Annotated in this window: 98 protein-coding genes and 5 pseudogenes (1 of these 103 running past the window's edge); 45 read left to right on the top strand and 58 right to left on the bottom strand. The window is 62.7% G+C overall.

Features of this window, described 5'->3' with window-relative positions:
- The 5 genes from AC0L25_RS01595 to AC0L25_RS01575 all read right to left on the bottom strand — a co-directional run.
- Window positions 1–619 carry the 5' portion of an ABC transporter permease gene (locus AC0L25_RS01595; RefSeq protein WP_473593903.1) on the bottom strand. 347 nt of this gene lie to the left of the window's left edge, so the window shows 619 of its 966 coding nt (coding positions 1–619); its start codon is at window positions 617–619; the stop codon falls past the left edge of the window.
- Between the two features lie 250 nt (window positions 620–869).
- Window positions 870–1,868 (bottom strand): ABC transporter ATP-binding protein, encoded by a 999-nt coding sequence (locus tag AC0L25_RS01590; RefSeq protein WP_473593902.1) that lies wholly within the window; start codon window positions 1,866–1,868, stop codon window positions 870–872.
- Window positions 1,869–2,062: 194 nt separating this feature from the next.
- Window positions 2,063–3,214: an ABC transporter substrate-binding protein gene (locus AC0L25_RS01585; protein WP_473593901.1), complete on the bottom strand. Its 1,152-nt coding sequence runs from the start codon at window positions 3,212–3,214 to the stop codon at window positions 2,063–2,065.
- 126 nt (window positions 3,215–3,340) lie between these two features.
- Window positions 3,341–4,267 carry a LysR family transcriptional regulator gene (locus AC0L25_RS01580; RefSeq protein ID WP_473593900.1) on the bottom strand — a complete coding sequence of 309 codons (927 nt, stop codon included), beginning with the start codon at window positions 4,265–4,267 and terminating at the stop codon, window positions 3,341–3,343.
- Window positions 4,268–4,335: 68 nt separating this feature from the next.
- Complete coding sequence (locus AC0L25_RS01575) at window positions 4,336–5,112, bottom strand: DeoR/GlpR family DNA-binding transcription regulator (RefSeq protein WP_473593899.1); 777 nt, start codon at window positions 5,110–5,112, stop codon at window positions 4,336–4,338.
- Window positions 5,113–5,543: 431 nt separating this feature from the next.
- Here AC0L25_RS01575 and AC0L25_RS01570 point away from each other — a divergent pair, with 431 nt between their 5' ends.
- Window positions 5,544–6,428: a phosphotransferase gene (locus AC0L25_RS01570; protein ID WP_473593898.1), complete on the top strand. Its 885-nt coding sequence runs from the start codon at window positions 5,544–5,546 to the stop codon at window positions 6,426–6,428.
- Complete coding sequence (locus tag AC0L25_RS01565; protein WP_473593897.1) at window positions 6,425–8,878, top strand: GcvT family protein; 2,454 nt, start codon at window positions 6,425–6,427, stop codon at window positions 8,876–8,878. The genes AC0L25_RS01570 and AC0L25_RS01565 overlap by 4 nt, the downstream gene beginning before the upstream one ends.
- A gap of 6 nt (window positions 8,879–8,884) precedes the next feature.
- Here AC0L25_RS01565 and AC0L25_RS01560 read toward each other — a convergent pair whose 3' ends face one another.
- Window positions 8,885–9,517 carry a class I SAM-dependent DNA methyltransferase gene (locus AC0L25_RS01560; protein WP_473593896.1) on the bottom strand — a complete coding sequence of 211 codons (633 nt, stop codon included), beginning with the start codon at window positions 9,515–9,517 and terminating at the stop codon, window positions 8,885–8,887.
- Window positions 9,518–9,664: 147 nt separating this feature from the next.
- On the opposite strand from AC0L25_RS01560, the gene AC0L25_RS01555 reads away from it, so the two are divergent.
- Window positions 9,665–10,567, top strand: coding sequence for a phosphotransferase (locus AC0L25_RS01555; RefSeq protein ID WP_473593895.1), 903 nt, complete (start codon window positions 9,665–9,667; stop codon window positions 10,565–10,567).
- A 120-nt stretch (window positions 10,568–10,687) separates the two neighbouring features.
- On the opposite strand, the gene AC0L25_RS01550 is transcribed toward AC0L25_RS01555, so the two are convergent.
- The 3 genes from AC0L25_RS01550 to ilvD form a co-directional block, all read right to left on the bottom strand.
- Complete coding sequence (locus AC0L25_RS01550) at window positions 10,688–11,608, bottom strand: DMT family transporter (RefSeq protein ID WP_473593894.1); 921 nt, start codon at window positions 11,606–11,608, stop codon at window positions 10,688–10,690.
- A gap of 200 nt (window positions 11,609–11,808) precedes the next feature.
- Window positions 11,809–13,095, bottom strand: a complete 1,287-nt coding sequence (locus tag AC0L25_RS01545; protein WP_473593893.1) for an amidohydrolase family protein — start codon at window positions 13,093–13,095, stop codon at window positions 11,809–11,811.
- Window positions 13,096–13,123: 28 nt separating this feature from the next.
- Entirely contained in the window at window positions 13,124–14,968 is a 1,845-nt protein-coding gene (ilvD, locus tag AC0L25_RS01540) for a dihydroxy-acid dehydratase (protein WP_473593892.1), read from the bottom strand.
- 252 nt (window positions 14,969–15,220) lie between these two features.
- On the opposite strand from ilvD, the gene AC0L25_RS01535 reads away from it, so the two are divergent.
- Window positions 15,221–15,694, top strand: coding sequence for a VOC family protein (locus tag AC0L25_RS01535; RefSeq protein WP_473593891.1), 474 nt, complete (start codon window positions 15,221–15,223; stop codon window positions 15,692–15,694).
- Window positions 15,695–15,964: 270 nt separating this feature from the next.
- Here AC0L25_RS01535 and AC0L25_RS01530 read toward each other — a convergent pair whose 3' ends face one another.
- The gene (locus tag AC0L25_RS01530) at window positions 15,965–17,557 is read right to left on the bottom strand and encodes a peptide chain release factor 3 (protein ID WP_473593890.1); all 1,593 of its coding nucleotides are present in this window, start codon (window positions 17,555–17,557) and stop codon (window positions 15,965–15,967) included.
- 135 nt (window positions 17,558–17,692) lie between these two features.
- Here AC0L25_RS01530 and AC0L25_RS01525 point away from each other — a divergent pair, with 135 nt between their 5' ends.
- Entirely contained in the window at window positions 17,693–18,769 is a 1,077-nt protein-coding gene (locus AC0L25_RS01525) for an NAD(P)/FAD-dependent oxidoreductase (RefSeq protein WP_473593889.1), read from the top strand.
- A 283-nt stretch (window positions 18,770–19,052) separates the two neighbouring features.
- Here AC0L25_RS01525 and AC0L25_RS01520 read toward each other — a convergent pair whose 3' ends face one another.
- Together AC0L25_RS01520 and AC0L25_RS01515 are read right to left on the bottom strand one after the other, a co-directional pair.
- Window positions 19,053–19,853 carry a class II glutamine amidotransferase gene (locus AC0L25_RS01520; RefSeq protein WP_473593888.1) on the bottom strand — a complete coding sequence of 267 codons (801 nt, stop codon included), beginning with the start codon at window positions 19,851–19,853 and terminating at the stop codon, window positions 19,053–19,055.
- A 14-nt stretch (window positions 19,854–19,867) separates the two neighbouring features.
- Window positions 19,868–20,122, bottom strand: a complete 255-nt coding sequence (locus AC0L25_RS01515; RefSeq protein WP_473593887.1) for a DUF6356 family protein — start codon at window positions 20,120–20,122, stop codon at window positions 19,868–19,870.
- Between the two features lie 115 nt (window positions 20,123–20,237).
- Between AC0L25_RS01515 and AC0L25_RS01510 the strand changes: the two genes are divergently transcribed.
- From AC0L25_RS01510 to AC0L25_RS01485, 6 genes and pseudogenes are all read left to right on the top strand, one after another.
- Window positions 20,238–20,708 (top strand): Lrp/AsnC family transcriptional regulator, encoded by a 471-nt coding sequence (locus AC0L25_RS01510; RefSeq protein WP_352955493.1) that lies wholly within the window; start codon window positions 20,238–20,240, stop codon window positions 20,706–20,708.
- A gap of 84 nt (window positions 20,709–20,792) precedes the next feature.
- Window positions 20,793–21,278, top strand: coding sequence for a dUTP diphosphatase (dut, locus tag AC0L25_RS01505; RefSeq protein WP_473593886.1), 486 nt, complete (start codon window positions 20,793–20,795; stop codon window positions 21,276–21,278).
- A 150-nt stretch (window positions 21,279–21,428) separates the two neighbouring features.
- Complete coding sequence (locus tag AC0L25_RS01500; RefSeq protein ID WP_473593885.1) at window positions 21,429–22,097, top strand: HAD family hydrolase; 669 nt, start codon at window positions 21,429–21,431, stop codon at window positions 22,095–22,097.
- Window positions 22,098–22,183: 86 nt separating this feature from the next.
- Entirely contained in the window at window positions 22,184–23,032 is an 849-nt protein-coding gene (locus AC0L25_RS01495; RefSeq protein WP_473593884.1) for a hypothetical protein, read from the top strand.
- 69 nt (window positions 23,033–23,101) lie between these two features.
- Entirely contained in the window at window positions 23,102–23,905 is an 804-nt protein-coding gene (locus AC0L25_RS01490) for an isocitrate lyase/PEP mutase family protein (protein WP_473593883.1), read from the top strand.
- Window positions 23,906–23,919: 14 nt separating this feature from the next.
- Window positions 23,920–24,916: pseudogene (locus AC0L25_RS01485) on the top strand (proline racemase family protein).
- Here the strand turns inward: AC0L25_RS01485 and AC0L25_RS01480 are convergent.
- A complete protein-coding gene (locus tag AC0L25_RS01480; RefSeq protein WP_473593882.1) occupies window positions 24,913–25,623 on the bottom strand; it encodes a sulfate transporter family protein in 711 nt (236 codons plus the stop codon). The pseudogene AC0L25_RS01485 and the gene AC0L25_RS01480 sit on opposite strands and share 4 nt — an antisense overlap.
- 181 nt (window positions 25,624–25,804) lie before the next feature.
- On the opposite strand from AC0L25_RS01480, the gene AC0L25_RS01475 reads away from it, so the two are divergent.
- The gene (locus AC0L25_RS01475; RefSeq protein ID WP_473593881.1) at window positions 25,805–26,797 is read left to right on the top strand and encodes an adenosine kinase; all 993 of its coding nucleotides are present in this window, start codon (window positions 25,805–25,807) and stop codon (window positions 26,795–26,797) included.
- 184 nt (window positions 26,798–26,981) lie between these two features.
- On the opposite strand, the gene AC0L25_RS01470 is transcribed toward AC0L25_RS01475, so the two are convergent.
- The gene (locus tag AC0L25_RS01470) at window positions 26,982–29,261 is read right to left on the bottom strand and encodes an NADP-dependent malic enzyme (protein WP_473593880.1); all 2,280 of its coding nucleotides are present in this window, start codon (window positions 29,259–29,261) and stop codon (window positions 26,982–26,984) included.
- Window positions 29,262–29,398: 137 nt separating this feature from the next.
- Here AC0L25_RS01470 and mutS point away from each other — a divergent pair, with 137 nt between their 5' ends.
- On the top strand, window positions 29,399–32,149 hold the full coding sequence (mutS, locus tag AC0L25_RS01465) for a DNA mismatch repair protein MutS (RefSeq protein ID WP_473593879.1): 2,751 nt from the start codon (window positions 29,399–29,401) through the stop codon (window positions 32,147–32,149).
- 227 nt (window positions 32,150–32,376) lie between these two features.
- On the opposite strand, the gene AC0L25_RS01460 is transcribed toward mutS, so the two are convergent.
- From AC0L25_RS01460 to AC0L25_RS01450, 3 genes are all read right to left on the bottom strand, one after another.
- Window positions 32,377–33,222: an aldo/keto reductase gene (locus AC0L25_RS01460; protein ID WP_473593878.1), complete on the bottom strand. Its 846-nt coding sequence runs from the start codon at window positions 33,220–33,222 to the stop codon at window positions 32,377–32,379.
- 92 nt (window positions 33,223–33,314) lie between these two features.
- A complete protein-coding gene (copM, locus tag AC0L25_RS01455; RefSeq protein WP_473593877.1) occupies window positions 33,315–33,716 on the bottom strand; it encodes a CopM family metallochaperone in 402 nt (133 codons plus the stop codon).
- A gap of 43 nt (window positions 33,717–33,759) precedes the next feature.
- Complete coding sequence (locus AC0L25_RS01450) at window positions 33,760–36,264, bottom strand: heavy metal translocating P-type ATPase (protein ID WP_473593876.1); 2,505 nt, start codon at window positions 36,262–36,264, stop codon at window positions 33,760–33,762.
- A gap of 242 nt (window positions 36,265–36,506) precedes the next feature.
- Between AC0L25_RS01450 and AC0L25_RS01445 the strand changes: the two genes are divergently transcribed.
- Window positions 36,507–39,308 carry a [protein-PII] uridylyltransferase gene (locus AC0L25_RS01445; RefSeq protein ID WP_473593875.1) on the top strand — a complete coding sequence of 934 codons (2,802 nt, stop codon included), beginning with the start codon at window positions 36,507–36,509 and terminating at the stop codon, window positions 39,306–39,308.
- Between the two features lie 46 nt (window positions 39,309–39,354).
- Window positions 39,355–40,938 (top strand): murein biosynthesis integral membrane protein MurJ, encoded by a 1,584-nt coding sequence (gene murJ / locus AC0L25_RS01440; RefSeq protein ID WP_473593874.1) that lies wholly within the window; start codon window positions 39,355–39,357, stop codon window positions 40,936–40,938.
- Here the strand turns inward: murJ and AC0L25_RS01435 are convergent.
- Entirely contained in the window at window positions 40,928–41,332 is a 405-nt protein-coding gene (locus AC0L25_RS01435) for a type II toxin-antitoxin system VapC family toxin (RefSeq protein ID WP_473593873.1), read from the bottom strand. The genes murJ and AC0L25_RS01435 overlap by 11 nt on opposite strands.
- Entirely contained in the window at window positions 41,332–41,577 is a 246-nt protein-coding gene (locus AC0L25_RS01430; RefSeq protein WP_473593872.1) for a type II toxin-antitoxin system VapB family antitoxin, read from the bottom strand. The genes AC0L25_RS01435 and AC0L25_RS01430 overlap by 1 nt, the downstream gene beginning before the upstream one ends.
- A gap of 357 nt (window positions 41,578–41,934) precedes the next feature.
- Between AC0L25_RS01430 and trpS the strand changes: the two genes are divergently transcribed.
- The 4 genes from trpS to AC0L25_RS01410 all read left to right on the top strand — a co-directional run bounded on the left by trpS (window position 41,935) and on the right by AC0L25_RS01410 (window position 44,769).
- The gene (gene trpS, locus AC0L25_RS01425) at window positions 41,935–43,017 is read left to right on the top strand and encodes a tryptophan--tRNA ligase (protein WP_473593871.1); all 1,083 of its coding nucleotides are present in this window, start codon (window positions 41,935–41,937) and stop codon (window positions 43,015–43,017) included.
- 133 nt (window positions 43,018–43,150) lie between these two features.
- A complete protein-coding gene (locus AC0L25_RS01420; RefSeq protein ID WP_023796709.1) occupies window positions 43,151–43,642 on the top strand; it encodes a universal stress protein in 492 nt (163 codons plus the stop codon).
- A gap of 41 nt (window positions 43,643–43,683) precedes the next feature.
- The gene (locus tag AC0L25_RS01415; RefSeq protein WP_473593870.1) at window positions 43,684–44,061 is read left to right on the top strand and encodes a DUF5071 domain-containing protein; all 378 of its coding nucleotides are present in this window, start codon (window positions 43,684–43,686) and stop codon (window positions 44,059–44,061) included.
- Window positions 44,062–44,199: 138 nt separating this feature from the next.
- Window positions 44,200–44,769: a NifU family protein gene (locus AC0L25_RS01410; protein ID WP_029347737.1), complete on the top strand. Its 570-nt coding sequence runs from the start codon at window positions 44,200–44,202 to the stop codon at window positions 44,767–44,769.
- 113 nt (window positions 44,770–44,882) lie between these two features.
- Here the strand turns inward: AC0L25_RS01410 and AC0L25_RS01405 are convergent, their stop codons facing one another.
- Window positions 44,883–45,500: a L,D-transpeptidase gene (locus tag AC0L25_RS01405; RefSeq protein WP_473593869.1), complete on the bottom strand. Its 618-nt coding sequence runs from the start codon at window positions 45,498–45,500 to the stop codon at window positions 44,883–44,885.
- 226 nt (window positions 45,501–45,726) lie between these two features.
- Here AC0L25_RS01405 and cueR point away from each other — a divergent pair.
- A pseudogene (gene cueR / locus AC0L25_RS01400) lies at window positions 45,727–46,141 on the top strand (Cu(I)-responsive transcriptional regulator).
- A gap of 185 nt (window positions 46,142–46,326) precedes the next feature.
- Here cueR and AC0L25_RS01395 read toward each other — a convergent pair.
- The 4 genes from AC0L25_RS01395 to AC0L25_RS01380 all read right to left on the bottom strand — a co-directional run bounded on the left by AC0L25_RS01395 (window position 46,327) and on the right by AC0L25_RS01380 (window position 49,505).
- The gene (locus AC0L25_RS01395; RefSeq protein ID WP_473593868.1) at window positions 46,327–46,857 is read right to left on the bottom strand and encodes a helix-turn-helix transcriptional regulator; all 531 of its coding nucleotides are present in this window, start codon (window positions 46,855–46,857) and stop codon (window positions 46,327–46,329) included.
- Window positions 46,858–47,192: 335 nt separating this feature from the next.
- The gene (locus tag AC0L25_RS01390) at window positions 47,193–47,399 is read right to left on the bottom strand and encodes a hypothetical protein (protein WP_473593867.1); all 207 of its coding nucleotides are present in this window, start codon (window positions 47,397–47,399) and stop codon (window positions 47,193–47,195) included.
- The gene (locus AC0L25_RS01385; RefSeq protein ID WP_473593866.1) at window positions 47,362–48,177 is read right to left on the bottom strand and encodes a hypothetical protein; all 816 of its coding nucleotides are present in this window, start codon (window positions 48,175–48,177) and stop codon (window positions 47,362–47,364) included. Before AC0L25_RS01385 ends, AC0L25_RS01390 begins: the two co-directional genes overlap by 38 nt.
- A 386-nt stretch (window positions 48,178–48,563) precedes the next feature.
- Window positions 48,564–49,505 carry an IS1595 family transposase gene (locus AC0L25_RS01380; RefSeq protein WP_473593865.1) on the bottom strand — a complete coding sequence of 314 codons (942 nt, stop codon included), beginning with the start codon at window positions 49,503–49,505 and terminating at the stop codon, window positions 48,564–48,566.
- Window positions 49,506–49,615: 110 nt separating this feature from the next.
- Here AC0L25_RS01380 and AC0L25_RS01375 point away from each other — a divergent pair, with 110 nt between their 5' ends.
- Window positions 49,616–50,116 carry an MmcB family DNA repair protein gene (locus AC0L25_RS01375; RefSeq protein WP_473593975.1) on the top strand — a complete coding sequence of 167 codons (501 nt, stop codon included), beginning with the start codon at window positions 49,616–49,618 and terminating at the stop codon, window positions 50,114–50,116.
- A gap of 358 nt (window positions 50,117–50,474) precedes the next feature.
- Here the strand turns inward: AC0L25_RS01375 and nhaA are convergent, their stop codons facing one another.
- The 5 genes and pseudogenes from nhaA to AC0L25_RS01350 form a co-directional block, all read right to left on the bottom strand.
- Complete coding sequence (gene nhaA / locus AC0L25_RS01370; protein ID WP_473593974.1) at window positions 50,475–51,665, bottom strand: Na+/H+ antiporter NhaA; 1,191 nt, start codon at window positions 51,663–51,665, stop codon at window positions 50,475–50,477.
- 314 nt (window positions 51,666–51,979) lie between these two features.
- A complete protein-coding gene (locus AC0L25_RS01365) occupies window positions 51,980–52,543 on the bottom strand; it encodes an ActR/PrrA/RegA family redox response regulator transcription factor (RefSeq protein WP_082982096.1) in 564 nt (187 codons plus the stop codon).
- A 64-nt stretch (window positions 52,544–52,607) separates the two neighbouring features.
- Window positions 52,608–53,933 carry an ActS/PrrB/RegB family redox-sensitive histidine kinase gene (locus tag AC0L25_RS01360; protein WP_473593973.1) on the bottom strand — a complete coding sequence of 442 codons (1,326 nt, stop codon included), beginning with the start codon at window positions 53,931–53,933 and terminating at the stop codon, window positions 52,608–52,610.
- Window positions 53,934–53,965: 32 nt separating this feature from the next.
- On the bottom strand, window positions 53,966–56,542 hold the full coding sequence (hrpB, locus tag AC0L25_RS01355) for an ATP-dependent helicase HrpB (protein ID WP_473593863.1): 2,577 nt from the start codon (window positions 56,540–56,542) through the stop codon (window positions 53,966–53,968).
- 93 nt (window positions 56,543–56,635) lie between these two features.
- Window positions 56,636–56,740 (bottom strand): annotated as a pseudogene (locus tag AC0L25_RS01350) (DMT family transporter); the annotation flags it as partial.
- A gap of 266 nt (window positions 56,741–57,006) precedes the next feature.
- Between AC0L25_RS01350 and AC0L25_RS01345 the strand changes: the two are divergent.
- The 13 genes from AC0L25_RS01345 (at window position 57,007) to dhaK (ending at window position 68,193) form a co-directional block, all read left to right on the top strand.
- Window positions 57,007–57,696: a PIG-L deacetylase family protein gene (locus AC0L25_RS01345; protein ID WP_473593862.1), complete on the top strand. Its 690-nt coding sequence runs from the start codon at window positions 57,007–57,009 to the stop codon at window positions 57,694–57,696.
- 232 nt (window positions 57,697–57,928) lie between these two features.
- Complete coding sequence (locus AC0L25_RS01340) at window positions 57,929–59,260, top strand: ABC transporter substrate-binding protein (protein WP_473593861.1); 1,332 nt, start codon at window positions 57,929–57,931, stop codon at window positions 59,258–59,260.
- Between the two features lie 123 nt (window positions 59,261–59,383).
- A complete protein-coding gene (locus tag AC0L25_RS01335; RefSeq protein WP_077377482.1) occupies window positions 59,384–60,331 on the top strand; it encodes a carbohydrate ABC transporter permease in 948 nt (315 codons plus the stop codon).
- Complete coding sequence (locus AC0L25_RS01330) at window positions 60,328–61,278, top strand: carbohydrate ABC transporter permease (RefSeq protein ID WP_473593860.1); 951 nt, start codon at window positions 60,328–60,330, stop codon at window positions 61,276–61,278. The genes AC0L25_RS01335 and AC0L25_RS01330 overlap by 4 nt, the downstream gene beginning before the upstream one ends.
- Window positions 61,279–61,477: 199 nt before the next feature.
- On the top strand, window positions 61,478–61,681 hold the full coding sequence (locus AC0L25_RS01325) for a hypothetical protein (RefSeq protein WP_473593859.1): 204 nt from the start codon (window positions 61,478–61,480) through the stop codon (window positions 61,679–61,681).
- A 3-nt stretch (window positions 61,682–61,684) separates the two neighbouring features.
- Window positions 61,685–62,797, top strand: a complete 1,113-nt coding sequence (locus AC0L25_RS01320; RefSeq protein ID WP_473593858.1) for an ABC transporter ATP-binding protein — start codon at window positions 61,685–61,687, stop codon at window positions 62,795–62,797.
- Window positions 62,790–63,809, top strand: coding sequence for an ABC transporter ATP-binding protein (locus AC0L25_RS01315; protein WP_473593857.1), 1,020 nt, complete (start codon window positions 62,790–62,792; stop codon window positions 63,807–63,809). Before AC0L25_RS01320 ends, AC0L25_RS01315 begins: the two co-directional genes overlap by 8 nt.
- A gap of 29 nt (window positions 63,810–63,838) precedes the next feature.
- Window positions 63,839–64,441: a dihydroxyacetone kinase subunit DhaL gene (gene dhaL / locus AC0L25_RS01310; RefSeq protein WP_473593972.1), complete on the top strand. Its 603-nt coding sequence runs from the start codon at window positions 63,839–63,841 to the stop codon at window positions 64,439–64,441.
- Window positions 64,438–64,827: a dihydroxyacetone kinase phosphoryl donor subunit DhaM gene (dhaM, locus tag AC0L25_RS01305; protein WP_352953532.1), complete on the top strand. Its 390-nt coding sequence runs from the start codon at window positions 64,438–64,440 to the stop codon at window positions 64,825–64,827. Before dhaL ends, dhaM begins: the two co-directional genes overlap by 4 nt.
- Window positions 64,828–64,848: 21 nt before the next feature.
- Window positions 64,849–65,151, top strand: a complete 303-nt coding sequence (locus AC0L25_RS01300) for an HPr family phosphocarrier protein (RefSeq protein WP_473593856.1) — start codon at window positions 64,849–64,851, stop codon at window positions 65,149–65,151.
- On the top strand, window positions 65,135–66,736 hold the full coding sequence (gene ptsP, locus AC0L25_RS01295) for a phosphoenolpyruvate--protein phosphotransferase (RefSeq protein WP_473593855.1): 1,602 nt from the start codon (window positions 65,135–65,137) through the stop codon (window positions 66,734–66,736). The genes AC0L25_RS01300 and ptsP overlap by 17 nt, the downstream gene beginning before the upstream one ends.
- 8 nt (window positions 66,737–66,744) lie before the next feature.
- Window positions 66,745–67,170 (top strand): hypothetical protein, encoded by a 426-nt coding sequence (locus AC0L25_RS01290; protein ID WP_095493850.1) that lies wholly within the window; start codon window positions 66,745–66,747, stop codon window positions 67,168–67,170.
- Between the two features lie 36 nt (window positions 67,171–67,206).
- Window positions 67,207–68,193: a dihydroxyacetone kinase subunit DhaK gene (gene dhaK, locus AC0L25_RS01285; protein ID WP_473593854.1), complete on the top strand. Its 987-nt coding sequence runs from the start codon at window positions 67,207–67,209 to the stop codon at window positions 68,191–68,193.
- A 374-nt stretch (window positions 68,194–68,567) separates the two neighbouring features.
- Here the strand turns inward: dhaK and AC0L25_RS01280 are convergent, their stop codons facing one another.
- The gene (locus AC0L25_RS01280) at window positions 68,568–69,314 is read right to left on the bottom strand and encodes a DUF2259 domain-containing protein (RefSeq protein WP_473593853.1); all 747 of its coding nucleotides are present in this window, start codon (window positions 69,312–69,314) and stop codon (window positions 68,568–68,570) included.
- A gap of 216 nt (window positions 69,315–69,530) precedes the next feature.
- Between AC0L25_RS01280 and AC0L25_RS01275 the strand changes: the two genes are divergently transcribed.
- The 3 genes from AC0L25_RS01275 to AC0L25_RS01265 all read left to right on the top strand — a co-directional run bounded on the left by AC0L25_RS01275 (window position 69,531) and on the right by AC0L25_RS01265 (window position 72,352).
- On the top strand, window positions 69,531–71,438 hold the full coding sequence (locus AC0L25_RS01275) for a propionyl-CoA synthetase (RefSeq protein WP_473593852.1): 1,908 nt from the start codon (window positions 69,531–69,533) through the stop codon (window positions 71,436–71,438).
- Between the two features lie 100 nt (window positions 71,439–71,538).
- Window positions 71,539–71,832, top strand: a complete 294-nt coding sequence (locus tag AC0L25_RS01270) for an acyltransferase family protein (protein ID WP_473593851.1) — start codon at window positions 71,539–71,541, stop codon at window positions 71,830–71,832.
- Window positions 71,833–71,920: 88 nt separating this feature from the next.
- On the top strand, window positions 71,921–72,352 hold the full coding sequence (locus AC0L25_RS01265) for an acyltransferase family protein (RefSeq protein ID WP_473593850.1): 432 nt from the start codon (window positions 71,921–71,923) through the stop codon (window positions 72,350–72,352).
- A gap of 244 nt (window positions 72,353–72,596) precedes the next feature.
- On the opposite strand, the gene AC0L25_RS01260 is transcribed toward AC0L25_RS01265, so the two are convergent.
- From AC0L25_RS01260 to AC0L25_RS01235, 6 genes are all read right to left on the bottom strand, one after another.
- Entirely contained in the window at window positions 72,597–74,978 is a 2,382-nt protein-coding gene (locus AC0L25_RS01260; protein WP_473593849.1) for a polysaccharide biosynthesis tyrosine autokinase, read from the bottom strand.
- A 220-nt stretch (window positions 74,979–75,198) separates the two neighbouring features.
- Entirely contained in the window at window positions 75,199–76,095 is an 897-nt protein-coding gene (locus AC0L25_RS01255) for a UTP--glucose-1-phosphate uridylyltransferase (RefSeq protein ID WP_473593848.1), read from the bottom strand.
- 57 nt (window positions 76,096–76,152) lie between these two features.
- Window positions 76,153–77,121: a glycosyltransferase family 2 protein gene (locus tag AC0L25_RS01250; RefSeq protein ID WP_473593847.1), complete on the bottom strand. Its 969-nt coding sequence runs from the start codon at window positions 77,119–77,121 to the stop codon at window positions 76,153–76,155.
- A complete protein-coding gene (locus AC0L25_RS01245; protein WP_473593846.1) occupies window positions 77,111–78,073 on the bottom strand; it encodes a glycosyltransferase family 2 protein in 963 nt (320 codons plus the stop codon). Before AC0L25_RS01245 ends, AC0L25_RS01250 begins: the two co-directional genes overlap by 11 nt.
- On the bottom strand, window positions 78,073–79,071 hold the full coding sequence (locus AC0L25_RS01240) for a glycosyltransferase family 2 protein (protein WP_473593845.1): 999 nt from the start codon (window positions 79,069–79,071) through the stop codon (window positions 78,073–78,075). The genes AC0L25_RS01245 and AC0L25_RS01240 overlap by 1 nt, the downstream gene beginning before the upstream one ends.
- 25 nt (window positions 79,072–79,096) lie before the next feature.
- Complete coding sequence (locus AC0L25_RS01235; protein ID WP_473593844.1) at window positions 79,097–80,269, bottom strand: glycosyltransferase family protein; 1,173 nt, start codon at window positions 80,267–80,269, stop codon at window positions 79,097–79,099.
- Between the two features lie 303 nt (window positions 80,270–80,572).
- Between AC0L25_RS01235 and AC0L25_RS01230 the strand changes: the two are divergent.
- A pseudogene (locus AC0L25_RS01230) lies at window positions 80,573–81,625 on the top strand (polysaccharide pyruvyl transferase family protein); the annotation flags it as partial.
- Window positions 81,626–81,847: 222 nt separating this feature from the next.
- Here AC0L25_RS01230 and AC0L25_RS01225 read toward each other — a convergent pair.
- The 8 genes from AC0L25_RS01225 to AC0L25_RS01190 all read right to left on the bottom strand — a co-directional run bounded on the left by AC0L25_RS01225 (window position 81,848) and on the right by AC0L25_RS01190 (window position 90,648).
- Window positions 81,848–83,311 (bottom strand): lipopolysaccharide biosynthesis protein, encoded by a 1,464-nt coding sequence (locus AC0L25_RS01225; protein ID WP_473593843.1) that lies wholly within the window; start codon window positions 83,309–83,311, stop codon window positions 81,848–81,850.
- Complete coding sequence (locus tag AC0L25_RS01220) at window positions 83,308–84,477, bottom strand: glycosyltransferase (RefSeq protein WP_473593971.1); 1,170 nt, start codon at window positions 84,475–84,477, stop codon at window positions 83,308–83,310. The genes AC0L25_RS01225 and AC0L25_RS01220 overlap by 4 nt, the downstream gene beginning before the upstream one ends.
- Before the next feature lie 185 nt (window positions 84,478–84,662).
- Complete coding sequence (locus tag AC0L25_RS01215) at window positions 84,663–85,742, bottom strand: glycosyltransferase (protein WP_473593842.1); 1,080 nt, start codon at window positions 85,740–85,742, stop codon at window positions 84,663–84,665.
- A gap of 31 nt (window positions 85,743–85,773) precedes the next feature.
- Window positions 85,774–87,105 (bottom strand): UDP-glucose dehydrogenase family protein, encoded by a 1,332-nt coding sequence (locus AC0L25_RS01210; RefSeq protein ID WP_473593841.1) that lies wholly within the window; start codon window positions 87,103–87,105, stop codon window positions 85,774–85,776.
- 61 nt (window positions 87,106–87,166) lie between these two features.
- Window positions 87,167–88,036 (bottom strand): endo-1,3-1,4-beta-glycanase ExoK, encoded by an 870-nt coding sequence (gene exoK, locus AC0L25_RS01205; RefSeq protein ID WP_473593840.1) that lies wholly within the window; start codon window positions 88,034–88,036, stop codon window positions 87,167–87,169.
- A 167-nt stretch (window positions 88,037–88,203) separates the two neighbouring features.
- Window positions 88,204–88,587, bottom strand: a complete 384-nt coding sequence (locus tag AC0L25_RS01200; RefSeq protein WP_473593839.1) for a hypothetical protein — start codon at window positions 88,585–88,587, stop codon at window positions 88,204–88,206.
- Between the two features lie 263 nt (window positions 88,588–88,850).
- A complete protein-coding gene (locus AC0L25_RS01195; RefSeq protein WP_473593838.1) occupies window positions 88,851–89,867 on the bottom strand; it encodes a glycosyltransferase family 2 protein in 1,017 nt (338 codons plus the stop codon).
- Between the two features lie 421 nt (window positions 89,868–90,288).
- A complete protein-coding gene (locus AC0L25_RS01190; RefSeq protein WP_473593837.1) occupies window positions 90,289–90,648 on the bottom strand; it encodes an exopolysaccharide production repressor exox in 360 nt (119 codons plus the stop codon).
- A 518-nt stretch (window positions 90,649–91,166) separates the two neighbouring features.
- Between AC0L25_RS01190 and AC0L25_RS01185 the strand changes: the two genes are divergently transcribed.
- Both AC0L25_RS01185 and AC0L25_RS01180 read left to right on the top strand, forming a co-directional pair.
- Complete coding sequence (locus tag AC0L25_RS01185; protein ID WP_473593836.1) at window positions 91,167–91,841, top strand: sugar transferase; 675 nt, start codon at window positions 91,167–91,169, stop codon at window positions 91,839–91,841.
- Window positions 91,842–92,004: 163 nt separating this feature from the next.
- Entirely contained in the window at window positions 92,005–93,213 is a 1,209-nt protein-coding gene (locus AC0L25_RS01180) for a polysaccharide biosynthesis/export family protein (RefSeq protein ID WP_473593835.1), read from the top strand.
- A gap of 153 nt (window positions 93,214–93,366) precedes the next feature.
- Here the strand turns inward: AC0L25_RS01180 and AC0L25_RS01175 are convergent, their stop codons facing one another.
- On the bottom strand, window positions 93,367–94,629 hold the full coding sequence (locus AC0L25_RS01175; RefSeq protein ID WP_473593970.1) for an O-antigen ligase family protein: 1,263 nt from the start codon (window positions 94,627–94,629) through the stop codon (window positions 93,367–93,369).
- 213 nt (window positions 94,630–94,842) lie between these two features.
- Here AC0L25_RS01175 and AC0L25_RS01170 point away from each other — a divergent pair.
- From AC0L25_RS01170 to AC0L25_RS01155, 4 genes and pseudogenes are all read left to right on the top strand, one after another.
- Window positions 94,843–94,971 (top strand): annotated as a pseudogene (locus AC0L25_RS01170) (LuxR C-terminal-related transcriptional regulator); the annotation flags it as partial.
- Window positions 94,972–95,059: 88 nt separating this feature from the next.
- Window positions 95,060–96,034: a TIR domain-containing protein gene (locus AC0L25_RS01165; RefSeq protein ID WP_473593834.1), complete on the top strand. Its 975-nt coding sequence runs from the start codon at window positions 95,060–95,062 to the stop codon at window positions 96,032–96,034.
- Between the two features lie 163 nt (window positions 96,035–96,197).
- On the top strand, window positions 96,198–96,950 hold the full coding sequence (locus AC0L25_RS01160) for an SDR family NAD(P)-dependent oxidoreductase (protein WP_473593833.1): 753 nt from the start codon (window positions 96,198–96,200) through the stop codon (window positions 96,948–96,950).
- A gap of 51 nt (window positions 96,951–97,001) precedes the next feature.
- Complete coding sequence (locus AC0L25_RS01155) at window positions 97,002–98,339, top strand: glucoamylase family protein (protein WP_473593832.1); 1,338 nt, start codon at window positions 97,002–97,004, stop codon at window positions 98,337–98,339.
- Between the two features lie 106 nt (window positions 98,340–98,445).
- Here the strand turns inward: AC0L25_RS01155 and AC0L25_RS01150 are convergent, their stop codons facing one another.
- Window positions 98,446–99,885 (bottom strand): aldehyde dehydrogenase family protein, encoded by a 1,440-nt coding sequence (locus tag AC0L25_RS01150; RefSeq protein ID WP_473593831.1) that lies wholly within the window; start codon window positions 99,883–99,885, stop codon window positions 98,446–98,448.
- A gap of 264 nt (window positions 99,886–100,149) precedes the next feature.
- On the opposite strand from AC0L25_RS01150, the gene AC0L25_RS01145 reads away from it, so the two are divergent.
- On the top strand, window positions 100,150–101,181 hold the full coding sequence (locus AC0L25_RS01145; protein ID WP_473593830.1) for a hydroxyacid dehydrogenase: 1,032 nt from the start codon (window positions 100,150–100,152) through the stop codon (window positions 101,179–101,181).
- Between the two features lie 29 nt (window positions 101,182–101,210).
- Here AC0L25_RS01145 and AC0L25_RS01140 read toward each other — a convergent pair whose 3' ends face one another.
- The 12 genes from AC0L25_RS01140 to AC0L25_RS01085 all read right to left on the bottom strand — a co-directional run bounded on the left by AC0L25_RS01140 (window position 101,211) and on the right by AC0L25_RS01085 (window position 115,085).
- The gene (locus AC0L25_RS01140; protein ID WP_473593829.1) at window positions 101,211–101,696 is read right to left on the bottom strand and encodes a hypothetical protein; all 486 of its coding nucleotides are present in this window, start codon (window positions 101,694–101,696) and stop codon (window positions 101,211–101,213) included.
- A 103-nt stretch (window positions 101,697–101,799) separates the two neighbouring features.
- Window positions 101,800–104,646: a nitrate reductase gene (locus tag AC0L25_RS01135; RefSeq protein WP_473593828.1), complete on the bottom strand. Its 2,847-nt coding sequence runs from the start codon at window positions 104,644–104,646 to the stop codon at window positions 101,800–101,802.
- A gap of 3 nt (window positions 104,647–104,649) precedes the next feature.
- Window positions 104,650–104,985, bottom strand: a complete 336-nt coding sequence (nirD, locus tag AC0L25_RS01130) for a nitrite reductase small subunit NirD (RefSeq protein WP_473593969.1) — start codon at window positions 104,983–104,985, stop codon at window positions 104,650–104,652.
- Window positions 104,985–107,435, bottom strand: a complete 2,451-nt coding sequence (gene nirB / locus AC0L25_RS01125; protein ID WP_473593827.1) for a nitrite reductase large subunit NirB — start codon at window positions 107,433–107,435, stop codon at window positions 104,985–104,987. Before nirB ends, nirD begins: the two co-directional genes overlap by 1 nt.
- Window positions 107,436–107,454: 19 nt before the next feature.
- A complete protein-coding gene (locus AC0L25_RS01120) occupies window positions 107,455–108,696 on the bottom strand; it encodes an MFS transporter (RefSeq protein ID WP_198032594.1) in 1,242 nt (413 codons plus the stop codon).
- A gap of 115 nt (window positions 108,697–108,811) precedes the next feature.
- On the bottom strand, window positions 108,812–109,003 hold the full coding sequence (locus AC0L25_RS01115; protein WP_473593826.1) for a hypothetical protein: 192 nt from the start codon (window positions 109,001–109,003) through the stop codon (window positions 108,812–108,814).
- 399 nt (window positions 109,004–109,402) lie between these two features.
- A complete protein-coding gene (locus AC0L25_RS01110; protein WP_473593825.1) occupies window positions 109,403–110,200 on the bottom strand; it encodes an ABC transporter ATP-binding protein in 798 nt (265 codons plus the stop codon).
- An 11-nt stretch (window positions 110,201–110,211) separates the two neighbouring features.
- Window positions 110,212–111,108, bottom strand: a complete 897-nt coding sequence (gene ntrB, locus AC0L25_RS01105) for a nitrate ABC transporter permease (RefSeq protein ID WP_473593824.1) — start codon at window positions 111,106–111,108, stop codon at window positions 110,212–110,214.
- A gap of 66 nt (window positions 111,109–111,174) precedes the next feature.
- Entirely contained in the window at window positions 111,175–112,491 is a 1,317-nt protein-coding gene (locus AC0L25_RS01100) for a CmpA/NrtA family ABC transporter substrate-binding protein (protein WP_473593823.1), read from the bottom strand.
- A gap of 358 nt (window positions 112,492–112,849) precedes the next feature.
- Window positions 112,850–114,088: a CmpA/NrtA family ABC transporter substrate-binding protein gene (locus AC0L25_RS01095; protein ID WP_473593822.1), complete on the bottom strand. Its 1,239-nt coding sequence runs from the start codon at window positions 114,086–114,088 to the stop codon at window positions 112,850–112,852.
- Window positions 114,089–114,090: 2 nt separating this feature from the next.
- A complete protein-coding gene (locus tag AC0L25_RS01090; RefSeq protein WP_023796771.1) occupies window positions 114,091–114,690 on the bottom strand; it encodes an ANTAR domain-containing response regulator in 600 nt (199 codons plus the stop codon).
- Window positions 114,691–114,908: 218 nt separating this feature from the next.
- Window positions 114,909–115,085, bottom strand: a complete 177-nt coding sequence (locus AC0L25_RS01085) for a hypothetical protein (RefSeq protein ID WP_473593821.1) — start codon at window positions 115,083–115,085, stop codon at window positions 114,909–114,911.
- Between the last annotated feature and the right edge of the window lie 258 nt (window positions 115,086–115,343).

Genomic DNA, 115,343 nt, shown 5'->3' with positions numbered 1-115,343 from the left:
TGAAGGGCAGCCAGACATAGACGAAGACGATGAAGGTGCCGGTTGACGATACCGACAGAGAATTGCCGCCGACGACCGGCAGCGACAGCCAGCCATCGAGCAGCCATAGCACATGCAGCTTGGCGAGCAGCCAGGTCAGGATGCCTTCCTTGGCGAGGATGAGCTTCCAGGCGTAGATCTTCACCAGATAGCTCGACCACAGCGGCAGCATGATGCCGAGATAGAACAGCGCCTTCCAGCGGCCGCGCGCATAGCGCGCCGCGTAATAGGCGATGGGAAAGGCGATGATCGCCGAGGCGAACGTGACAAGGGCCGCCATCGTCACCGTGCGCAGGATGATGTCGAGATTGGCGGCCTGCAGCAGGTCGCCATAGGTCTTCAGTGTGAACTGCCGGTTTATGAGGCCGGAGAATTCGTCGATCGAGAAAAAACTCTGCAAGAGCAGCGCGAACAGCGAGCCGATATAGACGATGCCGAGCCACAGCACCGGCGGCAGCAGCATGAGCAGGAGCAGGAGTTGCGGCCGGCGCCAGAACAGGTCCGACAGGGCGCCGCGCAGGCCGCCGCTTCCCGACAGGATGGCGGGCGCGGGTTTGGAGTTGAGCGCTGCGATTGTCATGACACCGCTCTGTCTTGGCGGAGAATATATGCGAGGCCGCGTTCCTTCGCGCCCCCCTCTGTCCTGCCGGACATCTCCCCCACGAGGGGGGAGATCGGATGTCGCGACTGCTTTCGCCAATCACCAACGTTGCAAAAGATGCGCCACTGGCGAAGCTGCCGATCTCCCCCCAAGTGGGGGAGATGTCCGGCAGGACAGAGGGGGGCGCCGTAGAGCGCCTTGTTCAGCTCATTAGCTATCCTCACCTTCATTACCCCGGCTCGTCCATCAAATGCAGGTGCTCGCGGTTGAAGGTAAGTACGACCGCCTCGCCTTCCCTGGGCAATTTCGCACCGGCCGGCACAATCGCGTGCAATCTCAAGCCATCGGCGTCGAGCGCCAGTCTTGTCGTGGCGCCGAGATAATTGGTCGAGACGAGACGGGCGGCAACGCCGTCGCCCTTGGTCGCTCGGCCGATGCGAATGGATTCAGGGCGCAGGCTGCCCCAGCGATGCTGGCCGGAATAACGCTGGACGAAGTCCGGCGGCAGCACATTGGACGAGCCGACGAAATCGGCGACGAAGCGGGTCTTCGGGCGCTGGTAGATATCCTCCGGCGTGCCGATCTGCATGATCATGCCGTCGTTGAAGACGGCGACGCGATCGGCCATCGAAAGGGCCTCGCCCTGGTCGTGGGTGACGAAGACAAAGGTGATGCCGAGCGCCTTCTGCAGCGATTTCAGCTCTTCCTGCATGTTTTCGCGCAGCTTGAGGTCGAGCGCGCCGAGCGGCTCGTCGAGCAGAAGCACCTTGGGCTGATTGACCAGCGCACGGGCGAGCGCGACGCGCTGGCGCTGGCCACCGGAGAGCTGGCTCGGGCGGCGAGCGCCGTAGCCGGGAAGCCGCACCAGCGACAGCGCCTCCTCCGCCGCCTTCTGCCGCTCGGACTTGCCGACGCCCCTGACCATCAGCCCGTAGGCGACATTATCGAGCACGTTCAGATGCGGGAACAGCGCGTAGTCCTGGAAGACGGTGTTGACGTTGCGGCGATATGGCGGGACGCCTTCGGCGCGTTCGCCGAAAATGGAGATCGAGCCCGATGTCGGCTGCTCGAAGCCGGCGATCAGGCGCAGGCAGGTCGTCTTGCCGGAACCCGAAGGTCCAAGCATGGCGAAAAACTCGCCCGGCACGATGTCGAGATCGACCATGTCGACGGCGCGCACGCTGCCGAAATGGCGCGAGACTTCTTGGAAGGAAACGGCTGGGGTCATGGGCTGTCCTGATCTGCCAGGCTCATCAATTCAGGCGACAGCGCTGCCCCTCATCCGCCTGCCGGCACCTTCTCCCCGTATAGGGACGGGGAGAAGGGCTAGCCGCAACGCTGGCGATCCCCCTCTCCCCGTTCTTCACGGGGAGAGGGTAAGGGTGAGGGGCAGCGCCAACTTTCCAGCAATGCGAAACGAACTCACCGTCCGCCGATGACGCCGATATAGTCCGATACCCAGCGATAGTAAGGCACGCACTGGTCCTGGGTGGCGCACTTCGACACCGGCGTCTTCCAGAACTTGATCTTTTCGAAATTCTCGTAGCCGTTGGTCTTGCAGCCTTCGTCACCGAGCAGTTCGTTGCCCTTGCAGGCAGCCGGCACCACCGGCAGTGAGCCGAACCAGGCGGAGACATCGCCCTGCACTTTAGGCGACAGCGAGTGCTCCATCCACATATAGGCGCAGTTCGGGTGGGCTGCGTCGGCCGCCAGCATGGTCGTGTCGGCCCAGCCGGTGACGCCTTCCTGGGGAATGGTCGAAGCGACCGGCTTCTTGGCGGCAATCAGCGTGTTGACCTGGTAGGGCCATGAACCGGAGGCAACGACGCCTTCGTTCTGGAAGTCATCGACCTGGATGGCAGCGTCATGCCAGTAGCGGCCGACCAGCGTGCGCTGAACGCGCAGCAGATCGAGCGCGGCCTTGTACTGATCCTCCGTCAGCTCGTAGGGATCCTTGATGCCGAGCTCCGGCTTGTGAAACATCAGATAGTTGGCAGCATCGGCGATGTGGATCGGCCCGTCATAAGCCTGGACGCGGCCCTTGTTCGACTTGCCGTCGGGCAAGGTCATCTCCTCGAAGACGACGTTCCAGCTCTTCGGCGCTTCCTTGAACACCTCGGTGTTGTACATCAGCACATTCGGCCCCCACTGGTAAGGGACGCCGTAGTGGGCGCCGCCAACCGTAAACCACGGCGCTTCCTTGAGCCGGTCGTCGACCGTGTTCCAGCTCGGAATGAGATCAGTGTTGATCGGCTGGACCCGCTTGCCGGCGACGAGGCGCAGCGAAGCGTCGCCCGAGGCCGTAACGAGGTCGAAGCCGCCTTCATTCATCAGCGCGACCATCTCGTCGGAGGTGTTGGCGGTCTTGATGTTGACCTTGCAGCCTGCGTCCTTCTCGAAAGACGTGACCCAGTCGTAGCTCTTGTCGGTTTCGCCGCGTTCGATGTAACCGGGCCAGGCGACAATGTTGACCTGGCCTTCGCCCTTGCCGAGTTCCTTGACCTGGGCGATCGCCTGGCCGGAAAAGGCCAGCGCGACCGTTAATGCAGTGCACGACTTCAGGAATGAGTTCATCGTCGATCTCCCGTCTGAGGGGGCCGCACTCTCGCGGCGGCTTGTTCCCTGATTATCAAGGTGCTTTGAAATTTCCGGTTTCGCAAATTCATTTGTCAGAAAGGCGATATCGGTTTTTCCTATGGATTAGCGGCCGTTCTTGTCCGGCCGCTGACGGACCATGCGCTGCGATTGTGCAAGCCCGATGAAGTCGCGCGCGGCCTGCGGCAGGCCGGAGCCGCGCCGCCAGACCGTGCCGACCTGGACAACCGGCAACGAGCCCGAGATATCGCGCGATTCGATGCGGTCACCTTCGAGCGACCATGGCCGGTAGACGAGGTCGGGCAGCAGCGCCACGCCGGCGCCGGTAGCGACGAGGCTGCGCACCGCTTCGACCGAGCGGGTGCGGAAGGCGACATGCGGCTTGGCGCCGATCGCCGCCAGCAGCTTTCCGGTATTCTCCTCGATCTCGTCGACGGTCAGCATGATCAGCGGCTCCGAGGCGATGTCGCCAATGCCGATGATGTCGGCGCCGGACAGCGGATGGCCAAGCGGCAACCACAGCCGGTAGGCCGAGACTTCGAGGATTTCGGACTGCAGGGCGGTGCGGTCGCGCAGGTTCGAGGTGACCATGACGGCGATGTCGAGCTTGCCGCCGATCAGCAGATGTTCGAGGTAGTCGCCATTATCCTCGATGGCCGAGATCTCGACGCCCGGATAGGCGCGGCGATAGCGGGCGAGAAGGTCCGACAGCACATAGCCGGCGACCAGTGAAGTGACACCGAGCTGCAGCCGGCCGCCCGCCGCCGCTTGCTCGCCGAAGAAGGCGCGGCGCGCATCGGAAACGTCGGCAAGGATCTTTGTCGCGTGGCGCAGGAACTGATGGCCCTTGTGGGTGATGTTGAGGCCGCGCGGATGGCGCTCGAACAGTTCGACGCCGAGATCGCCTTCGAGCTCCTTGATCGCCTCGGTGACCGACGATTGCGAGATCGACAGATTCTGCGCAGCACCCGACACCGTGCCTTGCTCGGCGACGGCGATGAAGAACTGCAATTGGCGGATGGTGAAGGCCATCGCCGGACTAAACACCGGTATGATAAGGAAGAAAAGCCACCGATCTCCGGCTCTCCGCTCTAGCCAGGTCATCTCCCGCTTTCGCCACCGGCAATGCTGAGCCGCGCGCCCGCTTGCCCAAGCGCGGCGGCGATGGCGCGCGGCGGCGGCCGATCGGTGACGAGTTCGGAAAAACCGTCGAGGCCGCAGACCTGGACCAGGCCCTGGCGGCCGAACTTGGTGTGGTCGGTGATGACGAGCGAGCGCTGGCCGCGCGACAGCACCATGCGGGCGAATTCCGCCTCTTCCAGATCATAGTCCATGACGCCCGTGACGGCGTCGACCGCGCCGGTGGAGATCACCGCATGGTTGACAGAAAAGCGGCTGACGAATTCGATGGCCGAGACGCCGAAGGCGGCGCCTGAATCGCTGCGCAATTCGCCGCCGGCCATGTAGACCTTGTTGCCGTTGACGGTGGCCAGCGTGCGGGCGATGTCCGAGGAGTTGGTGACCACCGTCAGCCGCCGGTGGCCGAGCAGTTCGCGGGCCAGGAAAGACGTGGTGGTGCCGGTGTCGAGCATGACCGATTCGCCGTCGCGGATGGTGGCGGCAACCATGCGGGCGATGGCGCGCTTGGCATCGGCATTCTCGCGCATGCGCCGCTCGAACGGCGCCTCGCCGGCCATCGACGGCAGGCCGACCGCGCCATGCATCTTCAGGATCGAACCGTCACTGGTCAGCGGCTTGACGTCGCGGCGCACGGTTTCCAGCGAAACACCCAGCCGATCGGCCAGGCTGGCGATGGTGACGGTGCCCTCCTCCTGCAAGAGACGCAGGATCTCGCCGTGCCGCTTCGAATGGATCATCGGGTTCGCCCAGTCGGATTGTTGCGCTGCTGACCGGTTCTAAGGCAAATCGGCCACAGTTCACAAGGAATCCTAAAGGTTTCGGGCAAGAAGACAGAAAAAGCCACAAGTTTTCGTTGACAAGCCGGATCACATGGCGTGACACTGGCTCGTGACAGGCTTCGGAACTGCCACGGGAGAACGATGGCAGAGCCGCACCAAAATTCGCTTGCCCGAACGTCTGGGAAATCGTCCGGCGCAAGGGAAAAGGATTTTTTCGAATCCGCGGGGGCGGATGCCGGCGTCGAAGAACCCGGCACAGGGGCTCGTCGGTGCGGTGCGGGATACCGATCCTGGCATCCCGCACCGACGAGATCTTCGCATTGCTCCCTCCTGCCGGCCGCCATCTCGCCCGCGGCGTCTTGAACCCCGCCCAACGAGGGATTGAACCTGTGACCGCCGAGGACCGCATCCGCGCCCTGCCCTGCTGGACCGGCAGCATCGAGATCGCGCCGCTGCCGGGCGGCCTGAGCAACGCCAACTATCTGGTCAAGGACGCGGCCGGTCCGCATGTCGTGCGCTTCGGCCAGGACTTTCCGTTCCATCACGTCTTTCGCGAGCGCGAGGTGATGACCACCCGTGCGGCACACGCCGCCGGCTTCGCGCCGGCGGTTCTTTATTCCGAGCCCGGCATCTTGGTGACGGAATTTCTCGGCGCGAAGACGTATGTCGCGGAAGACGTACGCGCCAATATCGGCCGCGTCGCCGCCCTGATGCGCGGCTTCCATCGGGAGATGCCCAATCATGTCTCCGGCGCCGGTTTTATGTTCTGGGTGTTCCATGTCATCCGCGACTATGCGCGCACGCTGGAGGAAGCCGGCAGCCGCATGCGAAGCGAGTTGCCGCGGCTGCTGACGCTTGCGGACGAGCTCGAACGGGCGCAGAAACTGCTGCCGATCGTCTTTGGCCACAACGATCTTTTGCCGGCTAATATTCTCGACGACGGCCACCGGCTGTGGCTGATCGATTTTGAATATGCCGGCTTCAACACGGCGATGTTCGACCTCGCCGGCGTCGCCTCGAACGCCAGCATGAACGACGAGGAGTCCTTCGCCTTCCTGACCGCCTATTTCATGAAGGAGCCGGACGAGGCGATCCGCCGCTCGCATGCGGCCATGCAATGCGCATCGCTGCTGCGCGAGGCGATGTGGAGCATGGTTTCCGAACTTTATCTCGACGCGCCCGGCATCGACTACGTCGCCTATACCGACGAAAACCTGACGCGGCTCGATGCCGCGCTGGAAAACTACCGAACGAAATACGGACAGAAATCATGACATTGCCCGCCCACGCCGAGATCGTCGTCATCGGCGGCGGCATCATCGGCTGTTCGACGGCCTATCATCTGGCGCGTGACCACAAGGCCGATGTCGTGCTTTTGGAACAGGGCAAGCTGACTTCGGGCTCCACATGGCATGCGGCGGGACTGGTCGGCCAGTTGCGCTCGTCGGCCTCTATCACCCGCGTGCTCAAATATTCCGTCGATCTCTACAAGGGGCTGGAAGCCGAAACCGGGCTGGCCACCGGCTGGAAGATGACCGGGTGCCTCAGGCTCGCCACCAATGCCGACCGCTGGATCGAGTACAAGAGGCTGGCGACGACGGCGAAAAGCTTCGGCATGGATATGCAGTTGCTGTCCCCGGCCGAGGTCAAGACAATGTGGCCGCTGCTGGAGGCCGGCGATCTGGTCGGCGCCAACTGGCTGCCGACCGACGGGCAGGCAAGCCCTTCCGACATCACGCAATCGCTGGCCAAAGGCGCGCGCATGCATGGCGGCAAACTGTTCGAGGATGTCCGCGTTACCGGCTTCAACATGAAGGATGGCCGCATCACCGCGGTAAAGACCAACAGGGGCGATATCGCCTGCGACAAGGTGGTGAACTGTGCCGGCCAATGGGCGCGGCAGGTGGGGGCGCTAGCCGGCATCAACGTGCCGCTGCAGCCGGTCAAGCACCAGTACATCGTCACCGAAAAGATCGATGGGTTGGCGTCCGATGCGCCGACGATCCGCGACCCCGACTGCCGCATCTATTTCAAGGAGGAGGTCGGCGGGCTGGTGATGGGCGGCTATGAGCCGAACCCGCAAGCCTGGACGACCGACCTTCCCGGCGGCGATGTCCCTGATGACTGGGAGTTCCGGCTGTTCGACGACGACTACGATCATTTCGAGCAGCATATGAACCAGGCGATCACGCGGGTTCCGGCGCTCGAAACCGTCGGCGTCAAGCAGATGATCAACGGGCCGGAGAGCTTCACGCCGGACGGCAATTTCATTCTCGGCGTGGCGCCCGAATGCGCCAACATGTTCGTCGGCGCCGGCTTCAACGCTTTCGGCATCGCGGCGGGCGGCGGCGCCGGCTGGGTGCTGGCGCAATGGGTGGTCGACGGCGAGGCGCCACTCGACCTGTGGGTGGTCGATATCAGACGCTTTTCCGACCTGCACCGCGACCGGCAATGGGTTCGCGACCGCACGCTGGAAGCCTATGGCAAGCACTACACGATCGGCTTCCCGCATGAGGAGTATGTCACGGGCCGGCCACGGATCGTGTCGCCGCTCTATGAACGGCTGCAAATGCACCGCGCCGTGTTCGGCTCCAAACTCGGTTGGGAGCGGCCGAACTGGTTTGCGCCCGAAGGCGTCGAGCCGAAGGACATCTATTCGATGGGCCGGCAGAACTGGTTTTCGCCGGTCGGCGACGAGCACCGGCACGTGCGCGAGCACGTCGGCATCTTCGACCAGTCGTCCTTCGCCAAATATGAGCTGGCCGGTGCGGACGCCCTAAGGTCGCTCGACTGGATCTGCGCCAACGATGTCGCCAAGCCGGTCGGCCGGCTGACCTACACGCAGCTTCTGAACACGCGCGGCGGTATCGAGGCCGATCTGACCGTGGCGCGGCTCGGCGAAGAACGATTCTACGTCGTCACTGGCACCGGTTTTAGGACGCATGATTTCTCGTGGATCGGCGACCATGTTGGCAAGGAGCTTGACGTGACGCTCACAGATGTCACCGAGGATTTCGGCACGCTGTCGCTGATGGGGCCGCGCGCCCGCGACGTGCTGGCTGCGGTGACCGATGCGGACGTGTCGAACACCGCGTTCCCGTTCGGACATGTGCGGGAAATCTCCATCGCCGGCCACATAGTTCGGGCGCTGCGCGTCACCTATGTCGGCGAGCTCGGCTGGGAGCTGCATGTGCCGATCGCGGCGACGGGCGAAATCTTCGACGCGCTGATGGCGGCGGGTGAGAAGCACGGCATTCGCCCGGTCGGCTACCGGGCGCTGGAATCGCTGCGGTTGGAAAAAGGCTACCGCGCCTGGGGTTCCGACATCACGCCCAACGACACGCCGCAGGAGGCCGGCCTCGGCTGGGCGGTGAAGCTTCGCAAGAATACCGATTTTCTCGGGCGGCGGGCGCTGGAAGAGATCAGCGGCGCCGCGCTGAAAAAACGCTTTGCCGGCTTCACGGTCGACGATTGCGAGATCGTGCTGCTCGGGCGCGAGACGATCCTGCGCAACAACGAGCCGGTCGGCTACCTGACCAGCGGCGGCTATGGCTACACGGTCGGCAAGAATATCGGCTATGGTTACGTGCGCAACGCCGATGGCGTCAGCGACGATTTCCTCGCCTCCGGCGACTACGAGCTGGTGGTGGCGATGGAGCGCACGCCGGCAAAAATCCATCTCGAGCCACTCTACGACCCGGCGGGAGCAAGAATCAGAGCCTAGTCTAGATCAACTCACACGCAGAACGAGGCCGCGGCTCGGCACGGTGTCCGCCTCGCCCGGCATGGAGACATAGGGCGACGTCTCTTCGGCACGCGTGACCACGCCCTTCGCCTCGAGGTCGACGATCCGCGCGGCAAAACCGGCGTCCCACAGTGTATTCTTGACCGTCAGCACGATTATCCCGCCCGGCCGGCAGATGCGGATCAGTTCGTCCAGGCCCTCTGCGCCGACATGGCCCGAGGTGAAGACGCCGCCCGATATGATGCCGGCATAGGCGTCATCCGCGAAAGGCAGCGGCCCGCCGAGCGCCAGGCAGTGAAGCGCCGAATAGACGCCCTTGCGCGCTGCCTGGGCCAGCATCCCCTCCGAAATGTCGAGCGCCTCGACCTGCGGATAACCGGCGATCTTCAGCCACTCACCGATGAGCCCGGTACCGGCGCCGGCATCGAGGAGCGGTGCCGCGCCGCGCGGCAGATGGCGGGTAAGCAGGGCGAGGCAGATGGTCGGATGGCGATAACCGGCCGCCGACATGTCGGCGTCGTAAGTGTCGGACCAGCTGTCGTAGAGCGCCGCTACTTCCTCAGGCCGCTTCGCCGCATAGGCTGCGGCGAGCGCGCCCTCGTTTTTCCTGTCCGCCATCGCAGTCCCGTCCGCAAAATCAAAGTGCTGCAGCGTCCTTGTGCGTCCGACAGGAACGCACGGCGCTGGAATCGCCGATGATAGCCAAACGGCGAAATTTGTGGAACCGTCGTCGCCACAAATAAAGACGCAAAGAGGGCGGAAGCGATGGTGGACGAGGAAGCACGCGCGGCGCTTGCAGCCATTCCGGTGCTGGCCGGCTACGAGGGACCGCTGGAGCGGCTTGGTGGTCTTACCAACCTCGTCTTCAGGGCTGGAGATGTCTGCCTGCGGATCCCCGGCAAAGGCACAGAGGAGTATATCAATCGAGCCAACGAGGCGGTGGCAGCACGGGAAGCCGCCAAGGCCGGCGTCAGCCCCGAGCTGCTGCATGTCGACGGCGAGACAGGCGTGATGGTGACGCGTTTCGTCGTTGGAGCCGAGACGATGTCGCCGGAAAAGTTCAAGACAAGGCACGGCAGTCCGGCGCGCGCCGGCAAGGCCTTCCGTAAGCTGCACGGTTCCGGCGCGGTGTTTCCCTTCCGCTTCGAGCTTTTTGCGATGATCGACGACTATCTGAAGGTGTTGTCGACCAAGGATGTCGCCCTGCCTGCCGGTTACCACGACGTCGTGCGTGAGGCGGAAACCGTGCGCTCGGCGCTTGCCGCGCATCCCCTGCCTCTTGTCGCCTGCCACTGCGATCCGCTGTGCGAAAACTTTCTCGATACGGGCGACAGGATGTGGATCGTCGATTGGGAATATTCCGGCATGAACGATCCGCTCTGGGATCTCGGCGACCTCAGCGTCGAAGGACAGTTTGATACGGCGCAGGAGGACGAAATGATGGGCGCCTATTTCGGTGGCGAGCCGACGCCGGCCGAGCGCGGCCGCATCGTCATCTACAAGGCGATGTGCGATCTCTTGTGGACGCTGTGGGGGCTGATCCAGCTTGCCAACAGCAATCCGGCCGACGATTTCCACGCCTATGCCGACGGCCGCTTCGCGCGCTGCAAGGCGCTGATGGAGACAGCCGACTTCTCAAGGCATCTGGCGGCATTGCGCGTGGGTTAGGCGCCAGAAATCTGGGCTTTAAAGCACGCCACGTGATGGGATTCACGTGGTGTGCTTTAACTCTTTGTTTTTATGCATGTCGTTGCCCCAAAACCGCTGCGCACTTTTGGGCGACATGCATTAGTTGACGCCTTTCGGCACGTTTTCCGGCGGCACCGTGTCGACCACTTTCTGGCGATGGAAGATGAACAGGCCGGCCAGCACGATGATGCCCGAGCCGATCAGGATGCGCGGACCGGGCATGTCGCCGAAGAAGGCCAGCCCGAAGATCACGGCCCACGGCAGCAGGCTGTAATGCAGCGGCGCCAGCGTCGAGGCCGGCGCCAGCTTCAGCGCCCTGGTGATCATCAGATGCGCGCCGCAGGAGACGATGCCAAGAAGCAGCATGGCACCGAAATCGAGCGAGGACGGCGTCCGCCAGTTGCCGATGGTGAGAAACCCGCCGACCAGCAGCGTGCCGATGGTTTGCCAGGTAACGAGCGAGGTGTCGCTGGTGCCACGCAGCCGCCGGTTGAGGATGATGGCAAAGGCGAATGAAATGCTTCCGGCCAGCGCGAAGGTCGACGACAGCGAAAACGCGGCCGAGGACGGTTTGAGCATGATCAGCACGCCGCAGAAGCCGACCAGGATCGCTATCCAGCGGCGCCAGCCGACCTTTTCACCGAGCAACAGATGGGACAGCGCCGCCACGTAGATCGGCCCGGCCATATAGAAGCTCATGACGTCGGCGAGCGGCAGATAGACGACGGCGGCGTAGAACAGCGCCGTGTCGAGCGTCGTCATGACGACGCGCAAGACCTGCAGTTCCAGGCGCTCCATGCGGAACAGCTTGGCCGTGCCTTGACGCGCGATCATCGGACCGAGCACGAAAAAGGCGCCAACCGAGCGGATCAGCACGACCTGGCCGACGGAAAAGCTGGCGACCAGCCATTTGCCCATCGCATCGTTCAACGCAAACAGGAAATCGCCGGCCAGCATCAGCAGAATGCCAGCCAAAAGCACGTTCCTGATCGTCGAATTCTGGGCTGTTGGCTCTGCCATTCCGATGTCGCTTCCTCCCGCATGAAAGCTCGGTGAGCAGCGTCGTAGACGCAAGCAGCCGCTTTGACGAGCGGAAATCGGGAACCCGGCCAGACCAGAGCCGGAAATCGGCTGGGCCTACACCAGAGCGGCGGACTTCATCTGATCGAAGCGCGCGGCTTGATGCAGTCCCAACGTCCTGTTGGGCCTGCCAACATTGATCATGAGGTGGGCCGACGATGTCTGCGGTTCACTGTTCCTGGCCGCCCCGCGATCGAAAGCCGGGTTTCCTGCCTGGCTCGATCGGCCACCACCTTGCCCCTGGCGATGACGCAGAGGCGCTCGGGACGCAGACGCAAAGCCTCGACCGGATCGCCGGCATCGAGGACGACGAGGCTGGCGCGCTTGCCGACCGCCAGGCCGAGATGGTCGAGGCCCATGATGGCGGCGTTGACATTGGTGACCATGTCGAAGCAACGCGCCATGTCGGCCGGGCTCGACATCTGGGCGACGTGAAGGCCCATGAAGGCGACGTCGAGCATGTCGGCGGTGCCCAGCGAATACCAGGGGTCGAGCACGCAATCCTGGCCCCAGCCGACGCGGATGCCGTGGGCAAGCATTTCCTTGACCCGCGTCAGGCCGCGGCGTTTGGGAAATGTGTCGTGGCGGCCCTGCAGCATGATGTTGATCAGCGGATTGGGGATCGCCGAGACCCCTGCCTCTGATATCAGCGGCAACAGCTTCGAAACATAGTAATTGTCCATCGAGTGCATCGAAGTAAGATGCGAGCCGGCGACCCTGCCCTGCAGGCCGAGGCGTTGCGTCTCATAGGCCAGTTGTTCGATATGACGCGACAGCGGATCATCTGTCTCGTCGCAATGCAGGTCGACCATGAGGCCGCGCTTTGCCGCGATTTCGCAAAGTTCCGTCACCGAACGTGTGCCGTCGGCCATGGTGCGCTCAAAATGCGGAATGCCGCCGACGATGTCGACACCCATGTCGAGCGCGCGGATGGTGTTATCGCGCGCCGTCGGCGAGCGATAAAACCCATCCTGCGGGAAGGCGACCAGTTGCAGGTCGATATAGGGCGCGACCGTCTTCTTCACATCGAGCAGGGCTTCGACCGCCAGCAGCCTGGTATCGCAGACATCGACATGGGTGCGGATGGCGAGCAAGCCCATTGTGACAGCCCAGTCGCAATAGGCGAGCGCGCGCTCGCGCACCGCTTCGTGCGTCAACAGCGGCTTCAGTTCGCCCCACAGCGAAATGCCTTCCAGCAGTGTGCCCGACGCGTTGATGCGCGGAATGCCCAGCGAGAGCGTGGCGTCCATGTGAAAATGCGGATCGACGAAAGGCGGCGAGACCAGATTGCCATGGGCGTCGATCGCCGTGCCTGCGGTAACGTTCAGCTCGGGCTCGATGGCCGCGATCGTCTCGCCGATGATGCCGATGTCGGCGATCGTGCCGTCGGGCAGCATGCCGCCGCGGACGATGAGATCGAAAGTCATCTGTCGTCATCCCTTTGAAGAAGCAGACCTATTCCGGCACATACCTTACCGCACCCTTGGCAGCACTGGTCGCCATGGACGCGTAGGCGCGCAAGGCCATCGTCACCTTGCGCTTGCGCTTTTCCTCGGGCTTCCAGGCGGCAGCTCCCTTGGCCTCCATTGCCGCGCGGCGGGCGGCCAGTTCGGCATCGTCGACGGCAAGCCGGATGGTGCGGTTCGGGATATCGATCTCGATCGTGTCGCCCTCATGCACCAGCCCGATCAGCCCGCCTTCCGCCGCCTCGGGAGAGGCATGGCCGATCGACAGGCCGGAAGTGCCGCCGGAAAAGCGGCCGTCAGTGAACAGCGCGCAGGCTTTGCCGAGGCCCTTCGATTTCAAATAGCTTGTCGGATAGAGCATTTCCTGCATGCCGGGGCCGCCGCGCGGCCCTTCGTAGCGGATGACGACGACATCGCCGGCCTTGATCTCGTTGGACAGGATCGCCTTGACGCTGGCGTCCTGGCTTTCGAACACCCTGGCCGGGCCGGTGAATTTCAAGATCGATTCATCGACGCCCGCGGTCTTCACGATGCAGCCGTCGAGCGCAAGGTTGCCTTTCAGCACGGCAAGACCACCGTCCTTGGAAAATGGATATTCGGCCGAGCGGATGACACCCTTCTCCCGGTCGAGATCGAGTTCGTCCCAGCGGCGATCCTGGCTGAAGGCGACCTGCGTCGGCACGCCGCCCGGGGCCGCCAAAAAGAAGTCGCGGACATTCTGGCTTGACGTGCGGGAGATATCCCAATGGTCGAGCGCTTCGCCGAGCGTCCGCGTATGTACGGTCGGCAGGTCGCGGTTGATCAGTCCGGCGTTATCGAGCTGACCGAGGATCGCCATGATGCCGCCGGCGCGGTGAACGTCTTCCATGTGCACATCCGCCTTGGCGGGGGCAACCTTGCACAGCACCGGCACCTTGCGTGACAGTGCGTCAATGTCGTCCTGATCGAAATCGATCTGGCCCTCATGCGCGGCAGCCAGGATGTGCAGCACGGTGTTGGTCGAGCCGCCCATGGCGATGTCGAGTGTCATGGCGTTCTCGAAGGCACCTTTCGAGGCGATGCTGCGCGGCAGCGCGGTGTCGTCGTCCTGCTCGTAGTAGCGCTGGGCGAGATCGACGATCAGATGGCCGGCCTCGACGAACAGCCGCTTGCGGTCGCCATGGGTGGCAAGCGTCGAGCCATTACCGGGCAGCGAAAGGCCGAGCGCCTCGGTCAGGCAGTTCATCGAATTGGCGGTGAACATGCCTGAGCAGGAGCCGCAGGTCGGGCATGCCGAGCGCTCGATGGTCTTGACGTCTTCGTCGGAGATCTTGTCGTCGGCGGCAGCGACCATGGCGTCGACCAGATCGAGCGCCTGCGTCTTACCGGCGAGCACCACCTTGCCGGCTTCCATAGGCCCGCCGGAGACGAAGACCGTCGGGATGTTGAGGCGCAGCGACGCCATCAGCATGCCCGGCGTGATCTTGTCGCAATTCGAGATGCAGACCATGGCGTCGGCGCAGTGGGCATTGACCATGTATTCGACCGAGTCGGCGATCAGCTCGCGCGACGGCAACGAATAGAGCATGCCGTCATGGCCCATGGCGATGCCGTCGTCGACAGCGATGGTGTTGAATTCTTTCGCAACGCCGCCGGCCTTTTCGATCTCCCGGGCGACCAGCTGGCCGAGATCCTTGAGATGGACGTGGCCCGGCACGAACTGGGTGAAGGAATTGACCACCGCGATGATCGGCTTGCCGAAATCGGAATCCTTCATGCCGGTGGCGCGCCACAGGCCGCGGGCGCCGGCCATGTTGCGGCCATGGGTGGTGGTGCGGGAACGATAGGCGGGCATGAATTTTCCTTGGCTGGCTGGCCGCTCGACGGGAGCATGGCAGCGCTGAATTCGGACCGCAGGCGTTATAGACGCCGAAGCCTGATCTGGCCACAATTTTGCAGTGCGCCAGATTCTTTCGAAAATTTCGATGCCACTGTCGGATTGCGTGCTGCGCAGCCGTCCTTGGGCAAACGGCAGGGCAAGTAACACCAACGCCAAGTCAAGCCGTTTTCACCGTGATAGCAACCGAAACAGCCCGAGGAGCAAGACATGCAAAAGATCACCCCCTGCCTGTGGTTCGACGACCAGGCCGAGGAGGCTATGAACCATTACATCTCCATCTTCAAGAACTCGAAGGTGCTGAGCGTGATGCGCTGGCCCAAGGGCAGCGGCGATAATGAAGGCAAAGTGCTGGTGACCTATTTCGAGCTCGACGGCGTGCAGTTCCAGGCGCTCAACGGCGGGCCGCAATTCAAGTTCACCGAGGCAGTCTCGCTCTCCATCGACTGCAAGACGCAGGAGGAGGTCGACTATTTCTGGGACAGGCTCATCGAAGGCGGTGGCGAGCCCAGCCAGTGCAGCTGGCTGAAGGACAAATTCGGCGTGTCCTGGCAGGTCGTGCCGGAGCAATTGCCGAGGCTGCTGCAGGACCCCGACACGGAAAAGGCCGGCCGCGTCATGCAGGCGATGATGCAGATGGCCAAGATCGACATCGCCAAGATCGAAGAGGCAGCCAGGGGGTGATCATCGTGCAAGTCGGCGCCGCCCCTCATCGCCCTGCCGGGCACTTCTCCCCGTATAGGGACGGGGAGAAGGGGCTGGCCGCCGCCCTCAGCGCTATTTCTGCAACGCTCGTGATTGGCGAAACGGTCCATGAGAGCGCCCTCTCCCCGTCACTTACGGGGAGAGGATGCCGGCAAGCAGGTGAGGGGCAGCGTAAACGCCCGGACTGTTAAGCGGCGAAATCAAACCTGAAGCGATTGCCCTCTGAAGCGATTGCTCTTGAGATACAGCTCAAGCCGCCTTGTCGCGGACCTGGTAATCCTTCACCGCGGCGAAGCGGATCGCCTTCCAGCGTTCGGCCTCGTAGTTGAGCGAAAAGGCGTGCTGGGCCAGGAACACTGGATCGTTGTCGAGGTCGCGGGCAATGTCGCCGCGATGCGCCTCGATGAAGCGATGCATCTCGGCCTTGTCGTCAGCCGATATCCAGCGGCAGACGGAAAAGCGCGACATCTCGAAATCGACGGGCAGCGTGTATTCGAAGTTCAGCCGCTCCTTCAGCACGTCGAGCTGCAGCGCACCGACAACGCCGACGATCGCCGGTGAACCATCCTCCGGCGAGAACAGTTGCACGACGCCTTCCTCGGCCATCTGGTGCAGCGCTTCCTTCAGCTTCTTGGCCTTCATCGCGTCGCCGAGGCGAACGCGGCGCAGGATTTCCGGCGCGAAGTTCGGCACACCGCGAAACAGGATCTCCTCGCCCTCGGTCAGCGTATCGCCGATGCGCAGCGTGCCGTGATTGGGGATGCCGACGACGTCGCCGGCGAAAGCCTCGTCCGCGGTGACGCGGGTGCGGGCGAAGAAGAATTGCGGCGCCGACAGGCTCATCGGCTTTCCCGTGCGCACCAGCTTGGCCTTCATGCCGCGCTCGAGCTTGCCCGAGCAGACGCGGACGAAGGCGATGCGGTCACGGTGGTTGGGGTCCATGTTGGCCTGGATCTTGAAGACGAACGAGGTCATCTTGTCCTCGGTCGCCTCGACCTTGCGGGTGTCGGCCTCCTGCGCGCGCGGCGGCGGCCCGTAGGCGCCAAGCGCCTCGATCAGGTCGCGCACGCCGTAATTGCGCAATGCCGAACCGAAATAGACCGGCGTCAGATGCCCCTCGCGAAACGCGTCGATATCGAGCGGACGGCAGGCTTCGCGCGCCAGCTCGAGCTCCTCGATGAAGGCTTCGCGCTCGTTCTCCGGCAGCAGGCCGGCGACGCGGTTGGAATCGGGACCATTGACCGGCGTGCGGTCCTTCTCGGCGTCGCCCTTGCGTACCGCGTTCAACGCCAGATGATAGGTGCCGGAAAACGTCTTGCCGCGGCCGATCGGCCAGGTGATCGGCGCGGTGTCCAGCGCCAGCTTCTGCTCGATCTCGTCAAGTATCTCGAACGGGTCGCGGCTTTCGCGGTCCATCTTGTTGACGAAGGTGATGATCGGGATGTCGCGCAGCCGGCAGACCTCGAACAGTTTTAGCGTGCGCGGCTCGATACCCTTGGCGGCGTCGATGACCATGACCGCCGCGTCGACCGCCGACAACGTGCGATAGGTATCGTCGGCGAAATCCTCGTGACCGGGCGTGTCGAGCAGGTTGAAGACATTGTCCTCATACTCGAAAGTCATCACCGAGGTGACGACCGAAATGCCGCGCTCGCGCTCGATCTTCATCCAGTCCGACCGGGTCTGGATGCGATCCTTCTTGGCCTTGACCTCGCCGGCAAGCTGGATGGCGCCGCCGAACAGCAGCAGCTTTTCGGTCAGCGTCGTCTTGCCGGCGTCCGGATGCGCGATGATCGCGAAAGTGCGGCGGCGCGCCACCGCGTTCGTGATGTCTTCAGCCAATTTATGGAATCCCGTGTGGTGCGCGGCTTCTAGCAGCGCTTTTGTAGCCTGTCGAACAGTTTTGGGCGGTTGCCCGGTCTTGAGGTAGGGTTGCGGCAACGACATCAGAAGACCCGATTCGACAAAGGACCATCCATGAGCGCAGCCAAGCAAGTCATCGTCGTCGGCGCCGGCATCATCGGCGCGTCCATCGCCTGGCATCTGGCGAAGGCCAGCGCGAAGGTGACGGTCGTTGCCGACAGCGGCGCCGGCGGCGTCGCGACGCCGAATTCCTTTGCCTGGATCAATGCCAGCTGGGGCAATCCAGAACCGTATTTTCGGCTGCGCACCCGTTCGATGGCCGAATGGACGCGGCTTGCGCATGACGTGCCGGGCATTCCGTTGGAATGGTGCGGCGGCCTGTGCTGGGACCTGCCGCCGCCCGAGCTTGAGGCCTACGCCGCCGAGCATTCTGCCTGGGGTTACGGCATCGAGCGTATTGACCGCGCCGCCGCCGCACGCATCGAGCCAAACCTGATCGAGGTTCCCGATTTCGCCCTTCATGTCGCCCAGGAAGGTGTCGCCGAGCCGGTCGCCACCACGCAAGCGCTGCTGGCCGGTGCCGAGCGCCGCGGCGCGCGAGTGATGGCCGGAACAGCCGTGACCGCGTTGGTGGAGACCAATGGCAGGATTACTGGAGTCGATACATCCGGCGGACGGATCGCTGCCGACGAGGTGGTGATCGCAGCGGGCGCCGGCTCTCCGGCAATCGCGGCGACGGCCGGGTTAAAACTGCCGATCGAGACGCCGCCCGGCCTGATTGTCCATTCACGCCCGTACGAAAAGCTGCTCAACGGACTGGTGATCGGCGATCGGCTGCACATGCGCCAGACTGCCGAGGACCGCATCATCGCCGGCTCGGATTTCGGCGGCGCCGATCCGGGCATGGATGCCGCAGCCACCGCCCGCGAGCTGTTTGCGTCAATGAAAACCATGCTGCGCGGTGCCGACCGGCTGGAACTGGATTTCCACACGGTCGGTCACCGGCCGACGCCCGTCGACGGCTTTCCGATCATCGGACGGGCCGAAGGCATCAGCGGACTCTACGTCGCGGTCATGCATTCCGGCATCACGCTGGCGCCTGCCGTCGGCCTGTTCGCCGCCCGGGAACTCCTCGACGACACACGCGATCCGCTGCTTGAGCCTTATGGGCTGACGCGGTTTGCCGGTTAACTTGGATTAGCGCGTCCAAAATAACCGGCGGCCGGCGAACTCGCCGGAAGGTCGATTGCAGTCGCGCTCCACGGCGCCCCCCTCTGTCCTGCCGGACATCTCCCCCACAAGGAGGGAGATCGGCAGCTTCGCCGACCGCGTCCATTCCATCAACGTTGCAGATTGGCGAAAGCTATCGTGACAGCCAATCTCCCCACTCGTGGGGGAGATGTCCGGCAGGACAGAGGGGGGCGCCGTGGAGCTTAGACTTGAACCATTTTGACCAGATTTGTAGGTTCCAGACCTAAACAGCCAGCGCCAACTTCGCGATCTCAGGAGCAAACGGACGAATGCTCATGCCGTCTCTGGTAATGGTCACGAAGCTAGAGGGCGGGATCGGCTGCCAGTCGCCGCCGTCACGGTCGAAGGGCTCCGACATAAGGCATCGCCCGCCGCCATTGTGGAAGACGGCGGTGTAGAGCGTCGGCGCGTGGGCATCGGTCGCATACCGCACCGCATGGAGCGATTCGCCGTCCGACAAGGCGGCGGTAAGTCTGAGCGCCGGTTCGAAGCCGGCGCGGCGCGAGGCGTCCATTACGCGGCTGGTGGCGCGGAGAACAGCGCCCTCCGGATCACCCGACAGCCCTTCGTCGATCATCAGGAGAAAGAAGAGTTCGGAATCGGTGATGCCTTCGCGCTGGGCGAAGACCGCGTCGGAGAGTGAGTTTTCCAGCGCGCGGCGGATTCTTTCCAAGCCGCCGATCTGGCCGTTGTGCATGAACGACCAGCGGCCGGCAGTGAAGGGATGACAGTTCATGCGGCTGGTGGCGCTGCCGGTCGATGCGCGCACATGGGCAAGGAACAGGCTGGACTTGATCTGGCGGCACAGGCTCTTCAGATTGGGATCGGACCAGGCCGGCAGGATGTCGCGATAGAGACCCGGTTCCGGCAGGTCGCCGTACCAGGCGAGGCCAAAGCCATCGCCATTGGTCGGTGACTTGGCTTCCTGGGCGCAATGACTCTGGGCGATCAGCGAATGGCGGGGCGCCGTGACGATGTCTTCAAGGAAAACCGCTTCGCCAAGATAGGCCGCCCAGCGGCACATCGCTTAATCTTCCCTCAGGCGCGGTCCATGAGAGCCGCAGGCTCCTTGATCGCGTGTGTGCCTCTGTTGTGCGCGCGCTCATAGAGCTCGCGAACGATTCGGCTGGCCGTAGTCTCAAACAGAAACGGCAAGAAAGCGTGAACGAGCGCGGCGAACGCTGCCATGAACAGGCGCGAGCAGAACCACGCCGCGAAGGCCATATGGCTGAAATAGGTCTCGCCCACCTTGGCCGGGTGAGAGGTAAAGAGCCTTGCAAGCCGTGTCGTCATGGTGATGCCTCCTGCCGGGATAAGCCCCCGTTGCTGAGTATTCTGGCACGAGCTTTTGGCTCATTGGTCTCAAATCATCCTTGTATTTCGGCAATTATTGGGACAAACATCCCACATGCCGCTGGAAATCGATGAGATCGACCGAAGATTGCTGGCCGAGCTGCAACGCGACGGAACATTGTCGGTCGACCAATTGTCGGAAAGGGTGTCGCTGTCGCGCAACGCCTGCTGGCGCCGGGTCAAGCGGCTGGAAGAAGACGGCGTCATCACCGGCCGGGTGGCGCTGGTCGATGCGGACAAGCTCGGCCTCGGCCTTTCGGTGTTCGTCCTGATCCGGACCTCCAATCACGATCCGGACTGGCTGCAAAAATTCCGGGCGGCAGTCACCGGTTTTCCCGAGATCACCGGCGTCTATCGCATGTCCGGCGACCTCGATTACGTCTTGCGTGCCCGCGTCGCCGACGTGAAGGCTTATGACCGGCTCTATCAGCGGCTGATCGCCAAGGTGGCGCTGTCGGACGTTTCGGCCTCCTTCGTCATGGAGGAGATCAAGGAGACGACGGTCGTTCCCGTAGAACTGCGCTGAAGCGGAACTGCGCTGAAAGAAAGCCGTTGATAGCATTGCCGCCGAGTTGACCGAATCGGCGTTGATAGCGATAGGATCAGCCTCATGCGCGCAGCCCTCTACACTTCCTCCGTCATCGGTCCGGCCGTCGGCTTCGTCAGGCTGCCGCATGGCGAAGGCCTGCCGCTTCCCGCCTATGAAAGTCCGGGCGCCGCCGGCATGGATCTGCGCGCCGCGGTGCCGGACGACCGGCCGCTGCTGATCCTGCCGGGAAAACGCGCGCTGGTGCCGACCGGGCTGATCCTGGAGATCCCGGAGGGCGTGGAAGGTCAGGTCCGGCCGCGCTCGGGCCTCGCCTTGAAGCATGGCCTCACCTGCCTCAACACGCCGGGCACCATTGACAGCGACTATCGCGGCGAGGTCAAGGTGCTGCTGATCAACCTTGGCGACGAAGATTTCGCGGTGACGCGCGGCATGCGGATCGCCCAGATCGTCTTTGCATCCGTGATGCAGGCGACGGTCGAGGAGCGCACATTGGCCGGCGGCACGGCGCGCGGCTCTGGCGGCTTCGGATCGACCGGCACGGCCTGATGTCTGGGTCGTATTTCAGTCATATTGAACCATTCTGCCGGGTTAATTCGAGCCAAATCCTTCGGCCTTCGGACTTGGCCGTGCCACCAGCACGGCCTGCGCCGAAGGCCTCGACCTTGACCCGAATTCCCTCCGGCAGAATGGTTCAATATGACTGAAATACGATCCCTACCCAAACTCGTCATCTTCGATTGCGACGGGGTCCTGGTCGACACCGAGAACCTGGCCAATCGACGCCTCGCCGAATGGCTCAGCACCGCCGGCTACCCGGCCAGCTTCGAATATTGCCGTAAGAATTTCTCCGGCCGCTCCATGGTCTCGGTGCAAAAGGAAGTCGAGGCGACCGGCGTCAGCCTCGGCGCCGATTTCGTCGAACGCTGGAACGCCGGCCTGCCGGACCTGTTCGCGCATGGCGTCGAAGCCGTCCCCTATGTCAGGGAGTTCATCGAAGCCGTGCACGCTGCCGGCATCGCAACTTGCGTCGCTTCATCGGCACGGGTTTCGAAAATGCACATCACGCTCGGCCAGACCGGGCTGCTGCCGCTGTTCGAGCATGCACTGTTCAGCTCGACCATGGTCTCGCGCGGCAAGCCGTTTCCCGACCTGTTCCTGCATGCGGCAAGCACGATGGGCTTCGCGCCGGCCGACTGCATCGTCATCGAGGACAGCGTCGCCGGGACATTAGCCGGCATCGCCGCCGGCATGCGCGTATTTTCCTACTACGGCGACCCGCATTCCGACCGCGGCGGCCTGACCGAGGCCGGCGGCATCCTGTTCGACGACATGCGCGAACTTGCCGGGCTGGTGCCGATCCACTGATCTGATATTCAGGCTTCCCATCCGGCTGTACGCCTCGGTCGTCCGTGCTAGCTTGCGAACATTCGACCGTGCGAGGCGCCCAACGCGTGAATTCTATCCTGCTTCGCTTCATCATCGCCTGTTTGCTGCTGCCGTGCCTGTGGACTGCGGCCGGCGCGCAAGGCGTCAGCTTCCCGGACCTTGGCAGCGCCGTTCCCGGCCACAAGCATACGACCTATCTCGACCTCGCCAGGATGGTCATTCCCGATCTTGCGGCGGACAAGGACGGCTTCTACCGGGGCTCCATGCCGATCGAGATGCGCCATATCGAGGGCCCGGATAGCGGTGGCCCGCCGCCCGAAACGTCGGGCTTTTCCGATGCTGGCGTGCTCCAGATCAAGGCTGGCGGCAAGGATCGGCTGGCCATGCTGTTCGACCTCGGCAGCTCCTCCGACAGCGCCGAGGGTTTTGCGGTGCTGGCGCTCTACGATCTTGCCGGCAGGCCGAGACTGCTCGACGCTGTCAATGTCGCCGTCGACCGGAGCACCTATTTCCGCGATCCAGGCAAGCTGCCGATCGGGCCCGGTGATGACGCGATCGTCACCCTGAGCACGCATTTCAATTCGAGCCAAGGCTATGTGAGCACGCCGCTGATCCTGGTCCGCGACGACAGGTTCGAACTGATCGACATGATCCACACGTTCGACGAGTCCCTGTGCGCCTACAAGCGCACGCAGGAGTTGGCGTTTCAGACCATTGCGGACGGCCAGCCCTATGCGGCCATCAAAGCGACGGTGACCGATGCCACCGTGCCGAATGGCGAAAGCTGCGACGAACCGGCGCCCGAGGCTTCCTCGCGCGACATCTCCGTCACCTACCATTGGAATAGGACCGCCTACGTCAAGGGGTCCGACGCACTGGACAAATTGGCAGGAGAGAACGCCAATCGCTTCTGAGCCAATCGCATTCGTTTGCCCGGGGGGCAGTGGCGGGATAAAATGCGCTTCGCACTCTGGGGAGCATCCATGGACAAGGGCAAAATCTTTCGCGACCTGCACAGCTCGATCTTCGTCATGCCCAATCCCTGGGACATCGGCACGACGAAACTGCTGGCTTCCTTCGGTTTCAAGGCGCTGGCGACGACCAGCGCCGGCTTTGCCTTTTCGCGCGGCCTGCCCGACGGCGCGGTGACCTTCGAGGCGATGATCCACCACTGCCGCGAGGTATCGGCGGCGACCGGCCTGCCGGTCTCGGCCGATCTCGAAAAGGGCAAGGGCGACAGCGCCACAAGTGCATCCGAAACCATCTTCGCGGCCGAGGCCGCGGGCCTCGCCGGCTGCTCGATCGAGGACCACACCGGTGAGCCCGACAAGCCGATCTATGATTTTTCGCATGCCGTCGAGCGCGTCGCCGCCGCAGCGGAGGCGGCACGGGCGCTGAAGCACGATTTCGTCTTCACCGCGCGGGCTGAGAATTTTTTATGGGGCAAGCCCGACATCGACGACACGATCAAGCGGCTGCAGGCCTTCGAGAAGGCCGGCGCCGACGTGCTCTACGCGCCGGGCATCAGTGACATCGAGACGGTGCGAACCGTCTGCTCGGCACTGACCAAGCCGGTCAACGTCATGGTGAGGCCCGGCTTCACCATCGCCGATCTTTCCCTGGCAGGGGTCAAGCGCATTTCGCTCGGGCCCTGGCTGACCAATTTCGCCTTCGGCATGCTGGAGACGGCGGCGCGCGAGATCCAGCAGGACGGCACCTTCGGCTTCACCCGCACCGCCATGCCGTTCGGCAAGCTGCAGGCGTTGTTTGCCAAATCTTCAGCTTAGATGGGTCCCAACGCATGACGCTCACCGTCGTCGACATGCACACCGGCGGCGAGCCGCTGCGGATCGTCACCGGCGGTTATCCCAAGATCCCTGCAGGCACGATCCTGGAAAAGCGCGCCTATGTGCGCGATCACCTCGATCATCTCAGGAAGATCCTGATGTTCGAGCCGCGCGGCCATTACGACATGTATGGCGCGTTGCTGGTGGAACCCGACCTGCCGGACGCCGACCTCGCCGTGCTGTTCATGCACAATGAGGGCTATTCGACGATGTGCGGCCACGCCATCGTCGCGCTCGGCCGCTATGCCGTCGACGAGGGGCTGGTGGCGCGGCAGGAGCCGGTGACGACAGTCTATATCGAAGCGCCGTGCGGGCTGGTCGTCGCCTCGGTCGAGGTGCAGGACGGCAAGGCAGGTGCGGTATCGTTCGAAAGCGTGCCGGCCTTTCTGTTCGCCCGCGACCAGGAGATCGAATTGCCGGGCTTCGGTGCGATCGGCTTCGACATTGCGTATGGCGGCGCCTTCTATGCGCTCGCCGATTGCCGCCAGTTCGGGCTGGAATTCGGCAGAAACCGCGTGCGCGATTTCGTCGATGCGGCGACGGCGCTGACGGAGAAGCTGAAGAAGGGAGTTCCAGCTGTCGCATCCCGACCATGCCGACCTTGCCTTTCTCTACGGCACCATCCTGACCAACGGACAGGACGCATATTCCGATACGCCGACCAAAAACATCTGCGTCTTCGCGGAGGCCCAGGTCGACCGCTCGCCGACCGGCTCGGGCGTCACAGCGCGGCTGGCGGCAATGCATGCCAAGGGCGAAATCGCCCGCCAGACGCGGCTGTTCAAGAGTATCGCCGGCTCGCGCTTTTCCGGCAGCGTGGTGAGGACCGCGAAAGCCGGGCCGCATGACGCCATCATCGCCCGCGTCGGCGGCCGCGCCTACTACTGCGGCCGGGCCGAATTCATCGTCGAACCCGACGACGAACTGGGCAAGGGTTTTCTGCTGCGCTAGGATTTTGAGGACCGGGCCGCTTCCCGCGCCGAGATCGCCTTGTGCAGGTGCACCATCATGGCGGCGGCGAAGAGCGGCGTCAGAAGGTTGAGCAGCGGCACGGCGAGGAAAGCAGCGATAACCAGCCCGGCGAGGAACACCGTGACGGCATGTTTTCTGCGCAACGCCCGGGCCTCGACCTCCGGGCGAAAGCGCATGGCGGCGAACTCGAAGAACTCACGTCCCAGCAGATAACCGTTGACGATGAAGAAGGCAGCGATGTTGATACCCGGCACCAGCAGAAGCAGCAAAGCGACGATGTTGCCGACGATGACGACGCCGAAGAATCTTATCGCCAGCGCCATCGAACGCAGTGCCGGCATGGCGCGGCCGGGCGGGTCATTGGGATAGTCGGTGCGCTCGACCACTTCAGCGACGTCGTCGAGAAACAGGCCGGCGATGATCGCCGTCACCGGCGCGATCAGCAACGCCAAACCCAGCGCGAGCCCGATCCCGGCGACGATGACGCCCAGCCATCCGGCCCAGGACGGCAGGCTAGGCAGCCATGCGTCGATCCATGGCCAGGCCAACCATTCGAACACGCCTTCGATGGCGAACCACAGCGCGGCGAGCGCCAGCAAGGTCAGGCCCAGCGTTTTCACGAACACCAAGCGGAATTCGGGCGAGAACAGCCGGCTGGCGGCGGCGCGGGCGGCGCTAGGGATCACGGCGTTTCCAATTCCATGGCTGGTATCTCCGAGGCAGGCGGAGACAGAACAAGGCACGCACTGCGCATCTGCCGTTCGACCAGATTAATAGATCCCGACCCTAGGCAAAGCCGCACCAAATCGCTAGACCCGCCCGCGGCCGGCGTGCCAGAAAGCCGGTGGTTTCGCGGAGACATCATTGATGCCGACCTATGACGTGCTTTGTATCGGAAATGCCATTGTCGACATCATCGCCCAGTGCGACGAGGCATTCCTGGAGACGAACGGCATCATCAAGGGCGCGATGAATTTGATCGATACGAGGCGCGCCGAGTTGCTCTACAGCCGCATGGGCCCGGCGATCGAAGCCTCCGGCGGCAGCGCCGGCAACACGGCGGCGGGTGTCGCCAGCTTCGGCGGACGCGCCGCCTTCTTCGGCAAGGTCTCGAACGATGCGCTCGGCGAAATCTACGCCCATGATATCCATGCGCAGGGCGTCGCCTTCGACACCAAGCCGCTCAACGGCGAACCGCCGACGGCGCGCTCGATGATCTTCGTCACGCCGGACGGCGAGCGCTCGATGAACACCTATCTCGGCGCCTGCATCGAGCTCGGGCCGGAGGATGTCGAGGCAGACAAGGCGTCCGGTGCGGCGGTCACCTATTTCGAAGGTTATCTGTGGGACCCGCCACGCGCCAAGGAAGCGATCCGGCAGACGGCCAAGCTCGCGCATGCCGCTGGCCGCGAAGTATCGATGACATTGTCGGATTCGTTCTGCGTCGACCGCTACCGCGACGAGTTTCTGGACCTGATGCGCTCGGGCACCGTCGACATCGTCTTTGCCAACAGCCACGAGATCAAGTCGCTTTACCAGACTGACTCCTTCGACGAGGCGCTGGCCCAGATCCGCAAGGACTGCACGATCGCCGCCGTCACCCGCTCGGAAAAGGGCTCGATCATCGTGCGCGGCGACGAGACCGTCACCATCCAGGCGACCAAAATCCGCGAACTGGTCGACACCACCGGCGCCGGCGACCTCTATGCCGCCGGTTTCCTCTACGGCTACACGCAAGGGCGCAGCCTGAGGGATTGCGGCGATCTCGGCTCGCTGGCCGCCGGGCTGGTCATCCAGCAGATCGGGCCAAGGCCGAGGCAGAATTTGCGCCACGAGGCTGAGCAGGCAGGGCTGATTTAGGGCGCCCTGCCTTCTCCCCTTGTGGGAGAAGGTGGATCGGCGCGCAGCGCCGAGACGGTTGAGGGGTGTTGGAAGAAATAAGGCGTCGGCGTTCCCTGGAACACCCCCTCATCCGACCGAGCTTCGCTCGGCCACCTTCTCCCACAAGGGGAGAAGGAAGAGGCGCTCGCTGCTGCCCCGTTCCTCACGCCCCCGCCGTATACGCCGCGATCGCGGCCATATTGACGATGTCACTATCCTTGGCGTTGAGCGAGACGATCTGGACGGGCTTGTCCAGGCCGACCAGCAGCGGACCGATGACGGTCGAGCCGCCGAGTTCCTGCAGCATCTTGGTCGAGATCGAGGCCGAGTGGAAGGCTGGCATGATCAGCACATTGGCCGGCCCGGTCAGCCGGATGAACGGATATTGCGCCATCGCGCGCGCATTGAGCGCCACGTCGGCGGCCATCTCGCCGTCATACTCGAAATCGACGCGCCGCTTGTCGAGGATGCGCACCGCTTCCTGCACGCGCTCGGAGCGCTCGCCCTGCGGATGGCCGAAGGTCGAATAGGCGAGCATGGCGAGCCTTGGCTCATAACCCATGCGGCGGGCAAAGCCGGCGGCTTCCTCGGCGATATCGGCGATCTGTTCGGCATTCGGCATGTCGTGCACGGCGGTGTCAGCGACGATCACCGTTCGACCGCGCGCCAGCACGATCGAGGCGCCGATGACGCGGTGGCCGGGCTTGGCGTCGATGACGCGGCGGATGTCGTCGAGCGCCGTCGAGTAGTTGCGGGTGACGCCGGTGACGATGCCGTCGGCGTCGCCCAGCGCCACCATGCAGGCGGCGAAATGGTTGCGGTCGTTGTTGATCAGGCGCTGGCAGTCGCGGAACAGGAAGCCCTTGCGCTGCATGCGCTCGTAGAGATAGTCGGTGTAGACGCCGTTGCGGCGCGACAGCCGCGCATTGATGATCTCGATGCCTTGCTTGTTCAGCTCGATGCCGGCGTTCCTGGCATTCTCCTTGATGATGTCCTCGCGGCCGAGCAGGATGGCGGTGCCGAGCCGCTGGTTCACATAGGAGACGGCGGCGCGCATCACCTGCTCCTCCTCACCCTCGGCGAAGACGATGCGCTTGGGCTGGCGGCGCACGCGGTCGTAGATGCGCTGCAGTGTCGAGGCGATCGGATCGCGGCGGGCGGAAAGCTCCTGCGCATAGCGGTCGAGGTCGAGGATCGGCTTGCGCGCGACGCCGGATTCCATCGCTGCCTTGGCAACCGCGATCGGAATGGCCGAGATCAGGCGCGGATCGAACGGCACCGGGATGATGTAGTTGGGGCCGAATTTCGGCCGCATGCCCTGGTAGGCGGCGGCGACGTCGTCGGGGACGTCCTGGCGCGCCAGTTCGGCCAGCGCCCGCGCCGCGGCGATCTTCATGTCGTCATTGATGGTGGTGGCCCGCACGTCCAGCGCACCGCGGAAGATGTAGGGAAAGCCGAGCACGTTGTTGACCTGGTTCGGATAGTCCGAACGCCCCGTGGCCATGATGGCATCGGTGCGGATTTCGGCGACTTCTTCCGGCGTGATCTCGGGATCGGGATTGGCCATGGCGAAGATGATCGGCTTCTCGGCCATCGACTGCACCATCTTGATGGTCAGCGCGCCCTTGGCGGAGAGGCCGAGGAATACGTCGGCGCCGTCCAGCGCCTCGGCCAGCGAGCGCGCGTCGGTCTTGACGGCGTGCGCCGACTTCCACTGGTTCATGCCTTCGGTGCGGCCCTGGAAGACGACGCCTTTGGTGTCGCACAGGATGATGTTTTCGGGCGCAAAGCCCATCGCCTTCATCAGCTCGATGCAGGCGATGCCGGCCGCACCCGCGCCATTGCAGACCATTTTCGTGGTCTTCATGTCGCGGCCCGTGATTTCGAGCGCGTTGATCAGGCCGGCGGCCGAAATGATGGCGGTGCCGTGCTGGTCGTCATGAAAGACCGGTATGTCCATCAGTTCGCGCAGCCGCTGCTCGATGATGAAGCACTCCGGCGCCTTGATGTCTTCCAGGTTGATGCCGCCGAAGGACGGACCGAGAAAACGCACGCAATTGATGAACTCGTCGGCATCCTCGGTATTGACCTCGAGATCGATGGAATCGACATCGGCGAAGCGCTTGAACAGCACCGCCTTGCCTTCCATCACCGGCTTGGCGGCCAGCGCGCCGAGATTGCCGAGGCCAAGAATGGCGGTGCCGTTGGAAATGACGGCGACCATGTTGCCGCGCGCCGTGTAGTCGAAGGCGCGGCTGGGGTCCTCGGCGATGGCGAGGACGGGAACCGCGACGCCCGGCGAATAGGCGAGGCTAAGGTCGCGCTGGGTGGCCATCGGCTTGGTGGCGACGATCTCCAGCTTGCCGGGCCGGCCCATGGCGTGGAATTCCAGCGCCTCCTGCGCACTGACGGAGGGTCCGGGGTTTTCGGTTTTCCTGGCCATGATGCTTTCGATTTCCTCGCCCATGCAGCACCGTTGAGACGGGTGCAATGCTTTCTTTTGTGGAACGTTCGGGATTAAGGCTACACTTCGCTGCTGTAAACCGCCAAGCATGGCTTGGGGAATTTGGAAGCAGCTTCTTGAACGACGAAACGCCCATTCGCAGCGACAGCGCTACGCCGGCCTTTGCGCCGGCGACGCCGATGATGGAGCAGTATATCGAGATCAAGGCGGCGAACCCGGATTCGCTGCTGTTCTACCGCATGGGCGATTTCTACGAGCTGTTCTTCGACGACGCCGAGAAGGCGAGCCGGGCGCTCGGCATCGTCCTGACCAAGCGCGGCAAGCACCAGGGCCTCGACATCCCGATGTGCGGCGTACCGGTGCATGCCGCCGACGATTATTTGCAGAAGCTGATCGGACAAGGGTTTCGCGTCGCCGTCTGCGAGCAGATCGAGGATCCGGCCGAGGCGAAGAAGCGCGGCGGCAAGTCGGTGGTGCGCCGCGACGTGGTGCGGCTGGTGACGCCCGGCACCATCACCGAGGACAAATTGCTGGCGCCGTCGGAATCGAGTTTTTTGATGGCGCTTGGCCGGGTCAAAGGCGGCGCCGAGCCAAGAGGCGGGGAGCGCGGTAGCGCGACCGGGAACCAAGGAAGTTTTGCGCTGGCCTGGATCGAAATCTCGACCGGCGCCTTCCGCGTTGCCGAGACCACGGCAGACCGGCTGCTCGCCGATGTCTTTCGCGTCGACCCACGCGAGCTGATCGTCGCCGAGCCGGTGTTTTACGATCCCGAGCTGAAACCGGTGTTCGATGTGCTCGGCCGCGTCGCCAATCCGAAGCCGCCGAGCCTGTTCGACTCGGCGTCGGCCGCCGGGCGCATCGCCCGTTTCTTCGAGGTGGCGACGCCGGACAGTTTCGGCACGTTTTCCCGCGCCGAACTGTCGGCGATCTCAGGCGTCATCGCCTATGTCGAAAAAACGCAGAAGGCCGAGCGGCCGCCGCTGTCGCGGCCCGAGCGCGAGGAGCAGGGTTCGACGCTGTTCATCGATCCGGCGACACGCGCCAATCTGGAACTGCTGCGCACCTTGTCCGGCAGCCGCGAAGGTTCGCTGTTCAAGGCGATCGACCGCACTGTGACCGGCGGTGGCGCGCGACTGCTCGCCGACCGGCTGATGGCGCCGCTGACCGATCCGGCAGCAATTGGCGCAAGGCTGGATTCGGTGTCGTTCTTCCGGTCCGAGACACGATTGTGCCAGGCGGTGCGGGCGAGCCTGAAGAGCGTCGCCGACATGCCCCGCGCCCTATCGCGGCTGGCGCTCAACCGCGGCGGCCCGCGCGATCTCGGCGCGCTGCGTGCCGGGTTCGAGGCAGCCGGCACTATCGCCGAACTGTTCGGGGCGACCGCCCTTCCGCAAGAACTGGCGACGGCGCTGGCGGCGATCGAGGCGCTGCCACGCCCGCTGGCCGAGCATCTGATGCAGGCGCTCAGTGACGAGCTGCCGCTGCTCAAGCGCGACGGCGGCTTTGTCCGTTCCAGCTACAATGTTGAACTCGACGAGATGCGAGCGCTGCGCGACGAATCGCGCAAGGTGATCGCCGGGCTGGAGCGCTCGCTGATCGACGAAACCGGCATCCGCTCGTTGAAAATCCGGCACAACAATGTGCTCGGCTACTACATCGAAGTCACCGCCAATCATCATGCGCTGATGACCGGCAGCGACGGGGCGAGGGCGCGCTTCATCCATCGCCAGACCATGGCCAATGCCATGCGCTTCACCACGACCGAACTGGCCGAGCTGGAGTCGAAGATCGCCAATGCCGCCGACCGGGCGCTGGCGATCGAGCTTGCCGCCTTCGACAGGCTGACGGCGGAAACGGTCGCCCAGGCGGACAAGATCCGCGCTGGAGCCGATGCGCTTGCCGTGCTCGACGTGTCGTCGGCACTTGCGCTGCTTTCCGAAAGCGAAGCCTGGTGCCGGCCCGTCGTGGACGCGAGCCTCGCCTTCGCAATTTCGGGCGGGCGGCATCCGGTAGTGGAACAGTCGCTGCGGCGTGCGGGCGAAGGACCGTTCGTCGCCAATGATTGCGACCTGTCGCCGGAAGGCGATGCGAAAAACGGCGCGATCTGGCTGCTGACCGGCCCCAATATGGGCGGCAAATCGACCTTCCTCAGGCAGAACGCGCTGATCGCCATCCTCGCCCAGACCGGCTCCTTCGTGCCGGCGGCATCAGCCCATATCGGCGTCGTCGACCGGCTGTTTTCACGTGTCGGTGCCTCGGACGATCTGGCACGCGGCCGCTCGACCTTCATGGTCGAGATGGTCGAAACGGCGGCGATCCTCAATCAGGCCGGCGAACGCGCGCTGGTGATCCTCGACGAGATCGGCCGCGGTACCGCTACCTTCGACGGCCTGTCGATCGCCTGGGCGGCGGTCGAATACCTGCACGAGAAGAACCGCTGCCGGGCGATCTTCGCCACCCACTTCCACGAGATGACGGCGCTGGCCAGCAAACTGGCTCGGCTGCACAATGTCACCATGCGGGTCAAGGAATGGGAGGGCGACGTGGTGTTCCTGCACGAGGTCGGCAAGGGTGCCGCCGACCGCTCCTATGGCGTGCAGGTGGCGCGTCTGGCCGGCCTGCCGGAAGCGGTGGTCGGGCGGGCCAGGGAAGTGCTGCACCAGCTGGAAGCGGGCGAGGTTTCGGGCAAGGCCAATCGGCTGGTCGACGATCTGCCGCTGTTTTCGGTGGCGATGAAGCGAGAGGCGCAAAAGCCGGCAAAGAGCGATGGACTGAGCGCGGCGCTAGGGGAGATCAATCCCGACGAGATGACGCCACGGGAGGCGCTGGAGGCGCTGTATCGGCTGAAGGGAATGGCGGGGAAGTAGTTGGGCTTCGTACGATAGCTCTCTACGGCGCCCCCCTCTGTCCTGCCGGACATCTCCCCCACTTGGGGGGAGATTGGCAGCTTCGCCTGCAGCGCCTTTTTTGCACTGTTGAGGATTGGCGAAAGTGGTCGCGACAGCGGATCTCCCCACCTGTGGGGGAGATGTCCGGCAGGACAGAGGGGGGCGCGAAGGAACGCGGCCTTAGTTTTACTTCCCCGCTACTCTCCTCAAATCATCGCCAAGCCCGACTTCCGCCTCGGTGGCGGGAAGGCATGGTCGATGTCGGCGAAATCTTCCGAGGTGAGCTCGATGTCCAACGCAGCGACATTCTGGCGGACATGCTCTTGCCTGCTGGCCTTTGGAATCGCGATGACGCCTGGCTGCGCCATCACCCAGGCCAGCGCCAGCTGAGCCGCCGTCGCATTGTGGCGGGCGGCGATGGCTTCGAGCCTGGTATTGCGCGCCAATACGCCCTGATCGACCGGCGAATAGGCCATCAGCGGAATGCCGCGTTGCCGGCTCCAGGGCGCAAGGTCGAATTCGGGGCCGCGCTGGGACAGATTGTAGAGGATCTGGTTGGTCTGGACGCTGTCGCCGGCCGGCAGGCTGACCAGTTCCTCCATCTCATGGGTGTCGAAATTGCTGACGCCCCAGTGGCGGATCTTGCCGGCCTTTTTCAACGCCTCGAAGGCCTCGACCGTTTCCGCCAGCGGCACGCTGCCGGGCCAGTGCAGCAGATAGAGATCGATCCGGTCGGTGCGCAGATGCGTGAGGCTTCTGTCGCAGGCCGCCGGCACGCCGGCACGCGAGGCGTTGGACGGCAGCACCTTGGAGACCAGAAAGACTTCGTCGCGGCGCCCGGCAATTGCGTCCGCAACCACCTCTTCGGCCCCGCCGCTGGCATACATTTCGGCGGTGTCGATCAGCGTCATGCCGAGATCGAGCCCGAGCTTCAGCGCGTTGACCTCATCGGCATGGCGGCTGAAATCCTCGCCCATTTTCCACGTGCCTTGACCCAGCACGGGAACGGCTTCGCCTGAGGGCAATGTGGTGGTGGTTATCGTTGATGGCATGGCGCGCTCCAGTCGAGGCCTGATGGCAGCACAGCGTTCAGGAGAAATCCAGGTGAAAGTCCTTCCCTGGTTTCCTCCGGACTGCTTGACGCCTATTTCACAGGGTGGGCGGCGAGCCAATCCTGCATCTGCTTGATCTCGGCTTCCTGCGCCGCGATCACCGCTTCGGCCATTTTGCGCATTTCCGGATCCTTGCCCTTGGCAAGCTCGACCTTGGCCATGTCGATTGCGGCCTGATGATGCGGGATCATGCCGCGGGCGAAATCGACATCGGCATTGCCGGAAGGCTCGATCGCCATCATTGCGGTGTGCATCTTGTCCATCGCCGCCTTGTAGCCATCGGTCGAGGGATCCTGCGCGCCCATCGCCTCCATGTCGTGCGCCCCCATGTCGTGTTTCATCTCCTGGGCTTGCGACGGAATGCTTTCGAGGAAAACGGCAAGCAGCATTCCCGCCGCCATCAGCAGCAGCACGATCTTCTTGGCCAAGGTCATTCATTGTCTCCTTTTTGAACGAATTTCTATCTGGGGGCTTGGCTCAGAGTTTCAACGTCCTGAGCCGCAACGCGTTGGAGATGACCGAAACCGAGGACAGGCTCATCGCCGCCGCCGCCAGCATCGGCGACAACAGCGTGCCGGTGAGAGGATAGAGCACGCCGGCGGCGACCGGCACGCCAAGCACGTTGTAGAGGAAGGCGAAGAACAGGTTCTGGCGGATGTTGCGGATCGTTGCTTGGGCGAGTGTGCGGGCCCGGACGATGCCGTTGAGATCGCCCTTGACCAGCGTGATCCCAGCGGTTTCGACCGCGACATCGGCGCCGGTGCCCATGGCGATGCCGACATCGGCGGCGGCCAGCGCCGGCGCGTCGTTGACGCCGTCACCGGCCATGGCAACGCCGGCGCCCCTGGCGCGCAACTCATCGACCAGCGCGCTCTTCTGTTCCGGCAGCAGGCCGGCACGCACCTCATCGATGCCGAGTTTGCTGGCGATGGCTTTCGCCGTGCGTTCGTTATCGCCGGTCGCCATGATGATCTTGAGGCCGCGATCGTGCAGCGCCTTGATCGCCTCGGCTGTCGTCGCCTTTATCGGGTCGGCGACGGCGACGATGCCGGCCAGTTTGTTGCCAACCGCGACAAACATCGCGGTCTTGCCCTCGGCCTGCAGCGCCTCGGCGCTGGCCGAAATGGACGCGATATCGATGCCGAGAGCGGCCATCATCGCGGCGTTGCCGAGCGCGACCGACTTTCCCGACACCGTGCCGGAAACGCCCTTGCCGGTCACCGCCTCGAAACTACCGGCGTCGGGAATTTTTACCCCGCGTTCACGGGCACCTTCGACGATCGCCTCGGCCAGCGGATGCTCGGAGCCTTTTTCCAGGCCGGCGGCAAGGGCCAGCAGATCGTCTTGCGTCATGCCCTCGGCAGCGACGACGTCGGTCACTCTCGGCCGGCCTTCGGTCAATGTGCCGGTCTTGTCGACGATCAGCGTGTCGACCGAAGCAAAGCGTTCGAGCGCCTCGGCGTCCTTGATCAGCACGCCGGCATGCGCGCCGCGCCCCGTGGCGGTCATGATCGACATCGGCGTGGCAAGACCCAGTGCGCAGGGACAGGCGATGATCAGCACCGAGACCGCCGAAACGATTGCAAAGATCAGGCTGGGTTGCGGCCCGAAGATCGCCCAGGTGATGAACGCAACGATCGCAACCACCACAACGGCCGGGACGAAATAAAACGAGACGCGGTCGGCCAGACCCTGGATCGGCGCGCGCGAACGCTGCGCCTTGGCGACGAGCTCGACGATCCGCGCCAGCGTGGTTTCGGCGCCGATCCTCTCGGCGCGCATGATCAGCGAACCGTTCTTGTTCAGCGTGCCGCCGGTGAGCGGGTCGCCCTCAGTCTTTTCGACCGGCAGCGGCTCGCCTGACAGCATCGATTCGTCGATGGAAGAGCGGCCTTCCAGCACGATGCCGTCGACCGGCACGGCATCGCCGGGGCGGATGCGCAGGCGATCGCCGGCCTTGACCGTGTCGAGCGGCACGTCGTTTTCGGAACCGTCCTCGCCGATCAGCCGCGCGGTCTTCGGTGCGAGGTCGAGCAGCGCGCGGATCGCCGAGCCGGTTTTTTCACGGGCGCGCAATTCCAGCACCTGGCCGAGGAAAACCAGCGCGACGATGACGGCGGCCGCCTCGAAATAGACCGGCACCGTGCCCTCATGACCGCGGAACTGGTGCGGAAACATATCCGGGAACAGCGCGGCGACGACGCTGTAGAGGTAGGCCGCACCAACGCCGAGCGAGATCAGCGTCCACATGTTGGGACTGCGGTTGAGAACCGATTCCCAGCCGCGATGGAAGAAGGGGAATGCCGCCCACAATACAACCGGGCTGGCCAGCGCCAATTCCACCCAGATCTTCGCCGAATCCTCGATGAAGTCGCTAAACGTCACGCCGAGCATCGGCGCCATGGCGAATATCAGCAATGGCACGGCCAATACGGCACTCACCCAAAAGCGCCTGGTGAAGTCGACCAATTCCGGGTTGGGCCCCTCATCGCCTGATGGTACGCCCATCGGCTCCAGCGCCATGCCGCAGATCGGGCAGGCGCCTGGCTTGTCGCGGACGATTTCCGGATGCATCGGACAGGTGTATTGTGTGCCTTTCGGCATCGCCTGCGGTTCGGGCCGGTTGCCGAGATACTTTGCCGGCTCCGCCTCGAATTTCACCTTGCAGCCGGCCGAGCAGAAATAGAAGCCCTGGCCTTCATGCCGGGCAAAGTGCTTGGCGGTGGCACGCTCGACACGCATGCCGCAGACCGGGTCGGTGGCGGTAAGGTAGTTTTCCGGCTCGGCCGTGAATTTCGAACGGCAGCGCTCGCTGCAGAAATGATAGATATGGCCGCCATGCTCGGCTGTCGGTTTGCCGGCGGCCGGATCGACGGTCATGCCGCAGACCGGATCGCGAATGACGGCTTCGGCGACGGACGGAGCAGCTTTTGCCGCGCAGCAGCCGCTATGGGCGTGATGGTCATGGTCGGAATGCGTCATGCAGAAGTGCCCCTGTGTCTCGGTTCTGAAAGGGAGGTAGTGCTTCCAGTGACTGGAAGGTCAAGGACCAATTTCTGTTTTTCTTGCCGAGGCGCGCGCCAAACCGCCGGCGGACAATCCCGCATCCAGCCGCCGCCGCATGCTATCGACGACTCCCGTGAGAGCGTGTCCGCCCGCCCCATACCCAGCGCCGCGAAAACGCGCTATAGACGCCGCCAAAACGGCGAGGCCGAACGGCAATTATGGCAAAAATCTCTCTAAAGCTCGATGAACTGATCGACAGCCAAGCCTTGCGCTGCGAGATGACCGCGCTGACCGCGGCCACGGCAGGCGACGGCTCCGGCAAGGCTGCGCGCGCCGGTGTTCTCCAGCTTCTCAAGGGCAGGCTGGCCGCCGGCCGCAGCATCGCCGAACGCATGCTGATGGACGACGGCAGTGGCACCGCCTGCGCCGCCCGGCTGTCGCATCTCATGGACGAGATCATCCGCGCGCTCTACGATTTCGCCGCCACCCATGTCTATCGCGTCAAAAACCCGTCTTCGGCCGAACGCATGGCCGTCGTCGCGGTAGGCGGCTATGGCCGCGGCACGCTGGCGCCGGGATCCGACATCGATCTCCTCTTCCTGCTGCCCTACAAGCAGACGCCATGGGGCGAGCAGATCGTCGAATACATGCTCTACATCCTGTGGGATCTGGGGCTGAAGGTCGGCCACGCCACCCGCAACATCGACGAATGCCTGCGGCTGTCGCGCACCGACATCACCATCCGCACCTCGATCCTGGAGGCGCGTTTCCTGTGGGGTGAGCAGAAGCTCTATGACGAGCTCCTGCAGCGTTTCGACCGCGAGGTGGTGCGCACGACCGGGCCCGAATATGTGCAGGCCAAGCTTGCCGAACGCGACGAGCGCCATGCGAAGGCCGGCGAAAGCCGCTATCTGGTCGAACCCAACGTCAAGGACGGCAAGGGCGGGCTGCGCGACCTGCAGACGCTGTTCTGGATCGGCAAGTATTTCTACCGGGTGCGCACCGGCGAGGAACTGGTCGACAAGGGCGTCTTCACCGGCACCGAATACCGGGAATTCCAGAAGGCCGAGGACTTCCTGTGGGCGGTGCGCTGCCACATGCATTTCCTCACCGGCAAGGCCGAGGAACGGCTGCATTTCGACATCCAGCGCGAGATCGCCGAGCGGCTGGGCTACACCACACATCCGGGCCTGTCGGCGGTCGAGCGCTTCATGAAGCATTACTTCCTCGTCGCCAAGGATGTCGGGGATCTCACCCGCATCTTCTGCGCTGCGCTCGAGGAAGAGCAGGCCAAGCATGTGCCGGGCTTCAACCGCATCTTCCTCACCTTCTCGCGCCGCAAGCGCAAGCTTGCCGGCACGTCCGATTTCATTATCGACAACCATCGCATCAACGTCGCCGACGACCTGGTGTTCGAGCGCGATCCGGTCAATCTCTTGAGGCTGTTCTGGTTCGCCGACAAGCACGGGCTGGAATTTCACCCCGATGCGCTGAAGCTGCTGACCCGTTCGCTCGGCCTTATCGGCAAGGCGCTCAGGCGCGACGAGGAAGCCAACCGGCTGTTCCTCGATATATTGACGTCGGACCGCAATGCCGAACTCAATCTCAGGCGCATGAACGAGGCGGGACTGCTGGCAAAGCTGATTCCCGATTTCGGCAAGATCGTCGCCATGATGCAGTTCTCGATGTACCACCACTATACGGTGGACGAGCATTTGATCCGCTGTATCGGTGTTTTGGCCGAGATCGAGCGTGGCGACGGTGAAAAGATCCACCCGCTTGCCCACACGCTGATGCCGGGGCTGAAGAAAAGCCGCGAGGCGCTCTACGTCGCGGTGCTTTTGCACGACATCGCCAAGGGACGGCCGGAGGACCATTCCGAAGTGGGTGCCCGGATCGCGCGGCGCATCTGCCCGCATATGGGGCTGTCGGCGACCGACACCGAAACGGTCGCCTGGCTGGTCGAGAACCACCTCGTCATGTCGATGACGGCACAGACCCGCGATCTCAACGACCGCAAGACGATCGAGGATTTCGCTGCGATCGTGCAGTCGGTCGAACGGCTGAAGCTGCTGCTCATCCTCACCGTCTGCGATATCAGAGGCGTCGGGCCGGGCGTCTGGAACGGCTGGAAAGGCCAATTGCTGCGCACGCTCTACTACGAGACCGAATTGCTGTTGACCGGGGGATTTTCGGAAGTGTCGCGCGCCGAGCGAACGGCGGCAGCACGCGAGCGGCTGGCCGAAGCGCTTGCCGATTGGCCCGAAAAAGCCCGCAAGCGCTATGTCGGCCTGCATTACGAGAACTATCTGCTGACGGTCGATCTCGCCGACCAGCTTCGCCACGCCGAATTCATCCGCGAGGCGGATGCTGCGGGCAAGAAGCTCGCCACCATCGTCAAAACCCACCAGTTCGAGGCGGTGACCGAAATCACCGTGCTGGCGCAGGACCATCCGCGCCTGCTGTCGGTCATTGCCGGCGCTTGCGTGGCGGCCGGCGGCAACATCGTCGATGCGCAGATCTTCACCACCGCCGATGGCCGCGCGCTGGATACTATCCTGATCTCGAGGGAGTTCGACCGCGACGAAGACGAGCGTCGACGCGCCGAGCGCGTCGGCCGCCTGATCGAGGATGTGCTGTCGGGCAAGAGCTGGTTGCCGGAGATGATCGAGAAGCGCACCAAGCCGCGGCGCGGCGCCAAAGTCTTCCGCATCCCGCCGCGCGCCGAAATCCGCAATACGCTGTCGAACCGGTTCTCGGTGATCGAGGTCGAGGGGCTGGATCGGCCGGGCCTGCTGTCCGAGATCACCGGAGCGCTGTCCGACCTGTCGCTCGACATCGCCTCGGCACACATCACCACCTTCGGCGAAAAGGTCATCGACACCTTCTATGTCACCGATCTCACTGGCCAGAAGATCGACAGCCCGACGCGCATGGCCGCCATCCAAAGCAGGCTGGTCGCGGTTCTCGAAGGCACCGTGCCGGAGCGCGGCGGCAAGGCCAAGGCTGCGGCCGAGTGACAACCACCATTTATTTGTCCCAATCCTGCAGGCAGTCTCCAGACGCATGAGCCTTGTCAAAAAGTTCGCGACGGTCGCTTCCGGCACGCTGATGAGCCGCGCTCTTGGTTTCGTCCGTGAGATGCTGATGGCGGCCGCACTCGGCACCGGGCCGATCGCCGACGCCTTCAACGCCGCCTTCCAGTTTCCCAACACCTTCCGCCGGCTGTTTGCCGAAGGCGCCTTCAACGCCGCCTTCGTGCCGCTGTTCGCCAAGGAAATCGAGACCCACGGCACCGATGGCGCCAAGCGCTTTTCGGAAGAGGTGTTCGGCGTATTGTTCACGGCGCTGCTGGCGCTGACCATCGCCATGGAACTGGCGATGCCGCTGATCGTGCGCTACCTGGTTGCCCCGGGCTTTGCCGACACGCCGGGAAAGTTCGACATGACGGTCCGGCTTGCGACCATCATGTTTCCCTACCTCATCTGCATGTCGCTCGGCGCCATGATGGCCGGCATGCTGAATTCGCTGCGCCGCTATTTCGCTGCCGCGGTGGCGCCGGTATTCCTCAACATCATCCTGATCGGCGTGCTCGCCTATGCCTGGCACAAGGGATCGGACGCGCGCACCGTCGGCTTCGCGCTGGCCTGGGGTGTGCTGGCGGCGGGCCTGGTGCAACTGGCGATCGTCTGGGTGGCGGTGCGCCATGCCGGCATCTCGATCGGTTTCCGCCGGCCAAAGATGACGCCCAATGTCAGGCGGCTGCTGATCCTGGCGCTGCCGGCGGCAATCACCGGCGGCATCACTCAGATCAACCAGCTGATCGGCACCGCGATCGCCTCGGCGCAGGACAGTGCGGTGTCGTCGCTCGCCTATGCCGACCGCATCTACCAGCTGCCGCTCGGCGTCGTCGGCGTCGCCGTCGCCATCGTGCTTCTGCCCGAACTGTCGCGGGCGCTGAAGTCAGGCAATCTGATCGAGGCGGCCAATCTGCAGAACCGGTCGGTGGAGTTCACCTTGTTCCTGACTTTGCCGGCAGCGGCGGCACTGCTGGTCATGTCGGAGCCGATCGTCGGGCTGGTCTACGAACGCGGGGCATTTGCCGCCAACAACTCGACGCCGATCGTGGCGGCGATCCTGGCGATCTTCGGCTTGGGCTTGCCGGCCTTCGTGCTGATCAAGGCGTTCACCCCCGGCTATTTTGCCCGCGAGGACACGCGCACACCGATGATCTTCGCCGCCATCTCGGTGGCGGTGAACATCACCACCGCGCTGACGCTGTTTCCGCAGATGGGCGCGCCGGGCATCGCCGTCGCCTCGGCCGTCGCCGGCTGGGCCAATGCGCTGATGCTGCTCGGCGTACTGATCCGGCGCGGCCATTGGGGCCGCGACGTACCGCTCATGAGACGCATCCCAAGGCTGGTGCTGTCGGCGGCGGTGATGGGGGCGGGGCTCTACTTTGCCGAGCACTGGTTTGCCGCCCAACTGGCCTCGGGCTCACCGCTGGCAATCAAGGCTACGACGCTTCTTGCGCTGGTAGCCGGCGGAGCGTTGCTGTATTTCGTCACCGCCTTCGCCACCGGCGGCGCCGATTTCGGCATGATCCGGCGCAATATCAGGCGGAGGAGCTCCCCTTCGACTAGGGAATAGTCTCCAGATCCGTAAACCGGAATTCGTCCGCCGTCGAAAGCATGGGAACGGCGTAGTGGCGCGCGCAAGCGTAGTGGAAGCAATCCGCGAGGTTGAGGCGATTTGGCCCTGATCGAAATCGCATGGCTGCATCCAACGACAGCGAGACTGCGGCTGACGGATCGGGCAGATCACGAACCGCGATATCTCGTTGCTCCAGGAATGCGGTGACCAGACGCCTGCTGTCGTCGACGGAAATCGCGAACTTGTCCGGGCGCGCAAGAGCCACCGCCGCTTCCCATACGGCTATCGCCGACGTGAACCGTTCTGCAGCTTTAACCACGGCGTCGGAACAGCGCTCCGCTTCGTCCTCATCGCTCAGGATGGCGATTATCGCGGCCGCATCGATGAACATCAGTTCTCCCCGGACATTTCATCGAAGACCGAGCGAGGGAGTGGCCTGCGCGCCTTGTCGTTCAGCTTGATGCCGATTTCCGCGCGAAGACGGGCGGCAGTTTGGAGAGGCGTTTCGCGGTTGCGCCGGCGCTCCAGAGCTTCACGCATGGCGATCACAATCGCCTCGGTGATGCCGACGCCCTCGAGCTTGGCGAAAGCACGCGTCAGAGTGTCCGCCTCCTTGTTGTTGATATTGATCGTCACCGGTTTTGCCCCTTGGTGTAGATGATACTATGTAGCTATCTACATTGCCTCGTCAACGCGGGGCGAGACGGAAGCGATCGCCTCGGCGCAAAGAACCAATTTTGTTCTCGCTTTGTGCCGGCAGTTATGCTATCAACTTTGCCACGGTGCTGATTTGCGCCGACGACCCGCCGCAAGGCGGGTTTTTGTTTTTAGTCTGTGCTGTCCTCCAAACAGAGCGTCTTGCTCAGCCGAGGCCAAAGCCTTGCACCGCCCAACCAACAGCCTCTTGATCCGCTCCCCGCTCTCGTCCATAAGCGCGCCGTCGAAAGACTTTCGCCGCGTGCGAAACGGCCCTCCACAAGCCAGGGAAACACCATGACTGACTCCAATCAGCCTGCCTTCAAGCCACTCGTGTTTTCCGGCGTCCAGCCGACCGGCAATCTGCATCTCGGCAACTATCTCGGCGCCATCAAGAAATTCGTCGCCCTGCAGGACACCTCCGATTGCATCTATTGCGTCGTCGACCTGCATTCGCTGACCGCGCAGCTTGTTCATGACGATCTCAAGGATCAAACGCGTTCGATCACCGCGGCGTTTCTCGCCTCCGGCATCGACCCGAAGAAGCACATCGTCTTCAACCAGTCGCGGGTCATGCAACACGCTGAGCTCGCCTGGATCTTCAATTGCGTGGCCCGCATCGGCTGGATGAACCGGATGACGCAGTTCAAGGACAAGGCCGGCAAGGATCGCGAGAACGCCTCGCTTGGGCTGCTTGCCTATCCGAGCCTGATGGCGGCCGACATCCTCGTCTACCGCGCCACCCATGTGCCGGTCGGCGATGATCAGAAGCAGCATCTGGAGCTGACCCGCGACATCGCGCAAAAGTTCAACAACGACTTTTCGGACCGCATCGCCGGTCTTGGCGTCGGCGTCGAGATGAAAATCGGCGAGGAGACGGTGAACGGTTATTTTCCGCTGACCGAACCGATCATCGGCGGCCCGGCGGCGCGCATCATGTCGCTGCGCGACGGCTCAAAGAAGATGTCGAAGTCGGACCCGTCGGACCTGTCGCGCATCAATCTGACCGACGATGCCGACAGCATCTCGAAGAAGATCCGCAAGGCCAAGACCGATCCGGAGGCGCTGCCTGGGGAATTGGACGGCCTGGCCAGCCGGCCCGAGGCCGAAAACCTCGTCGGCATCTATGCAGGCCTCGCCGAGATATCGAAGGAGGCGGTGCTGAAGGAGTTCGGCGGCCAACAGTTTTCGGTGTTCAAGCCGGCGCTGGCCGACCTTGCGGTGGAAAAGCTGGCGCCGGTCGCCGGCGAGATGCGCCGCATTTCCGACGACCGCGCCTATGTCGACGCGGTGCTGAGGGATGGCGGCGAGCGGGCCGGCCTACTGGCCGAAGCGACGATGAAGACCGTGCGCGACATCATCGGCCTGCTGCAAAGCTGAACCTTAGAGCGCCGCGCGTCCATTTGGACGCGCACAAGACGCACTGACGCACCCGACATCGCTACATCCGCCGGTCGCTTGCGGCCGGGCTGTGGCGGTGGCAGATTGCGACCGAAACCATCGAAGGTAGAAAATGGTCTCCAAACGCCTCAGCCGCGAAGCCGGCCACCGCCGCAAGTTTTTGGCGATCATCGACGACACCCCCGAATGCGAACGGGCCGTCGTCTACGCCTCGAAGCGCGCGCAGAGCACCAGTGGCGTGCTGGTGCTGCTCTATGTGATCGAGCCAGACGATTTCCAGCATTGGCTGGGCGTCGAGAAGATCATGCGCGAGGAGGCCACCGCCACCGCGCGCGCCGCACTCGACAGCTATGCCAATAAGGTGCGCCAAAAGCTCGGCATCGAGCCGGAACTGGTGGTGCGCGAAGGCAAGCCGACGGAAGAGATCCACAAATTGATCGAGGAAGACCAGGATATTGCCATTCTCGTGCTGGCGGCCGGCGCCGGCAAGGAGGGGCCGGGCCCGCTGGTCGGCGCCGTCGCCGGCAAGGGCGCCGCCTTCCCGATCCCGGTGACGGTGGTGCCGCAGAACCTGTCAGACGAAGAAATCGACAGCCTGGCCTGATATCCCCAAGGGATTGGGCCAGGCTGTTGGAAAGATCCGAGTTGAAAAACGATCTGTTGAGGCTCCTGCCGGAAAATAAGCACGACACGGCGAAGGCGGCTGCGCTCGTGGCCCTTGGCTTTCCTCAAGTCGAACCTGTTCTTCCGCAAATTCTGGAATGGCTTCAAGACATGAATTGGCCGGTAGCCCGGGTTTTGAAACCGCTCGTGGCTGATATCGGCCTGCCGCTTGCGCCGCACATTCGCACAATTCTTGAGACCGGCGACGATATCTGGAAGTACCACTCCCTCCAGACAATCCGCCAATCCTCTGAACTGATTGAAGTCCTGAAGCCGGAACTGGAGCGGCTATCATCTGGCATCTCCTCCGAGCCCGATTTGCCGATTTTGGCTCTAGAGATACTACGCGACCTGGACTAGGAATTCGCCGATCAGACGCTTCGAATTTCTTCGAAAAGTGTAGTTGCCGCTGAGCACGGCTTTCGCTTGAATGTCCTGCCGATAAGGCCTATTTAGAATTATTCCAAACTATCTGCCCGAACGGGCACGGAGACGTTCATGTTCATCCAGACCGAATCGACGCCAAATCCGGCGACATTGAAGTTCCTGCCCGGCAAGGAAGTGCTTGTCGAAGGCACCGCCGATTTCCGCGATGCCGACAGCGCCGCTACGGCTTCGCCGCTGGCCGGCCGGCTGTTCGAAATCCCCGGCGTCACCGGCGTCTTCTTCGGCTATGATTTCATCACCGTGACCAAGGACGGCCCCGACTGGCAGCATCTGAAGCCGGCGATCCTCGGCGCCATCATGGAACACTTCATGTCCGGCGCGCCTGTCATGGCCAAGGCCGGCCCCGCCGCCGAGACCAGCCAGACCGGCGAATTCTACGACAAGGCCGACGAGGAACTGGTCATCACCATCAAGGAGCTGCTCGATACGCGGGTGCGCCCGGCCGTCGCCCAGGACGGTGGTGACATTACCTTCCGCGGCTTCGAGAACGGCACCGTGTTCCTGCACATGAAGGGCGCCTGCGCCGGCTGCCCGTCATCGACGGCGACGCTGAAGCACGGCATCCAGAACCTGCTCCGGCATTTTGTGCCCGAGGTGCAGCAGGTCGAACAGGTCTCTTAACGACTCAAAAAAACGTCAATTCGCCTGTCGCGCGACAACAAAAAACCGGGCCAAAGTGCCCGGTTTTCTGTTTTGGGACGTCAGTTGTTGCCTAGACGGTCCGCGTATGAACTCTAGAGAACGATAACCTTAGCGCCGACCGAGGTGCGGTCGTAAAGGTCGATAATGTCTTGATTCATCAGCCGGATGCAGCCCGACGACATCGCCTTGCCGATCGAGTTCCACTCCGGGCTGCCATGCAGCCGGTAGCCCGAATCGCCGCCCTTGTTGAACAGATACAGGGCGCGCGCGCCGAGTGGGTTCGTCAATCCCGGTTCCATGCCGCCCGCAAACTTGGCGAGCTCCGGCTGGCGCTTGATCATTGCCGAAGGCGGCGTCCAGGTCGGCCATTCGCGCTTCACCGCGATACGGGCGGTGCCGCGCCATTCAAAACCCTCGCGGCCGACGCCGATGCCGTAACGCATCGCCTCGCCGCCGCCCATGACGTAATAGAGAAATTTGTTCTGTGTATCGACGATGATGGTGCCCGGCCTTTCATCGGTGTCGTAGCTAACGATCTGCCGGCGGTACTTGAACGGGACCTTTTCGATCGGAATGCGCGGCAGTTGATAGCCCGCATCGGTCATCGGGCCATAGTTGTTGGTGAAGATCTGCGAGCCGATGGTGCTGCAACCAGCAATAGCCGTCGACAGCGCAAGTGCCGCGACGATTGCGAATGACTTCATGCGCATGAAAAGGTCCGATGCCCCGCCCGAAATAGAGCGGCTCGTTACGGCCGCTTTGTCGCCATCATTCATGCTGGCATTTGCTTTGCTTGCCAAGCGGGCGATGCCTATATGCAGAGGCTTACATGCCGGTAAGTCGGTACCTGTGGCTTTTCGGCAACGGCCTTCCACAAGATTATGTAGGAAATTCAATGGGCGGTCCGCCAGGCCGCCGGAAGTCGAGGAACCAATCATGAATGTCGGAGATGCCGCCCAGCGTTCCGGCCTGCCGGCCAAGACCATTCGCTACTATGAGGAGATCGGCCTCATCCGACCGCAGCGCGCCGGCAACGGCTACCGCGACCATTCTGGCGACGACATCCACCGGCTGACGTTTTTGAGCCGCGCAATCTCGGCTTTTCGATCGATGACTGCCGCCGGCTGATGGCGCTCTACCAGGACCGCAGCCGCGCCAGCCATGACGTGCGCGAGATCGCCGCCGCGCATGTGAACGCAATCGAGGAGAAGGTGCGCGAGTTGCAGTCGATGCGCTCGACCCTGCAGAAGCTGATCCATGCCTGCCACGGCGACAACGGCCAGACTGCCCGATCCTGGACGATATTGCGGGGGCGGTGCCAAGTGATAAAGTCGTTTCCGCACAGATGTGAAGGTCGCGCCAGGGCTGAGTAGCGCGGGCTGCATGAACCTATGCCTATTTTCGAAGGCCGGTTTGTCAAATATACAATCAAAAGGCGATTATCTGGTTGACAAACCCAAGGCGCTGAATAGTGTGTTGGGCAAGCGCTAAAGGCCCGCCCTTCCAAAAGGCGGGCCGATTGCTATCAGGGATTAGTTAGAGAGCCGCGCGGCATTCGCCGACGTCGTGCCTTAGGCGTTCTTGAAAGTGCGGCTCCGAAGCGTCGATAGCATAGTTAGCGACGGTGACCGCCTTTGCCTCTACAGCTTCCTCCTTTGAGAGACGCCCAAAGGTGAAAAACCACTTCGCTACATCCGCCCAGTCCCACAATGGACTGTCAGACGTGACTTTCGCCACCGGAGCTGGGAAAGCGGTGCCGCGCTGGCCTTTGGCGTACAAAGAAATGGCCGCTCGTGTCAGGCCAGTGCGGGCGGCTATTTCGGAAAGGCTGACCAGCGGGTCAGGCTCAACCCGATCAACGGTCGCACCTGTAGCCCTGACGTTTTCAACGGCAGACGAAATAGCGTCCTCAATCGAACTAGCCTCTCGGGCAAAGTCGATGATTATGTGGCCTTTCTGGAATGAAACCGTAGCGTCGTCGCATCCGTGGTCATAGAAGCGGGATTCAAAGTCTTCGGCGGTCGGATCCAGTCCAGAGGCGATGATGCTGAACTCAAACAGGCTCATCGTCGGGTTCCTTTTTATGCGGGCAGCGGTCTACAGCACGAATAATCTGGCGGGCATGATTCCCACCGTTTCTAGGCGTGCCATTGACGCAAACCTGACATCCGTCCCTATCTGCGTGTGAGCAGTATATACGCCCCCAATGGCCTTGCTTACGCATAGTCCAGCCTAGGGACTCGGCGTACGCCACTGCCTCCTCAACCTCCTTGTCGGGGTGGCGTGGCCTACCTGCCATTACACGCCCCCAAAATGGGGCACCTGTTAACACTTGTCAACACTGTTAGGTTCCTATGATAAAAAAATAGTTAAAGGAATTCTAAAAGCCTTCTAAAGGCATTCTACCGCTTGTCGTCAGGCTCGCGCCTCGCATGTACCAGCTTTTTTATCTGCTCCTGGGTGAGCTTAGGCGCCTTGGCAATCTTCTGCACAACGGCCTCAAAGGCGGCGTCGGACTGATCGGTTTTCAGTTCTCGGGCGGCTTCGCGGAATTTCTCGACCTGCGGTCGGCTATCCGACGACGCCTTTGTTTTCGGTTCCTTCATCATCCTCGTCATCCATCGATAACATCTGCTCAAACATTGCGATCTGTCGGCGAAGCTTCCGCAATCCTTTCAGATTTACATCCGCATTGATAATAACACGACCACCAACGATGCGCGCATCAATCACGGTGTCGCCTTCCGTTGTCGGGATGGCGTTAGAGTACGCGACCATAGCAGTGCGCTCGGAAACCAATGATGCTGGCGAATGCATGACGTTACCTCGCTGCGGTTCAGCCGACGCCTTGGCAATCGGCTCTGCTTCAATGACCGATTCTAAAGCGGTATCCTGAATTGCGCTAGGCTTCAATCCTGCAAATTGAACGTTTTCCTTCAAAATCGCCAGTGCAGACCGAGCGGACTGGTCGTTCAAATGGCGATTGAGCTTGAGGTGGCTGCGCGCCACAGTATCTGCAGGGATGCCTTCGCTCCAGCCATCCTTTTTCCAAAGTGTGCGAAACAGAGCCGGCCGCATAGCAAAGTCTGCGATCATCGCGGCACGCACGTCATCGCGCTCGTCAAGAAAGAACCGCCGCGCCGAATCGGTCAGTTTTACCTTTCGGTCGGCATTAGATCCTTCGTCTTCCAGCAGCCCATAGTATTTCAGTGCCCCAGTGGTTTGGAACCCACCGCTGCTCTTTGGGCTATACCCCCACAATTCGAAAGCGGTCGGGACCGGCATTGCCTTGCCGCTACGGTCTCCATCAAAAAGCTGCTGCGCTTTTGCGAGCGCCTTTTCGAGACTGATGAAGGGGAAGCGGGGCGAAGCGTCGTTGGTGGCCATGTCAATCTCCTTGTGGGCGAGCGACATATACGCCAGTTCATTTCAGTAATCAATCTCAGTTCTCTTCAGCATTTCTCTTCGCCAGTTCTCCAGCCCTTGACCGAATCGAAACTTTCTGGCCATATGCATCCATCGGGCGATGGCGCTCGGGAAAGGAGACGGGCCATGAAGATAAGAGTCCCTCTAGCCGATGTCACGGCTCACGGACACGGCGCGGGATAAACGAAGAGGCTCCGCAACCGGCAGGGTCACGAAGCCTCAAAGTGGGCCACCAAGTCAAAAACTGGAAGCGGCGGTGAGTATATCATCGCCGCTTTCGTTTGTGAATCCCCCGCCAGAGCGGAAGCTCAAGCTGCACCGGCTTTCGGAAGTGCGTTCGCTTCTCGTCAAGTAGGTCTATGATAGGTGAGGCGCTTACCGGCGGCGCCCTTCAAGGCGATGAAAGCGCGCGTACCGTCATCAACGCCCATTGCAATCCGGTTCGAATAGCGGAAATCGAACTCGGCCAGATAGCGGTGCAGATGGTGCTCGGCGCAATGCTGGTAGACGCCCTTCATGCCGCGCTTGAAGATCGAATAGAAGCCTTCAACGGTGTTGGTGTGGACCGTACCGCGAACGTATTCGTCCTTGGAATGCGTGACGAAATCGTGCGAGGCGAATTCCTGGCCCACGCGGCGATATACGCCAGCCTCGTCAGTCATCAGCGCGCTTTCCTTGGCGATGTTGGCGCGAACGATTGGCATGATGGTGCCGATGCGGGCGGTATCAACGTGGAAGGAACGAGCGCGGCCACCGCGCTCAACAAGCGTAACGACAGTGTTCTTGTGAGCGCCCCCACCACGCTTGACCGCGGTGCCCCTGAGGCGTCCGGTGTACGTCTCGTCTACTTCGACGGTCTTGCCGTTGCCGCCAAGCGGGGAAAGATCGCCAGACGCCATTGCAAGGCGAATGCGATGGCACAGGAACCAAGCGGCCTCATAGGTGCATTCGAGTATGCGGTGCATCTGGTGAGCGCTGATACCCTTCTTTGAGGCGCACATGAGGTGGATAGCCTGTAGCCACTTGGTCAGCGGCAAATGGCTTTCCTCGAAGATAGAACCCATGCGGACGGTGAACTGCGAACGGCAAGCACCGCACTTGTACAGGCCATGACGCTCGACACCGTTGGGGTTCTTTTTGGAGGGCTTGGTGCGGACGCCCTTCAGTTTGTAATGCTTGTCCACGGAACCGCACTTCGGGCAGACCGGACCATTCGGCCACAAGATCGCCTCAACATGCTCGAAAGCCTTGGCTTCGTCGTGGAACTCGGGGCGGGACAGAACGGACATGGAAATCTCCTATGCCGTTACCCTACGTAATCAGGTTGGGTTTGTCAACCAGATAATCGCCCAATCAAAAACAGGTTCAAACCGTGAACAAAGTCTGGCATGGTGCCGCCATGCCAATCATCTCGCCTGTACCTCTCAACCCCCTTATCGACGGCCGTCAGTCGGAGCGCGCGATGCTGGTCAGGCGCGGCGTGCAGCGGCTGCTCAAGGAGATGGGCGCGCATGTGCTGCCAGAACTGTCGCTGGCGACCGGCCGCCGCGCCGACCTCGTCGCGCTGACTCGCCAGGGCGACATCTGGATCATCGAGATCAAGTCCTCGATTGAGGATTTCAGGGTCGACCGTAAATGGCCGGACTACCGGCTGCACTCCGACCGTTTCTTCTTCGCCACGCATCCCGGCGTGCCCTCGGAGATCTTTCCACAGGAATGCGGTTTTATCCTTTCCGACGGCTATGGCGCCGAAATCCTGCGCGATGCGCCCGAGCACCGCATGGCGGCGGCGACGCGCAAGGCGCTGATGCTGAGGATCGCGCGGGCCGGTGCATCGCGGCTGCTCGCGGCGGAACTCGCCGGTGTGGCGGTGCCAGCGCTGGAGGGCGAGAGCGAGTAGCTTCCGACGTTTTCGCGGCCCCTCATCCGACCGCCTCTCCCAATGGGAGTCAAGTGCGGCTGCTTTCGCAGAACCCGCGTTCCTCGCCCCACGAAGTGGGGAGAGGTGGCCCGGCGAAGCCGGGACGGAGAGGGGCCTTCGCGGCGTCCGGGAGGTCGTTGCCTCAAGGCCTCCTGACAGGCTTCGTTTCATGGTCGTCAAGCGCCCTGACCTTCACCGGTTCTGGCTACGCAAACGTCGTCCCCCTCTCCGTCCCGGCTTCGCCGGGCCACCTCTCCCCCGCTTCGCGGGGGCGAGGAACCCAGGAGCTGCAAATCGGCGATGGCAGGGCAATGAGGGGCGGCGCGACGTTTGTCGGCTACTCTTCGTCCTCGTCGGCCCCATTCGCCGCCGGCGCCACCAGCAGCACGGCGGCGCCGAGAATCGCGGCGATGAAGGAGCCGGCAAGAATGCCGACCTTGACCGCGTCCTGCAGCTCGACATTGCTGGCGAAGGCGAGCAGTCCGATGAACAGGCTCATTGTGAAGCCGATGCCGCAGAGCAGCGAAATGCCGATCATGTGCAGCCAGCCGGCATTGACCGGCAGATCGGCAAGGCCGAGCCGGATGGCAAGCGCGGAAGAGCCGAACACGCCGACCAGCTTGCCGGCGACGAGGCCGGCGGCGACGCCCAGCGTCAGCGGCTCGACCAGGGCGGCAGCACTCAGGCCGGCCAGCGAAACGCCGGCATTGGCAAAGCCGAAGATCGGGATGACGACGAACGGCACTATTCTATGCAGGCCGTGCTCGAGCCGATGCAGCGGCGAATGGTCGAGATCATGCCGGATGCCCGGGGAGACTTTCAAAGGTATGGTCAGGGCCAGCGCCACGCCGGCGAGCGTGGCGTGGACGCCCGATTTCAGCACCAGCACCCACAGGACGACACCGAGCAGGATGTAGGGCACCAGCGTCAGCACCTTCATGCGGTTGAGCACGATCAGCAGAGCGATGACCGCAAAGGCGGCGCCGAGATAGGCGAGCGACAGGCCGCTCGTGTAGAACACCGCGATGATGACGACGGCGCCGAGGTCGTCGATGATGGCGAGCGCGGTGAGGAATACCTTCAGCGACCCCGGCACGCGGCTGCCGAGCAGCGACAGCACGCCGAGCGCAAACGCGATATCTGTGGCGGTAGGGATCGCCCAGCCGGACAGAGCGGCTGGATTGTTGCGGTTGATGGCGACATAGACAAGTGCCGGCACCAGCATGCCGCCGGCGGCGGCGATGCCGGGCAGGGCGCGGCGTGGCCAGGTCGAGAGCTGGCCGTCCAGCATCTCGCGCTTGATCTCCAGGCCGACCAGCAGGAAGAACACGGCCATCAGGCCGTCATTGATCCAATGCGATACGCTGAGTGGTCCCAGATAGGCGTGAAGGGCGTCGAAATAGGCCTGGGACAGCGGCGAATTGGCGACGATCAGAGCCAGTGCCGCGGCTGCCATCAGGATGATGCCGCCTGCCGCCTCGCTGTCGAGGAATTCGCGAAAAATGGAGATCGGCCGCTCGTCGCGCATGTGTCCTCCGTTGCCGAGATTCCGGTCGGCATTGTTGGCGATGATGCGCAAGCGTGGCAGACGACGCAAGCCGCCTGTTCACCTCGGCAGATCGCGCCTCGGAGATTGGCCGAAACGCCCATCACTTTGTCATCCTATGGCGGAGCAAGGAGCGAAGCGACGCAGCGCAGACCATAGGATCCATGCCGCGGGTTCAGAGCGCTGCTATGGTACAGAATTCTGCTCGGTTGCGCTCCGCGGCTGACATAACGGCATGGATCCTAGGGTCTTCGCTCCGCTTCGCGTCGCTGCGCCCAAGGATGACGAAGCCGGGCTTAGCGCGGCGCCCGCTTGGCCAGAATCCGCTGCAGCGTCCGTCGATGCATGTTTAGCCGGCGCGCGGTCTCGGAGACGTTGCGGTCGCACATTTCGTAGACGCGCTGGATGTGCTCCCAGCGCACGCGGTCGGCCGACATCGGGTTTTCTGGCGGTGCGGCGCGCTCGCCCGCCGTGCGGGTAAGTGCGGCGAAAATGTCGTCGGCATCGGCCGGCTTCGACAGGTAGTCGATGGCCCCCAGCTTCACCGCCGTCACCGCTGTGGCGATGTTGCCATAGCCGGTGAGGATGATGGCGCGGGCGTCGTCGCGCTTCTCGCGGATAGCGGCGACAACGTCGAGGCCGTTGCCGTCGGCGAGCCGCATGTCGACCACGGCATAGGCGGGCGGATTGGCGCGCGCCTTGGCCACCGCCTCCTCGACGCTCTCGGCCGTCTCGACCACGAAACCCCTGGTTTCCATGGCGCGGGCAAGGCGCGTGAGGAACGGCTTGTCGTCGTCGACGATCAGCAGCGAGGTGTCCTCGCCTTCAACCATTGCGCCAATCGTTTCGTCGCCATTCATCGTCTTCTAAATTCCTGCTGCCTGCTTTTTACGCAGATATAGTTTTGGAGCGCTATTGTCCAATTTAAGCCGTGTCAAACATGGTGGCCGAAGCCGATTCAGGATTGAGGAAGACGCTGCGCGGCCATGATATCTGCACGACGGCGCCCTCGCCCGGTTCGTTTGAATTACGGAAATCGAGCGTGGCCCCCGAGCGTTCGAGCAAGGTCTTGGCGATGAAAAGCCCCAGGCCCAGGCCGCCGCCGGCCTCGGTGCCCTGGCGCGTCGACATGTAGGGCTCGCCGATGCGGTCGATGATTTCGGGAGGAAAACCTGGCCCGTCGTCGGTGATCGAGAAAGTGACGGCGGCCTCGTTCCAGCTCCAGCGCACGGTGACGCTCTTGCGGGCAAAATCGACGGCGTTCTCGACCAGATTGCCGAGGCCGTAGATGACGCCGGGATTGCGGCGTCCAACCGGTTCGGGGCCGATGCGCTCGCCGGGGCGAAGCTTGATCGAGATGCCGAAATCGCGGTGCGGGGCCGTCATCTCCTCGACCAGCGAAGTTAGCGGCATTCGGGAGAGATGCGCCTCGCCCTCGGAAGACAGGCTGGTCAGGCGCTTGAGGATTTCGCGGCAACGCTCGCTCTGCGAGCGCAGCAGCGTCACGTCCTCGCCGTATTTCGGATCGTTGCGGAGCGCCTTCTCCATCTCCTTGGCGACAAGCGTGATGGTGGCAAGCGGCGTGCCCAGCTCATGCGCGGCGGCGGCGGCGAGGCCGTCCAGCGCCGACAAATGCTGCTCGCGCTGCAGCACCAGTTCGGTGGCGGCAAGCGCGTTGGCGAGCAGCCGGGCTTCCTCGGCCACGCGGAAGGCATAAATCGCGGTGAAGGCGATCGAGGAAAACACCGCCATCCACATGCCGGCGACATAGATGAACGGCATCTCCAGCGGCGCGCCCTCGTACCAGGGCAGCGGCAGATGGAAGAAGACCAGCAGGCTCGCCGCCACCATCACCAGCGCGCCGAGGATGGCGGTCAGGCGCAGCGGCAGCGACGTCGCCGAGATGACCACGGGCACGGTCACCAGCACTGAAAACGGATTGGTGAGGCCGCCGGTCAGATAGAGCAGGCCGGCAAGCTGCAGGCTGTCGATGGTCAGGATGGCGAAAGCCGGCAACGGGGTCAGCCGATGCGCCGCCGGATAACGGAAGGTCAGCAACAGGTTCATCCAAGCCGAACAGGCGATCAGCGCGAAGCAGAGGCTGACGGGCAGAGGGAATTTCAGCCCATAAGCAACGACGATAACCGCCAGGCTCTGGCCGACGATGGCAAGCCAGCGCAGTCTGATCAGCGTGTTGAGGCGCAGCCGCTGGCTTTGCTGGAAGTCGGGCGCCCGCAGGATGTTTATCATGGCCAAGGATTATAGCCGGAAAAGCATAAAGGCTAGGTCCCCCGCGGTTTGGCGCGGCTGGTGGCTGTGGCGAGAAGCGGGTTCTCCGGCCAGACGTGCCGGGGATAGCGGCCACGCATCTCGGCCCGCACATCGGCCCAGGAGCCGCGCCAGAACCCGGGCAGGTCGCGGGTCGTCTGGATCGGCCGGTGCGCCGGCGATAAAAGCTCGAGCGTCAGCGGCACGGTGCCGTTGGCGATCGCGGGATGCCGGTCGAGACCGAACAGCTCCTGCACGCGGATCGCCAGCACCGGCCATTCACCGTCATAGCGGATCGGCACGCGGCTGCCGGACGGAGCGTCGAAATGGGTCGGCGCCAGTGCCTCGATCCTGCGCTGGAGATCGTGCGGCACCAATGCCATGAGGTTGGCCGAGAGCACGCCCGGATCGATCGCGGCAATGGACGCTGCGCCGGAGAGGAAGGGCAGCAGCCAATCGTCGAGGCGGTCGACGAGCGCCGCGTCGGAAACCTCGGGCCAGGGGGCGCCGAGGCCGCGATGCAGCCAGCCGAGCCGTTGGCGCAGCGTTTCAGCCTCCTTGCCCCACGGCAAAAGCGACAGGCCGTGTTCGCGCAAGGCGTCAAGGATGGCGCGATCCGCGTCGGCCCCGGCCGGCGCCGGCAGCATGCGTTCGGATAGGGTGATGGCGCCGAGGCGAACGGTTTCGCGCACGCGCACCGCGCGCCTGTCGCGGTCAAAGCTGGTTTCGCGGCTTGTCTCGATTTTTTGCGCAAGCGCGGCTCGGATGTCCGTCTCATCTATCGCCGCTGCTGCCGTGATGCGGGCATTCTGCGCCTTGCCCTGAAGATCGGCGACGACGAGCCAGGCCGCGCCCGCAAGCGGATCGGCGGCGTCGAACATGGCGCCCGAACCGTTGGCCAGCACGAAACGGCCGCGCTCGCCGCGCGCCTTGGCGACGCGGTCCGGCCAGGCATGGATGAGGAGGGCGCCGGCTCTACCCTCCCCCTCGAGGGGAGGGTCTATCCGCGAAGCGGAGCGGGGTGGGGTCGGGTCGGGCACGCCATCGGCGACCCCACCCCGTCTCCCTCGCTTCGCTGCGCTCGGCTCGCTCGCCGACCCTCCCCTCGAGGGGGAGGGTGAGGCTTGTTTCGCCAGCCGCTCGGCGAGCTGCCGTGCGGCAGTGGCGCGCGGCGATCTTTCGGATCGGAACCGCATCAGCCGCCGATCGAGGTCGGCGCCATCGCCGCCAAGGCCACGCTCGGTGAGCAGCACGGCGAGCATGGCCGCTCCGAACGCCTGGCCGGTCTTTGCCGCCTCGGCGACCATGTGAGCCAGCCGCACCGGCAGTGCCAGCCTGCGCATCGCAGCACCCGATTCCGTCAGGCGCCCTGCCTCGTCGACGGCGTCGAGCGCACGCAGCAGCGCCCTTGCCTCGTTGAGCGCCGGGGCCGGCGGCGGATCGAGGAACGAAAGGCTCACCGGGTCGGCGACACCGAAGGCGGCGCAGTCGAGCAGAAGTCCGGAAAGGTCCGCCTCGAGGATTTCCGGCGGGGTGAAGGCTGGAAGTGCCGGCGTCTGCTCGGCCCGCCATAGGCGGATGGCGACGCCCGACTGCGTGCGCCCGGCGCGGCCGGCGCGCTGGTCGGCGGAGGCTCGGCTAACACGCACCGTCTCCAGCCTCGTCAGGCCGCTGGCCGGCTCGTAGCGCGGCAAGCGCGACAGGCCAGAATCGATGACGACGCGGATACCGTCGATGGTGATGGAGGTCTCGGCGATCGAGGTCGCCAGCACCACCTTGCGGCGGCCGGACTGCGCCGGCTTGATCGCCGCGTCCTGCGCCTTGCCGTCGAGCATGCCGTAGAGCGGCACGATGTCGGTGTCGGCGCCGACGCGGCCTTGCAGCCGCTCGGCTGTACGCTCGATCTCGCGCTGGCCGGGCAGGAAGGCGAGCACGCTGCCGCTCTCATCGGCCAGGGCGCCGCGGATCGCGTTGGCCATGGCGTCCTGGATGGCGATGCCGGCCGGCCGCTCGTAGCGGATGTCGACGGGAAAGGCGCGGCCCTCGCTCTCGATCACGGGAGCGCCGGAAAGCAGCCGAGCGACGCGCGCGCCGTCGAGCGTGGCAGACATCACCAGCAATCGCAGATCGGGCCTCAGCGCACCTTGCACGTCGAGCGCCAGCGCCAGACCGAAATCGCCGTCGAGCGAACGCTCGTGGAACTCGTCGAAGAACACCGCCGAGACACCGGGCAACTCCGGATCGTCGAGGATCATCCGCGACAGCACGCCTTCTGTGACGACGAGGATCCTTGTCCTCGCAGAAGTGCGGTTTTCCATACGCATGGCATAACCGACCGTTTCGCCGGGCTCCTCCCCAAGCAGCTCGGCCATGCGACGGGCGGCGGCGCGGGCAGCGAGCCGGCGCGGCTCCAGCAGAATGATCTTTCCCGTGCCGAGCCATGCCGCTTCGAGCAGCGCCAGCGGCACCAGCGTCGTCTTGCCGGCGCCGGGCGGCGCCACCAGCACGGCGCTGTTGCCATGGCCGAGCGCTTCGCTGAGCGCCGGCAGCACGGCGGAGACCGGAAGCTCCGGCAAGGGTTTTCTGGTCATTGTTCCAAGGATGCATCCATCCAATTGCGGCGGAACCGCAGCGTCCGCATATCAGCGGTGGTGGTCGCCGCGCAACCGACAGCAGGGGCCAGTTCAAAGCCGGGTTCGCGAAAATGGGTTCCAGCGCACTGTGCCGAGCCTCACCTCCTCACGCACCATCGTCAAAAGGCCGAAGCCGCCAATCACGGCGAGGCCGACAAGCGACAGAAGATTTGGCGACAGAAGATTTGGCGACAGAAGATCTGGCGACTGAAGATCTGGCGACTGAAGATCTGGCGACTGAAGATCTGGATATTCCTGGAGAATGCGCCGGGATCACCGCCCCGTGGATCTGCGAATAATGCGTCGGCGCGATCCGCTCAGGCTTTTGACAACGGGATCGTTGCATGAACAGCTTGCATAGGGGAACTGGGTGAGCAGAATTTCGTTCGTCCACGTTATTTCAGTTCCAGGGAGAATGCAGAGTGAAGATACTGGCGCTCGGTGCGCATCCGGACGATATCGAGATCTTCATGTTCGGTACGATGGCGGCCTATGCCGCACAAGGCGCAGAACTGGTTTTTGCGATAGCCACGGATGGCGCCAAGGGCGGGAAGGGCGATCCGGAATCACTTGCCCGCGCCCGCCGCGAGGAAGCGGCTGTGGCGGCGGACCTGCTTGGCGCAACATCGCACTTCCTCGATTTTCCGGACGGCGCGCTGGTTGCCGATGCCGCGCTGATCGCGGCGCTGAAGACGCTGATCGGGGACATCAGGCCGGATCTGGCGATTACCCATGCGCCGAACGACTATCATGGCGACCACCGTGCGCTGTCGGACGGCGTGCGCATCGCGGCGTCCTTCGCTGTCCCGGTGCTGCATGCCGATACGCTCGGCGGCACCGGTTTTGCGCCGACCCACTATGTCGATATCTCCCGGCATTTCGAACTCAAGGCGATGGCGATCCGGGCGCATCAGTCGCAGGATCCCGAACGTTTCGTCGATGCGGCGCGCATGCAGAACGCGTTTCGCGCCGGCCAGTGCAATGGCGCGGCCGGTTCCTTCGCTGAGGCCTTCCGCTTCGAACCGATCTTCCCCTTCGCCGATATCCGCGCCCTGCTGCCGCCGGCCCCAGTGATCCGGCCGGTGACGGTGAGCACCAAAACGGTCAAATGAGCCGGCACCCGCGCGCCGAACGATCTGACACGCGCCTTTTCTGAACCAACGACCGATGCGCCATGCTGCAGCGCAGCGACGAATTCGCTTGCCTTGTTTAGTAAAAATTGCATCACTAAACAAATTACTAAACATCCGCCGCTCAACCGCGTCGTCATGTTTAGACCCTGAGGAGGGGGTTTGAGGTATTTGAAACCGTCATCCGGGCGCGTTTCGCAAATGGGAGGAAGGCATGAAATCGACCTTGAAACTGACGTTGGGACTGACATCGGCGATGTTTGCGTCGACCGCCGTTTCGAATGTCGCGCAGGCTGAAGATCTGACGCTTTGCTGGGCAGCCTGGGACCCGGCCAATGCGCTCGTCGAATTATCCAAGGATTTTACCAAGGAAACTGGCATCGGCATGAAATTCGAATTCGTGCCGTGGACCAATTATGCCGATCGCTTCCTCAACGAGTTGAATTCCAAGGGCAAGCTGTGCGACCTGATCATCGGCGACAGCCAGTGGATCGGCGGCTCGGCCGAGAACGGCCACTATGTCAAGCTGAACGATTTCTTCGACAAGGAGAAGATCAGCATGGACGACTTCGTGCCGGCGACCGTCGTCGGCTATTCCGAATGGCCGAAGAACTCGCCGAATTACTGGGCGCTGCCGGCCATGGGCGACGTCGTCGGCTGGACCTATCGTAAAGACTGGTTCTCCAAGCCGGAACTGCAGAAGGAATTCAAGGAAAAGTACGGCTGGGACCTCGCCGCGCCGACGACCTTCGACCAGCTGAAGCAGATCGCCGAGTTCTTCCAGAAACGCGAGATCGACGGCAAGACGGTCTATGGCGCGTCGATCTATACCGAGCGCGGCTCCGAAGGCATCACCATGGGCGCCATGGACGTGCTCTACAGCTTCGGCTTCAACTATGAAAATCGCGACAAGCCTTACGAGATGGACGGCTTCGTCAACTCCGAGAAATCGGTGAAGGGTCTGGAGCTCTACAAGGCGCTCTATGACTGCTGCACGCCTCCCGGGGCCTCGAACAGCTACATGGGCGAAGGCGTCGATGCTTTCAAATCCGGCCAGGTGGCGATGCACATGAACTTCGCCTTTACCTGGCCAGGCCTGCAGAAGGACGAGAATGTCGGCGGCGACAAAATCGGTTATTTCGCCAATCCCAAGGGTCCCGACGGCGATCAATTCGCCCAGCTTGGCGGCCAAGGCATCTCGGTGGTCTCTTACTCGGACAAGCAGGAGGCCGCACTCAAATACATAAAATGGTTCGCCAACAAGGATGTGCAGGCCAAATGGTGGTCGCTCGGCGGTTTTTCCTGCCTCAACGCAGTCGTGAAAGATCCAGGCTTCCCGGCCAGCCAGCCTTACGCGCAGACCTTCCTCGACTCCATGGCCATCGTGAAGGATTTTTGGGCAGAGCCCAGCTATGCGCCGCTGCTGCAGGCGTCGCAGAAGCGCTTCCATGACTACGTCGTCGCCGGCCAGGGTTCGGCCAAGGATGCGCTCGACGGCCTGGTCAAGGACTGGACCGAGGTCTTCCAGGACGACGGCAAGATGTAGTTGGGCAGATGTAACCGGCTCCTCCCGAGCCATGCCGCGTGTCCCGTGCCGCCCTTGGCACGGGACACAGTTCAGATAAATTCCATTGTCGAGACGACCCAAGTGACCGAAGCGGGACTGACCATGCTCAATCGGACTGCGGACAGCGTTGCCCGGGCTACGCCTGAGCCGTTGGCCCGCAAGGTCCGGGGCATCAGCGACAAGGGCCTCGCCTGGCTGTTCATCTCGCCGACGATCCTGTTGCTGCTCGCCATCAATATCTTCCCGCTGTTCTGGGCGATCTATCTGTCCTTCACCAACTACCGCGCCAACCGTCCGAACGAGGTGGTCAGGAATGTCGGCCTTGCCAACTACAAGCGCATCCTCGGCGACCAGGACATCTGGATCGCCATGCAGACGACGGCGCATTTCGTGTTCTGGACCATCCTGCTGCAGACGCTGATCGGCTTCACCCTGGCCTGGCTGATCGACCGAAAGTTTCGTGGCCACGCCTTCTGGACGACCATCATTCTGGTGCCGATGATGCTGTCGCCGGCAGTTGTCGGCAATTTCTGGCGCTTCCTCTACGAGCCGCAGATCGGTCTGTTCGCCTATGCCATCTCGTTCGTCACCGGCATTCCGGCAACGCAGATCGGCATGCTCTCCAACGTGTCGCTGGCGCCGTGGTCGATCGTCATTGTCGACACCTGGATGTGGACGCCTTACGTGATGCTGATCTGTCTCGCCGGGCTGCGTTCGATCCCCGAATACATCTATGAGGCGGCCGAGGTCGACCGTGCTTCCAACTGGCGGCAGTTCTGGTCGATCACGCTGCCGATGGCGCTGCCCTTCATCATGCTGGCGGTGCTGTTCCGCGGCATCGAGAACTTCAAGATGTTCGACATGGTCAACCTCTTGACCGGCGGCGGACCGGGATCGACCACCGAGGTCGCCTCGATCACGCTGAAGCGGCAGGCCTTCGAAAGCTGGCGGACGGGCTATTCCTCAGCTTTCGCCATCATCCTGTTCGTCGCGGTATTTGGGCTGGCCAACATCTACGTCAAGGCGCTCAACAAGGTGAAGCAAAGATGAGCCTGACGTCAGCCCATTCGGTCGTCGCACCCTCGCCCACGTCGAAGCGCGTCGCCGGCACGATCATCGTGCTTTATGCGCTGATCTCGATCGTGCCGCTGCTATGGATCTTCGCCACCAGCTTCAAGACACCGCCGGATTCGATCGCCTATCCGCCCAAGATCCTGTTCCAGCCGAGCCTTGAGGGCTACTGCAATCTGTTCTCGACCCGCACCCGGCAGACACCGGAATACATCAACGCGCTGGGACCGGCGACCGGCGTCTGCGACGAGACCGTGCGCAAGCGCAACATGGTGATCGCCGGCCCCTCCAACTTCATGCCGCGCTTCATCAATTCGCTGATCATCGCCTTCGGCTCGACCTTCTGCGCGGTGTTCCTCGGCACTCTGTCGGCCTATGGCTTTTCGCGCTTCAAGGTGCCGCTGGCTGACGACCTCCTGTTCTTCATCCTGTCGACACGGATGATGCCGCCGATCGCGGTCGCTATTCCCATCTACCTGATGTACCGCGAGCTTGGCCTGTCGGACACCGCGCTCGGCATGATCCTGCTCTACACGGCGGTCAATGTGTCGCTCGCCGTGTGGCTGCTGAAGGGGTTCATCGACGAGATCCCGCGCGAATACGAGGAAGCGGCGATGATCGACGGCTATACACGGCTGCAGGCCTTCTGGCGCACCGTGCTGCCGCAGGCGACCACCGGCATTGCCGCGACCGCCATCTTCTGCCTGATCTTCGCCTGGAACGAATATGCGTTCGCAGCCCTTTTGACCTCGGGCACGGCGCAGACCGCACCGCCCTTCATCCCGACCATCATCGGCGAAGGCGGCCAGGACTGGCCGGCGATCGCCGCAGGCACGACGATCTTCCTGGTGCCGATCCTGGTGTTCACCATCCTGCTTCGCAAGCAGCTGCTGCGCGGCATCACCTTCGGCGCGGTGCGCAAATGAGCAACACGGCGACTCAGCAGCAGATATGGAAGCGGCGCCGCGGCAGCGCCCCTTCTCCCCGTTTACGGGGAGAAGATGCCGGCAGGCAGATGAGGGGCAGCGCGAGCTTTCCAGATTTTGGCGCCGCCCCTCATCCGGCCCTTCGGGCCACCTTCTCCCCGTATAGTGACGGGGAGAAGGGATCGCGGAGCTTGTCATCATGACCCGTCGTACCCACACCAGACGCTCGCCCTGGCCGCGCGCCCTCCGGCGCGGACTGATGGAGAATATCGCCACCGCGATCATCGCCATTGGCTTCCTGATGCTGTTCCAGCCCTTCGCGCTGTCGCTCTACACGTATTCGTTCATCACCATGCTCGTCGGCACGGCGATGTTCATCATCGTCTCGAAGTTTCCGGAGTAGACGATGGCGGAGATCAGGGTCGAGCATCTGAGAAAGGCATTCGGCGATTTCGTCGCCGTGCAGGATTCCAACTTCGTCGTCGGGGATGGCGAATTCTTCGTCATGCTGGGGCCGTCGGGTTGCGGCAAGACGACGACGCTGCGCATGATTGCCGGGCTGGAACTGCCGACCGGCGGCAAGATCCTGCTCGGTGGCGAGGACGTCACCATGCGGCGTGCCCGCGAGCGCGACATCGCCTTTGTGTTCCAGCTGTTCGCGCTCTATCCGCATATGAATGTGAGGAAGAACATCGGCTTCCCGCTGCTCGCGCAAGGCATGCCAGGCATCGAAATCCGCCAGCGCGTCGAAGAGACGGCGAAGCTGTTGCGCATCGACCATCTGCTCAACAAATCGGTCTCCGGGCTTGCCGGCGGCGATCGCCAGCGCGTCGCGCTCGGCCGCGCCATCGTGCGGCGGCCAAAATGCTTCCTTATGGACGAGCCGCTCGGCACGCTCGACACCGAATTCCGCGATCTCATGGTCCATGAGCTGCGCGAACTGCACAACCGCATCCGCGCCACCACCGTCTATGTCACGCATGACCAGATGGAAGCGATGTCGATGGCCGACAAGATCGCGGTTATGAACCACGGCGTCATCGAACAGTTCGGAAGCCCACGCGAAATCTACGACCGGCCAGCGACGATGTTCGTCGCTGATTTCATCGGCTCGCCACCGATGAATTTTCTCGGCTTCGGCGGCGGGCTTGTGAAAGGCGTCAGCGAAATCGTGGTGCAAGGCGCCAAAGTGGCGGTGCCGGAGGTGCGCGAGGATATCGCGCCGGCCGACATGGCGCTCGGCATCCGACCGGAACACATCCGCTTCGACGACGGCTCGAAGCTGCGCGGCGCCGTCTATGGCACCGAATATCTCGGCACCACGCAGATCGTTGCGGTGGAGACATCCGGCGGCATCATCAAGGCGCGGGTGCCGGCCGAAATCCGGCTTAATGCGGGCGACCATGTCGGCCTGGCGCTGACCAGCGCACGGCTGTCGCTGTTCGAGAAGGGCTCCGGCCGCGCGGTGCGAACCGCAATCCATGACGGGGCTTCCCAGGGAAGAGCGCATCGTGGCTGACGTGCAGATCAAAGGCGTGACCAAGAGCTTCGGCGAGCATGTCGCGGTGGACACTCTCGATCTGCACGTCGCCGATGGCGAATTCGTCGTGCTGCTCGGCCCGACCGGCGCCGGCAAGACGACGACGCTCAGACTTATCGCCGGATTGGAACGGCCGGATACGGGCTCGATCCATATCGGCGGCCGCGATGCGACAATGTTGTCGCCGGCCGACCGCGACACCGCCTTCGTCTTCCAGCAATATTCGCTCTATCCGCATCTGTCGGTCTACGACAATTTGGCCTTTCCGCTGCGCTCGCCGGCGCGGCGGCTGAGCGAGGACGCGGTCCGCCGCCGCGTCGAGGAGGTGGCCAAGATGGTGCGTATCCACCACAAGCTCTCCAACCGCTCCACCAAGCTTTCCGGCGGCGAGATGCAGCGCGTCGCCATCGGGCGCGCCCTGGTGCGCAAGCCCTCGATCTATCTGATGGACGAGCCGCTGTCGTCGCTTGATGCCAAGCTGCGGGCGGATCTCCGGCTCGAGCTCAAGCGCATCCAGGCCGAACTCGGCGCCACCATGCTCTATGTCACGCATGACCAGATCGAGGCGATGACGATGGCCGATCGCATCGGCATTCTCGCCGACGGCGTGCTGGTGCAGATCGGCACGCCCCGCACCATCTACTCGGAGCCGGCAAACCTTCATGTCGCCGCAAGGCTCGGCCAGCCGGCGATCAATCTGTTGCCGACCGGCCTGCTGCCGGATGGCGATATGCCGGCGGGAACCAAAACGATCGGTGCGCGTACAGAACATCTGTCGATCGGCAAGGCATCGAATGGCCCCGCCGACGGCGTTGTTAACTGGGTCGAACATCTGGGCGACCAGAACCACCTGCATGTGACGGTGGGGAGCAGAAAGCTGGTGACGCTGACCGACCCCGACATCCAACTGGAAAAGGGCGACAGGGTGATTATCCGCTACCGGGCGCCGCTGTTCTTCGACCAGGCCGGCAACAGGATTGCAAACCGATGAGCGCTGGGACAATGGTCAAGACTGGGACGATGGACAAGGTTGACCTGAAGACACTGATATCCGTCACCGCCAACACGATTGCCGCCCACGCGGACGAACTGACCGCGCTCGACCAGGCGATCGGCGACGGCGACCATGGGCTGAACATGAAGCGCGGCTTCGAGGCGGTGCGGGCGGAGGCCGAGGCGTTCGCGGCAAAGCCATTGCCGGAGGCACTGAAGGCAATCGGCACCAAGCTGGTGATGACGGTGGGCGGGGCATCGGGACCGCTGTTCGGGACGCTGTTCATGGCGCTCGGCAAGGAGATTCCCGCTGAGCCAGATCGCGCCAATCTGGCTACGGCTTTCGGCAAGGCAATCGAGGCTGTGGCGGCGAGGGGCAAGTCGCAGGTCGGGCAAAAGACCATGCTTGACGTGCTGCAGCCGGTGCATGACGCCCTGCTGCAGGGAAAGACCGGATTGGAAATCGCCGATGTCGCGGACCGTGCAGCCGATGCCACCGTGCCGATGAAGGCATTGCGCGGACGCGCCTCGTTCCTTGGCGACCGCTCGATCGGCCATATGGATGCCGGCGGGCGCTCGGTCGCGCTTCTGGTGCGGGCTGTCGTCGAAAGCATCGAGGGGCACGCATGAGCAATGTCGGCATCGTCATCGTATCGCATTCACCGCTGGTCGCCGAGGGCACGGCCGATATGGTGCGCCAGATGGTCGGCGACGAAGTGCCGCTTGCATGGTGCGGCGGAAACGGCCATGGCGGGCTGGGAACCAATGTCGAGGCGATCATGGGCGCGATCGACAAGGCCTGGTCGGAGGCGGGTGTCGCCATACTTGTCGATCTTGGCGGCGCCGAGACCAACAGCGAGATGGCGGTCGAGATGATCGGTCAGCCGCGCGCGCACAAGATCATCGTCTGCAATGCGCCGATCGTCGAGGGCGCCGTGATGGCGGCGACGGAGGCGTCCGGCGGCGCCTCGCTCAGGGAAGTGGTGGCGACGGCACACGAATTGTCGCCATCGTGAATGAACAGGAATTTTGACTCAATGTCCGCATCCGCCGAAGCCACCATTCTGATCACCCATGAGGTCGGCCTGCATGCCCGCCCTTCGGTGAAATTCACCAAGCTCGCCAAGACATTTTCAGCCGAAGTCGAAGTGGCGCTCGCCGCCAACGGGCCTTGGTTCGACGCCAAGAGCATCGTCAAGGTGATGGCGGCCAAGGCGCCGAAAGGAACGGTGCTGCATATCCGAGCCAAGGGTGACGGCGCCGGCGAGGCGGTCGGCGCGCTGGTCGATCTGGTGCGGCGAGACTTCGACGAGGGCCTGGACCATGCCCGAACCGCTTAGGCTGAAGGGGATTCCGGCTTCGGCCGGCTATGCCGAAGGGCCGCTGTTCAACCTCGACCCGGTTGTCTCGCGCTATGGCCGTAAGGCGACCGCCGGTGACGAGAGGATCTCGCTCGAGACGGCAATCAAGGCAGCGAAAAGCTGGCTCGCTAAGCTGATCGAAGCGACCAAAGGCGACGCCGCCGACATTCTCGAATTCCAGATCGCCATGCTGGAGGACAATGCGCTGACCGGCCCGGCCTTTGCCGCGATTGCCGCCGGCCAGCCAGCCGATGTGGCATGGCGGCAGGCGCTCGACGCCGAAATTGCGGGCTACGAAACGTCAGATCAGGACTATTTCCGGGCGCGCGCCGCCGACATGCGCGACATACGTGATCAGGTGCTGCGCGCGCTGACCGCGGACAGCGAGGCTGCCGCGCCGGCAGGAGCCATTTTCTATGGCGAGGACATCGCGCCGACGCGCTTTCTTGAAACCGACTGGAGTTTCGGCGGCGGCATCGCGCTGAAAGCGGGCAGTGCCGCCAGCCACGTCGCCATGCTGGCGCGTTCGCGCGGCGTGCCGATGGTAGTTGGCCTTGGGGCAGTCGGGCTCGGTGCTTCGTCGGCTCACCTTGCCGGCGTCGCCCTGCTTGATGCCGAGCATGGCGGCATCGTATTGGCGCCATCAAGGGCAGAGTTCGAGGCGTTCCGGCAATCGTCGTCCTCTTTCGCGGCGCGTCGCGACAGGGCGGAAACTTTTTTGACCCGGCCGGCGGTGACGAAGGCCGGTACGGCGGTGCGGGTGCAGGTCAACATCGCCGATCCGTCCGATGTCGACAACATCGACGTCTCGACCTGCGACGGCGTCGGGCTGATGCGAACCGAGTTCCTGTTCGGCAAGACGCTGCCGGACGAGGAAACGCAGTATCGCGCCTACCGCAAGGTGCTCGAATGGGCTGGAGACAAACCGGTGACCATCCGCACTGTCGACGCCGGCGGCGACAAGCCGGTGCCGGGCTTCACCGTCGAGGAGGGCAATCCGTTTCTCGGCCTGCGCGGCATCAGGCTATCACTGGCAAGACCCGAGGTTTTTCGGGTGCAGATCAGGGCGCTGCTGCGCGCCGCCGTGCATGGCAATCTGAAGGTGATGTTCCCGATGATCGCCGTTTGGGACGAGTATCAGCGAACAGCCGCGCTCTTCGCGGAAGAGCAGGCCGCGCTTGCCGCGAGCGGCGTCGCGCAAAAAATGCCGCCGCTCGGTATCATGGTCGAGGTGCCGTCGGTGGCGATCGCTCCTGAGGCTTTTACCGAGGTCGCCTTCTTCTCGATCGGCTCGAACGACCTGACGCAGTATGTGATGGCGGCGGCGCGCGACAACGCCTCTGTCGCGCATCTCAATTCGGTCAGGCACCCGGCCGCGCTTCGGCTGATCGCATCGGTTGCAGCGTTCGGCAGCGAGCAAAAGATTCCGGTCAGCCTGTGCGGCGACGCCGGCGGCGACCCGGCGGCGATCCCGGCGCTGATTGAGGCCGGCCTGCGCGACCTTTCCGTGGTTCCCGCCCAACTCGCAATGGCCAAGGCGGCCATTGCGGACGTTTCGATCTAGGCACGGGCATGGCCGACAAGACACCCGAAGCCGGCTCCGAAGAGGCGATCCGCGCCTACAAGACGATCCTGTCGCAGGTCCTCGACCAGCGCCCGTCCGGCATGCGCCAGCGCCTTGCCGACGCGCTCGGCAAGCACCGCAGCTTCGTCACGCAGATTTCCAGCCCGGCGTACTCGATCCCGATCCCGTCAAAACATTTGCCGGCCATTTTCTCCGTCTGCCATTTCAGCCCGGCCGAACGCGACCATTTTCTTGCCGCCTACCACCAGGCGCATCCGGGAAAAATGTCGGTGGCATCAGGCATGCGCAAGACGCGGCATGTCTCGCTGATCGTGCCCGATTTCGGCGATGACAAACAGAATGCGGCGCTCGACCGGGCGGTCAACGATTTCATCCAGAAGATCACCAGCATCGCCGGCAAGGGCGGGACATAGTCGCGCCACGTTCAGCTATTTCGGGAGGAGACGGCCATGAAGAAGTTTCTGAATTCTGTGGACACGGTGCTGACCGAAAGCCTCGACGGCTTCGTTGCCGCCCATGCCGATATCCTTGTGCTTGGCGACGAGCATAAATTCGTGCGCCGCAAGGTGCTCAAGCCGGGCAAGGTGGCGCTGGTTTCCGGCGGTGGCTCTGGCCACGAGCCGCTGCATGGCGGGCTGGTCGGCCATGGCATGCTGGAGGCCGCCTGCCCCGGCCAGGTGTTCACCTCGCCGACGCCGGACCAGATGCTGGCGGCGGCGGAAGCGGTCAACACCGGTGCCGGCTGCCTGTTCATCGTCAAGAATTACGAGGGCGATGTGATGAATTTCGACATGGCCGCCGAAATGTCGGAGGGCGTCATGCAAGTGGTGACCAATGACGACGTCGCGGTCGAGAACTCGTCTTATACCACCGGGCGACGCGGCGTTGCCGGCACGCTGGTGGTCGAGAAGATCCTCGGTGCCGCAGCCGAGCAAGGCATGGCGCTGAAGCCGTTGAAGGCGCTCGGCGAGCGCGTCAATGGCGCAACGCGCTCTATGGGCGTTGCACTGACCAGTTGCACCGTACCGGCCGCCGGCAAGCCGACCTTCGATATCGGCGACGGCGAGATGGAATTCGGCGTCGGCATCCATGGCGAACCCGGCCGCCGCCGAGACACGTTGAAGAGCGCCGACGCCATCGCCGAGGAAATTTGTGCGGCGATATCAGGCGATCTGGGTGACAGGGCAAAAGGCCCGGCGCTGCTCTTCGTCAACGGCTTCGGCGGCACGCCGCTGATGGAGCTCTACCTGATGTACAACAGTGCCCGGAAAATCTTCGAGAACACCGGCGTGACGGTCGCCCGATCACTCGTCGGATCCTATGTGACATCGCTCGACATGGCCGGCTGCTCGATCACGCTGACCATGCTCGACGACGAGACGACCGCATTGTGGGATGCTCCGGTGCATACGGCTGCGCTGCGCTGGGGGATGTAGAACCGCCAACGCCGCGCTGCGGCTTACGACAAGAAGCGGCTGTCAAAAAGCAAAACCCGCTTCGATCTGCGAAGCGGGCCTTTGCAAGAACCCCCAGAAACAGTCGGTGACACCAATGTCCTGAGCTATTCCGAGCATTGTCAGGCCAGTGTGGTGGAGTTAGACACAATGTTGCTTTGTTTACCTTTGGTAAGGTGAGGAATCCGGCGGGTTTTGGGAGGGCAGAACATGCGTTACAATTGGGATCGAGCGCCGACGGGTTTCGAACGTCACAGAAAGGCGCTGGCCGCTGCCTTGCTGATCGCCGGCGGTGTCGGCCTCATGCTCGCGGCGCTGCCGCTTTAGAACCGTATTTGAGCGCAAGCAGGCGCTTTTCAACGCAGCTGGCCGGTCACGGCGATAAAGCGGCGGTCCCGTCCTTCAAATCCCTGGCTGAAGCGTTGCACGAGCACGGCTAGGACTCCCGGTTTGCCATCCGGGGTGAATGCGTAGGATTCCGACAGGCTGTAGGAGGTCGGGCAATTCCTCGAGCCGGGCACGGTGTTGTCCTCATGCAGCAGCTTGAACGATTTGCCATCCTGTCCCTGCAGCGTCAGGCGGAAACCGAGCGCCTTGCCGGCCGCGGCGCCTTGCTGCGTGTCGTCGAAACTTGACGAGCAATCCGTCGTGCTGTCGGCAAGAATCTGGTCGAGCTGGATGGTCGAGATGCCGAGCTCGTCATAGCTCGGCGAAAGCCATTTCTGCGAAACCTGCTCGAGGCGCGCAATGTCTTGGTAAGCGACCATGTTGTCCGGAAAGGTGAACCTGTCCAGGGCCGTCCGCTCGCCGCGCGCCGCGATCGCATATTGGGCGAGGATCGGCGCCGCCTGCGCGGCAGCCTGTGCCCTCGCCTGATCGAGAGTGAGCGTAGCCTCCTCGGTTTCGTCGACGATGCGGATCGGTTTGCCGCCGACGAACTCATCGGTGCGCGTGTCGATGATGTCGATCTCCGACCAGCCCGAATCCGAAGCGCCGGCGTCGAGCGTGCCGTATTGCTCGAAGGCGAAGTAATTGCCATCGGGCGAAAAGCCGATGATGCGCCTGGCCGCCGCATCGCCGGCCTGTGCGGCGGAAGCGCTCATCGACAGCATCGCCGCCAACACGGCAAATCCAACCTTGCATCGCAACTTCATTGCGCCTGGCCCCAATTATGACCCCACACCCCAATTTATGACCCCAGACCATCGGGCCGGGTATTTGCGACCAAGGCGAGAACGCCAAAAGACGAAATTGCATATGCTTGCAAAAACAGCATACGCTATTTCAAAGACAGCAAACATTCCTGGGGAGGAAGCTTGATGGCGTCACGCTACCATGAGGTCTATGACGGCTGGAAACGCGATCCGGAAAAATTCTGGGCGGATGCGGCCAGGGCCATCGACTGGTTCACACCGTTCGACAAGGTCTTCGATCCGAATGCCGGCGTCTATGGGCGCTGGTTTGGCGGTGCCTCCTGCAACACCTGCTTCAACGCCGTCGACCGCCACGTGGCTGGTGGCCGCGCCGATCAGATCGCGCTGATCCATGACAGCGCGATTTCCGGCACGATCAGGAAATTCACCTATGCCGAACTGAAACGCGAGGTGGTCGCGCTGACGTCGGTGCTGAAGAACCGCGGCGTCCAGAAAGGCGATCGGGTCATCATCTATATGCCGATGGTGCCGGAAGCTGCGTTTGCCATGCTTGCCTGCGCCCGCATCGGCGCCGTGCATTCGGTCGTTTTCGGCGGCTTTGCCTCGCACGAACTCGCCACGCGCATCGACGACGCCGGGCCGAAGCTGATCATTTCCGCCTCCTGCGGCTTGGAGCCCGAGCGCGTCGTCGCCTACAAGCCGCTGCTCGACAAGGCGATCGAGATGTCGCGGCACAAGCCCGAGGCCCGCCTCATCCTCCAGCGCGACCAGCTGCGCTGCGAGCTCAGGGAAAACCACGACATCGACTATGCCGACGCCGTCGCCCGTGAGCGGGCCGCGGGCGCCAATGTCGACTGCGTTCCGGTGCTCGCCACCGACCCGCTCTACATCATCTACACGTCCGGTACGACCGGCCAGCCCAAGGGCATCGTGCGCGACAATGGCGGCCACATGGTTGCGTTGAAATGGTCGATGGAGAACGAGTTCGGCGTCAAGCCGGGCGAGGTGTTCTGGGCGGCTTCCGACGTCGGTTGGGTGGTCGGCCATTCCTACATCGTCTACGGCCCGCTGCTGCACGGCTGCACGAGCGTCATGTTCGAAGGCAAGCCGGTCGGCACGCCCGACGCCGGCACCTACTGGCGAGTGATATCAGAGCACGGGGTGGTCGCGCTGTTCACCGCGCCGACCGCCTTCCGCGCCATCAAGGGACAGGACCCAAAGGGCGAATTCGTCCCGAAATACGACCTGTCGAAATTCCGCACCTTGTTCCTCGCCGGCGAGCGCGCCGATCCGGAAACTATCAAGTGGGCGGAGCAGAAACTGAACGTGCCGGTGATCGACCATTGGTGGCAGACCGAGACCGGCTCGCCGATGACGATCAACCCAGCCGGATTGGGCCTGCTGCCGGTGAAATACGGCTCGCCCGGCGTGCCGATGCCCGGCTACGACATCCGCGTGCTCGACGATGCCGGCCACGAAGTGCCGCGCGGCACGTTGGGCAATGTCGTGGTCAAGCTGCCGCTGCCGGCCGGCTGCCTGCCGACGCTGTGGAATGCCGACGACCGGTTTCGCCAAGCCTATCTCGAAGAATTCCCCGGCTTCTACAAAACGGCGGATGCCGGCATGATGGACGAGGACGGTTATTTGTTCGTCATGGCCCGGACCGACGACATCATCAACGTCGCCGGCCACCGGCTGTCGACCGGCGCCATGGAGGAGGTGCTGGCCGCGCATCCCGACGTTGCCGAATGTGCTGTCATCGGCGTCGCCGACGCTATGAAGGGCCAGGTTCCGCTCGGCTTCGTCGTGCTGAATGCGGGCGTCACGCGCGACACCCGGGCCATCGAGACCGAGGTGGTTACGCTGGTGCGCGAGCGGATCGGCCCGGTCGCCGCCTTCAAGACGGTGGTAACGATCAAACGCCTGCCAAAGACGCGCTCCGGCAAGATCCTGCGCGGCACCATGCAGAAGATTGCCGACAAGGAAGAATGGACGATGCCGGCGACCATCGACGACCCGGTCATCCTCGATGAAATCACCGCGGCGCTAAAGGGACGCGGAATCGGCCTGTAAAGACATCGGACCATCGACAGCAGGCCGGTAGCCAATTGGCTATTGTGCAATGCAGCAAATCGCCATACAGTTTTGTCGGGGCGCCCACCGACGATACGGCATGGCTCAGCAAAAAACCACATTTGGCGGCGTCGACATACTTCGATTTCTCGCCGCCGTCCTCGTGATGTTCTACCACTTCGGCTACTGGGTGGTGTGCCTTTCCCGCCGGCGTTTCGGCACGGGCCACCGGCGGCATCCCGCCGCATCCGGAACTGGGGTGCTCGGCTCCGGATGGGTCGGCGTGCAGGTGTTTTTCGTCATCAGCGGCTTCGTCATCGCCTTCAGCGCCGAAAACTCGACCGCCTTGCAGTTTTTCGAAGCAAGGGTGAAGCGGCTGGCGCCGGCGGTCTGACTGGTCGGAGTTTGCCGAGACGCGTTGGCTCGCCCTGCTGCTGGTGCATCACGGATGCTTCTTTGCGACGGGCGTGATGATCTGGCTGATGCGATTCAAGGCGGTGACGCCGTTCCGTCTTGTCCTCTGCGCGCTGTTTCTGGCCGGCTGCGTCCTGCAGATCGCCAGTTCGGTCGATGTTCACACCGTGAAGGTCGAAGAGCAGATGCCATACGCGCCACCGATCGTCTTCTTCCTGGTTGCCATCGCCCTGATGGCATGGTCGTTGCGGCTCGATCTGTCCTGGCGCGGCTGGCGCCGGATCGGCCTGATGACCTACCCTCTCTATCTGATCCATGATGTCGTCGGCGCGGCCATTCTCGGCGCCCTGATGCGTGCGGGAGTGCCATACCTGCTTTCGGTGGTTATCGTCGGGGCGACCACGATCGCCGCGAGCTGGCTGATTGCGATCGAGGCCGAACCGCGAGTCCGGCTTCTGCTCGACCACACCATCTTCCGCTATCGTCTCAAGGCGGCGTAACGCGCCAGCGTGTCACGCTGGTTCCAGGCTGCAAACGTCCTGCTGTGGAATGTGCGGCGCGAAGCACATGGTGCCCACGCCTTCTTGCGCGACCCGTCGCGGCTCGGTGACCTCTACGCAGGCTGCCCGATCATGGTCTGTTCGAGGGGCATTCGTGTTCGCTCACGACGGCCTCTGGCCCGGGAAAGGCCTAGCCGCGCAGGACGACGACGCTCTGCTCAATATTCGTTGCTATAGACCGGCCTCAGGTCTTTGCTTTCGTCCGCGCTTCCGACTTTTCCAGATAGTAGGACGAATATCTGTCGAAGAATTTTTCCGAGCCGCCGATCGATCCATATTTCGCCAGCTTCTTCAAATCGACCTTGTTCAGGACGACGCCGACGACCTTGTTGGCGATATAGGGTTCCGAACTCAGTATGGATTGCACCATCGCACGCGGCGTGCGCCCCCACTCGGTTACGAGCACGAAGCCGTCGGCAAGCGGAGCAAAGGCCTTGGCATCGACCACGGGGCCGAGCGGCGGCAGATCGACGATGATGTACTCGAAGGTCTCCTTGGCATTGTCGATGAAACGCCGCATTCCGGCCGACGACAGAAGCTCGCTTGTATGCGAGAAATGGCCGCGCGGGACGGCCGGGACGATCGCCAGCTTGGTCTGCCGGTCGATCTTGCCGACGGACTGCCAGGTCTGCCCGCTCACCACCGCTTCCATCAGGCCTTGCTCGGCCTCCATGCCAAGGCTGCGGCTGAGGCCGGGGTTGCGCAGGTCGCCGTCCACGAGCAGGGTTTTCGACCCGTTGGCGGCAAGCAGTCCGGCCAGATTCGCCGCCACGGTCGACTTGCCCTCGCCGGGAAGGACCGAGATCACGCCAATGACCCGGCTGCCCTGCCCTTCCATCACGACGTCGAAGGCAATTTTGGCGCTGCGAAGCGTTTCGGAAAACATCGATGCCGGCGCATCGACGCTCACCCGCATGCGCGCGCGTCTTTCAGCAGCCGACGGTGATTGGGCGGTTTTGATGTCCGCCTGACCGTCATCACGCTTGTCGTCCTTAGCGACCTTGCTGCCGATGATCGGCAGGTAGCCGAGGAATTTGAGGCCGACGCGATCGCGAACGTCCTCGCCGGTCCTGAAGAACCGTTCCCTGAATTCATTCAGGCCACCAACCCCAGCCCCCATCATCAGGCCAAGCACAAGCGAGAGTCCCAGCACTATGGACGTGCGCGGGGTTGCCGCGGACTGCGGCAGCGTCGCGTCCGAGATGACGCGGATCTTGCCGACCGGGAAGGATTGCTGCTGGGAGGCTTCCTCGTAGCGGCCAAGGAACGTCTGATAGAGCGTCGAGAGCGCCGTTGCCTTCTGCTCCAGTTCACGCAGCTTGACCTGCGACTGGTTGTCGATGGAACTCTTGCCAGCCGCTAACGCGACATTTGCGCGGAGCGCCGTCTCACGCGCGAGAGCGACTTCGTATTCGTTGCGGTAGCTTTCGGTCAACTGCTTCAGCTCGCCGAAAATCTGCGCCGATATGTCGGCCTTTTCCTTGGCAAGTGCGACCGCCTGGGGATGCTCGGCCCCGAAATTGGCTTCGATATCCTGCTGCCGCTTGGCGACAGTGAGATAGCGGGTCTTGAGCGTTGAAATGATCGAGTTGCTCGGCTGGTCGGCGGATATGGCGGCATCCCTGAATGCGTTGTCCGAACCGCTTTCGACGATCGACTTGTATTGCTGGTAGCGGGCGCTGGCGCGCGCGGTATCGGCCTGCGCCTCGATGAGCTGGCTATTGAGGTCGCCCAGTTGCTTGTCGCTGATCAACTGGCCGTCGTTGACGGCCAATCCATGTTCGGCCCTGAATTTCTCGACGGCCAGCGCCGCTGCCTGGGAACTTTCGCGAAGCTCCGTCAGCCGGCCTTGCAGCCAGACCGCCGCTCGCTCGGTCGCATCGAAGCTCGCATCGAGCTGATCCGCAAGATAGGCATCGGCATAGGCTTTGGTGATCGCGGTCGCAAGTGCGGGATCCGTCGCCTGATAGGCGATGGAGATCACATAGCTTCGACCGATGCGCTCGGCTTGCACCTCGTTTTGCAGTTTGAGGATCGCGTAATCGCGGCGTGACGAGGCAATCATCGCGTCACGCGTCGCCGGATCAAGCTGGGTAACGTCGGTGGTGCCCACGGCGGGGCTGGGACGGAAATACCGGACCATGCCGCGCACAAAACCGGCAGCCTTCGAAACCGCCGACGTCGGCGGATACAAGAAAGCGTCGTTCTGATCGAGCTTCTGCTTGTCGACGACCACCGCCGCCAGCCTTGCCGAGTGAAGAATTTCGATCTGGCTCAGAATGGCGGAGTCGGTCTGCATGCTGACCGACGCCGCCGAGACCTCGTCGACGACCTTGTTCAAACCTTCGTCGATCAGCACACGGCTCGTCGCCATGTAGGTGGGAGGCGTGGTCTGCAAATAGAGCACGCCCAGAAAAAGACCGATGGCAGCGCATGCCGCAACCACCTTTGCCTGCCTTGCTGCCATGCTGAGCAGGCGCTCGACATCGATGAAGTCGTCGGCGCTGACGGCGTCCGAACTGGGCAATGGTTTCCTCTTGTCGAGAGGAAAATTGGCATAATTCATCTTCGGTCCAATTCTAGTTTGCATCTAGAGCGGCGGTCCATCAAGTCGACCTGTGCCGCCGCTCTATTTCTTGTTTGAGCATCGGATTTTCCCAAAACAGTTCTCCACTTTTGGGTCCGATGCTCCCGTTTGCAGGCCTAAAGCAGGATCGGAAGCATCAGCACATATTCATGCGGAGTGTCTTGCGTCACCTATCCATAATGCCCCCAAAAAATGGACATTATGCGGCTTCCACCTGGCGCTCATGCGATCGGACGAACTCCTGAAGCATCTCGAAGATCGGCCCCTTCATGTCGTCACGCGCCAGCGCGAAGGCGACATTGGCCTGGATGAATCCTTCTTTCGAGCCGCAATCGAACATCCGGCCGTTGAAGGGCTGGGCGAAGAAAGCCTGGCTCTGCGCAAGGCGAACCATGGCATCGGTCAGCTGGATTTCGTTGCCGGCACCGCGCTGCTGATTGCCGAGCAGCGCAAATATCTCGGGCTGCAGGATATAGCGGCCGTTGATGTAGTAGTTCGACGGCGCATTGGCTGGAGCCGGCTTTTCGACCATGGCAGTGACCTCGAAGCCCGAGCCGACATCCGCGCCGCAGCCGACGATGCCATATTTGCTGGTCTCGGTCGGATCGCAGCGCTCGACGGCGATGACATTTCCGCCTGTCTGCGCATAGAGGTCGGCAATCTCAGCGAGACATCCACGCCCGCCAAAGGACACCATGTCCGGCAACAGCAACGCGAACGGTTCATCGCCGATGACTTCTCGGGCGCACCATACCGCGTGGCCGAGACCTTGCGGCGACTGCTGCCGGATGAAGCTCGTCGCACCGGCCACGGGAAGCAGGCTTTCGAGCGCCTGAAGCTGCGCCGTCTTGCCGGTCTGTTCCAAAGTCCCGATCAATTCTGGATGCAGGTCGAAATAATCCTCAATGACCGCCTTGTTGCGGCCCGTCACGAAGACAATGTGCTCGATGCCGGCTTCGAACGCCTCATCCACCGCATATTGCACGACAGGCCTGTCGACGACCGGCAGCATTTCCTTCGGCATCGACTTGGTCGCCGGCAGGAATCGTGTTCCAAGCCCCGCTACCGGTATGACTGCCTTCCTGACTTTCTTCATCGCTTATTCCTTCTGAGGAGATCGACTTCAACCTGTCGCAGGCCGCGAAAACTGTTTTCACCTGCCTGCACCCTTTACCTCCCCCGCACCCACGGCAAATTGCGCCGCCACCCTTCGCAGCCGGACGGCGATCGGCATGCTCATATGCCGAACCGCCGCCGGATCGCTTAGCGCCGTCCACACCGCCTTGAGCGGGGAGCGCGCCTTGATGTGCTGGACCAGCGACAGGAACGACGCCGCCTTGCGCAGGCTGCGTGTGCGTCTTGCGAAAGCGGCCTCGGCCTTTGCATCCATCGAATGGGTTCTGGCGAAAACGAGGTCGGCCTTGCGCATCGCCTCGACGTGATGAAGTTCGAGCACGCGGGAAATGGAGCCGGTCCGGATATGGTAGACATAGCCGGTCGTCGGCTCGACCACGCATTTTCCGCCTTTGGCCAGAGCACTGGCCAGCAGGATGTAATCTTCGCCGATGATCAGGCCTTCGTCATAGCGAAGCCCGTTTTCGTTCAGGAAGCGTCGCTGGAAGATCGGCTTGAGATAGCCGAGGTTGAACCTGGATTCGAAGACCACATTGCCGGCGATATAGTCGGCCAGTGAGATTTCACTTAAGCCCTCGAGATAGTCGGCCGGGAACATCGTCTCTTCGGCAACGCCGTCCTCGCGAACGACCTGGAGATTGTCGACCGCGATCTCGGCACCCGCTTTTTCGGCGCGGTCAATCATGGTGCAGATCCGCCCGGGATAGACGGCGTCGTCGGAATCGAGGACCGCGACCCACCGGCCACGGGCAAGCTCAAGGCCGGCATTCCTGGCGCCGCCGGGGCCGCGGTTTTGCTCAAGGGCGACGACGCGCACGATGTCCTCGGGGTAGGATCGCGCCAGATCGAGCGTCCGGTCGCGTGACTGGTCGTCGACGACGATCACCTCAACGCTGACATCGCGCTGGGCGATGGCGCTGGCGATCGCCCGCTCGATGGTCAGCTCCGCATTGTAGGCGGCAATGACAAAGGTGACGTCAGGCTGCACGCTTGCCCCCTTCCTGCGGCGTGGGCAGGCCGTATTGGCGGATTTCACGCACGCCGACGAGACCGCTCACAACGCCGACATGCATAATGCCGCGAAGCACGCTGCGGTTCCTGCGCACGGGATTGATGGCGACCGGGATTGCCGATGCGAAACAGTAGACCGCCTTTGCCGAGGCAAGGCCGACTTGCCTGACCAGCGCGAGGCCACTCGCGTCGCGCCCCAGGAGGTGCCCATGCGTCTGCCCGACACGAAACCGGCGGCGACGGAGCCAGTCGAAAGCGGCCCTGGCGCGCGGCACCACTTCATCGACCCAGGCCTGCGGCGAAAAGGCTATGCGACCGCCGGCCCTGACCATATGGTCGAAGTATTCGGTGTCCTCGCCGCCGGTCTGGCCACGCGCGAGGCTGAACCGCCGGCCGCGGAGGCAGTCGGCGCCCATCCTGAGCAGGACATTGCAGGTGTAGCCGGTGCGGATCTCGCCGCCCACCCAGACGGGCAGGGTGGAGTGGAAATCGCCTCGGCGCATCCAGTCGGGCGCGTCCGGCCGATAGCGCGCCCGCACCGGCCCGAGCACGGCGGCAGCACCACTCACTTCCGCCGTAGCAACCAATTCGGCGAGCCATCTCGACGATGCCGTTTCGTCATCGTCGAGGAAGGCGACGAAATCCGCCGTGCTGGCGTCGAGGCAGGCGTTGCGGGCGATCGAGATGTTGCGCGCCGGGCAATGACGGTAGCTGATCGGCAGCTTCAGCGTCTCCGCCAGCGTCGCCACCAGCAGCTCGGCCGTCGGGCCGTCATCATTGTCGGCGACGATGACGCGGATGTCGAATCCCGAAGGCACCTCCAGGGCGGCTATGGAGCGAAGCGTGTCGGCAAGCTCCGGCCGCCGAAACGTGCAGACGCAAATGTCGATGCTGCGGTTTTTGCTGCGGTTTTTCTCGGCCACACCCATCACGCTACCCTCCTACGCTGCGATCGCGGTCCAAGCAGTTGCAGCCAAAAGCCGACTGACCAGCCGAAATGCATGACCATCGCCGAAATCCCGGCAAGCGCACTGTCCGGATTGCGCTGGCTGATGGCGGTCCACACGCCATAGCCGAGGCAAACCGACGCCCACACCAGAAGTGGCACGACCGCCAGCCAATGCACGAAGAAAAAGGCAGAGAGAAGGACGACAGGGAACACCAGAAGCGGAACCATCTGCCGGACCTTCGGTATCATGCGATGCTTGAGAACGTTCTTTGCGCGGCCGCGGCCATAGCCGAGATACTGGAAATACAGGCCGGCGAGCGACGCGCGCGGATAATAGATCATTTGCGTCTTGCCGCTCATCCAGATCCGGTAACCGGCCTGACGCAGCCGGTAGTCGAGCTCCGCATCCTCGTTGTGGCTGAATGTCTCGTCATACCCGCCCACCGCCTTGAAGGCCGATATCCGCATCAGCGCATGGTGGCCGTGATCGACCCACTCGCCCACTGAGAGATGCCGGTGCTTGGAGCCGCCGGTGCCGAGCTTGGAATTCTGTGCAGCCGCCACCGCTTTCTGCACCGTGCCGCTGCCGCTGGTCAGCATGGAGACGACGACCGAATCGGCGCCGGTGGCCAGCGCCTCCTCGACCAGCCGATCGCAATAATCCGGGGGATAGCCGCCATGCGCGTCGATGCGAATGAGATATTCAGCCCCCTCGCCGTAACTTGCGACAGCGAGATTGATCGCCGCGCTCTGGAGGCGCTTTTCATTGTGAAGAAGGATGATCCGCGGATCCTTCCCGGCAATCTCCTCGACGATCGCCTTTGTGCCATCCGTGCTGCCGCCATCGGCAACGACGATCCTGGCGTCGAGCCTCTCGGCCGCCGGTCGAAGCTCATGAACAAGGGCACCGATGTGAGCCGCTTCGTTCAGGCACGGAATCACGATCAGGCTGGGCGCAAGCTTTTCGGTTGGCGTCATCGGCCCATATCCATCCCTCGCCATCCTAGGCAAGTGCCTGGGCAGCATACGGATTCTGCACAACCGTCAACCCGCGAAGCTTCTCGACGAGCGCCCGGCAATCGCTGCGATCGTGGCTCCAGGTTCGCGGATTGCGGGCAAGAACACGCGCCCGCAATTTCCCGAAACGATGCTCGTCCATATCCCCAAGGGCGGCTTCGAGTGCCTCCGGCGTGGCTTGAGGCAAAAGAACGCCTATACCCTGCCGGTCGAGAAACCGGCCGGTTTCGGTGTTGCCCATCGAGATCGGCACGGCGCCGAAGCGGCAGCCCTCGTAGAGGCGGTTGGGCAGCAGCCATTCGGAATTGAGCCCCTGCTCGAAAAAGTCGATAGCCCAGGAAAAATGAACCTCGCGATAGATCGTCGCCATATCTTCGGGGTTCCGATAGGGCCCGCCAAACGAAAGCCAGGGCTCGGCTTCGACAAAACCGTGAAAATCCGGAAATTCGGAAAGCGCCGGGCGGCCTCTGAGGATGATTTCGAAGCGACCGTCGAGCCGGCGAGAAAATTCGGCCAGGAGCTCCAGGGAGCGGCGGCACCGGAGTGCACCGAACCAGCCGATCCGCCAAGGCGGAGCGACGGGATCATCCGCCCCTATGCGATCATCCAGCGCAACCGCGGCAGGCTCGAAATATTTGTTTTCGAGCAGTTCGACCGGCGCGGCAATCTGCCCGAACGGCTTGAAATAGTTGGCGATGAAGGCCGGCGAACTGGTCACCAGCAGCTTTACATCCCTGGCCAGATAGCGCTCCGCACCGCGCATCGCCTTGCCGAGAAAGTCGTCGCGGAGCAGCAGGCGATGGATGTCGAGACACTCGTAGACGATCGGCACCGTCGCCTGGAACGCCGATCTGGCACGACGGGCAAGCGCCAGCATTTCCAGATTGCGCGCGATGATAAGGTCGGGTCTTGGCATCGACCCGAGTTTGGAGCCGATCGAGACCGCCGCCTTTGTGACTGCTGCCAGCCGCTGGGCGAATCGGCCGTCGCGCGTCGCGCCAAGGTCGATCGGGCGCAAGCCTTCGACGTCGGTGACCGGGCTTGCCGTCCGACGGAAGCCCGCCAGTGTAACCTGGGCGCCGCCTGCCTTAAGCATTATGATCCGCCGGCGCACGGCCGGGTCGGAGACGTCGTGTACCAAGTACAAGACATGCAGCATGAAAACTCGACCGCTGTTGGCCCGCCCACAAGAATCCTAGTACAGCTCGTGCTGCATCGCAACATTTTTGGTGCAGCGTAGCAAAAATCCACGTTTTTTGTTGCGCTGCAAAATCGATGGGGTAATCTCGCTCTGCTTGGGCCGCATGGACCGCGCGTCGCCTGCCAATGGGCTGCGCGCCAACAATCACGACGCGAGGACTATCCTTGGCGTGCAGCATTTTCGGCCAATCCGCCCGCAATCCGCCCCCTTTTGGCACCCGTTGGGGAACCACGGGACCTACTCACGAAATGAGGTCATTCCATGAAGATCGCGGTTGAAAACACTGTCTGCCTGAATACCGGGGATGCAGCGATTCTCCTGGCGATCCGCCATGTTTTCAAGACGATCGTGCAAGACGACATCCAGTTCTACGTCTTCGACAGCCAGCCGGAGGTGGCGGCGAGGCTCTACACGAAGAAAGAGTATCCTGATCTCGAATTCCACAAGCTGCTGTCGGAATCGCTGTTCCGCTACAAATACGGCAGCGGGCTGAAGAACCTGTTCAAGCCGACCTACAATCGGCTCGTACTCAATGCCCTGCGGCGGTTCGGCACCGGCGGCGTTCTCCGGAGTTTTTTCAGCCCAAGCAATCGCCGTGGTCTCGAGATCTACAAAGACGCCGACCTCGTGGTCACGACAGGCGGAACCTATCTCGTCGAGACCTACAATCTAGAGCGGCGGCTCAATCAATTCCGAATCGACGCGATTCTGGGCAAGGATCCGGTCTTCTTCACGCAATCGCTTGGCCCGTTCAACAAAAGTTACAATCGCCAGGAGTTGAGCCCGATCTTCGACCGGAGCCCGCTCATCTTGCTGCGCGACGAGCGTTCGAGAAACCACATTGTGGACATGGTGAAAGACCCCGGCAAATGCCACGTGGTGGCCGACGCCGTCTTTGCCCTGGCCGATACCGACAGGATCGGAAATTTTCTAGCCTCCGGCCGGTCGGCAGCGGTCACCGGCCGAGTCGCCATTTCCGTGCGCCACTGGAACTATGTCAGCGACGGCGAGGGCGGCATGCGCCGCTACATCGACTCGATCCGCGAGATTGCGACCATCCTTGTCAGGGAGCACGCCAAGGAGGTCACCTTCGTCTCCACCTGCCAGGGCGTGCCGGAATACGCCCATGATGATTCCAAGACGGCGCGGGCGATCGTTGCCGAGCTCGATCCGGAGATCGCCAAGCATGTCAGCGTGGATGCTTCGTTCCACACGCCGGAGCAATTGATGGCCCTGGTGAAAGGCTTCGATTTCGTCGTCGCAACGCGCATGCACATGATGATCATGTCGCTCTGCGTCGGCACGCCGGTGCTGCCGATCGCCTATGAATTCAAGACCAAGGAACTCGCCAAGCGGATCGGCGTCGCCGACCTGCTGCTCGACATCGACACGGTGACGCCCGAGGAAGCGAGCGAGAAGCTCGGCAGACTTACCGCGAATCTCGACCTCTATCGCAGGACGAGCCTTCAGGCAGTGCTTGAGGAGCATGCGTCGGCGATGTCGGCAGGTGAGCTTTTGAGACCGGTAATCGCTGGCCTAGCGGGCGTTGCGCATGGCGCTGGAAAGCGTGGTGAACAGGGCGCTGCGCGACTGGCGCAGGGCAAGCATGAGGATCAGGCCAATCGAATAATTGAGGGCAACCGCCAAGACCACCGCGAGCAGGTCTGACTGGCCGGTCAGCGATGCCGGCAGCCATCGGTACACGGACCAGGCAAGCAGCGACGACAGGATGAAAAGCCCCTGCATGATCAGGAAGTCGGCTGCGGTCACCGGGCCGACCCGGTGGACCAGAACGGCAAGCACTGGGACGCGCAACACATAGCCGCTGATTGCGTAGGCAGCCGCGACGCCGACGGCGCCCCAGTGCAATCCGATGATGAAGGCGGCGACCGTCGTCAGCGACGAGTAGATGCCCCAGTGGAACATGGTCTTGGTCTTGCCCTGGCAGATGAAGATCCATCCGGTGGTGCTTGAAACGGACTGGATCAGGCTGGCGATGCCCAGCCAGGCGAAAATCGGCGCCACCGCTGTCCAGCGCTCGCCGAAGAGAAGCCCCACCACCTGGTCCGACGTCAGCGTCAGCGCCGCGATGCCGGGCATGGTGACGGCCGCCAGCATCCAGTTGGTTCGCACATAGATGTCGCGAAACCGCGCCTTGTCCTCATGAATGCGGCTCAGCAGCGGCACCATCACGCGTGTCAGCGGCTGGTTGATGTTCTGCAGCGGAAACAGCAGGAGCTTGTAAGCGCGGTCATAATAACCGAGCTCGACCGGGCCAGAATATTTTCCGATCAGAATGTTGTCGAGATTGCGCGAGAAGAAGTTGGCCAGATTGAAGCCGGTGAGATTGGCGCCGAAAGACAATATGTCGGTATCGACCTTCAGGTCCGGCCGCGACGGCGTCCAGCGCGCTACCTGCCATGCCGCCGACAGCGCGACAACGGCAGAAACCGCCGGGCCGATGACCAACGACCAATAGCCCAGCCCCGCATAGGCCGCGACTGCGGTAGTCGCGAGTCCGGCAGCGGCGGTAATCACGTCATTCACCGCGAGCTGGCCAAAGCGCAAATGACGGTTCATCAGCGCCAGCGGCACCGCGGCGAGGCTGCCAAGAAGCAGCGGCACGGCAGAGCCGATGGTAATCCCGACCATACGTTGATCGCCATAGAAGGCAGCGATGGCGGGCGCCAGGCATGCCACCACCACGGCACTGCCCAGCCCAACCAGCGCGCTGATCCAGAATACCTGGTTGAGCTGCTCTGCGCTGATATCCTTGCGCTGGACCACAGCCTGCTGGAGGCCAAGGTTCTGAAGCAGCCCGACAAAAGCCACGATCGGCGCGACGGAAGCCACCAGGCCGAAATCCTCCGGGACAAGCAGACGGGCAAGCACAATCACGGAGAGAAACTGGATCGCCATCTTGAAGCCTTGCGCGCCGATCGTCACCACGCCGCCGCGCAGGGCGACGCGACCGAACTGGGGGGGCGGGTTGGCGTTCATGCCGGGTGCCTGGCTTCGGCCAGCTGCGTGACGATCTGTGCAAAACGCTCGTTAAGCGCGTCCGCGTTGAAATCCTGCTCGATCTTGCGGCGCGCCGCACGTGCGATGCGCTCGCATTTCTCCGGGTTCTCGGACACCCAGACAAGCTTGCGGGCCAACGCCGCAACGTCTCGCTCCGGTGCGAGGAAGCCTGTCTCCTGATCCTCGATCAGCTCGGGGATGCCCGAGTGATAGGTGCTGACCACGATCAGCCCGGCGGCCATAGCTTCCATCAGCGCCACCGGAATACCCTCGAGATCGCCGTCCTGCGCAGCAACGCTGGGCAGCAGGAATACATGGGCATCGCGCAGGCGCTGCTTGACCTCGGCGTGCGGGCGCGGCCCGAGGAAAGTCACCCGGTCGGCAATGCCGAGATTTAAGGCGAGCTTCTTCAACTCCTCCAGCAATTCGCCGCCGCCAATCACCGAATAGACCCAGTCGCGCCGCGGCAGGCTGGCGAGGGCGCGAAGGGCGAATTCGATGCCCTTCTTTTCGGTCAGCCGGCAGACGGAGATGAAGGACAGCGTGTCCTGGTCCCAGGAACGCCAGTGGTAGTCGATCTCACCCGGCCGCACGCCCATATGGTGGACCCTGACCTGCGCGGGCGACGCGCCGACCCCGATCAGGGTGTCGCGGAAAAACGCATTCACCGGCAGTTGGAGAGCGCCCTTTTCGAAGACGACCTTGTAGCGCGTGAGCGTGTTGTCATGCAGCGGTTCGCCGACATCGCGGCCGTGGAATATGGTCACCAGCGGAGCTGAAATCCTGCCTCGTTTCATGGCGCGGGCGACGCGCATGCCGTTATTGCCGAAATGCGCGACGATCACGTCGGCGTTCTGCAGCTTGCGCGCAAAGGCGATGTCGATAGCGGTCGAGAGTTTATCCCAGAACCTGCCGGACCATCTCCTCAGCGTCGGGCGAAAGCGCCCCAGGCCGCCCCACCAGCAGACGACCTTCCCAGGCAGCGCCTGCCAGCGGCGATCGTCGATGTTGCGATCCTTGCCGAAGGACGTCTCGTTGCAGACGACGCCGACTTGCATCCCGCGCTCAAGGCATCCGGCTATCTGGTCGAGGACGAATGTCTCCGACAAAGAGGGGAATTTATCAACTACGAAGCAAATCTTCATTGAGTGGACGATCTTTCGAGGCCGGTCGGCGATCTGCTCGCGCGGATAGAGGCTGACGCCCGTCGCCGTCGTGCGAGGCGCCTCAAGCGTCTGGTGTTGTGGGTGTCGTTGTCCCAAAGCCATCCCCTTGGGTCAGGCGCAAAGGCAGGCTTCTGGGCAACGTGTATGCTCTTGGGCGAAATGCATCAGGCGGCACGATCCAGCGCGCCTTGCCTGGCGTTGTCGAGAACACCGAGGAAGGTCGCGAACTGGCTGTCGGGGTTCATTTGCGGTCGCTCCGAAAACAGCTGCGCCGCCGCCGACAGCTTGTCGTAATCGGCCTTGTCGCTCCATAGCCGCCTGACCGCCGCGACCCAGTCGTCGAGCGGTGCGTCATAGTCGAGCACCACGCCGCCGGCGCCAATCGCTTCCGGCAGACCGCCGCGCCGGGACCCGACGACCGGAATACCGCTGCAATGGGCCTCGGATGCCACCCGCCCCCAGGCCTCTTCCCATTTGCTCGGCGCCAGCAGGATCTTCGTGCGGCCATAGACCGTCTTCATGTCGCTGGTGCGGCTTTCCAGCCTGACGTTGCGCAGCGGAGCGATGGTCTGTTCGATCTGCGCCCGGTGGTCGTCGTCGAGCTTCCAGCTTTCGACGAACAGGAACGCGATTTCGGGGCACTGGCCGGCAATACGCACGGCGAGTTCGAACCCTTTTTCATTGTAGGGGTTGATCAGCGTGACGAATTCCCCGGTCGTCGGCGTGCTGTAGAGCCCGGGATTGATGGTCGGCGGGATCACCGTCGAATCGATTCCGAACTTTTCCTTATAGGTGCGCGCGGTGAATTCGGAATTGGCGATATAAAGCGCCGAATGCAATTCGCGCAGGTCGCCGGCCAGTTCGTGGAATTCGACGTTTCGCAGATAGACCACCAGCGGCACGCCGAGCGCCTGCAGCGCTTTTCCGATCGGCACCGATTTGTGGCACTGCACGACGGCGACATCGGGGTTGAGCCGTTCGACGGCAAAGCGCGCCGCTTCCCAGGGAAACCACGCCCGCACCACCGGGTAACCGGGGTAGCTGTCGATGACCGCACGCTGGCGAAGTAGCTTCATCTTGGCGCGCGCCTTGAAGCCGAACATGCCATCACCGAACAGCGCCGCCAGAACTGAGGCGTCATGACCATGCTCGCGCAACTGCTCGACCAGATGGTGCGTGCTCGACTGAACGCCACCGCTGAACTGCGGCGTGTAGCCATTGCCGCCTGCAAACAGAACTTTCATGGACCTGGCTCCTTGCTGGACAGCCCTATCGTCACGCCGCCATTCTGCCGATGCTGTGATATTCGATGCCGTAGCGAGCGATGACCTTCGGGTCGTAGAGATTTCGGCCGTCGAAGATGATCGGCGTGATCAGCGCATCCTTCATCGCGTCGAATGACGGCGCCTGGAAGTTCTTCCACTCGGTGGCGATCATGAGCGCATCGGCGCCACGCAGCGCTGCCTCCTTGGTCCCGCACAACAGCAGATCTTCGCGCAGTCCATAGATGGCCTGGCATTCCTGCATCGCCTCGGGATCGTAAGCCTGCACTTTCGCACCGGCCTTCCAGAGCGCTTCCATCAAGACACGCGCAGGCGCCTCGCGCATGTCATCGGTATTGGGCTTGAAAGCCAAGCCCCAAAGCGCAAAGGTCTTGCCCTTCAGATTGCCCTTGAAATAGCGGTTCACCTTGTCGAACAGGACCGACTTCTGGTCGTTGTTGCGTTCCTCGACCGCGCGCAGCAGCTTGGCATCGAACTTGACGCCTTCGGCGGTCTTGATCAGGGCGCGCACGTCCTTGGGGAAGCATGAGCCGCCATAGCCGAGGCCAGGATAGATGAAGTGGTATCCGATGCGCGGATCGCTGCCGATCCCCTTGCGGACCTCCTCGATGTCGGCACCCAGTTCCTCGGCCAGGTTGGCCATTTCGTTCATGAAGCTGATCTTGGTCGCCAGCATGCAATTGGCGGCATATTTGGTGAACTCGGCGCTGCGCACATCCATCACGATCATCTTCTCGTGGTTGCGGTTGAATGGAGCGTAAAGCTCACGCATCACCGCCTCGGTATCCTCACTGCCGGTGCCGACGATGATGCGGTCGGGCTTCATGCAGTCGGCCACCGCGGAGCCTTCCTTGAGGAATTCCGGATTGGAGGCGACGTCGAAAGTCAGATCCTCGCGGCCCCGCGCCTTCAGCGTCGCGGCGATCCTGGCCTTTATCTTTTCGCAGGTGCCGACCGGCACGGTCGACTTCCCGACGACGATCTTGGGCGCGTCCATCTCCCGGCCGATGGCCTCGGCAACGGCCAGCACATATTTGAGGTCGGCAGAACCATCCTCGCCCGGAGGCGTGCCGACAGCGATCATCTGGATCTGGCCATGCTTGACGGCGGCCGCGGCATCGGTGGTGAACTTGATGCGGCCGGCCGCGTGGTTCTCCTTGACGAGGTTTTCGAGCCCGGGCTCGAAAATCGGGATGAGGCCCTGATTGAGCCGCTCGACCTTTTTCACGTCGATGTCGACGCACACCACCTGGTGTCCGACTTCGGCAAGCACCGCCGCCTGCACGAGACCCACATAGCCAATTCCAAAGACCGTCAAATTCATTTGGTTTCATTCCTGTTCTAGACTTCGGAGCGCTTTCGGTCCGGCCGGTTCAGATTAGTCTTTACTTTATGCTGCATGCCAGCGATTCCGGAAACTGGCACGGCTGGCCGAGCGCCGTGAAGGCGACGCGATCCACTTGCATGGTGAGTTTGCGGCCCGGATCCGAAAACGGCCCCATCCATTCCTTCAACGTGTCGCTGCCCCACAGGCTGAAGAATATCTTTTGCGCATGAGTGGGCAGCTTTGCCGGATCTTTGATCGTGTTCACCAGTTGGCCGTTGACGTACCAGCGCAGCCTGTCCTTCTCCCAGACGAAGGCGTAGTCGTTAAAAGCCTTGTCAGTACCGCCAGCTACATCCACCAATTTCTCGTTCTTGCCCTTGCCGGCTATGTAGGCGTTGACCTGCACCTTGGAGGTGTCCTTCGTCAGCACCTCGAAGTCGATTTCGTCATGCGGCTGCTTGTCAGTGGGGCCGATGTAGGTGAAGAAGGCGGCATTGATGCCGGAGCCCGCATCGGTTTTCATCCGCGCCTCATAGGTGCCATAGCCGAAGCGCTGCTTGGTCTGGACCTCGCCGCAGGCAAAGTCGCGATCCTTTAGCTTCCGCTTTTCGAAACCGAGCGTCAGCATGCCGTCGGAAAGCCGGACCTGGCTTTTGGACCAGGTGCAGTTCTGGTGCTTGCCGTTCGTCCAGCCGTCGGCAATGTACCAACGCGCACGATCGAAGCTGGTGAAATCGTCGACGAACGATGGCGCAGTCGGGATGTCCTGCGAATGGGAAGGGGTCGGGCCTGCAACCAGGCTGCCGAGTGCGAGCAGCAGAAACGCGCCGCCCGAACATAGCTGCCTCAGGTTCCCTTGCCTGATCGAGCGCGTGAGCGGCCTGCCGCCGGTTGCTCGGGTGGACGTGCTTTTCGGATCCGCGTTCATACCAAACTCACCTTTGTGCTGCGCCCCCAACCCAAAGTCGACGTTCAAACCATGACGAAACGAGCTGACCTTGACCTTCTGCCAGTACCTTCCTTGTGCTGCTGCCTCTTTACTTGCCCAGTGACACCACACCTCCTGCCTGTGGGCCCACCCAGGGATCTCGAAGTTCACCCTGTGCCGGCGGCCGGCTTGGCGGTCGAGCTACGCTGGGCGCTTTCGTCGAAGATTGCATCCAGCGAATGACGGAGATCCTTCATCAGTTCGTTCTGGCGTGCGAGCGCCGCGATGCGTCGCTCGTAATTCAGGATCGACTTCGTCAGGTCGCTCACCTCGGAGGATCTGCTGGAGGAGGCCGCACCATTTTCCATCGCCTCGACCAGGAAGGCCGCGTTGGTGGCCTTTGCCCGGTAGCGATTCTCGAGGCCGTTTTTCTCCGCCTCGACCTCGGCTGCGATCTGGTCAAGCAGCTTTGCCAGGCGGTCAAGGCGCGAGATGTCGGTCTGCCTGTCTCGAGCCGGATCCCTTGATCTGAAGCCAAATATCGAGGCCATGCGCTCAGTTTCCTGTCATAGCCGGCCTTTAGGCTATCCCTGCGTCCGGCCGGGCCAAAAAGTCTTGTCGCATCGTCCAGCTCCTCTGACAGGCATTTTTCGGACCGATTCAAACAGCCTATCAAAATTGCTGCACCGCAACATACATGCCATCCCAAAAGCGAGTAGGCAACCACCTAGTGCGGCGAAACGGAAATTCGCATCACTTTGAGGCAGGGTAAGGACCTGTTGACATGATCGGCATGGCGCCGGTTGCGGACAGCTCAAGGCTCGCCGACCGGGCTGGTTGCGGCCATGAGAAAGCGCAGCGGCGGCACAGGCTGCCTAGAGGCAAAGCCGGCGCGGCGAAACAGCGCATCCAGCTTGTCGGCGGCCACGCCGCGAAGGATGGGGATGAGGTTGGATTGGCTGGCCAGGGCGTAGGCCGCAGCCGATGTCAGCCCCTGCTCGTTCTTCACGTCGAGGAAGTTTCGCAACCGATATTTGTCGCGGACCTGCCGTTCGTGCCTTCTGAGCACGGCCTTAGAACCTTCCGGCAAACTGTCGATCGCCAGCAGCGCCAGATCCGCGTCTGCCAGACGCTTGAGATCCTGCGTCTTGTGCTGACCGCTCAGCGAATCCGCGCGAACGATCGCGCCATAGCCGCAGGACCTGATGACCTTGAAGCGCGCCCCGCAAGCAACCGCGCGCGCATAGAGTTCATAGTCTTCGCCCAGCCGCAGGTTTTCGTCATAACGCAGCCCATGCCGGTCGAGAAAAGCGCGGCTGATCACCGGTTTGAGGAAGCCCAACTCACCTCTCTGCACACGGCGACTGGAGATATTGCCTTCGATGAAACGCTCGAAATCGAGAAATTCCGGATCGGCCGAAAACCGCGGAGCGGTGATTTTCGAGACATCGGTGGCCGCATCGTCCCTGATCATCATGATGTTGTCCGCAGCGAAATCCCAATCGGCGCTGGCGAACAACTCGCGAAATCTGCCCTCGAGAAAAAAATCGTCGGCGTCCAGAACGCCGATGAACGGCGATTTGGAGCTGGCGATCGCGGCGTTGCGGGCGAAGGAGGGACCGCCGTTGACGTCGAGCCGGATGACGGAAAGCTTGCCGCTGCCATCGTCTGCCGCCCGAGCGACTTTCGCGGTGTCGTCGGTGGAGGCGTCATCGACGACGACGACCTCCGCCACCTCCGGCTCGCGCAATGCCGATGCGATGGCAACCGGGATTGTCCGCGCCGCGTTGCGGGCAGCGATGATCACGCAGACCTGGGGTTCTGTCGTCAATTCGCCTCTCGACTGCACGGTAGCTCCGATTTCCTCGCTGGTTCCCGGTTGAATGGCCAATACAGCTCTCGTCCTCACTGACTGTCCGGCCGTTAAAAAGCGCCAGCCAGCGCTTATGCTGCAAGTGCGAAGCAAAGCATCGTCAAAATCATTCGCCCCGTCCAGTCTTTCCTGTCGGTATCGTCATGGCGCAAATCGATGGGCCGTGAAATGCCCGCGGATCGACGGACCGCTTCGCAAACCGTCCCTGCTCACTCTGGATGGAGCCGCCAGCGCGCTTGAATCGCTGATCACCAGTCGATCGACAGAATTTAGGCAATATTAGGGGTCGAGGCTGAAGAAAAATCCGGAAGCCGGTTGTCCAGGATGCTGTCGGGCGAGCAGTCCGCCAGGAACCCGGCCGACGCTACCTGCCGTCAGGTCAGTGGAGGCTTCTCCTGGCACTGAACTTCTCGCCATCGGCCGCTTCGGCCGAACTCAGCTTTCGTTCGGCATCGCGAATCTTATCAGCCGACGTCGGGGTATTTCTGGCAACCATGACGAAAACCAGCAGAAAGTAGCCCAGCTGGATGACAATGGCGCAGGCTATAGCGCGAAAAAGCGCTGTGCCAAGCGAAGCGCCGTCGAGATAAGACCAGGCGACCACGATCGCCAGAGCGAAAATCATGCCGACAATGAATTTTGGTAGCGACATACCCGACAGCCCGTCACCTGCTCGGGCAAAAATCGATGATTGACCCACCCCGAGCCTCCCTTCGCCATGCGAGCTTGTTGAGGCCACTCGCTTTCTTTTGGCCGGTTGCTTCCGGCCTTCTCACGCTGTCCATACTCTGACAGAAACAATTTGCAACTCTATTAAGATGGGCAATAGCGGGCAAGGCCAACGGCAAATTATTTTGGATAAGTTCGCGGGATCGACTCCGCCATGTTGCGATGCACACATCGGCGTCACGACCAATCACCCCGGCATGGACTCACATCAGTAAGAGCCACAATATTAATCAGTATTTTACTTTAAAATCCCTCTATATGTTACAAATCTACAGAGCGATAATGCTCAAGGACGAGGCACAAAGAGCGAATCGCCCAAAATCAGCCTCAAAAAAGCACTAGATTTTTCAAGGTTGCCCATAATTTGTCACAAACGCGCCATAAAGGTCAAAATTTGTGCAGGATCGGTTTATCATTTAGTCAATTCATGACGTGATTATTTCAGGCGCTCAAGGAATTGTGTGTTGCGATGCAGCATTTTTTTGATATTGTGTGGTAAACCATCCGTTCAACGTATGGAGTTTACGCATGAGGGACGTAGCCAAGCCGGCCAACGCGGATTTTCCGCAGGCCGGTATCGACTTTCCACCAATCGGCGGCCTGCTCAAACGCAGCTTCGATATTGCCGGTTCACTGATTGGCCTGGTTGCTCTCAGTCCGCTGTTTGTGATGGTCGCGCTGCTTGTCAAATTATCCGACGGCGGGCCGATTTTCTACGGTCACAGCCGGATCGGTCGGGGAGGACGGATTTTCCCGTGCCTCAAGTTTCGCACCATGGTTCAGGATGGCGAACGGGTGCTGGCGGCATATCTTGCCGCCAACCCGGAAGCCAACGCCGAATGGGTAGCCACCCGCAAGCTCAAGAACGATCCGCGCGTCACGCGCGTCGGGGCCGTGCTGAGGAAGCTCAGCCTCGATGAACTGCCGCAGATCATCAACATCCTTCAGGGTGACATGAGTCTTGTCGGTCCTCGCCCCGTCGTGCGCGACGAGCTTGAGATCTACGGCAGTTCGGCCGTCTATTACCTGAAATCGCGCCCCGGCCTGACCGGGCTTTGGCAGGTCAGCGGCCGCAACGACGTTTCCTATGACAGCCGCGTCGCATTCGATCGCCACTATGTCGAAAACTGGTCACTGTTCGAGGATATTCGCATCATCATCAAGACCGTGCCTGCCGTCTGGATGTCGCGGGGCTGCTACTGACCGGCCGGGAGCCGGTTCTGTGTGGAGGAGTGACAGTCCACGCGCCAAACATTCTGCAGCAAGTTTCATCGGGCGGGGCTAAAACGGATCGGAAAACGTTCAGTTGAAAACAAATACCTTCGAAACCCCCTGCGCCGGCAATCGCATGCGGCGGATGCGGCTTATGACCACTTGCCTCGCGCTGGCGCTCACCATTCCCCAACTCGCCGCCGCCGATGAGTACCGCCTTGGATCGCAGGACAAGCTGACCATCCGCGTGGCCGAATGGCAGACCGTTGAAGGCACGTTCCGCGACTGGACGGCCGTCAATGGAGAGTACACAGTCGGCCCGGCCGGAACATTGTCCGTGCCGTTCGTCGGCGAAATGCCGGCATCCGGCAAGACCACATCCGAGATCGCGGCAGCGATCGGCCAGGCGCTCCAGCGCAAGCTCGCTCTGGCGGACCGGCCGGAAGCCTCCGTCGAAATGGCGCAGTACAGGCCGTTCTACATTTCCGGGGAGGTCCAGACGCCTGGCCAGTATCCTTACGTGCCTGATCTGACCGTCCTGAGGGCGATGAGCATCGCCGGCGGTGTCCGGCGGGCCCCCGAAGGACAGCGGTACGATCGCGACATGATCAATGCCAAGGGCGATTTTGACGTTCTCCAAGACCAACGGGTCCGGCTGATCGTCAGGCGGGCACGCATCGAAGCGGAGATCGCGGACAAGCCGTCATTCGACGTGCCTAAGGAGGTGGCCAACGATCCGAACCTGGCAAGCATCGTTGCCGACGAGATGGCGATCCTGACGGCTGATCAAAAGAAGCTCAAACTGCGCCTTCAGGCGCTCGACGATTTGAAGAAGCTGCTGCAGAGCGAGATCGATTCGCTGCAGAAAAAGATCGTCAACCAGCAGCGGCAGGTCGACCTCGCAAAGGAACAGCTCAGCGGTATCGGTTCGCTGGCGCAGAAAGGCCTTGTCGTCAACACGCGGGTTCTGACTTCGCAACAAACGATCGCCGACCTAGAAGGCCAGATCCTGGATTACGACACGGCCATCCTTACCGCCAAGCAGTCGATCAGCAAGGCCAACCAGGATGCCATCGACCTGGAAAATACCCAGAATGCGAGCCTCGCCGCCGATCGGCAACAGGTAGAAGCCGATCTCAGTGCGACGATGCTCAAGATGAACATGCAAACCGGACTGATGGCCGAAGCCATGGCGGGGGACCCGGCGTTGCAACGCTATCGCGACGGCGAAGAGCCAACGATGTCGTTTGCCCTGGTTCGGGTGGTCGACGGCAAGACCAGCGAAATCGCCGCCAGCGAAGACACGCCCGTGCTGCCAGGGGACGTGATCAAGGTGAAGCTGGCGCCAATGGCTAGCCAATAGACCTTCAAGCGATCGAATACCCAAACATCAGCTGACGCTCAAAGGGAGCGTCATGCCAAGGCCGTCCGCATAGATGCACGCTCCTCAGCGAGGAGTGGCTATGTTTGACGCCATTTTTAACAGACGAAAATCACGGCGACCTCCAGCGTTTTCTTAGCTCTTTGCGGTTTCTGGGTCCGCGAGGCTGGCCGCAGTCCACCGAGGACGAGCGACGGGCACCCTCACCAGCTTGAAGTAGCTGTAGTACAGGAGGAAGGAGCCCATGATGTAGGGGTTGAGGGTCTCGACCTCGACGAAGGACCGGATGAACAGAAGCACCATCACGCCGGCAAGAATCACAGACTCGGCTTGCCACGTCCTGAATATCAGCGCCGATATGTGGCCCCACAGCGTGCGCACGATGATCAGCGAAATCAGCGTCGCCCCGACATAGCCAAGCTCGACGAGGGCTTCAATATAGGTGTTGTGGAAGTGGAAGCCGCTTCGGGCCGTGATGTAGAATTCGTTCCAAAGCCGCTCGGCCTCGGCGAAACCCTGCACCCAATAGGCCGCATAGCCGACGCCGAGGATCGGCGCTTGCTGCGCCGCATTCCAACCCTGGTCCCAGAGATAGGTCCGTCCGGTGAGCGTGGAATCCTTTCCGAAGACGCCAAGGACGAAATCCAGAAGTCCCGCAAAGGCAACCGCGGTGACCGCGACCAGCCCGCATGCGCCGACCAGGAAAATCACCCGTCGGTAGCGGAGCGAAAGCTTCTTGGCCATGGCAAGCAGAGCGACCAGAGCGAGAACTGCCGGTATCGAAGCCATCGAGGTGGCCGAATGCGAAATGACCAGCAGATACGCCGACAGGACGAGGACGGGCGCCGTTAAGAAAAGGCTTATCCGGCCGCGCCTGAGAAAGGCCAGGAAGACAACGCAAAAATAGATGCCGAGGGACGCCACAAAGCCGATCTGGTTTTTGGAGCTGAATGCGCCAGTGAAATTATACGTCCCGTCGAGGACATCATAGGAATAACCCCCGACCATGAGCGAATAGAGCAGGACGAGAAACACTCCGATCAGCGAGCCTATCGTCAACGTCCGGACGCTGACGGTGCGCGCGGCGATGTAGGCACAGGCGATATGGGAGCAATACTGGATTGCCGTTCTCAACGTGATGCCGGGGGCATCCGACCAGAACACCGAGAGGCAGACGTAGACTGCAAACGCCAGCGGCAGCCACGCGCTGGAGACATGTCGCAACAGCCGCCGGTAGTCCACCAGGATGAGGGGAAGCCAGACCGCATAATAGGCCAGGATCAGGATCTGGCCGAAAACGGAGGAGTAGGAGAACGCCCAAATGGAGATGGCAACAGCAAATGTGCCATAGACCGTGCTCTTCTCCGGGTCGACCAACAGAGATTTTGGAATCTTCATCTCGGTAGCGAATTCCCGTCCATGCAGTTCAATGCCGATTCGCCGCCGCGCCATGCGCGAACGCTTCCATTGTGCAGTGCAATATAACCCATCCCCTACAGCCTGTCACCCAAATGAGGCAAAAACAGCCATAAGGCCCCGGGAGGGCGGTAGAAGGCCACGACAGGCCGTGCGGCAAGAACCCAAGCATCCCGGCCGGCTTCTGGACCAAACATTGCCGCACGGCTGGGCATCACTGTCAGCACCGTCAAGGACCATCGCCACCGTGTTTATGAGAAGCTCGGCATCACCACCGCGCGGGAACTGTTTCTGCAGTTCTTTCAGCACCGGACCGAAAAATAGCAGCCGGCATTCCTTGCATCCGTTGCAATGAATGAGGCCCTCCGCGTACGCTATGTCGGGAAAAACCAGATGATGACCGCAAGGATAATTGGCAGACGCTGGTCGTCCCGATCTGCTGGGCTGGAGCAAACGGATGGACAAACCTCGAATCTTCCTCGGCTCGTCGGGGAAGCAGAAGAAACTGCTGCAGGCGCTGACACGCGGTCTTGAAGACATCGCGCATGTGGAACCCTGGACGACATCCTTCAATCCGGGGACAACCACACTGGAGCGCCTCCTCGAGCTTACGCGTGAAGTCGACTTCGCTGCTTTTGTGTTCGCCCAGGACGACTGGACAAGCACGGCTCTGCCGGCATCGCCTGCTCCCGTATCCGCTCAAGCCTCACCGCGAGACAATGTGGTCTTCGAAGCCGGCCTTTTCGGCGGAGTCCTCGGAATGCGCCGAACATTCATCCTCCATGCCAATGGCTCCAAGCTTCCAAGCGATCTCCTCGGCCTCACCTCCGTAAGGTATGGCGAGGCGACGACCGGCGCGGAGATGAGGGCGATCAACCAAAAGCTTCGGAATGCGATCGAGAATGAAAGTCGCGTCGCCCGCATAGAGGGCTTCTGGTGGCAGTTTTCCCTGACGGAGCGCTCCGCGAGGGAGCCGTCCGCCGTGAGCCTCTTGCGTATCTCGCGAGGCCGCGATGGTGCGCTGGAGTTGGCCGGCCGCTCATGGCAAGAGAATGGCAGTCTGTCAGCCAGATACTGGAGCGAGGCGGTAAAGGAGAGAAAGGAGCCTCCCGGCATCTTCTATTTTTGGAATGGAGAACGGCCCTTGGATGCGAACGCGTCGCAGTTGTACGGGACGGGAGAGATCCGGCTGGAGTCCGCCGATCGCGCGTCCGGGTATTTCACCACACGAGCCGACACACAGCCAAAACTGAACGCCCGCACCTCCGGTGTCTATCTGCGCGCCGATCCGGAGGACTTGAGCATCCTGGACGGGCGCGACAACCAGCGACGAGTAGAGCTGATCGCGGAGCGGCTGAACCATTGGAAATCGATCAAGAACGTCTGAACCCGGTGCGTGCGGCGTAACTCCAGCTAGCCCGGCGCTCTAGCCCTGCCGTGGCTTTTCCTACCGCTTCGTGGCCAAGCATGAACCTGCTCGAAGGCGCCAATCCCGACTTGAACTTCTCTGCGGTTGACTCCACATTCGCCGCCGATTGGGAGGATGACACATGCCGATGAGTTTCGCGGGACGGTTTGCCGGACGATCGGCCGTGATCACCGGCGGCGCCTCGGGCATCGGCCTGGCTGTCGCGCAAAGAATCGTTGAAGAGGGCGGACGCGTTTGCGTCTGGGATCGTGACCCCACCCAGATCGAGCAGGCCAAGGCTGTCATTGCCGACTTGCACGGCGTGACTGTCGACGTCGCCGATCCCGTAGCGGTCGAACAGACTGCCGGGCAGACGATCGATGCCCTTGGCGCGGTCGATATCCTGGTCACCAGTGCGGCCATCACCGGACCGAACATGACGACCTGGGACTATTCGGTGGAGGATTGGCGCCGGGTCATCGACATCAACATCAACGGCGTCTTCTTCTGCAACAAGGCGCTTGTTCCGCACATGCTCGAGCGCAATTATGGCAGGATCGTCAACATCGCTTCGATCGCCGGCAAGGAGGGAAACCCGAATGCCTCTGCCTACAGCACGTCCAAGGCGGCGGTGATCGGCCTGACCAAGTCGCTGGGCAAGGAACTGGCCAAGACCAAGGTGACAGTGAACTGCGTCACGCCGGCGGCGGTGCGCACCGCGATCTTCCAGCAGATGAGCCAGCAGCACATCGAGTTCATGCTCTCGAAGATACCGATGGCGCGGTTTGGCGAGGTAGAGGAGGTGGCAGCGCTGATCTCATGGATTGCTTCCGAGGAATGCTCCTTCACGACGGCTGCCGTCTTCGACGTTTCCGGCGGCCGGGCCACCTATTGAAGCAAGTCGGGCGATTTACCGCCAGAGCCGCTAGGCCGGAGTTCCCGTCACTTGCTTAGGGTCGAGCCTCCACTGTCCGACGAAGACTTGCTCGACCGCTTCCAGCGCGCCGCCTTCGGCTATTTTCTGGAAACCGTGAATCCGGAAAACGGGCTGGTCGCCGACACCTCGCGGCCAAATTGGCCGGCAAGCATCGCGGTCGTCGGCTTTGCCCTGTCTTGCTATCCAGTCGGGGTCGAGCGCGGCTGGATGATACGCGACGCAGCCTTGAAGCTGACGCTTGCCGCACTGCGGTTCTTCTGGAACAGCCGGCAAGGCAATGGCGAGGACGTTACCGGCCACAAAGGCTTTTACTACCATTTCCTCGATATACGGACCGGCCTGCGCGCCTGGCGATGCGAGTTGTCGGTGGTGGACACGGCGCTGCTGATCGCCGGCGTGCTCGCGGCTGGAGCCTATTTCACAGGCGACACTGACGACGAAACCGAAATTCGCGACCTGTCAGAAATGCTCTACCGGCGCGTCGACTGGCGATGGATGCAAGGCAGCAGTCCGACCCTGCGACAGGGCTGGAAGCCGAAGAGCGGTTTTCTGCGTTATGGCTGGGAAGGCTACAACGAAGCGGCGATCCTCTACGTGCTGGCAATGGCCGCCCCCGACAAGCCAGCCTCGGACGACAGTTATGCCGGCTGGACGGCGACATATCAGTGGGAAAACATCTACGGCTACGATGTGCTCTATGGCGGCCCGCTGTTCATGCACCAGTTCTCGCATGCCTGGATCGACTTCGACGGCATTCGGGACGCGTTCATGCGGGAGAAGAACTCAGACTATTTCGAAAACAGCCGCCGCGCGACCTACCTTCACCGGGAGTATGCGCGGCACAATCCCTCTGGCTACGATGGCTACGGCGAAGGACTTTGGGGTCTTTCGGCGGGTGACGGACCCGGCAAATTCCGCGTGCGAATCGAGCGGCGGCCGCGCAAATTTTCCGGCTATGCGGCGCGCGGCGCACCGTTCGGCCCTGATGACGGAACGATAGCGCCGTGGTCGTATCTCGCATCGCTGCCCTTCGCGCCGGAAATCTGCCTGCCGGCGCTGCGTCACCTCAGAGAGCGCCACCCTGAGGTGGTCGACAGTTTCAGGATGCCGAGCGGCTTCAACCCGACGCTGGCGAACCGGCGGACGTTCGGGCCGAACGGCTGGATATCGGATGCGCATTACGGACTGGACCAGGGCATCGTCGTGCTGATGATCGAAAACCACCGCTCGCGCCTGATCTGGAACCTGATGCGCTCGAGTCCGCATATCCGTCGCGGCCTGTTCAAGGCCGGGTTCAGCGGCGGCTGGCTGTCGCAGCCGGCGAGCCCGAGAACACCTGCTGAATGACAGCTGCTGCCCAGCTGTTGCTGTCGTGTCGGGCACGAAAACGTTCGCCCCCCCAGCAACTCGCGCTTACTGGGAGGGGCGTTCGATTTCGTCTGGCTAGATTTACTTAGCCGGCGAACGTGTAGGCGGTCTTTACCGTAGTGTAGAATTCCGCTGCGTAGCGGCCTTGCTCGCGCGGGCCGTAGCTCGATCCTTTGCGGCCGCCGAATGGCACATGGAAGTCAATGCCCGCCGTCGGCAGATTGACCATCACCATGCCGGCCTCCGAGTTGCGCTTGAAATGCGTGGCGTGCTTGAGGCTCGACGTGCAGATGCCCGACGTCAGTCCGAACGGCGTGTCGTTGGCCACCGCCAGCGCTTCGTCATAATCCTTGACGCGGATGACGTTGGCGACCGGCCCGAAAATCTCCTCGCGTGAAATGCGCATGGCGTTGGTGGCTTGCGTAAACAGCGCCGGCTGCAGGTAGAAGCCGCGGGTTTCGCGATCGAGCCGCTCGCCACCGAAGGCGAGATCGGCGCCTTCCTGGCGACCGATGGCGATATAGTCTTCGTCCTGCTTCAACTGGCTCTGGTCGACCACCGGTCCGACCTGGGTTTTCGAATCGAGAGCGTCGCCTACGACCAGCTTGCCCAGGCGATCCTTCATCGCGTCGACGAAGCGGTCATGGATGCCATCCGTCACCACCAGGCGGGACGATGCCGTGCAGCGCTGGCCGGTCGAGAAGTATGCGCCATTGATCGCGCAGTCGACGGCGACGGCAAGATCTGCATCGTCGAGCACGACAAGCGGGTTCTTGCCACCCATTTCGAGCTGGAACTTGCGCATGTGCTCTACGCTCGCGGCAGCCACGCGCTTGCCGGTGCCGACCGAGCCGGTGAAGGTGATAGCATTGAGGTCAGAGCTGTCGAGCATGGCCTGGCCGACCACCGAACCCTTGCCCATGACGAGATTGAGCACCCCCTTCGGCAGGCCGGCGCGGTGCAGGATATCGACAATGGTCCAGGCACTCTCCGGAACCAGCTCGGCCGGCTTGAAGACGATGGTGTTGCCATAGGCCAGGGCCGGAGCAATCTTCCATGCCGGGATGGCGATCGGGAAATTCCACGGTGTGATGATGCCGACGACGCCGACCGCCTCCCGCGTGATTTCGACACCGACGCCTGGCCGCACGCTTGGAACCAGCTCGCCAGACAGGCGCAGCGTCTCACCAGCAAAGAAATCGAAGATCTGGGCGGCCCGCACAGTCTCGCCAATGCCCTCGACCAGCGTCTTGCCTTCTTCGCGCGCCAACGCCCGGCCGATTTCATCTTTACGCGCGGTGATCTCGTCCGACGCCTTCCTCAGCACCGCATGGCGTGCCAACAGGCCCGATCGGGACCAAGCCGGAAATGCCGCTTTCGCCGCCGCGATGGCCTGCCGCGTCTGCTCGGCGTCCCCCGAGGCGTATTCGCCAACCACGTCGTCGAGATTGGACGGGTTGATGTTGCGGGAGCCGGCATCGCCCACCCACTCGCCATCGATGAGGTTCTTTCGAATCGGGATCATGTCACTGTCTTCCTTGTCGTCCTTCGATTGCCGTCTATCTGGACCACCGGCCGCCACACCGCAAGGCCGCCGGCGGCAAAGTTCTCCTCCTCGACCGGCATGTGCTAAGCAGGTTTCGGAATAGTGTCCCACGGTTTTCCGATAGAAACCTGCGACAAAACAAAAACCTATGCAGGCGAAGCCTCGCAAGCCTGCTTAGGTGTCGAGGTGGTAACCATAATTCTCAGTGTGGTGCGACGCGGATCGCGCCAGGAGGAAACTGCCATGTCCGACAGCGCGTTGCCGCTGGTGATCAGCGCGCCCGAGCCACGCACGCTCGACCTGATTTTCACGCCCGAGGCACTGGCGAGATTCCGCGCCAGATACCGTATCGTCGAGACGTCGCCCGAAGGCGTCGCGGCCCTGCCGCCCGATTTGCTCGCCGAGGCGCGCTACATTGTCGGCCAGCCGCCGATCGCGCCGGAGACGCTCGACAAGATGCGAACACTGCGCTGCGTCTTCAACGTCGAGAGCAACCTCATCAACAACATGCCGTATGAGACGCTTTTTTCGCGCGGCATCCATGTTGTTACCACCGGCCTGGTGTTTGCCGAGCCGGTGGCCGAGCTCGGCCTTGCCATGGCACTCAACCTCGCCCGTGACATCGTCGACGCCGATCTCGCCTTTCGTGAGGGCAAGGAGCTGTGGGGCGGCGACGGCAACCGCACGGCGCGGCTTCTCTCCGGCGCGGATGTCGGCATTATCGGCTTTGGCGATCTCGGCCGTGCGCTCAACCGGCTGCTGTCAGGCTTTCGCACGCGGACCAAGGTCTTCGATCCGTGGCTGCCGCCGTCAATCCTGATCGAGAACGGCGTCGAGCCGGCTACGCTCGACATGGTTTTGTCAACCAGCGATTTCGTCTTTGTCGTCGCTTCGGTGACCAGCGAAAATCAGGGCTTTCTCGGCACCGAGGCCTTTGCCAGAATGCGCAAGGGAGCCGCCTTCATCCTGCTCAGCCGTGCCGGCGTGGTCGATTTTCCGGCGCTGATGGACGCCGTTCGCAGCGGCCACATCGTCGCCGCCAGCGACGTATTTCCGGAAGAGCCGCTGGCGCAGGATCATCCTGTCCGCATGTTGCCCGGCTTCCTGCGCTCCGCCCACCGGGCCGGTGCACTCGACATCGCTTTCAAGCGCATGGGCGACATGGTGCTGGAAGACATGGACCTGATCGACCGCGGCCTGCCGCCGATGCGGTCGAAGCGGGCCGAACGCGAAACCGTTTCGCGCATGCGTTCGAAACCGGTCGACAAGAATTGAGCCGTCAAACCCAGCGCCTGCACGGGTTCTCAGATGGTGAACGACCAGAACAGGCAGGCCAGCGTCGCAGCGGCGAAGACGACAAAGAACAGGCTTCTCAGCAGGATATTGCGGCGCAGCTCGTTCATGAAGAGATGGCATCCGACGATCGCTGCGACAAACAGGAAGCGCCAATTCAGCAGTGCCGGCAGGATATTGCTTCGATCGAAAGCCCATCTGGCGGCGAGGCCGCCAATGATAGCCGCGAACAACACGATGACTGTCCAGAAGACCGCATCCGCGGCGTTCGTCAGGACGACGCCGGCGGCTCTGATCGGCAGGATCATCATCAGCAGTGCGCTGAAGAAGTAGACTGATGCAAGCGGGATAAACGTTCCGGCATCGGCGACGTCGTCCAGGCGTTTTGCGCCGATCGCACCATAGGGATAGCCATGCCTGGCCACTGCCAGGCTGAGCGCCATCAGCAAAGCCGTCAATATGGCAACCAATGCGAATGAAGTGAGGGCTTTGCTCATAAGGGTCCTGTTCGGAACGAATCGAATGAGGACGTTGGTAGCCCATGGTTTGTAAATTGCTGGTAAGCGTCGAGGCGCGGCGTGACCGAGTTTCTCGACGCCCTCACTCCGCCGCTTGAAGGCGTCGCGCCTCGATGATGGTCCTTATCTCGGCGCGGCAGGAGCCGCAGTTCGTGCCAGCATGCAGGGTGGCGCCGATCGCTTCGACGCTGGTGCAGCCGCCGCGCACCGCTTCCGCGATCTGATTGGCGCCGACCCCGAAACAGGAGCAGACGACGGCGCCACGATCGACGGTATTGCCGCCCGGCCGCCCGGCTACGATCGCCAGCCGCCCGCGCCGATCGGCGTGGTCCGCACTCAACTGCTCCACCGTCCAGCTGCGCGACACCGCGACCGGCTTGGGCGCAAGATAGAGCGCGCCAGCCAGCCGGCTGCCGGCGAAGTGGGCAAAGCGATAGTGCCCGCCGGCGACATCATGATAGGCGAGCGTCTCGCCTTGCGCGTCCGCGCCAAGAAGCGAAGCTGCGAAAACCGGCCAATCCCGGCCAGCTTCCAATGCAAGCTCGAGGCGCCAGCCGGTGGCGCAACGGGCGAGGCTCCAATAGTCGGCGTCGATCGAGGCCGGCCGTTCGGCAAGCACGGCGAAGCCGAAGGCGGCGGCAGCGAAGCGTTCCACGCGGGCGGCAACATTCTTCGAGGCCGGCTGGCCCGATATCGCATCGGTGATGGGCGCCACCAGGGCATCGACGCGAGCGCGCGCTGAGAACTGGTCCGTCCAGTGCATTGGCACAAAAATCGATCCCGGCCGCTGCCGCGCTGTCACCAGCGCGCGAACCAGCACCTCGCCGTGCACAGTCGAGACGCGCACGATGTCGGCATCGCCGATGCCGAAGTGCTGCGCATCCGCCGGGTGGATTTCGGCGAAGGGCTCGGCCATGTGCTGGGACAGCCGCGGGCTCTTGCCGGTCCGCGTCATGGTGTGCCAGTGGTCGCGAACCCGTCCGGTGTTGAGCACCAGGGGATAGTCCGGGCTGGTGCGGGTTTGCGCGATTGGGCGGATGGTGATGAAACGCGCCTTGCGGTCCGGCGTGTAGTAGCCGCCGTTGGCGAAGAAGCGGGTGCTGCCAGCGCCACCCTTTGGTCGCCGAGCCCAGGCACCCCCCTCTGGCCTGCCGGCCATCTCCCCCTCAAGGGGGGAGATTGGCAGTTTTGCCGACGTTGCCTCTTCTGCAATGGTAGCGATTGGCGAAAACGACGGTGACATCCGATCTCCCCCCTTGAGGGGGAGATGGCCGGCAGGCCAGAGGGGGGTGCCTTGGCTCGGCGCTGGCCACTGGAAAGGCGCCAACTCCTCGTAGGTCTCCGCGTCAACACCGGCGTACGCGCCGATGTCAAAATCGCGGACGCCGTCATTCTCGAAGGCCGACAGCGCGGCATGTTCAGCGAAAATCTCAGCCGGCGACGCATGCGAAAACGCTTCGCCAAAACCCATCCGCTTGGCCACTTCGGCGATGATCCACCAGTCGGCTCGTGCCTCGCCGGGCGTGGCCAAGAAAGCCCGCTGGCGCGAGATGCGGCGCTCCGAATTGGTTACGCTGCCGTCCTTCTCGCCCCATGCGGCAGCCGGCAGCCGGACATGGGCATGGCGGACCGTGTCGGTCATGGCCAGCACGTCCGACACCACGACAAACGGGCAGGTTTTGATCGCCGCCTCGACGGCATCGGCGTCCGGCATCGAATCGACCGGGTTGGTCGCCATGATCCACAGCGCCTTGATTCGCCCGTCGGCCACGGCTTGAAACATTTCGACCGCCTTCAGGCCGGGTTTTTCGGCGACAGTCGGCGCGCTCCAGAAACGCTGCACGCGGTCGCGATGTTCGGGATTTTCGATCTCCATATGGGCGGCCAGCATATTGGCCATGCCGCCAACCTCGCGACCGCCCATGGCGTTAGGCTGGCCGGTCACCGAAAACGGCCCGGCGCCGGGCTTGCCGATGCGGCCGGTGGCGAGATGACAGTTGATGATGGCGTTGACCTTGTCGGTGCCCGAGGACGACTGGTTAACGCCCTGGCTGTAGACGGTCACCGTCTTCGCCGTCGCGGCAAACAGGCTGTAGAAGCTGATAAGCTCGTCCTCGCCAACGCCCGTGGCTACGGCAACGTCGGCAAGGTCGAGCGCGGAGGCGGCAAAAAGGGCTTGCCCGAAGCCGGTCGTGTGCGCCGTGATATAGGCGCGGTCCACCGCGTTATGCTGGCCGAGATAGGCGAGCAGCCCTGTGAACAGCGCGACGTCGCCATCCGGCGCGATCGCCAGATGCATGTCGGCAATATCTGATGTCATCGTGCGGCGCGGGTCGACCAGCACCACCTTCATCTCGGGCCGTTTTTCCCGGGCAGCGGCAATGCGCTGGTAGAGCACGGGATGGCACCAGGCGAGATTGGAGCCAACCAGCACGATCAGATCGGCGAGTTCCAGATCCTCGTAGCTGCCCGGCACCGTGTCGGAGCCGAAGGCGCGGCGGTGACCGGCAACTGACGAGGCCATGCACAGGCGCGAATTGGTGTCGATATTGGCCGAGCCGATGAAGCCTTTCATCAGCTTGTTGGCGACATAATAATCCTCGGTCAGCAACTGGCCGGAGACGTAGAAGGAGACCGAATCGGGGCCGTGCTGGGCAATGGTTTGGGAGAAGGTCGAGGCGACGAGGTCGAGCGCTTCGTCCCAGCCGGTGCGGTGACCGTGGATCTCCGGATAGAGCAGCCTGCCGTCAAGATCGATCGTCTCGGCCAGCGCCGAGCCCTTGGAACAGAGCCGGCCGAAATTCGCCGGATGGTCAGGATCGCCGCGAACGGTTACCTCACCGTCCGCGGCGACCTTCGCCAGCACGCCGCAACCGACCCCGCAATAGGGGCAGGTGGTCCTCACCTCGCGCGCTTCGTCGATCTTCATGATTCAAGCCGCGCGGCTGGCCAGCGTTTCCAGCGCAATGAACAGACGCTCGCCCTCGACCCGCACCGGAACGGTGCGCACCGCACCTTCGTCGGCACCGAGCGCCTTGCCGGTCTCCAACGAGATCACCCAATTGTGCAGGGGACAGGTCACCGCCGCGCCGTGGACGATGCCCTGCGAGAGCGGTCCGCCCTTATGCGGGCAATGGTCGTCGATAGCGAAGACCTGATCGTCAGCGGTGCGGAAGACGGCGACCTTGCCTTGAGGCGTTGCGACGCAGCGCGCGCCGCGGCGTGGAATGTCTGATATCGACCCGATTGATACCCAGTTCATCATGATCACTCCGCCGCCTGCGCGAATCCGACCGAAGCCATCGGCCGGAATTCGTGCTTGTCCTTGCCGGAAACGCGTTCCGACCACGGGTCGACCTGCGCGAATTTCTGCGAAAAGACGAAGCGGTCGAAATAGGCCTTGCGCTTCTCGCCATCGTCCATGATCTGGCGCTTGATCTCGGCGATGCCGATGCGCTTGGCCCATTTGTAGATGCGCTCGAGATAGCGGCCCTGCTCGCGATACATCTGCGTCAGCGCCACGATATGCTCGAGCGCCTCGTCCTCGGTCTTGACCAGGCCGAGCACCTCTGTGCCCTTGATGTCGAGGCCGGCAGCACCGGCGAAATGGATCTCGTAACCCGAATCGACGCAGATCACGCCGACATCCTTGCAGGTTGCTTCCGCACAGTTCCTAGGACAGCCCGACACCGCCATCTTGACCTTGGCTGGCGTCCACGAACCCCACATGAATTTCTCGATGCGGACGCCGAACCCCGTCGAATCCTGGGTGCCGAAGCGGCACCAGTCCGAACCGACGCAGGTCTTTACCGTGCGCAGTCCTTTGGCATAGGCGTGGCCGGAGACGAAGCCGGCCTGACCGAGATCGGCCCACACCGCCGGCAGGTCCTCCTTGCGGATGCCGAGCATGTCGATGCGCTGGCCGCCGGTGACCTTGACCATAGGGATCTCGAACTTATCGACAACATCGGCGATGGCGCGCAGTTCGGCGGCATTGGTGACGCCGCCCCACATGCGCGGCACCACCGAATAGGTCCCGTCCTTCTGGATGTTGGCGTGGACGCGCTCGTTGATGAAGCGCGACTGGTAGTCGTCGGCATACTCGTCCGGCCAGTCGCAGACGAGATAGTAGTTGAGCGCCGGCCGGCATTTGGCGCAGCCGCAGGAGGTGGTCCATTCCAGCTCCTGCATGACGGCGGGGATGGTCTTCAGGCACTTGGCCTTGATCAGCCGGCGGACTTCGTCATGGCCGAGCGTGGTGCAGCCGCACATCGGCTGCACAGCCGCCGGATTGTATTTGTCGCCGATGGTCAGCACCATCAGCTTTTCGACCAGCCCGGTGCAGGAGCCGCAGGAGGCGGACGCCTTAGTGTGGGCACGCACGTCGTCGAGCGAGGTCAGGCCCTTGGCCGTGATCGCGCCTGATATCTTTCCCTTGCAAACGCCGTTGCAGCCGCAGATTTCCGCATCATCCGGCAAGGCTGCAACGGCCGCCATAGGGTCCAGGGAGGCGCCTCCCTGGTATGACTGGCCGAAGATAAGCGTGTCGCGCATTCCCGATATATCGGTCTGCTTCTTCTTGAGGTCGTTGAACCAGGCGCCATCGGCCGTCTCGCCATAGAGCACGGTGCCGATGATGCGGTCATCCCTGAGCACCAGGCGCTTGTAGACGCCGGCGGCGGCATCGCGCAGCACGATCTCCTGGCGGTCCTCGCCCTCGGCGAAGTCGCCGAGCGAGAACAGCTCGATGCCGGTAACCTTGAGCTTGGTCGGCGTGTCCGAATGGACGAAGGCGGCGGCCTCGTCGCCGGCCAACTGGCTGGCGGCGACACGCGCCATCTCATAGAGCGGTGCGACCAGGCCGTAGACCATGCCGTTGACCTCGGCGCATTCGCCCAGCGCGAAGATGTCGGGGTCGTTGCTGCGCATGCCGGCATCGACGACGATGCCGCGATTGACTGCAATACCGGCCTCCTTGGCGAGAGAGGCGTTCGGCCTTATGCCGACCGCCATCACCACCAGCGTCGCCGGGATGATGGTGCCGTCGGCGAGTTCCACCTGCTCGACCTTGCCCTTGCCCGTGATCGCCTGGGTGTTGGCCTTGGTGATGACTTTGATGCCGCGCTGCTCGACAGCGCGCTGCAGGAGATAGCCGGCGGCCGGATCGAGCTGTCGTTCCATCAGCGTCGGCATGACATGCAGCACGGTGACGTCCATGCCCTGCGCGTTCAGGCCTGCTGCCGCCTCCAGCCCTAGCAGGCCGCCGCCGATAACCACGGCTTTGGCCCGCGACTGGGCGGCCAGCATCATCGCCCGAACGTCGTCGAGATCGCGATAGGTCAGCACGCCGGCCAGATCATGGCCGGGCACCGGGATTATAAACGGCACCGAGCCGGTGGCGATGACGAGCTTGTCGTAGGGCTCGGTCACGCCATGATCGGAGGTGACGGTCTTTGCCTGCCGGTCGATGGCGACGATCTTGTGGCCCTTGTAGAGGGTGATCCCGTGCTTGATGTACCAGCCATCGCCATGGATGATGATCTCCTCATAATCCTTTTCACCTGACAGAACCGGCGACAGCATGATGCGGTCGTAGTTCACGCGCGGCTCGGCGTTGAAGATGGTGACCTGGTAGAGGTCCGGCGCCTTTTCCAGCAGGTGCTCCAGCATGCGCCCGGGGGCCATGCCGTTGCCGATGATGACGAGTTTTTGGGTCATGTCCTGATCCACTCCGGTCTCACTCAGCCGCGTAGGAAAGGCCTGAAGCTTCGGCGGCGGCCGCGCGCTCCATCCGCCGGATGCTGAAGTGCATCCAGGCAAAGCAGGTGGCGACGATGACGAAGAGCAGCATGAAGCAGCTCGACCAGACGCCGGTGAGGTCGTTGAGTGCGCCGAAGGCGATTGGCAGGATAAAGCCGCCGAGCCCGCCAATCATGCCGACAACGCCGCCGACCGCGCCGACACTCTGCGGGTAGTAAGCCGGGATGTGCTTGTAGACGGCGGCCTTGCCAAGGCTCATGAAGAAGCCGAGCACGCAGGCAACGGCTATGAAGGCGAGCGGGCCGATCTCGAAATGGAAGGCGATCGGCCCGCTGATGCCGTGCACGACGTAGTCTGCCGAGGGGAGAGACAGAACGAGAGTCGCGACGGCACTGACAGCGAAGGTCCAGTAGAGCACGGTGCGGGCGCCGATCCGGTCGGAAAGCACGCCGCCATAAGCGCGGAAGATACTTGCCGGGATCGAATAGGCCGCGCCGATCATGCCGGCGGTCGCGATGCCGAAGCCGTAGACGCCGATCAGGTAGCGCGGCAACCACAGCGACAGCGCCACGAATGCACCGAAGGCGAAGAAATAATAGAAGGCGAAGCGCCAGACCTGCAGGTTCTTGAGCGGCGCGAATTCCTGCAAGAAGCTTCTCGCGGGCGCTGCCTTGCCGGCGCGGCGCTCGCGGATGACCGGATCGTCGCCGGTCGTGAACCAGAAGACGGCGGCCATGACGACGAGTGCTGCCGCCCAGATCAGCGCGACCGACTGCCAGCCCCAGGAGAGAAGCACGAACGGTGCCAGGAACTTGGTGACCGCGGCGCCGACATTGCCGACACCGAAAATGCCAAGCGCCGTGCCCTGCTTGCCGGCCGGAAAGAAGCGCGAGACATAGGCGACACCGACGGCGAAGGAACCGCCGGCGAGCCCAACGCCTAGCGCGGCGACCAGCATCTGTCCGTAGGTGTGCGCAAAAGCGAGCAGGAAGGTCGCGACCGCCGCCGCAAGCATGGTCGCGGTGTATACCAGCCGTCCGCCAAAACGGTCGGTCCAGACACCGAGCACCATGCGCACGAGCGAACCGGTGAGGATGGGCGTGCCGACCAGCAGGCCGAACTCTGTCTCGTTCAGCCCAAGGTCCTGCTTTATGCGCACGCCGATGATTGAAAAGATCGTCCACACCGCGAAGCAGACGGTGAAGGCGATGGTTGACATCACAAGCGCCTGCCGGGGAGCACTGTCCTGGCTGGGCGCGGCTGGGAGATTTGCGGTCAAGGTCTGGCTCCGGTTTGCGGCGTGGGAGGCACCGCGGATGGTTGCGGGTGAATGATCAGCGGCGCGGCATCGGTGCGTGCAACGGGACCGGGCTCGCCGCGGTCAGGTCCTTGCTTTCCGTCTTGGCGCCGACGGGAAACAGCAGGAGCGCGGCGGTGAACAGCGCCGCCGTCAGCGCGCTGCTGGCCAGAAAATCGCGGCGCGTGAAGTCCGCGAGGGACGCGCCAGTTCCGATCCGTTTCGTCATCGTCGTCTCCGGTTGGGCGCCGCTTGGGACCAGCGCCGGTCGATCGCGTAAAAACAAAAAAGCCGCCGGTCAGGTCTTTGCGCGTCCGTCCATCCGGGATCGCGTATTGACCTGAGCGGCAGCTTTGCCTGTGGCGCCCGCCATTGGACGCCGTGTCACTTGGCCCTTGCGGACCTACGTTCTGAAAAGCAGGAAGCGTGCCAATTCGACAGCACTCCAGATTATCGAATGAAATCAATGCGAACCGCGGCCGCGCGATTTTTGAGCAAGCCCGGCAGCGGATCAAAGTTTAGTCAGAATGCCTTGCACAGCAGCGTAATATTTGTGCAATGCGGTAGATTGCCCATTGCCGATGCAGATTGGCAATTGTAGATAATGACGCGTTTTTCAGTCATGGCCTTACTCCGCGGCTTCGACGAAGCGGTGGCGTTCGTAGAGGAACTTCAGCACCGCCTCGCGGCAGCGCAGGAAGGTCCGGTCGGAGGAAAGCTCGATGCGCCGGCGCGGCCGGGCCAGCGGCACGGCAAGTACCTCGCCGATGGTCGCCGCTGGACCGTTGGTCATCATGACAATGCGGTCGGACAACAGCACCGCCTCGTCGACATCGTGGGTGATCATGATCGTCGTCGAGCCAAGCCTCGAATGGATATCCATCACCGCGTCCTGCAGATGAGCGCGCGTCAGCGCGTCAAGCGCGCCGAAGGGCTCGTCGAGCAACAGGATCTTCGGCTCCATGGCCAGCGCGCGGGCGATGCCGACGCGCTGCTTCATGCCGCCCGATATTTCGGCGGGCCGCTTGTCCTTGGCATGCGCCATCTGCACGAGGTCGAGATTGCGCATGATCCAGTCGTGCCGTTCGGCCCGGCTCCTGGTGCGGCCGAACACCTTTGACACCGCCAGGTTGATGTTTTCGTAGACGGTGAGCCATGGCAGCAGGCTGTGGTTCTGGAACACCACGGCGCGCTCGGGTCCGGGGCTGTCGACCTCCTTGTCCTCGAGCAGCACGGCGCCGGCGGAGACTCTGGTCAGCCCGGCGATCAGGTTGAGCAAGGTCGACTTGCCGCAGCCGGAATGGCCGATGATGGAGACGAATTCGCCTTTGTCGATGGTCAGCCGGATGTCATTCAGCACCTCGCTGACCTGGCCGCCGCGGGTGAAGGATTTGTCGATATGGTCGAGTTTCAGGTAAGCCGTCATCGCCCCTCTCCTCACTTTGCCGTTGTGCCGCGGGTGACGAAGGCGCCGACCGCCGCGACAAGGCGATCGAGGCAAAAGCCGGTGATGCCGATATAGGCGAGCGCAACGATGATGTCGGGCAGCCGCGACGAATTCCAGGCATCCCAGATGAAGAAGCCGATGCCGACGCCGCCTGTCAGCATTTCGGCGGCGACGATGGCGAGCCAGGACAGGCCGATGCCGATGCGCAGGCCGGTGAAGATGTAAGGTGCCGCGGCCGGCACCATGATCTTCAGGAAGAATTCGAGCTGGTTGAGCCTGAGGATGCGGGAGACGTTGCGATAATCCTCGGGGATGTTGCGGACGCCGACGGCGGTGTTGATGATCACCGGCCAGATCGAGGTGATGAAGATGACGAAGATCGCTGATGGGCTGGAATCGCGGAACGCAGCCAGCGACAGCGGCAGCCAGGCGAGCGGCGGCACGGTGCGCAGTATCTGGAACACAGGGTCGAGGCCGCGCATCGCCCAGATCGATTGGCCGACCAGCGCGCCGAGCGCAACGCCGACGATTGCAGCCAGGCCGAAGCCGATGGCGACGCGCTGCAGCGAGATCAGCACCCGCCAGGCCAGTCCGATATCCTGCGGACCATAGTCGAAGAACGGATGGGCGATCAGATCGTAGGCCTCGTTCCATACCTGGCTGGGTGGCGGCAAGCTGGCGTTGGGCGACGAGCAGGCGATCTGCCAGATGACGAGCATGACGACGATGACGACTGCCGGCGGCACCAGCGTGCTTGCCAGCTTGCCGGCGATCACGGCGGGATCGAAGCGGCGCCTCACCTTGGCGGTGAAAGCTACGACCTCTGCGGGCTTGGCAGGCGTGGGGAACGCCTCCACCTTGGGGTCCTCGATGGCTTGGACAGACATTTTCGCAAAAAGCTCCTTGAGCATTGGAGTGACAGGCGGCGCCACTGGCGCCGCTTGCCGGCGACGTCAGGCCGATGCCTTGATCTTCAGGCTGTCGAGATAGGCGGACGGATTGGCCGGATCGAAGATCTTGCCGTCAAAGAAGGTCTCGACGCCGCGCGATGAAGACGCCGGGATGTCGGCCGCAGCGACGCCGAGATCCTTCGCCGCGTCGCGCCACAGATCTTCGCGGTTGACCTGATCGACCACCGCCTTGATGTCGGTGGTCGCCGCGAATTTGCCCCAGCGGATGTTCTCGGCGAGGAACCAGCTGTCGTGGCTCTTGAACGGATAGGACACACCGCCCTTCCAGAACTTCATGTAGAGATCAGTGCCGGTGGCGACGCGGCCATTGCCGTAATTGATGTCGCCCTTGAGGCGACCGATGATGTCGGCGGTCGGCACGTTCATCCATTGCCGCTTGCCGATGATAGCCGCCATCTCGTCCTTGTTTTCCATGGCTTCGCACCATTGCTGGGCTTCCATGACGGCCATCAGGATCGCCTTGGTGGCGTTCGGGTTCTTGTCAATGAAGGCGGCGCGCAGGCCGAGCGCCTTTTCCGGATGGCCTTTCCAGAGTTCGCCTGTCGTGGTGGCGGTGAAGCCGACACCCTGATGGACGAGTTGCTCGTTCCACGGCTCGCCGACGCAGAACACGTCCATATTGCCAACCTTCATGTTGGCGACCATCTGCGGCGGCGGCACGACGATCGTCGAGACATCCTTGTCGGGATCGATGCCGCCGGCAGCCAGCCAGTAGCGCAACCAGAGATCATGAGTGCCGCCCGGGAAGGTCATGGCGGCCTTCACCTCTTTGCCTTCGGCCTTCTTGGCCGCGAAGGCGTCCTTAAGCTTGGATGCATCGAGGCCGACGCCGGTGCCGGCATATTCCTGCGCGACGGAAATCGCCTGGCAGTCGTAGTTGAGCCGCGCCACGATCGCCATCGGCATCGGCTGGTTGTTCTGCGTCACCTTGCCGGTATGCATCAGGTAAGGCATCGGCGTCAGGATATGGGCGCCGTCGATGCCGTTGGCTTCGCCGCCGAGCATCAGATTGTCGCGCGTCGCGCCCCAGGAGGCCTGCTTAAGCACCTCGACATCCGGCATGCCGAATTTTTCGAACAGGCCCTTCTCCTTGGCGATCATCAGCGGCGCTGCATCGGTCAGCGCGATGAAGCCGAGCTTGGCGCCGGTGACTTCCGGCGCTGCCGTCGCTGCATAGGCGCCGGACGGCAGCAGCGCGCGTGCCGCCGCCACGGTGGCCGCGGTGGCAGCACTTGCCATCAGAAAATTGCGGCGGGTCATGCCCTCAAGAGGGGCTTCAGTCTTGATGCGTTTCGTCATCGTCGTCTCCCGTTGGGCACTGCTTGGGATCAGCGCCGTCGATTGCGTGTTCGGTCAAAACAAAAAGCCGCCAGCCAGGCCGCGCGCGTCCGTCCATCCGGGATCGCGTGCTGACCTGAGCGGCAGCTTTGCCTGTAGCGCCCGCCATTGGACGCCTGTTCCGTGACCCCGAGAAGAGTCTGCCTATTGCAAAGCAGGAACCGTGCCAGTTTCGGAATGGATGACAAACATCAATGAGATCAACGGCATGCCACAATCGTGGGCGCGCTGGCCCGCTGGGCGAGCAAGCCAAAGATTGTTCATTAGCGTCGTTGCACGCATAATTTTTGTGCAATGCACAAGAATGGCGCGAAAATGATCAGGCTTCGGCGCGCGCCAATTTCTGCCCGGCAATGTAGGCGTCGATCTCGTCGGGATCGAATATCTGGCTATCGAAGAAACCATCGGGGCCGAGCACCAGACTGGCGCCGGCGGAGCCGACAGGTGTGGCAGACGCCAGCGCGCCCTCGACCTTAGAATTGGCGCCGGGAAGTGCGACGCCGAGCGGCTTCAGCGCCGACCGGTAAAGATCGGGGCGGTAGCAGTCGCGAGCAATAGCGAGGTTTTCCGGCGTATGCGCGACATGCCCCCAGCGCACCATTTGCGTGTAGAACCACAGCGCATGGCTCTTCCACGGAAAGTTGGCGGCCTTGTCGAAGGGCAGGAAGAAATCCTCGACCGTTCGTTCCGCGCCACCGCCGAGTTGGAGATGTCCGCTCAGGATCGGCATCTGCACTGCCGCACGCAGGCCGAGGAAGGCAGACTGCGCCATCAGGGCGGCCAGTTCGCCGCGGTTTGCCGGATCCTGGCACCAGCGCGCAGCGTGATGGAGCGCGCGCAGCAGGGCTGAAAGGGCTTCAGGGTGTTTTTCGGCCCAAGCCTTGCGCATGCCGAGGACTTTTTCGGGGCTGGTCTTCCAGATTGCGGCCTTGACCGTGGCGATATGGCCGGTGCCGGCGACAACCGAGACGCTGTTCCAGGGTTCGCCGGCGCAGTAGCCGTCGATCCTGCCGGCGGCGAGTGCGTCGGCCATGAAGGGCGGCGGCACGATGACGATTTCTATTTCGCGCGACGGATCGATGCCGCAGGCCGCGAGCCAGTAGCGCAGTTCGTAATTGTGTCCGGAGTGCGGATGCACGACCGCAAAGCGCAGCGGATCGCGACCGGCATTTGCCCGTTCACGGATTAGCGCTCCCAAGGCCTTGCCGGCTCGCGCCGGATCGACGTCGGGCAAGGCGCCGTGCGCGGCCATGCCCGCCCAGACCACGTTCGAAACCGTTACGCAATTGCCGCCCAGTCCCAGCGAGAACGGCACGATCGTATCGGAGGCGAGTGGCGTGAGCCCCAGATTGCAGGCGATCGGCATCGGCCCCAGCATATGCGCCAGATCGAAATGCCCGATCGCGATGCGGTCGCGGATGTTGGCCCAGGATGTCTCGCGACTGAGCGTCAGGTCGACGCCTTCGCGCGCGGCAAAGCCGATCTCGCGCGCTGCGACAAGAACCGCGCTGTCGAAGAGCGGTATGAAACCGGCATTGATCTGGTGTTCGGCCGCCATGCTTAACTCTCTCCGGGATCCAGAAGGCCTGCCGCCGTCACCAGGCTCTGCGCGATTTCGCTGATCTTGCGGTTCTGGTTCATCGCGGTCTTGCGCAGAAGCGTGTAGGCCGCGTCCTCCGACAGGCCGCGCGACCTCATAAGGATGCCCTTGGCGCGGTCGATGACCTTGCGGTCCTCCAACTCACTGCGGGCTTCTTCCAGTTCGCGCGCCATCCGCGAGAACGCGTTGAAGCGGCTGATCGCCATATCGAGGATCGGCTTGACGCGCTCCTGGCGCAGCCCGTCGACGACATAGGCGGAGACCCCCGCTTCCACCGCAGCTTCGATCGAAGCCTGATCCGACCGATCCACGAACATGGCGATCGGCCGCTTCACCACGCGCGACAGCTGGAACATGTTTTCAAGCATGTCGCGGTTGGGATTTTCGAGATCGATGACGATTACGTCTGGTTCGATCTCGGCGATGCGCCGCGCAATTCCGGCAACATCGTGAACGACCGTGACCTGCTCATGCCCGGCCTCCCGCAATCCCGCCTCAATGATGGAGGCGCGGATGTGGTTTTCGTCGATCACCAGGACGGTGAGGGATTTCCGGATCATGCCGCATTTTGCGCACGCCGCGCGATTGTGCAATGCGGCATATGAGAATTGACGCAGTTATCGCTTCGGGGCTGCCACATGTCTGCGGAGCCAACCCGTTAAGCTTCTTTAAATATCATTCATAGGGTCTACTTTGCTTTTGTATCGACTGCGCTATGTTTCAGTTTGCGAACCTTGTCTCGCTGGCTAGAGGATTGGAGGTTTCCATGGATCGGCGATTATTTTTGACAGGAATGTTTGGCATTGCTGGGGCAGCAGCCCTTGCGAGCGCAGTTCGGCCAATCAACGCGGTAGCCGGTGTACCAGGCGCCAGAAGCGGCATTCTCGATGAACTCGACGCGCCGGATACGGAAGCCTTCGAGGATGAAGATACTCAAGCGGAGCCGGTCCGCCATCGGCGGTGGCATCGCAGGCGGCGGCGCCGGCGGCGCGCTTGGAGAAGGATCTGTCGTCGTGTCTGGCGAAATGGCCGTCCGCGCAGACGGTGCTTTCGCAGGCGTGTTTGGGTCTGGGATTGGTATTATTAGCAAATGAAAACCCCGGTGGGTTGCCGGGGTTTTCGCTTCAGGCGACCGCTAGAGCGTCGGACGCTCAGGTTGAATCGAGAGGGGATTCCAGTGAGGCGACGTTCGTGATTCACTTCCTGTAGGAGG

The sequence above is a fragment of the Mesorhizobium sp. WSM4813 genome, from assembly GCF_055811555.1.
Note: the sequence above shows the minus strand (reverse complement) of the source record. Positions and strands in the feature narration are given on the sequence as shown.

Excerpts from the sequence above, each read along its gene's own strand:
- AC0L25_RS01590 (WP_473593902.1), bottom strand. The coding sequence starts at position 1,868 with ATGACCCCAGCCGTTTCCTTCCAAGAAGTCTCGCGCCATTTCGGCAGC.
- AC0L25_RS01585 (WP_473593901.1), bottom strand. The coding sequence starts at position 3,214 with ATGAACTCATTCCTGAAGTCGTGCACTGCATTAACGGTCGCGCTGGCC.
- AC0L25_RS01580 (WP_473593900.1), bottom strand. The coding sequence starts at position 4,267 with ATGGCCTTCACCATCCGCCAATTGCAGTTCTTCATCGCCGTCGCCGAG.
- AC0L25_RS01575 (WP_473593899.1), bottom strand. The coding sequence starts at position 5,112 with ATGATCCATTCGAAGCGGCACGGCGAGATCCTGCGTCTCTTGCAGGAG.
- AC0L25_RS01565 (WP_473593897.1), top strand. The coding sequence starts at position 6,425 with ATGACATTGCCCGCCCACGCCGAGATCGTCGTCATCGGCGGCGGCATC.
- AC0L25_RS01560 (WP_473593896.1), bottom strand. The coding sequence starts at position 9,517 with ATGGCGGACAGGAAAAACGAGGGCGCGCTCGCCGCAGCCTATGCGGCG.
- AC0L25_RS01555 (WP_473593895.1), top strand. The coding sequence starts at position 9,665 with ATGGTGGACGAGGAAGCACGCGCGGCGCTTGCAGCCATTCCGGTGCTG.
- AC0L25_RS01550 (WP_473593894.1), bottom strand. The coding sequence starts at position 11,608 with ATGGCAGAGCCAACAGCCCAGAATTCGACGATCAGGAACGTGCTTTTG.
- AC0L25_RS01545 (WP_473593893.1), bottom strand. The coding sequence starts at position 13,095 with ATGACTTTCGATCTCATCGTCCGCGGCGGCATGCTGCCCGACGGCACG.
- ilvD (WP_473593892.1), bottom strand. The coding sequence starts at position 14,968 with ATGCCCGCCTATCGTTCCCGCACCACCACCCATGGCCGCAACATGGCC.
- AC0L25_RS01535 (WP_473593891.1), top strand. The coding sequence starts at position 15,221 with ATGCAAAAGATCACCCCCTGCCTGTGGTTCGACGACCAGGCCGAGGAG.
- AC0L25_RS01525 (WP_473593889.1), top strand. The coding sequence starts at position 17,693 with ATGAGCGCAGCCAAGCAAGTCATCGTCGTCGGCGCCGGCATCATCGGC.
- AC0L25_RS01520 (WP_473593888.1), bottom strand. The coding sequence starts at position 19,853 with ATGTGCCGCTGGGCGGCCTATCTTGGCGAAGCGGTTTTCCTTGAAGAC.
- AC0L25_RS01515 (WP_473593887.1), bottom strand. The coding sequence starts at position 20,122 with ATGACGACACGGCTTGCAAGGCTCTTTACCTCTCACCCGGCCAAGGTG.
- AC0L25_RS01510 (WP_352955493.1), top strand. The coding sequence starts at position 20,238 with ATGCCGCTGGAAATCGATGAGATCGACCGAAGATTGCTGGCCGAGCTG.
- dut (WP_473593886.1), top strand. The coding sequence starts at position 20,793 with ATGCGCGCAGCCCTCTACACTTCCTCCGTCATCGGTCCGGCCGTCGGC.
- AC0L25_RS01500 (WP_473593885.1), top strand. The coding sequence starts at position 21,429 with ATGACTGAAATACGATCCCTACCCAAACTCGTCATCTTCGATTGCGAC.
- AC0L25_RS01490 (WP_473593883.1), top strand. The coding sequence starts at position 23,102 with ATGGACAAGGGCAAAATCTTTCGCGACCTGCACAGCTCGATCTTCGTC.
- AC0L25_RS01475 (WP_473593881.1), top strand. The coding sequence starts at position 25,805 with ATGCCGACCTATGACGTGCTTTGTATCGGAAATGCCATTGTCGACATC.
- AC0L25_RS01470 (WP_473593880.1), bottom strand. The coding sequence starts at position 29,261 with ATGGCCAGGAAAACCGAAAACCCCGGACCCTCCGTCAGTGCGCAGGAG.
- AC0L25_RS01460 (WP_473593878.1), bottom strand. The coding sequence starts at position 33,222 with ATGCCATCAACGATAACCACCACCACATTGCCCTCAGGCGAAGCCGTT.
- copM (WP_473593877.1), bottom strand. The coding sequence starts at position 33,716 with ATGACCTTGGCCAAGAAGATCGTGCTGCTGCTGATGGCGGCGGGAATG.
- AC0L25_RS01450 (WP_473593876.1), bottom strand. The coding sequence starts at position 36,264 with ATGACGCATTCCGACCATGACCATCACGCCCATAGCGGCTGCTGCGCG.
- AC0L25_RS01445 (WP_473593875.1), top strand. The coding sequence starts at position 36,507 with ATGGCAAAAATCTCTCTAAAGCTCGATGAACTGATCGACAGCCAAGCC.
- murJ (WP_473593874.1), top strand. The coding sequence starts at position 39,355 with ATGAGCCTTGTCAAAAAGTTCGCGACGGTCGCTTCCGGCACGCTGATG.
- AC0L25_RS01435 (WP_473593873.1), bottom strand. The coding sequence starts at position 41,332 with ATGTTCATCGATGCGGCCGCGATAATCGCCATCCTGAGCGATGAGGAC.
- trpS (WP_473593871.1), top strand. The coding sequence starts at position 41,935 with ATGACTGACTCCAATCAGCCTGCCTTCAAGCCACTCGTGTTTTCCGGC.
- AC0L25_RS01420 (WP_023796709.1), top strand. The coding sequence starts at position 43,151 with ATGGTCTCCAAACGCCTCAGCCGCGAAGCCGGCCACCGCCGCAAGTTT.
- AC0L25_RS01410 (WP_029347737.1), top strand. The coding sequence starts at position 44,200 with ATGTTCATCCAGACCGAATCGACGCCAAATCCGGCGACATTGAAGTTC.
- AC0L25_RS01405 (WP_473593869.1), bottom strand. The coding sequence starts at position 45,500 with ATGCGCATGAAGTCATTCGCAATCGTCGCGGCACTTGCGCTGTCGACG.
- AC0L25_RS01395 (WP_473593868.1), bottom strand. The coding sequence starts at position 46,857 with ATGAGCCTGTTTGAGTTCAGCATCATCGCCTCTGGACTGGATCCGACC.
- AC0L25_RS01390 (WP_473593867.1), bottom strand. The coding sequence starts at position 47,399 with ATGATGAAGGAACCGAAAACAAAGGCGTCGTCGGATAGCCGACCGCAG.
- AC0L25_RS01385 (WP_473593866.1), bottom strand. The coding sequence starts at position 48,177 with ATGGCCACCAACGACGCTTCGCCCCGCTTCCCCTTCATCAGTCTCGAA.
- AC0L25_RS01380 (WP_473593865.1), bottom strand. The coding sequence starts at position 49,505 with ATGTCCGTTCTGTCCCGCCCCGAGTTCCACGACGAAGCCAAGGCTTTC.
- AC0L25_RS01375 (WP_473593975.1), top strand. The coding sequence starts at position 49,616 with ATGCCAATCATCTCGCCTGTACCTCTCAACCCCCTTATCGACGGCCGT.
- nhaA (WP_473593974.1), bottom strand. The coding sequence starts at position 51,665 with ATGCGCGACGAGCGGCCGATCTCCATTTTTCGCGAATTCCTCGACAGC.
- AC0L25_RS01365 (WP_082982096.1), bottom strand. The coding sequence starts at position 52,543 with ATGAATGGCGACGAAACGATTGGCGCAATGGTTGAAGGCGAGGACACC.
- AC0L25_RS01360 (WP_473593973.1), bottom strand. The coding sequence starts at position 53,933 with ATGATAAACATCCTGCGGGCGCCCGACTTCCAGCAAAGCCAGCGGCTG.
- hrpB (WP_473593863.1), bottom strand. The coding sequence starts at position 56,542 with ATGACCAGAAAACCCTTGCCGGAGCTTCCGGTCTCCGCCGTGCTGCCG.
- AC0L25_RS01340 (WP_473593861.1), top strand. The coding sequence starts at position 57,929 with ATGAAATCGACCTTGAAACTGACGTTGGGACTGACATCGGCGATGTTT.
- AC0L25_RS01335 (WP_077377482.1), top strand. The coding sequence starts at position 59,384 with ATGCTCAATCGGACTGCGGACAGCGTTGCCCGGGCTACGCCTGAGCCG.
- AC0L25_RS01330 (WP_473593860.1), top strand. The coding sequence starts at position 60,328 with ATGAGCCTGACGTCAGCCCATTCGGTCGTCGCACCCTCGCCCACGTCG.
- AC0L25_RS01325 (WP_473593859.1), top strand. The coding sequence starts at position 61,478 with ATGACCCGTCGTACCCACACCAGACGCTCGCCCTGGCCGCGCGCCCTC.
- AC0L25_RS01320 (WP_473593858.1), top strand. The coding sequence starts at position 61,685 with ATGGCGGAGATCAGGGTCGAGCATCTGAGAAAGGCATTCGGCGATTTC.
- dhaL (WP_473593972.1), top strand. The coding sequence starts at position 63,839 with ATGGACAAGGTTGACCTGAAGACACTGATATCCGTCACCGCCAACACG.
- dhaM (WP_352953532.1), top strand. The coding sequence starts at position 64,438 with ATGAGCAATGTCGGCATCGTCATCGTATCGCATTCACCGCTGGTCGCC.
- AC0L25_RS01300 (WP_473593856.1), top strand. The coding sequence starts at position 64,849 with ATGTCCGCATCCGCCGAAGCCACCATTCTGATCACCCATGAGGTCGGC.
- ptsP (WP_473593855.1), top strand. The coding sequence starts at position 65,135 with ATGCCCGAACCGCTTAGGCTGAAGGGGATTCCGGCTTCGGCCGGCTAT.
- AC0L25_RS01290 (WP_095493850.1), top strand. The coding sequence starts at position 66,745 with ATGGCCGACAAGACACCCGAAGCCGGCTCCGAAGAGGCGATCCGCGCC.
- dhaK (WP_473593854.1), top strand. The coding sequence starts at position 67,207 with ATGAAGAAGTTTCTGAATTCTGTGGACACGGTGCTGACCGAAAGCCTC.
- AC0L25_RS01280 (WP_473593853.1), bottom strand. The coding sequence starts at position 69,314 with ATGAGCGCTTCCGCCGCACAGGCCGGCGATGCGGCGGCCAGGCGCATC.
- AC0L25_RS01275 (WP_473593852.1), top strand. The coding sequence starts at position 69,531 with ATGGCGTCACGCTACCATGAGGTCTATGACGGCTGGAAACGCGATCCG.
- AC0L25_RS01270 (WP_473593851.1), top strand. The coding sequence starts at position 71,539 with ATGGCTCAGCAAAAAACCACATTTGGCGGCGTCGACATACTTCGATTT.
- AC0L25_RS01265 (WP_473593850.1), top strand. The coding sequence starts at position 71,921 with ATGCGATTCAAGGCGGTGACGCCGTTCCGTCTTGTCCTCTGCGCGCTG.
- AC0L25_RS01260 (WP_473593849.1), bottom strand. The coding sequence starts at position 74,978 with ATGAATTATGCCAATTTTCCTCTCGACAAGAGGAAACCATTGCCCAGT.
- AC0L25_RS01255 (WP_473593848.1), bottom strand. The coding sequence starts at position 76,095 with ATGAAGAAAGTCAGGAAGGCAGTCATACCGGTAGCGGGGCTTGGAACA.
- AC0L25_RS01245 (WP_473593846.1), bottom strand. The coding sequence starts at position 78,073 with ATGGGTGTGGCCGAGAAAAACCGCAGCAAAAACCGCAGCATCGACATT.
- AC0L25_RS01240 (WP_473593845.1), bottom strand. The coding sequence starts at position 79,071 with ATGACGCCAACCGAAAAGCTTGCGCCCAGCCTGATCGTGATTCCGTGC.
- AC0L25_RS01235 (WP_473593844.1), bottom strand. The coding sequence starts at position 80,269 with ATGCTGCATGTCTTGTACTTGGTACACGACGTCTCCGACCCGGCCGTG.
- AC0L25_RS01225 (WP_473593843.1), bottom strand. The coding sequence starts at position 83,311 with ATGAACGCCAACCCGCCCCCCCAGTTCGGTCGCGTCGCCCTGCGCGGC.
- AC0L25_RS01220 (WP_473593971.1), bottom strand. The coding sequence starts at position 84,477 with ATGAAGATTTGCTTCGTAGTTGATAAATTCCCCTCTTTGTCGGAGACA.
- AC0L25_RS01215 (WP_473593842.1), bottom strand. The coding sequence starts at position 85,742 with ATGAAAGTTCTGTTTGCAGGCGGCAATGGCTACACGCCGCAGTTCAGC.
- AC0L25_RS01210 (WP_473593841.1), bottom strand. The coding sequence starts at position 87,105 with ATGAATTTGACGGTCTTTGGAATTGGCTATGTGGGTCTCGTGCAGGCG.
- exoK (WP_473593840.1), bottom strand. The coding sequence starts at position 88,036 with ATGAACGCGGATCCGAAAAGCACGTCCACCCGAGCAACCGGCGGCAGG.
- AC0L25_RS01200 (WP_473593839.1), bottom strand. The coding sequence starts at position 88,587 with ATGGCCTCGATATTTGGCTTCAGATCAAGGGATCCGGCTCGAGACAGG.
- AC0L25_RS01185 (WP_473593836.1), top strand. The coding sequence starts at position 91,167 with ATGAGGGACGTAGCCAAGCCGGCCAACGCGGATTTTCCGCAGGCCGGT.
- AC0L25_RS01180 (WP_473593835.1), top strand. The coding sequence starts at position 92,005 with ATGACCACTTGCCTCGCGCTGGCGCTCACCATTCCCCAACTCGCCGCC.
- AC0L25_RS01175 (WP_473593970.1), bottom strand. The coding sequence starts at position 94,629 with ATGAAGATTCCAAAATCTCTGTTGGTCGACCCGGAGAAGAGCACGGTC.
- AC0L25_RS01160 (WP_473593833.1), top strand. The coding sequence starts at position 96,198 with ATGCCGATGAGTTTCGCGGGACGGTTTGCCGGACGATCGGCCGTGATC.
- AC0L25_RS01150 (WP_473593831.1), bottom strand. The coding sequence starts at position 99,885 with ATGATCCCGATTCGAAAGAACCTCATCGATGGCGAGTGGGTGGGCGAT.
- AC0L25_RS01145 (WP_473593830.1), top strand. The coding sequence starts at position 100,150 with ATGTCCGACAGCGCGTTGCCGCTGGTGATCAGCGCGCCCGAGCCACGC.
- AC0L25_RS01140 (WP_473593829.1), bottom strand. The coding sequence starts at position 101,696 with ATGAGCAAAGCCCTCACTTCATTCGCATTGGTTGCCATATTGACGGCT.
- AC0L25_RS01135 (WP_473593828.1), bottom strand. The coding sequence starts at position 104,646 with ATGAAGATCGACGAAGCGCGCGAGGTGAGGACCACCTGCCCCTATTGC.
- nirB (WP_473593827.1), bottom strand. The coding sequence starts at position 107,435 with ATGACCCAAAAACTCGTCATCATCGGCAACGGCATGGCCCCCGGGCGC.
- AC0L25_RS01120 (WP_198032594.1), bottom strand. The coding sequence starts at position 108,696 with ATGTCAACCATCGCCTTCACCGTCTGCTTCGCGGTGTGGACGATCTTT.
- AC0L25_RS01115 (WP_473593826.1), bottom strand. The coding sequence starts at position 109,003 with ATGACGAAACGGATCGGAACTGGCGCGTCCCTCGCGGACTTCACGCGC.
- AC0L25_RS01110 (WP_473593825.1), bottom strand. The coding sequence starts at position 110,200 with ATGACGGCTTACCTGAAACTCGACCATATCGACAAATCCTTCACCCGC.
- ntrB (WP_473593824.1), bottom strand. The coding sequence starts at position 111,108 with ATGTCTGTCCAAGCCATCGAGGACCCCAAGGTGGAGGCGTTCCCCACG.
- AC0L25_RS01100 (WP_473593823.1), bottom strand. The coding sequence starts at position 112,491 with ATGACGAAACGCATCAAGACTGAAGCCCCTCTTGAGGGCATGACCCGC.
- AC0L25_RS01095 (WP_473593822.1), bottom strand. The coding sequence starts at position 114,088 with ATGGCGGCCGAACACCAGATCAATGCCGGTTTCATACCGCTCTTCGAC.
- AC0L25_RS01090 (WP_023796771.1), bottom strand. The coding sequence starts at position 114,690 with ATGATCCGGAAATCCCTCACCGTCCTGGTGATCGACGAAAACCACATC.
- AC0L25_RS01085 (WP_473593821.1), bottom strand. The coding sequence starts at position 115,085 with ATGGCGGACCGGCTCCGCTTGAGTATCTTCATCCTCGAAGGCTTCCGT.